We start from the raw sequence: 87168 nt of genomic DNA, 5'->3' as shown, positions 1-87168 counted from the left end.
TACTTCAAAATATTGTCTAACTTTTTGGGGTCACTTCATGCATTTGAGATGACGGTTTTTGTTTTGCCTGTGTTATCCTTTATTCTCCACGCCGGTCAAGTCCTGAACAACTTCACCTGCGATGATAAGACCCGCAACAGCAGGCACAAACGCCGTGCTGCCCGGAACCTGTCGGCGCTGTGTGCATTTTCTGGCAGTGCCCGGCGGGCAGATGCAGTTCTGGCGGCAGCTGATCGCCATATCGTCGATTGGCGTCATAGCCGGCTCCTTGGAGTACACGACCTTGAGCTTGCGGATGCGGCGCTTACGCAGCTCATAGCGCATAACACGCGCGAGCGGACAGCCGGAGGTCTTATAAATATCCGTCACTTCCAGCTTGTCGGCGTGAATCTTGTTGCCTGCACCCATGCAGCTGATGATGCGCGTACCGGCCTTGGTTGCCTGCTCGATCAGCTCGAGCTTGCCGGTTACGGTGTCGATGGCGTCTACAACGTAGTCATACTGGGTGAAATCGAACTGAGAAGCGGTCTCAGGCGTGTAAAAGGTTTTGTAAATGTTGACCATGCAGTCCGGATTGATATCGTGAATACGCTCGGCGGCGGCCTCTACCTTGTATTGACCGACCGTCTTGCGGGTAGCGATGATCTGGCGATTGATGTTGGTCAGGCACACCTTATCATCGTCGATGAGGTCAAGTGTACCGACACCCGAACGCGCCAGCGCTTCTACCGTGTAGCCACCCACGCCGCCGATGCCAAACACCGCAACACGCGCGTTGTACAGGCGCTCCATGCCCTGCTTGCCAAGCAGCAGCTCGGTTCTCGAAAATTGATTGAGCAAGTTTTTTCTCCCTTTCGTGCAGTTTTTCGCTTAGTTATAAGTATAACGGGGAATGCCTACTGTGTCAATAGGAAAGCTGTCGTTTCCCTGCACCGATTGACCCGGGGGGCTCGAACTGCGCAAGCGTGTTCGTCCCTGACGGGCGGTGTGTTTTTCACTGAGATTCAACGGGGGGATTCGCCGCCCACGGGGACAGCGGGAACGTCGCGGCGCCCGCTGCGTGGCAAAAAGGAAGGGACACCTACGTTTTCCCTTCCTCTTTGGACTCCTACCTTTCCCTTGTTTGATAGTCCGGCGCAGATTGCCTCCATGTGACCGCTTCGAAATCGGGAACGGCAGAGGATTTTTACTACCGTGTCTTTCGAAACCTGTTCGCAGGGTCAGATACATTACTGCTACACAGACCGGAAAGTCTCCGCAGGCGCAACACAAGGTGAATTGCCCACAGGGCAAGAGCGAGTCCCCCGGGGATACCCGTGCTGCGAAACTCTTTAACACGTTATACCGCACGGCACCTACGGATTAGGCGTTTGATACAATTTATCTTCGCAGGCCCTATCTATCATAACGCGCTGACGAATTGTGCGGCACTGTTATGCCGCACCCAGCGTAGAATAGCCGAGCTGTATAGCAGAACGCTATCTGACACTGCGAATAGGTAAAGAAATGGGAGCACACTGTGCTCCCCTACGGTAGAAAAAATCCTCTGCCGTTCCCCTTTTCGAAGCGGTCGCCGATCTCTGGTCTGCGCCAGACTCGGAAACAAAAGGAAACGGGAGTTAAGAGGGTAGAAACCGTAGGTGTCTACCCTCTTGCCCACCGCCGCGGGCGCGGCAGGCGCCCGCGCGGCGTCAGCGCAGTTATACTCGCTTCCAAGCGACCAATGCCACTCCTGCCGAGATAAACTCCGTCACCCAGAACGCATGCCAAACGCCATTCGCACCCATAATCTTACACAGCACGACCGCGATCGGCAGAATGACCACGGTATACCGGCACAGCGAAATCACGAGCGACGCCGTACCCTTTCCGAGTCCTTCCAGTGCGCCGGATGCCGTAACCGAAACCGCCGAAACAAGAAATCCCACACAGATAATGCGCAGCGCATGTGCACCGATAGCCACCGTCCGGACATTTTCGGTGAAAAGTGCCATCAGCGGAGATGCGAACGCCAGACACAGCACAGTGCCGATCATCATAATGCACGCACACAGCGCAAGCGCTACCTGAAAAATACGGCTGACGCGTTCCCGCTCACCCGCGCCGTAGTTGTAACCGATCACCGGACGCATACCCTGAATAATGCCGCTCGCAGGCAGATACAGGAAAGTCTGCAGCTTGTAATAGATGCCGAGCACGACCACATACGCCTGACTGAGCTCAGCCAGCAGCGCATTCAGACACGAGATGAGCAATGACGGCAGCGCCAGATTGAGTGCCGCCGGAATGCCGATCGCATACAGCCGTGCCGTGATGCCTCGAGTACCGTGCAGCCCCTTGCGTGTGATATGCACGGACACCGGCCGCAGCCGATATATCACCAGATAGAACGCCAGCGTTACCAGCTGGCCGATGCCGGTGGCGAGTGCCGCGCCGCGCATGCCGAGCTGCGGGAACGGCCCGATACCGAAGATGAGCAGCGGATCCAGCACGATATTTGTCACACAGCCGAACAGCAGCGCTGTCATGGTCACCTGCATGCGACCCATCGCCTGATAAATCTTCTCGAACGCGAGACCGACCATGATAATCACCGAGAACGCGAACGCGATAGACGCGTACTGCGTACCCATCTCCGCTACCTGCTCAGAATCCGTGAACAGCCGCAGGAAACGCGGCATGACGGTGATGCACACGATCATGCTCACTACGCCGTGGATAACTGAGCACGCAATACCGCGCGTCGCCGCCGCGTCCGCCTTGTCGATCTCACCGGCACCGAGATGATACGAAATCACTGCGTTAATGCCCACGCCGAAGCCGATAGCGAGCGCGTTTATCAAATTCTGCACCGGATAGACCAGCGACAGCGCTGTTATCGCGTCCTCTCCTATTTTTGCAACAAACAGGCTGTCGATGATGTTGTACAGCGAGTTCACCAGCATGGAAACCACCATCGGCAGCGCCATTGAGAGCAACAGCGGCAGTATCGGCTTTTCCCGCATAAAGCGTTGGTTCACGTTCGGTTCCTCCCTTTTGTGCAAATAAAAAACCGCACGACCGGAATCCCGGTCGTGCGGCGAAAAAGAACATCTTGAGATGCTGTAAAAATCCACACAAATTTTAGTGAGATAAGTTTATCATAAAAGATGCGGAATTGTCAAGCCGTCAGTTAATCTCGGTCGGCAGATCGACATAGCTGCTCAGATCGGTCGGCAGCGTAATCTTAACCGCATCGCCGGTAGCGGTTACCTTAGCGGCTGCGTTCAGAGTTGCGCTGATGGTCTCGCCCTCTGCTGTAATATCAACCGTACCGGAAATCGCGGTATCGGTAAGCATGCCATTGACTGCCTTCGCGGTAACATTCATATCGCGGGTTTTGATGGAAACACCGTCCAGCATGCCGCCGAGCAGCTCGTCAAACAGGTCGGAACTGAAGACACTGTTCATGTTGTACTTAACGGTCATACCGCCGCTGCCCTTGGTAATGCTCTCGATCGCGCTGACCGGAACAGAACTGTTCATAGCAGAAATCTCCATGCCGTTCAGCACATCATCAAAGGACATCGCCATTTTGTACTTGCCCTGTGCACCCATATCCATGTAGTAAGTGCCATTGGTGAAGTAATAGTTAATATCCTGCGAAATACTGGTATCGCCGCCGTTCGCCAAAGACGGGTCGATCGTCATGTTCAGCTTGCCGCCAAATGCCATCACGGACTTGTCCAGCTCCTTGAGGTTCATATCGGCCTTAATCGTCATCGGCATGGACATATCGAGCAGCTTGGTGGTGCCGAGTTTAACGCTTGCCTTGATGTTCATATCCATAGCCATCTTGGACTCCGCCGAGGTGTTCTTCGCAGCGGTGTTGAATGTGTCCGCGTCTGCGAAAAATGCGCCCAGAGAAGCAGCCTTGGTCTTGTCAACCGCACCGTCTGCAACCAGCTTATCGAGCAGAATGCTGTCACTGCCCTTGACATCGGTATCAAGCGCGGTCAGGCTCATTGCAACTACGTTGTCACGCAGGAAATTCTTGGTGCTGCAATTGACATCGTCCACCAGGCCAACCTGCTCACCGAAATCCAGTGCTTTGGCATAGGTAAAATCGCCCTTGGCATCCGAGTAGCCGAGTGCGCGCAGCAGGAACGTGGTATACATCTGTGCAGAGCACTTGCCGGTCGGGTTATAGGCAGTCTCACTCATGCCGTTGGCAAGGCCGTTATCGTACAGGTACTGCACATACGGCTTTTCCCAGCCCTTCAGATCGGTAAACGGTGCGGTGTAGGTCAGCTTTTCCGCCTCAGCCTCCTTGCCCAGCAGGCGGACCAGCATTGCCGAAGCCTCGGCACGGGTAGGTGCCTTGTCAAGCTGGTAACCCTGATTCGTGCCCTGGAACAGTCCCACGTCCTTCAGGCGGTCCGCACAGTTTGTGAAGTTCGCCGCACCGGCTGTTGCCGTAATGCCGGCAGCAACCAGCATGGATGCCAGTGCGATTCTCATCTTTTTCATATTATCTTCCTCCTTTTGATTGAAAAAGCCAATAGATTTTCTTTATTATAGCATGGTTCTTAGGAAAAGTAAACAACAATTCAGAAACGATGCGGCTATCTGATGCATGATTGCAAATCCGCGCAGAACATGGTAAACTAAAGGTGCTTTTTGTCGGTTGTTTTGCCTTTCTGACAGCAATTTTACCATACAGGGATGTTTGCTACATGGTTTTCAGCAGTCTGATTTTTCTATTTTTCTTTTTGCCGGCGGCGCTGTTCTGCTATTATATCGTGCCGCAGAAATTTATCCGAGTGCGGAACGCGGTGCTGCTTTTATTCAGCCTGTTCTTTTATTTCTACGGAGAGCCAAGGCTGATCGGCATGCTAATTTTTTCGATACTGATGAACTACCTGTTCGGTCTGTCCATGCGCAGTACATATAGAAAACCGCTGCTTATTTTGTGCGTTATCGCTAATCTGAGCCTGCTGGGTGTATTCAAGTATCTGAATTTCTTCATCAGCTCAGCGGACAGCCTGTTCGGACTGGGTATTCCGGTGCCGGATATCGTCATGCCGATCGGCATCTCGTTTTACACCTTTCAGGCGCTCAGCTACGTCATTGACGTATACCGCCGAGAGGTTCCGCCGCAGCACGATCCGTTTTCGCTGGCGCTATACGTTTCCATGTTCCCGCAGCTTATCGCAGGCCCGATCGTACGCTACCACGATGTCAACGTGCAGCTTGCCGTGCGAAAACACTCGTTTGCGCAGTTTTCCGAGGGTATCAGCCGCTTCCTGTTCGGGCTCAGCAAAAAGGTACTGCTGTCCAATGTGTTCGCGCAGATTGCGGACGGCGTATTCAAATATGCACCGAGCGAGCTGTCCGCTGCCGGTGCGTGGATGGGCGCGATTGGCTATACGCTGCAGATTTACTTCGATTTCTCCGGCTACTCGGATATGGCGATCGGTCTCGGCAAAATGTTCGGCTTTGCGTTCCTCGAAAACTTCAACTATCCGTACATCAGCAAGTCGGTCACCGAGTTCTGGCGCCGCTGGCATATCTCGCTGTCCACCTGGTTCCGCGACTATGTGTACATTCCGCTCGGCGGCAACCGGTGCTCGCCCGCACGGCACATTTTCAATCTGCTTGCCGTATGGACCCTGACCGGCTTCTGGCACGGTGCCAACTGGACGTTTATGGCATGGGGTCTGTACTTCGGTATCCTGCTCATTCTGGAAAAGAAATTCCTCGCCGGATGGATTACGCGCCTGCCGTCCGTGCTGCAGCATGTCTATGCGCTGTTTTTTATCGTCATCGGCTGGGTGTTCTTCCGCAGCGATTCGATGGGACTGGCAGTGCAGTATCTCGGCAGCATGTTCACCTCGGCGGTGCCGCTCAACCGGTTCGTAATCGAATATCTGCTGCGGTTCTGGCCATACTTGCTGTTCGGTGTTGTATTGTCCGCGCCGGTGTTTCCGCGTCTCAAGGCCTCCCGTGTATGGCGCGTGCTGGAGTTTCCGGTGCTGGCTGTCCTGTTCACGCTGTGCCTGATGCGCCTGCTCGCCAGCAGCTACAACCCATTTATCTACTTCCGCTTCTGAGGAGGGTTGAGACATGAAAAACGCAAAGCATATTGTCAAAACCGTGCTGTTCTGCGGTACGCTGGTCGTTTTTTCGGCTGTCAGCGTATTCAGTCCGAAGGAAAAAGGCTCGTTTTACGAAAACCGCAGGCTGGCGGTCTTTCCGGTGCCGAGTGTCGATACCGTGCTGGACGGTACGTTTTTTCCCAATGTGGAAACCTATATCAGCGACCACTTTGCCTGCCGTGTTCCGCTGCTGCGGCTGAACGTCCGCAAGGAGCTTGCGCTGCACAATCCGGTCGTCAGCAACACGGTTATCGCGGGTGATACGCTGCTGCCCTATCACGGCAAGCCGCGCACCGATTACAACCATGAGGACATGCAGACCGTATTGGATGCGCTCTCGCAGGTAAACACGGTGTGTGAGACTGTCGGTGCAAGGTTTGTCTATCTGTCCATTCCCGAGCAGAGCAGTGCTTTGCGGTACAAGTATCCGTCGTACCTCACGTCTGGCACCTACACGGATGATTCCATGCGCACGGACTTCCTCGCCGGACTGGATGCGCGCGGCATTGACTGCCTGAACATGGCTGACTATCTCTGCACCGATCCGGAGAAATATTACAGCAAAACCGACCATCACTACAACTTTTACGGCGCGTATGAGACCTATCTGCGCACTATGGAGCACCTGCAGACGCTCGGCATAGACGCACCTGTCACCACCGATGTGACCATCGAGCAGATTGAGCGGCCGTTCCTCGGTTCCCGCTCCCGCAAGCTGCTCGGTGAGTACCCTACGAATGACAAGCTGTACCGCTTCACACTTGGCACGCCCGTGCCCTTTGCGCGAGAGGATAGCGGCCAGCCGGTTGAGAGCACGGTAGTCAACGAAAATTTCAACAACGTGTATGATTACTACATGGGCGGCGACATTGGCGAAACCATTATTAAGACAAACCGTCCCGGTCTGCCGCGCGTGCTTGTCATCGGCGATTCGTTCACGAACCCCTTGGAGGGCATCCTGTATACCTCGTGCGACGAAATGCGCAGCCTGGATTACCGCCACTATGACGGCGAGAATATTCTTGATTATATCGCTGATTATCAACCCGATGTCGTGCTGTATGTCCGCGATGATCTGACCTGCATCACCACCGAAGGCAACGGCACGATGGGACTTGCGGAATAAAAAAGACACCCGGGGGTGTCTTTTTCAGGTAGACATGCGGTGCAATTGAGAACGGAAAATCCTTCTCGGGCTTTTACTTCAATTACTGCCAATCAAGCGGCTTCGGCTGCTCAAATGTAGTCGTTGGCTCACAGAAGATGTGCTCATGCGCACTCTTGAGGATGCACTCCATCACCTCAAGCGAATGCAGCGCCATCTCGCCGGAGGCACGCGGCTTGCGGCCCTCCTCGAGCGCGTAGACGAGATCCACCAGACCGATACCGCGCGGGTTCTCGGCGTGGCTGACCGAATTGTACGGATGGCTGTTCGGCACGACCGACCACGGCGCGTTTACGTTCTCCGGACGGCGCTCGGCATCCGCCCAGCGGTACTGGTCGGGCGTGCGCATGAGCGTATCGCCGCCGAACAGGTTAGGACCGGAAATCGGATCCTTCTCGTCAATGAGAACGGTTCCCTCGGTACCGTAAATCTCCATACGCGGCAGCTCGGAATCCCAGACGTCAAAACTGCAGGTCAGCGTCACCTGTGCGCCGCACACAAACTCAAGAATCGCGTTGATATGAGTATCCACGTCCACCGGCAGCACCTGTCCCTTGCTCGGGCCGGACGGCACGGTGCGCGTCTCTCCTGCCTTGGTGGCCATTGCGCAAACGCGCTTTACCGGGCCGAGCAGGCTGAGCAGCGCGGTGACGTAGTACGGCCCCATGTCGTACAGCGGGCCTGCACCCGGCTGATAGAAGAATGCCGGAGCCGGATGGTGGAACTCGTGCCCGTGACCGACAAACCACGCACCGCCGCCCGTGATGCGGCCCAGTCTGCCGCTGTCGATCAGCTCGCGGATGTTCTGCAAGCGACCGCCGAGGAAGGTGTCCGGCGCGCAGCCAATCAGCAGTCCCTTCTCCTTAGCAAGCGAAACAAGCTCCCTGCCCTGCTCAAACGTCATCGCCAGCGGCTTCTCCGTGTAGACATGCTTGCCCGCCTTCAAGGCTGCCAGATTATACTCATAATGTGCCTGCGGCGTCGTCAGATTGAGGATAATGTCAATATCCGGGTCAGCGATCAGCTCCATACCGGAGGCGTATGCCTTGGGAATACCGTGCTCTTCCGCCTTTCGCTGTGCCTTCTCCAGTCCGCGTGAGGCACACGCCACCACCTCGACTGCGTCATACTTTTTCAGATTGTTCAGGTAAACATTGCTGATGTCGCCAATGCCGATTACACCAACGCGTAATTTCCTCATCTTATGTTCCTCCCTTTGCTCTTTGACCATATTATAAAAGGAATGCGGGTGGTTGTCTTACAATATCTTGCGATTTCTTACAGGCAGGAGACAGGAGTTTCGGTTGCGGTTTACCGCTGCGCAGGAGACCACCGGCCGCCCGACAACACGGGAAATCATTGTCCGCTCCTCACTTCTGCCTCCTCATTCCTCACTTTTTACGACTTGCATGTGCGGATATGCAATATCAATGCCTTCTGCATCATAGGTAAGCTTAATGCCCTCGAGCACGGCGCACTTGAGCGCGAATGCAGTGGCGTTATCCTTCGCCCACAGCGATGCACGCAGAACAACTGCGGAATCCGCCAGCTCAAGCACAACGACCGGCACATCGGGCACGCCGTCCTTTTTCTGCTGCTCGGTGCGAATATCGAGGAAGGCCGGCTGCTTCCGCACCTCGCGGGCGAGCAGCTCTTTGGCTTTTTTGAGGTCGCTTTCGTAGGTAATCCCCACTGTCAGGAACACGCAGACCTTGCTGTCCGCATAGTCGGCGTTCTCGATGATGGCACTGTTCATCTTGCTGTTTGGGATAATGACGCGCTTGTTCTCGAACGTGCGGACTGCGGTATGATGCAGCGTGATCTCCTCAACGCAGCCGGTGATGTCATTATCGACATAGCGCACGACATCGCCCATCTTAAACGGCTTGAATGCGAGGATCATCACGCCGCTGACCACGCTGCCGAGGGCTTCCTGTGCAGCAAGACCGGCAACCACCGCGATCACACCGCCGGTAGCCAGCAGAGTACGCACCGCACTCGACAGCACCGGAATCGCACCTACGATGACCATGCCGCCCGCAAAGTACACCGCAGCAACCGCTATGTATCGCACAAATCCTAAGACGGTCGCAATACTGCTGTTCGTTTTCCGGTGACGGTCAACCAGCTTTTTCATCAGCCGATTGACCAGTCCGGCCGCCGCCAGCGTCAGGAGCAGCACCGCCACGGCCAGTATTCCCGTGGAAATCAGCTTTCCCAGCGGTGATTCCATAAATTCTGTAAACCATTCAAACATCAGGGTTCCCTCTCTTTCCGGAGATAGGTTTATTATAGCGTATCTGCGGGTACGATACAATAGGAAAAGCCTCGGAGCATACATCTCCGAGGCTTGAGGCTGTCGAAAAACTATCGTTTTCCGAGCAGCCTCTCGCTCGAAACCACGCTTTCGAGCGAATACTGAAGAAAAACCGCGCCCTACGGGCACATTTTTTCTTCCCTTGTATAAATTCCGAGATACATGCTCCCGGAATTTATGAATTTGCTTCGCAAATTCTATTTTATGCGTGCTGCCGCACGAAGCGTAAAAATTCAAATAATACTTTTTTGACAGACTGAAGCCTCGGAGCATACATCTCCGAGGCTTTTCACACGTTCATAAATGATATCCTGTCGTTTGCCTGATGCTATCACCGCATAACCTCCACGAATGCAGGTTGCCCGGCAGGATGCTTACCCTTCTGGATAAAACTCCGCCGACGGTTCGGTCAGATGCTCATACACACGCACGAACGAGCTTTCCATATACGCCGAAAGAAAACCGTTCAGCACAGCGGTCAGGCATAGCGCCGCCACCAGAGCCGCCGCGAACACCGCAATCGCCATGCCGGTGCTCATCGCAGTCAGGCCGACCGTACCGAGCAGGATACATCCCCACAGAACAACGGCGATCAGTACATACCAGCCGATAAAGCTGAGGTCGAACACAAACAGCTTCATCAGATTTCCGCGGAACGCCCATGAAGCCTCGCGCGTAGCCGCCCATGCGCTGCGGTTCTCGTCCTGCGCGAGCAGGAGCCAGCCAGCATTGTAGGTCTGCAGCTTAACGCGAATCGGAATCATCACCAGCAGGTACACAACCTGCAGCGCTCCCGCAATTACCTGATACTGTGCCGTATCCGAGACAGCCACAGCAACCGAAAATACGATTGCCGAATAGATGACGGTCGGTACGATCGACCAGATAATGCCGCGCAGCCACAGCGTAAACACCATGCGGATGCCCGCCCAGACACTTTTCAGCGAGGTGAACGGGTACATGAGCATACCCACCGTTACATCCTCGCCGTGTGCGAGACCGATGTAAAAGTGCATAAGGCCGAACTGCAGGGGGCCCGTGATCGCCAGCATAAGCGCAATGCACAGCCATACCGTATTCAATCCGCGTGAGAGTGCCGCCATCAACTGGTAATCGTTTGCGCTGACGCCGCCTGCGATGAGCGCGAACGCTCTGCCGAACACGGAAACGTACAGGATCACCATCAGCAGCACATACGGCACGAGGTACATCAGCTGGATGCCGATACACCGGCCAAGGTTTTCCATTACACGCGTCTTCTGCTCCCGCTTAAGCTGTCTGCGGGTCTCAGCTGTAAAATTGTTCATAAAATTCTCCGTTTTCTTTATCATTCACCGACGTACACGACCTCATCCCGCTTGGAATAGGTGGAACTGTTGGCCAGCACCTCGGTCGTCTTGCCATTTTCAGTAATCTGCTTGTAGGTCTTGGTCGAGTAGCCCGTGATGCCCGAGGTCTCCACGCGGCTGTCGCCTGCCTCCATCGAGCTGTCCGTCTTTGTAACGGTCTCCGGCTTGTAGGTCTCGAGCACCTCTGTGCGGGTCGTGACCGTCTTGTCGCTCGTTTTGGTGCCGACAATGGTCATGATCATCTGACCATCGGTCTGCTCGGCAAGAATCTTGACCGGATACGCCGTATTGTTGACGAACCGGAAATCCAGATTGCCGTAATCCACGGTTGCGTCCTCACCGAGCGGTGTGTAGGACACGGTAAACGAATGATTATGCCGTTCGATCACCTTCAAATCGGCACGCAGCACGGCCATGTACAGCGTCGAGGACGGTTGGCAGACACCGCCGCCGAACTCGTCAATAATCTTGCCGCCCGAGTAGGCATGCGCCTCCTGATAACCGCGTGCGGCTGTGCGCTCGCCAACCGTGCCGTTATAGGAAAACTCGTCACCCGGATTGAGGATAGTGCCGTTGATGGCTTTAGCCGCCAGACGGATGTTGTTCGTACGCGGTGCGTTGCCCTCATCGAGATTGGTCGCCGTACGCGCGAGTGTATCGTGGAACAGCTTCGCCTTGAGCGCCTCTGCCGTGATGGACGGCTGGGTGATCGTCACAGGAATGGTGTAGGTCTCTTGCGAGCCGTCGCCAATGATCTCCTTGGCCTTATCGGTGTCGAACGACACGCCTGCCTTGCCGGCGATGATGGTCTTGCCGTCCTCCTTGCTGACAGTAGCGTTGACCGGGTCACCGATAATGTCGGCTGCAATCTTGTCAACGTCAATCGCCGGAGCGGCTGTCACATCGGTCGAGACCTCATATGGCTCAAAGTCCATCAGGCGGATCTGATCAGTCAGCGCCTGCTCTACCGCATCCGTGTCAAACTTGACGCCCGGCTTGCCGGAATGCACGATCAGATTGCTGTCCTTCAGTTCCCAAGTCGGATTGACCGGTTCGGTCAGCGCCGTGTCCGCGATTTCGTTAAGCGTGCCGCGCAGGCTTTCCTCATCTACAGTTGCCGCAATCTGCGCCTCTCTGTGACCGCGCATTGCGCCGATGATATCGCGCACGCGCTCGAGCGGATTGCCGGTACGGCCTATTTCATAGGCGTTCTCGGCGGACTGGATGCCGTCCACGTTTTTCAGCACCTTATCGACCGGAATATCATAGTTGGAGCCGTAAATCGTCACCGTGACGTTCTTACCCTCGTACAGCGGCGCACTCTGGTCCTCGATGGTGTTTGCCGCATCATCGCGGTTCATGCCCCCGACCGCGATCGGTCCGACAGTCACGCCCGGAAAAACATTCGGGTAACAGTACACATAGCCGAATGCACCGGCTGCCGCCGCAATGACAACGCCGACGGCAATCTTTACACCGATAGGAACACGACGTTTCTTCTTCGGCTGCTTAGCTTCCGTCCGGATGACCTGCGCCGGTTTTTCCGGCTTTTTGGCCTGCTTTTTGATCAAATGCGCTCCCTTCTTCGGTTTGTTTGCGCTTTTATCTGCCATGAGTATACCTCTTAACTAATCTATGCTTGGAATATGCTTTGGATTCTCGATGCACCCGCCATTATTCGACAGGTATACCTTTATATTATAGCGCCCTGTATTCATGATAGCAACCACAAATTCGGATAAATTCGGTATACGCCGTCATAATCTGTCGCTTTAACTTGCTATCACGGCTCTTTTCTGCTATAGTATTATTAGTATGCTAAAATTTTTGTGAAAAAGAGGAGTAAATGCAAGTGAAACAATTAGGACTGTTAATTCGACTGATTATCGGCATCATCGCCGGTATCCTCATCGGTATGTGCGGACAGTGGTTCGGCATCGCGGACACTGGGTTCTTCGTTGCCATCATCCGCCTGCTGGCAACCTTTACCTCGCTGTTCTCAACCTTCCTGTCATTCATGATCCCGCTGATTATCCTGTCGTTCATCACGGTCGGCATGGCAGAGCTTGGCAAGAAGGCCAACCGTCTGTTCGGTCTGACCCTGCTGCTGGCCTACGGCACAACCGTTATTTCCGGCCTGCTGACCTTCTTCATCGGCAAGGCCGTTCTGCCGGGGCTCATTCAGCCCATCACCGGCGATGTACTCGAGAGCAACGCCTTCGAGCCGCTGTTCTCCATCACGGTTGACCCGGTGTTCGGCGTTATGACCGCACTTGTGCTCGCGTTCGTGATCGGCATCGGCATGGCAAACCTTAAGGGTGATTCCCTGCTGAATGTTTTCCGCGATCTGCAGAAAATCGTTACCGGCGTACTCAGCCGCATTATCATTCCGCTGATCCCGATCCACATCGCAGGTCTGTTCGCCAACATCGCAGCCGAGGGCCGTCTGGCGGCTACCGTCAAGATGTTCGCTTCCCTGTATGCCATTATTATTGTGCTGCAGCTGCTGTACATCGTGTCTCAGTTTGGTCTGGCAAGCATTGTCTGCCGCAAGAACCACTTCAAAAGCATGAAGAACGCCGCTCCGGCGTACTTTACCGCACTCGGCACCCAGTCCTCTGCATCGACTATTCCGATTGCGCTGAACTGTGCATATAATAACAATATAAATAACGACGTTGCCGACTTTGTCGTTCCGCTGTGCGCTACCATCAACCTCAACGGCGATACCATCTGCCTCGTACTCGGCTCGATGGGCATCATGCTTGCAAGCGGCATAACCCCGACCTTTGCCATGTTTGCTCCGTTTGTATTCATGCTGGGCGTTACCATGGTTGCGGCTCCGGGTGTACCGGGCGGCGGTGTTATGTCGGCACTGGGCCTGATCACCTCGATGCTCGGCTTCACGGACCCGATGCAGCAGCTTATCATCGCCCTGCACTTCTCGCAGGACAGCTTCGGCACTGCTACCAACGTCACCGGCGACCAGGCGATTGCCCTCATCGTGGACAAGGTAGACCGTTCTGCTTCCGAAAAATAACCGGAAAGTTGTTTCCATAGCCATCCCCCGGTCATAAAACAACTTCCAATCTCCTGAAAGGCGGCGATTCCGGTAAATGGATATTCTGCTCGATATTGTGCATTCAGTTGACTACGGCGTTCTCGCGTACATCTCGGAGCACTGGCGCGGTGGTCTGTCCGACACAGTCTGGAAGGTGTTCTCCCTGATGGGCAGCTACGGTGCTGTCTGGATTACGCTTGCCGTACTGCTGCTGTTCTTCCGACGAACACGTCGCGCCGGTGCGGCGATGCTGATCGCGCTCGGTGTCGGCTTTCTGCTTGGCAACGTGTTCCTCAAGAACCTTGTCATGCGGCCGCGTCCATTTGTCACCCACACCGACCTGACGGCGCTGCTCGTTCCGGAGGACCCGTGGTCGTTCCCGTCCGGGCACACGCTCAGCTCGTTTGCGGCAGCTTCGGCGCTGTACTTCTTCCACCATAAAACCGGTTTTCTGGCCTTTCTGCTGGCGGCAGCCATTGCGTTTTCGCGGCTGTATGCCAGCGTCCATTACCCGACCGACGTACTGGCCGGAGCGGTCATCGGCGTGCTGTGTGGCATTATCGCTGCATGGCTGACCGACCGCGTTACCGACCAGTGCCACACACTCCGGCTGAGAAAGGGCAAAAAATGAATCAATACAAACGCCTTCTCGGCAATACCTTTATCTTTGCGATAGGCACGTTCAGTTCCAAGATTCTCGTCATCCTCATGCTGCGTTTCTACACCGGCATGATGACGCAGGATGAAATGGGTGTCGCTGACCTGATCATCAAGACCACCAGTATTCTGTACCCGGTGGTGTCGCTGTCCATCGGACAGGCGGTCATCCGCTACGGACTTGAGCGCAAGTATTACAAGCGCAGTGTGTTTACCATTGCGCTCGTGACCGTGCTGTGCGGCTTTATTATCGCACTGCCGTTCCATCCGCTGCTGAGCCTCATCCACTATAACACCTCAGCGGGCGTTACCGGCTCACTGCTTGAGTATCAGTGGATCATCTACCTGTATGTTCTGACCTCGTGCACGCAGAATGTGTGCAGCCAGTTCATCCGTGCGCTCGGCCACGTCCGCCTGTACGCGATCGACGGCATTTTCCGTACGTTCGTCACCATCATGCTGAACATCCTCTACCTGAAGGTGTTCCGTTGGAACATCCTCGGCTATGTGTTCTCCATCATCTGCTCGGACGCGCTTTCCACTGTTTGCCTGTTCATTATCGCCGGTTTGTGGAAGTACGTCAAGCTCAAGCGTCTGGACATGCACCTGTGGCGCGGCATGCTGGCGTACTCGCTTCCGCTCGTACCGGATGCGATTCTCGTGTATATTATCGGCTTCTCGGATCAGGTATTCCTCGCTTCCATGCAGGATACCGCAGTCAGCGCCATCTACTCGATCGCCTATCGCGTGCCGACGCTGATTGCGCTTGTTGCGTCCATCTTTGTTGATGCATGGCAGATATCCATGGTCAACAACAACACCAAGGAGGAGCAGATCACGTTCTTCTCGAACGTCGGCAACACATACTCGTCCATCGTGTTCATCATCGCGTCCGGCGGCGTAATGTGCGCCAAGCTGGCTATGACAGTTCTCGCCGTGCCCAGCTACTATATCGGCTGGACGTTCATCCCGATTCTGGCGGTCGGCGCGGGCTTCAACTGCCTGTCCAGCTTCCAGAAAAGCGTGTACCTGCTGGAAAAGAAGACGGTTGCGTCCTTCCTGTCCACGGCATTCTCCGCGGTCATTAACATCGGTCTGAACGCCCTGCTCATCCCGCGGATGGGCGGCACGGGTGCGGCGCTGGCAACACTCATCAGCTATGTGGCTCTGTTCCTGTACCGTGCGATTGACAGCCGGCGGTTCATGCCGGTCCGCTGGAAGGTGCCGCGCTTGGCGCTGACCGTGATTCTGCTTACCGCGCAGTCCATGCTCATGCTGCTTGAGCCGCCGCTGTGGCTCGTCTGGCAGATTGCGCTGTTCGGCGCAGTTGCGGCACTCAACAGCCGCGAGATGCTGCTCAGTGTCAAAAAGCTGCTGCATCGAGCATAAGCTTATATGCAAAGGGAATGCCTGTGGGGTGTTCCCTTTTTTTGCGCTCCGAAAAGGAGAACGGCAGTCGGGTTATTCTTGCGTTTGTTTTGTAACCTATTCGCAGTTCACAAATAGCGTACTGCTACACATGCGGTTTACTCTTCGCAGGCGCGGCACAAGGTAAATTGCCCGAAGGGCAAAAAAAGCCGCTCTTCACTCTGAGGATAATTCTCCATTACTCAACCGAATGGAACGAAAAAAAGACAGACGAAAAATCGTCTGTCTTTTTGCGTTAGATGGAAAAATTAAGCGTTCCGTTATTGACAAGATCCTCGAGCGTGACCGAATCAACATAGTTATTGATTGCGTCATATAATCCGCGCCAAAAGCTGAGCGTAATGCATTCATCTACACGAGGACAATCCACTGGCTCATGCTCCAAACAAGCCACCGGTGCAAGAGAGCCTTCGGTAATGCGCAGAATATCGCCCACGGTATACTCCGAAGGATGCCGCGCCAGCTGGTAGCCGCCCTGTGCGCCTCGCGTCGAGATAACAAAGCCCGCACGCGAAAGCTGCACCACGATCTGCTCCAGATACTTGGCCGAAATCTGCTGTCGCTTGGAAATATCGCGCAGCGGAATGTAGCCGCCTGCGTCATGCTGCGCCAGGTCGATCATCAGACGAAGCGCATATCTTCCTTTGGTTGAAATCTTCATAGTTGCAAATTCCCCTTTTCACTAATATACCACAGGTTTACTATGAATTCAAGTCCAAACCGATTTTGTTTACAATTTTTTCAGAATTGCCTCAATATGCTCATTGGCCTGCTCTACTTCCCAGTGCAGCTCGGTCGCGGAGATACGCTCTGCGCCATGTCCGAGAATGATCATCTGCTCCATGCCGTCCGATGTAGCCACACGAACACGGTGCTTGCGCGATAAGTCGTAGGACGCCTGCTCAATGTACATATCCGCGGTTTCGGCCTCCTTGGTGTAGACGATATGGATACCGCCGCGCTGCTCAATTGAGCCGGTGCCGCCTTTGACCTTATAGGCATCGAACACGAGAATAAGATGGCATCTGCGCACACCCTGATAATTGCTCAGCACGTTGACGAGCGCTTCACGGGCTGCGTTGACATCACGGGCGGCAATGTCACGCAGCTCGTCCCACGAGAAGATGATGTTGTAGCCGTCCACGAGCAGATAATCGTCCTCACGGATGCGGGTGACGTACAGCTGCTCAAGCGTCGCGGCCTTTTTACGGCTCTGCTGAAAGGCTTCAAAGCCGCGGTTTTTGACCGGACCGTAGGTGCGTTCAAACAAGGCCCGCAGTTCCACATCGCCGCCGAAGCCGTCTCCGCCGCCTGTGCCGGAGGAACGCACCGGACGGACTTGTTCCGGCTCTTCTTCCCTAGGTTTAAGCACGTTTGAAGTATCAATATGCGCGTGCTCCGGCACCTCATTCCACTTGACAACATAGCCTGCACCGTGCGAGCAGAACACGGAATCCGGCGTATTCTCCACATCGGCGGTCGGGTCGTAGGCAGCTGCCGAGATGACTTCCTCCGCGTTGTGGCAAGGCGCGTAGCCGTTCGGCGTGCACGACAACCGACCGCGTCCCTTGGTGTACGCCGCGACCTCGGTCCAGTAGTTGCGCATGGTGGAAACCGGCGCCGTTCCGGTCAGAATCGAGCCGTGAGCACCCTGTTCCGGAGGCTCAAACGTGCCGTTCATTCGCTGAATGTCGGTCATGGCGCGTCCGACGCACTCGTCCGGCAGCTCCAGCCGAAACGCATAATACGGCTCAAGCAGCAGGCTTTCCGTGCGCATAAGGCCGTTGCGGACGGCGCGGTAGGTCGCCTCACGGAAGTCGCCGCCTTCCGTGTGCTTGACGTGTGCGCGTCCTGCAATAATGGTTATCTTCACATCCGTGATGGGTGCACCGGTCAGCACGCCCAAATGCGGTTTTTCCGCCAGGTGTGTCAGAATCAGGCGCTGCCAGTTCAGGTCAAGCACATCGGTCGGGCACGCCGTTGACAGCTGAATGCCACTGCCGCGCTCTGCCGGTTCAAGCAGCAGATGCACCTCGGCGTAATGCCGCAGCGGCTCAAAATGGCCGATGCCGATTACCGGCTCGGTGATGGTCTCGCGGTAGACGATGCTGCCCTCGTCAAAGGTCACATCCACGCCGAAGCGTTCCGCGAAAACGCTGGTGAGGATTTCCAGCTGTACCTCCCCCATCAGCTGCAGGTGTATCTCACCGAGCCGTTCGTTCCACACCACCCGAAGCTGCGGGTCCTCCTCCTCAAGCTGGCGCAGGTTGCGCAGCATGGTATGCGCGTCGCACCCTTCCGGCAGGCACACGCGATAGCCGAGAACCGGCTCGAGCACCGGCGGCAGCGCACCGGCTTCCGCGCCAAGACCCATACCCGGACGCGTGTGCGTGAGTCCTGTCACCGCACAGACCATGCCGCTCTCGACGCGCTCAGCCGTGCGGAATTTTTCACCCGAGTAGATGCGGATGCCGCTCACTTTTTCCTGCCAGCCGCCGTCCTCGCCGCCCGAAAGCTGCTCGCGCACGGACAGCGCACCGCCGGTGATTTTGAGATATGACAGGCGGTTGCCCTGTGCGTCACGCGCGATTTTGAACACGCGCGCACCGAAGTCCGCGCCGTACTGCGGTGTAGGAAGATAGCGTTCCAGACCATCCAGCAGCGCGTCCACGCCGTCCAGTCTGAGTGCCGAGCCGAAATAGCACGGGAACGCTTTTCGTTCCGCAACCAGCTGTGCGATCTGGCTGTCGTCCACCATTCCTGTCTCGAGGTACTGCTCGAGCAGACCCTCATCGCACACGGCAAGCTCCTCCGCCATTGTGTCCGGCGAAGTGAAGTCCACACAGCCGCTGTCCAGCCGCGATTTCAACTCCTGCAGGAGTGCATTTCGGTCTGCGCCGTCCAAATCCATCTTGTTGATGAACAGAAACGTCGGGATTCCCTGCCGCGTCAGCAGCCGCCACAGCGTTTCCGTATGCGCCTGCACGCCGTCCGTGCCACTGATGACCAGCACCGCACAGTCGAGCACCTGCAGTGTGCGCTCCATCTCCGCCGAAAAGTCAACGTGCCCGGGCGTGTCCAGCAGTGTGATCTCGGTGTGCGGCAGGGAGAACTCCGCCTGCTTGGAGAAAATTGTGATGCCGCGCGCGCGCTCAAGCGCAAACGTGTCGAGGAACGCATCCTGATGGTCCACGCGGCCTAATTTTTTCAGTGCACCCGCCTGATACAGCATGGCTTCCGACAGAGTGGTTTTTCCGGCATCAACATGTGCAGTGATGCCAATACAGATATGTTTCATAGCAAAATTCGCTTTCATATTCGAGTGATTCTGACTCCTACTATTATCGCAGGTTTTGCGTGATTCTTCAAGGCATAGCATGTATTCTTTCCCGTTATATCGTCATAAACAACAGATATTGGACAAATTTCTTGTGCAGGTTTACAATAGAACCATCAGCAAAGGCGCTGAAACCTACCGACTAAGGGGTTTCAGCACCTTTTTGTTTTCTTGTATTCCAAATCTTAACAGGAGCGATAGATATGCAGTATGAAATTTCCAACCGAATGTCTGACGTACACGGTTCGGCCATCCGCGAGCTGTTCAAGCTGGGCGCGGACCCGAATATGATCTCGTTCGGCGGCGGCAACCCGTCCGCGGAGACTTTCCCGGTTCCCGAGATTGCGGACATCATCGCGGACGTCATGAAGAACGCACCGGTCTCTGTTCTGCAGTACGGTCTGTCCGAGGGCTACACGCCGCTGCGCGATACGATGAAGGACTACCTCACCCGCACACAGGGTTTTGATTTCGAGAACAATGAGCTGTTCATCCTGTCCGGCGGTCAGCAGTGCGCCGACTTGACCACTAAAGTTCTGGTAAACGAAGGCGATGTCATTCTGACTGAGGACCCGGCCTTTGTCGGCTGCCTGAACACATTCCGTTCGTATGGCGCCAAGCTGATCGGCATTCCGATGCAGCAGGATGGCATGGATACGGATGCGCTCGAGGCCGCTCTCAAGGCGCACCCCGAGGCCAAGCTGCTGTACACGATTCCGTCCTTCCAGAATCCGTCCGGCATCACGACCACGCTCGAAAAGCGCAAAAAGGTGTATGAACTCGCGTGCAAGTACGATATCGCCATTCTTGAGGACAACCCGTACGGCGAGCTGCGCTTTTCCGGCGAGGATGTGCCGACCATCAAGTCGATGGACACCGAAGGCCGCGTGCTGTATGCAGGCAGCTTTTCCAAGGTTATGGCTCCTGCGTTCCGACTGGGCTTCCTCGTGTTCAACAAGTCGCTCACCATGCCGCTGACCATCGCCAAGCAGACCACCGATGTGCACTCTAACGTGCTGTTCCAGTATGTCTGCAACGAGTACATGACCAAGTACGATTTTGCCGCGCACCTCGACAAAGCGCGTGACGTATACCGCGCTAAGTGCAATCTCATGCTCGATACCATGCGCCGCACCTTCCATCCGGCGGTCACGTTCTCGCAGCCGGAAGGCGGCCTGTTCGCCATGGCCTTCCTGCCGGACGGCATGGATTCGCAGCCGTTTGTCCGCGAGGCGATTCAGCGCGGTGTACTCTGCGTGCCCGGCTCAGCGTTCCTGGCAGACGAAAAGCAGGTGTCGAACGCCTTCCGCCTCAACTATTCTACCCCGACCGACGAGCAGATCGTCAAGGGCATTGAAATTCTCGGCAAGCTCACCCACGAATGGATCAAGGAGTAATAAAAATGAAAGTTATGGCATTCAACGCCCGTCCGGACGAACGCGCGTTTTTCGATCACTTCAGTCAGTCGCTTGATATGGACCTTACGCTGCAGAAGGACACGCTGACCCTCGATAATGTTGCGCTGACCCGCGGCTGCGACGGCATTTCCTGCACTTGCGACCTGCCTGCGCCGATTCTGGAAAAGCTGGCCGAGAACGGTGTCCGCTATGTGGCCCTGCGCACCATCGGCTACGACAATGTAGACCTGAAAGCTGCAGAGCGTCTCGGCATCCGCGTATCCCACGCCGGATATTCGCCGTATGCGGTTTCCAACTACACGGTCATGCTCATGCTGATGTGCATCCGCAAGGCCGGCTACATCATGTTCCGCTCGCACACCGCAGACTACTCGCTCGGCGCATCCGGCGCGGCGCGCGGCATGGAGATGCAGAACCTGACCGTTGGCGTCATCGGCACCGGTCGTATCGGCAAAGCCGTTATTCACAATCTGTCCGGCTTTGGCTGCCGCATTATCGCGCATGACCCGTACCCGTCCGAGGAAATGAAGCAGATGGGCGTGGAGTACGTTTCGCTCGAGTCGCTGTACGCGCAATCCGATGTCATCACACTGCACACCTTCCTCAACGACAGCACCTACCACATGATCAACACCGAGGCTATTCAACAGATGAAGCCGGGTGTTGTCATCATCAACTGCGCACGCGGCGCTCTGATCGACACCCGTGCTCTGATCGACGGCATTGAGTCCGGCCGTGTAGGCTCGGTCGGCGTGGACTGCTTTGAGGGTGAGGATGACGTGATCCGCGTCGATCACAATTACAACAGCCGCGTCACCAACCACGATTACATCATCCTGAAATCCTTCCAGAACACTATCGTTACCCCGCATGTTGCGTTCTTCACCGATCAGGCGGTGTTCGATATGGTTCAGTGCTCGCTCGAAAGCCTGCATCAGTTTGAACTCGGTGAAAAAGTTCCTCTCGAGGTACACGCCGCATGACCTGTCGCGGATTTACGCCATCTGCGCAAAATACCGCTCCAAATACGCAGTAAACGCGCGAATGCTCTGCGTGCGGAACCGTCCGAGCGTCTGCACATAGATATACCGGCGGCACTGTGCGTCCTTGATGTGCAGCAGCCGCACGCCTGCGTCCTCGCAGACCTGCCGCCACTCGCCGGACGCGACCAGTGCAACACCCATGCCGCACGACAGCAGTCGGATCTGCAAGGCCGCGCTGTCGCACTCGATAGCGGCGTGCATCTCCATACCTGCTGATCGGAAAATATGCTCGGAAATCTGCCGGAACGACTGCGAATTGCTCAGCGCTATAAACGGGTCGTCGGCAAGTTCTGTCAGCGATACGCTTTCCCGATCGGCATACCGGTGTCCCTCGGGCACAGCCACGCACATCTCCTCATCGTACAGCAGGACGGCACCCGCAGGCACCTCGTCCCGCGATACCGCGGAATCGAGCAGCAGGTCGCTGCCCTCGGGCGTGCTGCTGATGCGCAGATCCAGATTGCCGTACTCAGCGGAAAACCCCGCGAGTATCTCGCTGATACGCTCCGCACACGACAGCGCACAGATGCACAGACCGCCTGTCCGGTGCAGGCTCTCCTCAATTTCGCCGCGTGCGTCGCGCTCGGCTTCCAGTATCGTCCGTGCGTACCGCAGCAGGATATCTCCCTGCTCGGTGCGGCGCAATCCCTTTCCCGTTCGCTCGAATAACTCGGCTCCCAGCTCGCTTTCCAGATTCCGTATGGTTTTGGATACAGCGGGCTGCGCCACGTTCAGGCTCTCGGCGGCACGCGTCATATTTTCGTATTTAGCTACGGCGGCAAACTGCCGAAGCTGGTATAATTCCATTGCGTTCCCCTCCATTCTATGAAAGTACAGGAAAATTTCCCTTATGATTACTCAAATTCTGCTTCAGCAGACGATCATCATGTTTCTTTTGATGATGCTCGGCCTGCTTCTTTCCCGCCGCGGCATGATAACCGAACAGGGCAGCCGTGATCTATCCAACGTGCTGCTGTATGCGGTCATTCCGTGCGTTATCCTGCGCAGCTACATGTCCGAGTTCAGCATGGACAAGCTGCGTGCCATGGGCATTTCGGCTGTTATCGCGGTGATTGCGTTTATCGCGTCCATCGGCGTGGCGTACCTCACCTGCGGTACTCGGCACCGGATTGAAAACTTTGCGGTCGCGTTCGGCAACGCCGGCTTCATCGGTATTCCGCTCGTCACAGCCGTGTTTGGCGCGGAGGCGGCGTTCTACGTTGTCTCGTACAGCACGCTTGTCAATCTGCTGCAGTGGACGTACGGTATTGTTATTATATCAGGCAAAAAGGAAACCATCAATCTGAAAATGGTGTTCGTCAACCCGGTTTTCATTTCCATGGTAATCGGTCTTATCCTGTTTGTGACTCAGCCGACACTGCCCTCGGTCGTCACCGGCACGATCAGCTACATTGCGGACGCCAATACTGCTCTGGCGATGATTATTCTCGGTTTCTACCTGTCCAAAGTACGCCTGCGCGACCTGTTTGCGAGTGCAAGGCTGTACGTTGTCTCTGCCGTGCGTCTGCTTGTCGTTCCGGCGGTGACAGTGCTCATCTTCCTGCTGTTTCCCTTTGCGCGCGGCGAAATCACGCTGATTACGCTGATCGCAGCGGCAACGCCGGTTGCCAGCAGCACAGCTATCTTCGCGCAGAAGTTCGATCAGGATTACCGGCAAGCGGTGTCGTATGTATGCCTGTCCACCATTCTGTCCGTGGCAACGCTGCCGCTGGTAATGCTGGTGGCTGAACGCTTTCTTTCCTAAAACCAGATAACAAAAGCGGCGCAGACCAATCAGTCTGTGCCGCTTCTTTGCGTCTTCTTGAAAATGTCGTTCCGTGACAGACGTTATCCCAGAACAACCTTATGGAAAGTCTTTTTGCCCTTCTTGATCATGCACTCCTCGTTAAAGAAGTCCTTGGTCAGCTGCTGCTTGAAGTCCGCGACCTTTTCACCGCCCAGCGATACGCCGCCGCCCTGCACCAGCTTGCGCGCCTCACCGTTGGAGGACGCGAGGCCGCACTTCACGAGCAGTGTCAGCACACCGATCTGGCCGTCAGTGAAGTCCGCATCGGTCAGCGTGGTGGTAGGCATGTTGGCAGCCGCACCGCCGGAAACGAAGATCTCCTTGGCAGCGGTCTGTGCCTTTTCGGCTTCCTCCTTGCCGTGTACCAGAGCGGTCAGCTCGTATGCGAGGATTTCCTTTGCCTTGTTCAGCTGTGCGCCTTCCCAGTTATCCATCGCCTCGATCTCCTCAAGCGGCAGGAAGGTCAGCATACGGATGCACTTGAGCACGTCCGCATCGTCCACATTGCGCCAGTACTGGTAAAAATCGTAAGGAGAAGTCTTGTTCGGATCGAGCCAAACTGCGCCGGAAGCGGTCTTGCCCATCTTCTTTCCCTCAGAATTGAGCAGCAGGGTTATGGTCATGGCATGCGCGTCCTTGCCCAGCTTGCGGCGAATCAGCTCTGTACCGCCGAGCATGTTGCTCCACTGGTCGTTGCCGCCGAACTGCATGTTGCAGCCGTAGTTCTTGAACAGGTAGTAGAAGTCGTAGGACTGCATCGGCATGTAGTTGAACTCGAGGAAGCTCAGACCCTTCTCCATGCGCTGCTTGAAGCACTCGGCACGGAGCATATTATTAACCGAGAAGCACGAGCCGATGTCGCGGATAAACTCGATGTAGTTGAGGTTCATCAGCCAGTCGGCGTTATTTACCATCTGCGCCTTGCCCTCACCGAATTCGATGAAGCGCTCCATCTGCTTCTTGAAGCAGTCACAGTTGTGCTGGATGGTCTCGACGGTCATCATCGAGCGCATATCGGTACGGCCGGACGGGTCGCCGATCATAGCGGTGCCGCCGCCGATCAGCGCAATCGGCTTGTTGCCTGCCATCTGCATGCGCTTCATCAGGCAGAGCGCCATAAAGTGGCCAACATGCAGGCTGTCCGCGGTCGGATCGAAGCCGATGTAGAAGGTTGCCTTGCCGTTGTTGATCATCTCGCTGATCTCTTTTTCGTTCGTTACCTGCGCGATCAGACCGCGCGCTTTCAGTTCGTCGTAAAGCTGCATTATTCTGTCTCCTGTATTTCAATTTGTTTGCATTCTATGATAAAAGAGTCCGAATACCGTTACGGAGCACGCTCTTTTCTGCGTTCGTCTATGATTACCACGGGTTCACGCCCCCTGTCCGGCCGCATCGAGCAGTTCCTCTGCATTGCGGCGTGCTGTATCCGAGATTTCCTCGCCGGAGAGCAGACGTGCAATTTCGTCTACGCGGTGTGCTCTGTCCATCGGGCTGACATCGGTGTAGCTGCGGCCGTCCCGCACGGATTTGGAAATGCGCAGGTGATGGTCGCCCATGGCGGCAATCTGCGGCAGATGGGTAACGCACAGCGTCTGCTTCTTTTTCGCAATCGCGGACAGCTTGCGGCCGATCTGCTGAGCCGCATGGCCGGAAACGCCGGTGTCGATCTCGTCAAAAATCAGCATACCAACATCTTCGCCCGCTGTCAATACGTTTTTGAGCGCCAGCATGATGCGGCTCAGCTCGCCGCCGGAGGCCACCTTGGAGAGCGGCTTTTCCGGCTCACCCGGATTGACCGAAATCTCAAACGTCACGGTGTCGCAGCCGTGCGCGGACAGCTTAGTTCCGGTACGGACCGCAACCCGCATTTTCACCTTGTCCATGTCCAGTTCACTCAGCTCGCGCACGATTTCGCTCTCCAGCTGCTTTGCAGCCTTGCGGCGCTGCTCGGTGAGTTCCGCCGCGATGCCCTTGGCTTCCGCAAGCATATCGCGGTACTGCTCCCGCAGTTCTTCCCTGCGGTCGTCCGCATTCTCGAGTGTATCCAGTTCGGCGGTTATCTTCTCGAGGTACGCAAGGATTTCCGGAATCGTACCGCCGTATTTCTGCTTCAGACGGTAGATTTCGTCCAGGCGCTGCTCGACCATCTCGCGCTCCGCCGGAGAAAAGTCCAGATTGTCCCCCTGACTTGCCACGCTGTCGCGCAAATCTGCCGCCAGCAGGCGCACTTCCTCGGCCTGCTCGGCCATGCCGTCGAAGGCATCCGACACTTCGCGCAGGCTCTCGATGGCGTTTGCCGCCTGATCGAGCAATTCACACGCACCCGCAATTTCATCGTCACCCGAGAGCGCCATACGTGCCTGCTCGAGTGCACCCGCGATCTTGCCCGCGTGATCGAAATACGCCTTGCGCTGTGCAAGCGCCTCATCCTCATCGGGTTTAAGTGCCGCCTGCTCGATTTCCTCCTTGTGGAAGGTCAGCATATCGATGCGCTGCAGGCGTTCCTGCTCGCCGGTCTCCAACGCAGTAATTTCCCGCCGTAGTGTCACCAGCGCCTGATATTTCGGGCGGTATCGCTCGAGTATCTCGGCACAGCCTGCGTAGCCGTCCAGATATTCGATGTGATGCGCTTCATCGAGCAGCTTCTGGCCGTCATTCTGACCGTGAATGTCGATCAGGTACGGCGCCAGCTGCCGCAGGACAGCCGCACTGGCCGGCTTCATATTCACGCGGCAGGTGCTCTTGCCGTCTGCGGAAATCTGCCGCTGAACGTACAGCGTGTCCGGCTCGTCACCGGAAAGTGCAAGCTCGTCAAGCAGTTCGCGCAGAGCACGCGGCAGATCGGTGAATACCGCGCTGACAAAGCCCTTCTGCGCACCCGAGCGCACTAAGTCGCGGCTGACGCGCTTGCCGAGCAGCGCACCGATCGAATCAATAACGATACTCTTGCCCGCGCCGGTCTCGCCGGAAAGCACGGTCAAACCCTTATCAAGTTCGATGTCTGCACGTTCGATGACCGCTATATTTTCAATGTGGAGTAATTGCAGCATTGCCGCCTTATCCCTCGCTTACTTTAGAATGTCTCTTGCCTGTTTGCAGAACTTTTGCGCGCTGTCGTTATCGCGCATAACGGCGAATACGGTATCGTCGCCGCCAAGCGTGCCGACCACATCGGGTGCGCGCATGGCATCAATCGCCATTGCCGCCGCCTGACCCAGACCGGGCAGTGTTTTAATGACGACCATGTTCTGCGCCGCATCAATATCCGTGACGCATTCACGGAAAATGTTGCGCAGACGCGTGGTGAAGCTATCCGCCGCACCGGCGTTCGAGGAGGTATACTTGTACTTGCCGGTCTCCGAGGAGAGCGTCTTGATAAGCCGCAGCTCCTTGATATCGCGCGAAATGGTCGCCTGTGTGGTGTTGTAGCCGAGTGCCCGCAGATGTGCGGTCAAATCCTCCTGCGTTTCAATCTCAAACCGGTCGATGAGATCGAGGATTTTTGCCTGTCGTTGAAACTTCATCGTTCGCGTTTTCCTCTCTTATAGCAGCGCCGCTCACAGCTTCTGCTGTAAAATTCGATAAAAACTATTGCCTTTCAGACGAATCAGCCGCGTCTGCAGGTCGGAACGGGTGATAATGACCCGATCATCCGGCCGCACGGCAAAGCCCTGTCCGCCGTCTGCCGAAATGAACACCTCACTGCCGCCCTCACAGGCTGCGGTGATGGATACGCTGCGCTCGGGCGCAAACACGAACGACTTTGCCGCCAGTGCGTGCGCACAGATGGGAATAACAGCGATGTTTTCCGCGCTCGGCTCAATGACCGGGCCGCCTGCCGACAGACCGTAGGCCGTTGAGCCGGTCGGCGTTGCCGCGATCACGCCGTCACCGTTAAAGCGGGTGACCTCCTCGTTGTCCGCCGAAATGCCGACGCGCACCACGCGGAACGCGGTGCCCTTTGCGATAACAATATCATTGAGCGCGTCGTTCTCATACACGATACGCCCGCCGCGCTGCACAGCAACATGCAGCATCATGCGGCTGTCCAGTGAAAATTCACCGGTGAACAGCTTTTCCATTTTGGGCAGCTCAGCCGGTTCCAGTTCGGTCATAAACCCGACATGACCCACGTTGATGCCGAGCAGCGGCAGCTGATTCTTCGCCGCCTCTCGTGCCAGACGGAGCATGGTTCCGTCTCCGCCAAGCACGACCGCCATATCCGCAAACTGCACGGCGTCCTCGGTTTTCATGTAATCCGCGTCCTCAATGATGGGCGGCACGACCCGCATCTGCTTGGGCAGCATAAGCCGCACGCCGTCACGCCGCAGCTGATCGCACACCGGCTGCAGGATATCGCGCGCGCTGTCCTTGCGCAGATTGGGATAGATGAAAACGTTCTTCATCATGCCTTTGCGTCCAGTTCCTCATGTGCCTGACGGACAACGTCTGCCAGATCCGGAATGTGCTCCTCGCCCTGCTTTGCCAGATAGCCGAGAAATTCAATGTTGCCCTCTGGTCCCTTGATGGGAGAAAACGTCACATCAAGCACTTTAAAGCCTGCCGCATGCGCGTTTTCCACATAATTCTGCAGCACCTCAAGGTGAATCTCCGGCTCACGGACAACGCCCTTTTTGCCGACCTTGCCCTTGCCGGCCTCAAACTGCGGCTTGATAAGGTTGGCAACATGGCCGTCCTCGGTCAGCAGGCTGGAAACGACCGGCAGTACCAGCTTGAGGGAAATAAACGACACGTCGATGACGCAGAACGACGGCGTTTCCTCCAGCATATCCGGCGTTACATAGCGGATATTGGTGCGCTCCATGCACTTGACACGCGGATCCTGACGCAGACTCCACGCCAGCTGGCCATAGCCGACGTCGATGGAATACACCTTGCGCGCACCGCGGCGCAGCAGGCAGTCGGTAAAGCCGCCGGTCGATGCACCAACGTCCATCACGACCAGATCGGTCGGGTCGATGTTAAAGTAGTTGAGCGCCTTCTCGATCTTCTTGCCGCCGCGGGACACAAATGCGTTCTCGTTGCCGCGAACCTCCAGTTCGGCGTTTTCGTCAACCATATCGCCTGCTTTGCCCGCCTTCTGGCCTGCAATGTAAACGATTCCCTCCATAATCGCAGTCTTTGCACGCTCCCGCGAGGGACAAAGGCCCTTTTCAAACAGCAATACGTCCAGTCTCTTCTTAGCCAACGCTGTTCTCCTTCCCATTCCGATTTTTCATGATATATGCCGCAATGCCCTCGGCATCAATGCCGCAGTGACGGTACAGCTCGTTTACGCCGCCGTGCGGCAGAAAGCGGTTGCCGGTGTTCAGAAGATCGGTACGCTCGCTGCGGTGCGCGGCAAGCCACTCACCGACGCTGCCGTTCGGCACAACGTCCTCCGCAACCACACACCAGCCGCCCAGCTTTTCCTTCACCTCGGCATACGCCTGTTCCAGTCCGCTGCCGATTTCATTTACCTTGTAAACCTGTGCGCGGATACCCTCGTGCATGAGGATTTCCGCGGCGTCGATCGCCTGATTGACCATAATGCCGTGTGTGACGATCGTCACCTCACTGCCGGATTGCTCGTGTACGCACACGAGCGGCTGTGCCGACAGCTCCCTGCGGTACGCGCCTTCGCTGCCGCGCGGGTAACGGATAGCGACCGGTCCGGTCTCCCTGTAAATCGCACGGGACAGCATGGCTCGGAGTTCCGCAAAGTCGGACGGACAGAAAATCTTCACGCCCGGGACAGACCGCAGGAACGCGATATCCAGCACACCATTATGCGTTGCGCCGTCCGCGCCGACAATGCCCGCGCGGTCCACGCACAGGACAACGTGCAGACCTTCGATTGCAATATCGTGAACGATCTGGTCGTAAGCGCGCTGCAGGAAGGTCGAGTAAATGGCCGCTACCGGCACCAGTCCCTGTGCCGCCATACCGGCCGCCATACCGATGGCGTGCTCCTCGGCGATGCCGACATCGAAAAAGCGTTCCGGAAATTTCTCCGCAAAGCGGGTCAGTCCCGTGCCGGACGGCATAGCCGCTGTGATTGCGCAAATGCGGTTGTCCTTCTCGGCGAGTGCGCAAAGCTCTTTGCCGAAGAACGCAGAGAAGTCCTCCTTCTTCGCGGCAAGCGGTGCGCCTGTTACGCGGTCGAACTTGGAAACGCCGTGGTATTTCTCCGGATGCTGCTCACTCGGGGCATATCCTCTGCCCTTCTGTGTCATAACGTGCAGCAGAACCGGTTTTTTCATTTTTTTCGCCAGTGCGATGAACTCACACACGCTCTTGATGTCATGACCGTCCACCGGACCGAGATAGGTAAAGCCCATCTGCTCGAACAGCGAGGTCGGCAGGACAGCCCGCTTGATCTTCGCCTTGAAGCGCGATACCGCGCGCGTGATGGTTCCGCCGCCCGGAATGCGGCTGAGTCGCTCCTTGATGCGGGTTTTTGCACGCAGATATTGCGGGCTGACACGCAGGCGAGACAAATGGCGGCTAAGTCCGCCGACATTCTTGGCGATCGACATATTGTTGTCGTTGAGCACCACGAGCAGCGGCTCCCGAGAGGTGCCGGCGCTGCTCAGCGCCTCATATGCCATGCCGCCGGTCAGTGCACCGTCGCCGATGACCGCGACAATGTGGTATTTCTGGTTTTTAATCGTGCGTGCATGCGCCATGCCGAGCGCCACCGAAACCGAATCCGAGGCATGTCCCGTGATACACGGGTCGGTGATGCTCTCCTCCGGCTTCATAAAGCCGCACAGACCGCCGTACTGCCGCAGCGTGTCAAAGCGGTCGCGCCGACCGGTCAGGATCTTGTGGACATAGCACTGATGACCTACATCGTAGATGATGCGGTCGCGTGAGGAGTCGAACTCGCGCTCGAGTGCGACAGCCAGCTCTACAATGCCCAGATTGGACGCCAAATGACCGCCGGTCTGCGACACCGAGTCCACAATGAACTCGCGCAGCGCAGCGCACAGCACGCCGAGTGTGTCGTACGACAGTCCGCGCAAATCGGCAGGACTGCTTATATTGTCTAAAATTCCGTATCGTTTCTGCTTCATCAATATCCCCACCTTTGGAAAGGCAGTTTATCTGTATTTATATCGTTACTTTCGGTTATCCAGCTTGAGCGGCAGAACGGACAGCACGCGTCCGCAGAGCGCCAGCACCTTGCTGCTGCACATCACCGCGATTCCCTTGCCGGCTGCCTTGCCGCCGATGGTCAGTGCCGAAACCAGACCGGTAATCAGCAGAGATACCACAACCTTGAGTCCCGCACTCACCCCCGAGGTGATATGTGCAACAATGAGTGCTCCGGTCGCACCGGAGATAATGCCGCAGATATCGCCCACCACATCGTTGCAGATGCTGGAAACCTTCTCTGCGTTTCGCACCATCCAGACCGCCTCGCGCGCGCCGCGCACACGGTGGGCCGCCATCGAGTGAAATTCCTTCTCGGTCGCCGAGGTGGATGCTACGCCGATCATGTCAAACACAATGCCGAGCGCAATGAAGAGCAGCAGCACCGCAAAGGACAGAATCGTGCCCGCACTGGCCAATGCTTCGTTCGAGATATAGGACATGACAACGCTCAGCGCAAAGCTGATGACGGTGATCAAGCCGACCCATGCGGTATTAACAGCCTTGGGCTTTTGCGGCGGTTTTTTCTTTTGTTTGTCGGTCGTATCCACTGAAGATAACTCCTTCACCGATTTTTGCCCCGGATTTATTCCATAATAGCAGAAAATTGCGGCAAACCGCAAATTCCGCCGCCGGGACGTATAGACAATACCGCATAGCGGTGTTGCCTTTATAACCGCTTTCGCGGGTTCTTTATTAAGGTAAGTGACGGCAGACCGAGTAAATCTTGCGGCTTGAGGTTCGGTTGGTTTTCCCCGCGGACTGCCTCGCGTCGCCGTCAAGGGGGTTTCCCATTAAAGTCCGTGCCGAGATGTTACCATGTTCGGGACCGAATTGCCACTGAGTCCGCACTGCAATCCACGGTCTGCCTCGTTAGAATAGCCTAGGTGATTTCCACTACAGTCAAAACGATTCTTAGCCTCTTTTGCAGACATGGTTTCAAAAGTCAATTCCCGCGGCGTTCCTGGCCGGGAAACCGCAGGCGGATACCTTATTCACCATGGCCACTCAAGGCAGGCTACACTGCACACAGCACTTTGGTCCTTACGTCGGTGATCAATCCTTTGTAACTTCCGCTGCACCGCATTGCAGGTTTCATCCCGTGCCGTTGGACGTCCATCAATCTCTTATGAAATGCTATAGGCATCCGACAGTCACGGGTCTCCACGGCAAGAGGGTCGGTACTTCATGCCATTGAAGCGCGCCCTCAAGCCTTAACCTCCAGCATCCACCCCAAACTGGGCGTAAGAAGCAAACACCAGAGACTTCATCGATATGCCCGTCTACGGATTTTTAGGCCCGTCTTGGGAATCGCATGAACTGACTAGGATACTACGTCACTTATCTGTTATATTAACACAGAACGCATAAATATTCAAGAAATGTGTGTAAATTTTATGTGAATGTGTGTCTTACCTGGTGCGGCCGGTCAGGCTGCGCGCCAGTTCGACGAGGAACGCATGACCGTCCAGCGGTTTTACCGCGTCCACCGTTTCCTCGGTCAGCTTTGCCGCAAGCTCTCGGCATTCCTCCAGACCGAGCAGCGATGGAAATGTGGATTTCTCACTGGCCGCGTCCTTGCCGATGGATTTTCCGAGTGTTGCGGCATCTCCCTCAATATCGAGGATATCGTCCTCAATCTGGAACGCCAGGCCCAGCTTTTCGCCGTAAGCGCGTGCCCGAGTGAGGGTGTCCTCGTCAGTCGCACCGGCAGCCGCACAGCCGAGTTCACACGCCGCACGGAGCAGGCACCCGGTCTTCAGCTTCTGCAGCAGACGCAGCTCGTCGAGCGAGATTTTGCGGTGCTCGGCGCCCATATCGAGCACCTGACCGCCGATCATGCCATTCATGCCCGCGTTTTCGCCCAGAATACGAATGCAGCGCACAATGGTCTCCGCCGGAACATCCTTTGCCGCCGAAGCCGTCTCAAAAGCCGCCGTCAGCAGTCCGTCACCCGCGAGGACCGCCGTCGCTTCATCGAAAGCCTTGTGGCAGGTCGGTCTGCCGCGGCGCAAGTCGTCGTTGTCCATACACGGAAGGTCATCGTGGATGAGTGAGTAGGTATGGATCATCTCAAGCGCACACGCGAACGGCAGCGCCTTCTCGATATCGCCGCCGCACAGGCGGCAGAATTCCAGCACGATCACCGGGCGCAGGCGCTTGCCGCCTGCCATCGCGGAGTACTTTGCAGCCTCGAAAATGCGGTCGTAGCCCTCGCTGGTCTCCCGCGAGAGGTATTTCTCCAGTGCAGGTTCAATGAGCGCAATATCTGCCTTTAACTGCTCGGAAAACGTCATTTTGCTTCCTCCTCTGCCGCAAACGGCTGCTCTGTGAGTTCACCCTGCATGTTCTCCTGCATGACGGTGACCTTCTGCTCGGCCTTGTCCAGCAGCTTGCCGAGGGACGCGGACAGTCTGGTGCCCTCCTCGAACAGCTTCATGCTTTCGTTCAGCGGTGCTTCACCGCGCTCGAGCAGCCGCACAATCTCTTCCAGACGTGCCATCTGGCTTTCAAATGTTCTTTCCGCCATGTTACTTGTCCTCCTCGATATCGGTCACGCGGCAGTCTGCCGCACCTTCTGCAAATTGAATATGCAGGGTGTCTCCCTGCTTGAGTGCCGCTGCATCGGTTACGACCGTATGCTTGGCGCCCTTGGTCGCTACCGCGTAGCCGCGGCCCAGAACGCGCAGCGGGCTCATTGCGTCGAGTGTCGCCACAGTCTGTGCGAACCGCAGTTTACAGCGGTGCAGACCGCTTTGTCCTGCCGTGAGCAGGCGCTGCCGCAGTCCGTTCAGTCGGTTGTGCTCGGTCTCCAGCCGCGCCGGAACCGCTGAAAGCAGGCGTTCCTCGGTCTGTGTCAGCAGCAGGCGTTTTTCCTCGATGTATTTCATCGGTGTGCGGTTCGACAGCCGCTCCTGCAGACCGTCCAGCAGCTTTCTCTGCTGCTCTGTTCTGCGGTGCGCCGCCGTGTGCAGACGTGTATCCAGTGTGCGTAAGTTCAGCGCGTACTCGGCTCTGTCAGGCACGGCAAGCTCTGCCGCACCGGACGGCGTAGGCGCACGCAAATCGGCAACAAAGTCCGCAATCGTGAAATCCGGCTCGTGTCCGACCGCGGAAATCACCGGAATCTCGGACGCAAAAATCGCCCGGGCGGTCACTTCCTCGTTGAACGCCCACAAATCCTCCATCGAGCCGCCGCCTCGGCCGCACAGAATGACATCTGCTTCGCCGATGGCGTTCGCCAGAGCAATCGCGCGTGCAATACTCTCTGCCGCGCCCTGACCCTGCACCTGTGCAGGATAGAGCACGACCTTCGCCAGCGGCCACCGGCGTCCTAAAATGCGTATCATGTCGCGCACCGCCGCGCCGGTCGGCGAGGTCACGAGCGCGATACTGTCCGGACAGGACGGAATCGGCTTCTTGTACCGCTCGGAGAACAGGCCTTCCGCCTGCAATTTAGCCTTGAGCTGCTCAAACGCAAGGTTGAGCGCACCTGCACCGTCCGGAATGATCTCGGAGACGTAAAGCTGCACCGCGCCTGTGCGCGGGAACGAGCTGACGCGCGCCTTGACGATGACCTTCATGCCGTTCTGCAGACGGAATTTCAGCCGCATCGCGTCCGAGCGGAACATGACCGCATTGATGGCCGCATTTTCGTCCTTGAGCGTCATGTAGTGGTGCCCGGACGAATGCGCCTTGTAGTTCGAGATTTCGCCCTGCACCATTAACCCGCGGTAGCCGGGAACCGCATCGAGCAAGTCCTTTATTTCATTGTTTAATTGAGATACTGTGTAAATCGTTGCCATTCCAACAAGTTAGGAGTGAGGAGGCAGGACTGAGGAGTTTGGTTCATTTTCCATCCTCCATTTTCAATTTTCCATCCCTACCACCTAACTCCTACCTCCTATCTGTTACAGAGTTTTGCCGCCAGCACTGCCACACCCACAGCATTATCTCCCGAAAGTGTCGGCTCCGCGAAGGAGATCTCCCCGCCGAACCGTTTATTCATGCGGGCACGGATGATCTGGCTGGCCATGACGCCGCCTGCGCACAAAATCGGGCAATGATACTGCTCGCGTGCCTGCTCGGTGGCTTTGATAACGGCATTTGCCACGGTCTCGAGCGCAAAACGCGCCATCTGCTTTGGCTCGGCGGTCTTGAATTTATTCTCTACCTGATTCTGCATACCGGAGAGCGAAAATTTACACTCGTTTACCTTGGGTTTGAAACCCTTTTCCGGCTCGGCGGTAAGCGCCAGCGCGTCCAGTGCGCCGCCGGACGGGAACGGCAGACCGAGCAGATTTCCCGCGCGATCGAGCAGCTGACCGGCTGCAAGGTCGGTCGTGCCGCCGATGCAGGTGCAGTCCGGCAGGCCGTCCGCGCCGCACTTCACATGCAGCAGCTCACTCGTGCCGCCGGACAGGTGCCACGCCAGGAATTCGCCGTCAAGCAAATCCAGCTTGCCAGCCGACAGCGCTGCCGCCGCGATATGTCCCTGCTGATGGGAAACGGTAAAAAGCGGCACGGAAAGCAAATGCGCCGCGCTCCGCGCGACGCTCTCTCCTGCCAGAAAACACGGCATATACGAGCCTTCCACCGCGCGGGGACGGGTGCTGACGCCGATAGCGTGCACCTCTCCCTGCGGCAGAGCCTCGATTTTTTCATGCAGACGCACGGTATGCTGGAACAGCGCATCCGACTGGCGCAGACCGATCGCGCCTTCCGGCACGGTCAGCAGTCCGCCGCGGTTGACCCACTCACCGGTCTCGGCGTTGTAAATCGCCGCTGACGTGCGATAGTTGGACGTATCAATTCCCAGAAAGCGCTCAGGCATTGGTGCTCTCCTGCTTTCCCTGCGGGAACTCTGCACGAGCGGCAGAGCCGAGCACGCCGTTGATGAAGGAAGCGGCATCCTCGGTGTCGTACTTCTTCGCCAGCTCAACGGCCTCGTTGATGGCTACGCCGACCGGAACGTCGTCTACATCGCGCATCTCAAAGAGCGCCAGACGCAGTACCGCGATCGTCATATGGGACAGACGGTTGAGCGACCAGCCCTTGGAATTGGCCTCGATAATGGTATCGAGCACCGGCAGGTCGTTTGCCACACCCTTTACCACCGTGCGGATATACGCGGTCTGTTCCTCGCTCAGCTTGCCCGCATACAGTGCGATATCTCCGCTGATGGACTTCATGATTTCCTCATCCAGTCGCTCGTTCAGGTTTTCTTCTTCAAACTGCTGGAACCCCATCTCAAAAATCAGGTGCAGCGCAATTTCTCTTGCTTTTGTTCTGCTCATCACACACATGCGGCAGGACCTCCTATATTCTACGCAAATTTTGCCTATTATTCAGTATAACTATTTTATCCTATTTTCGGGCAAAACGCAAGGCGGTATTCCATATTTCATAAAACCGGACAACAAAAAACAGGCACAGCCGCAGCCATGCCTGTTTTGCTTATGTTACTCGGCGTCTGCCGTCTCCGCCGGAGTTTCGGTCTCGGACGGTGCCGGCTCGGCCTTTTCCTCAGCCGAAGCGGACGGCTTGAATGTCACGCCGCCGACATGCACGTTGATCTCGACAACGCGCAGACCGGTCATGGACTCGATCGAGGACTTGACGTTCTCCTGCACTTCCTTTGCCACATCGCAGATGTTGTAGCCAAACAGTGCGAGGAAACCGATTTCCACCTTAACGGTATCATCGTCGCCGAGTTCGATACGAACGCCCTTGGACAAATTCTTTTTACTGATAAAGCCGACAATGTCGCTCGTCAGGCTGGAATATAAACCGCTGACACCCTTGGTTTCCGAGGCCGACAGTGCTGCGATAGACGCAACAACATCCTCAGAGATACGGATAGAGCCCTGATCGCTTTCGGTGGACCAGTACTCCTTGTGATCTGCCATAGTGCTCACTCTCCTTTTTTGAGACAATCCCATCATCCGGTATTGTCTAAGAGCATTATAGCACAGTTTGTGTAAAAAGCAAAGTAAAAATACACGATGTTCATTAAGACGCTTCCACGATTTTGATCTGCCCCGCTGTCATGCCGGTCTCCGAGATAACGATATCGCGGATAACAGCCACGTCCTCAGCCTGCAGACCACCGTCCGGCGGCGCTACCACGATATTCGCGCTGCTGTCACCGAGCATCACAACTGCGTCCTCGTAGCCTTTGGCGCGAATCAGGCTCTCGATGTTGGCTTCGGCCACCGTGTCATCCGCCAGTGCGGAAATCTGTGCCGCCGCATCGTCTTTTGCACTCTGGTCTGCGGTGTCGCTCTCACTGAGTTCCTTGAGTGTGCTCACCGCTTCGTCTCGCGCCTGCGTACGCGTCAGCCGCGAGGACGCAAAATAATCGCTCTCACCGGCGGCACTGTCCGCCGAGGTATCGGTCTGCGTATCCGCCTGTGCGTCGGTCTGCTGCGCCGCAAGAAGGTCCTCCGGCGTGTCAACGTAGCTCCAGTTCAGGTAAGCCGCTGCGCACAGCAGCAGCGCGATCACACCGTAGACCGCTCCGCGTTTTTTGATCTTCTTCATCTGCCTGCCCTCCTAACGAATTGGTATACCTTATGTATCGGATTGCATTTTCAGAACCGTAACTTTGTCTGCGCCGATGCCGCACACCGTGCTCACCGCCTGTGTGACGGACAGCCGAACGGATGCGTCATCCGCGCCATCGCACAGCACGACCGCACCGCGGAATACCGGCAGAACGCGCTTGACCGTCACGGGCGTTTCGCCGCAGCTGCCGTTCGAGACCACGCTCACATCGCTTTCCCGGCTGCGGCTGTCACTCCCGCTTGTCTGGCGGGTGTTGACCGCGTAGACCGATTCCTCGGTCTGATCGAGCGACAGCATGAGCTCCACACGTCCGGCGCCGGAAATCCCCGAAAGCCTCGTCTCCAGTTCCTGTTGAAAATCGTTCAGGTCGAACGACTGCGAAACCGTTGTATCCGCACTTGTGGTCTGCACCTGCTCCGTGTTTCCGCTGTGCCCCGAGGTGAGCAGCAGCACGCCCGCGAGCAATACCGCCAGTACGGCCCGGTATTTCTTCAAAACCGGCAGGATTTTCTCCTTGACGGCAGTTAAGTTTTCGTTATCCGGCAGTTTCATCTTGCGATCAGCTCCTGTCGTTCTGCGGGTACGCCGCATTCCTTGGTCAGCAGACTTTGCAGCTCGGACAGGCGATTCGCCGCTGTACTGTCGTAGTACACGGTCACTTTATCGACCTGCAGCAAGCCGTCCGCGTCATTTGCCATCTCCACATTCACCGTGCACGGAATACCGGCTTCCTCCGCACGCTGCTGCACCGCCTTCGCAATGCTCGCCGCGACCGTGCTCATCGTGGTCTGCATGTTGCGCGCCTGCATTTCGTCTAAGTCGCTCTGCGAGACGCTGCTCTGCCAGTTCCACGACAGCAAGTGCAGTCCCGCCAGCGGCTGCAGGAGCGCCAGCAGCATGAGCAGACCGGCGGCTGTCCGCACAACCTCTTTTAAGGCTCCGCCGCCTGCCAGCTTGAGCGCCACCGCAGACGCGGCTCCCGCGATCGTCACGCGCAGTAATATTGTTTGCAGTAATTCAGTCATATCGGTTTCACCATCGCCACCATATACACGAGTTCGAGGAATAAAATCATACAGCAGGTGCTCAGCATGCCGAGCAGCAGACCAAAGCCGGTGCCCACGTTTTCGAGGAACCGCTTCATGCCGTCCGAGCACAGCGGCGAGAGTACAGCAGCCCCCGCCTTGTAGCACAAATAGCTTGCTCCCGCCCGAACGAACGGCACAAAGCAGATAGCCGCTACACACAGCATCCCGAAAATGCCGATTGAGCCGCGCAGCAGAGCCGCACCGGACAGCATGGTTTCGGTCGCGTCCGAAATCACACCGCCGACCACCGGAACCGCACCGGACACCGCAAGTTTCGCGGTCTTGAGCGTCATGCGGTCCACGTTGCCGGAAACACCGCCCGCTATCGCAAGATATGCGGTGAACAGCGTTAAAATGAGTTTAAGTACACCCGAGGTCAGGGATTTTATGCCGTCTGCGATGCCGCGCAGCATGCCGTTGCCTGCCGCGGCATCCACCGCCGTGATAGCAAGATACGCGCACGCCGCCGGAACAAGCAGGGCGTTCACCAGCCGTATCACAAGATCAAACACCACCATGGTCGCCGCCTGTAAAACCGTTGCGGTCGCCGTGTTGCCGCCGGTCGCAAGTACAGTGGCGAGCACCGGCTGGAGCGTGCCCGAAAACACGCCGATCTGGTCGAGCGTGTCGCGGCAGAGCGACAGCACACCCGTGAAATCCCGCAGTAGCACTGCCGCACAGCCGAGTGCCGCCGCCATGTCGATCCAATCGTTGGCCTCTCCGCCCGCCGCCGCAGAAAAGCCGCGCGCCGCCGAGGCCAGCAGCACAATCACGGCTACGCGCAACAGTCCGCCAAGTGCAGTCCGAATCGCACTTTGGCTGTCCGAGGTCATGTTTTCCAGCACGCGGGAGACCGAATCCGACAGCGTGTCCGCGTTTTCCGGCGATACGCCGTCAAGGTATTGCCGCGCACTGTTCGGCATAGCGTCAGTCAGGCTGCTGCCGCCGACTGACTGCACCTGTTCCTCACTCACAGCCGCATGCGCGAACGGCAGGAACAGCAGGAGCACGAGAATGGCATTCAGCGCCAGTTTGCGTTTGCTCATACCGCCCACTCCGTAATAAGGTCGAGCACCTGCTCGAAAAGCGGCAGGCACACGGAAAGCGTCAGGACAGCGCCTGCAATCTCCATCTTGGCGGCAAGCGCGGATTGACCGGCGTCCCGGCAAAGCGCGGCTGCGATCCGCACCACGACCGCCACACCGACTGCCTTGCACACCGGCAGATACAGCGCGGAATCCAAGCCGCACTGCGAGAACAGACCGGAAAACCGCTGCGCCGCGCTTCCGGCTGCGCTGAACACCCGCAAAAGCAGGATCACGCCTGCCGTCAGCACCAGCAGAAACGCGATAGCGGGCGCGTCCTTTTTCAGCACCAGTGACAGCGTGAGCGCCGCAAGGACAATGCCGCAAATCAAGCCTAATTCCATCGTCAAAACCCAAATACATTTTTCATCATGGTGAACAGGCGGTCGATTTCCTGAACAATCAGCATCAAAACGACAATTAAACCCGCGAGTGTCGTCATCAGCGCCTGCTCCTCCCTGCCCGAGCGGGAGAGCAGCTGTCCGAGCACCGCCACTAAAATTCCTACCGCCGCAATGCGGAAAATCAGATCAACATCCATCGTTTTCCTCCGCTTAGATCAGCACCAGAATCACCAGCAGACCGAGCGCAATGCCGCAGGTCCGGTACAGATTTCCCCGATTTGCCAAATCCTCCTGCGCTGCCTCCCGCGAGGCCGCCAGCCGCCGCTCCACCTGCGACAGTCCGGTCAGTTGCTCGTCCGCATCGTAGCGGCCTAAGTAGTTTGCGGCGTCGCACAGAATATCGCACTCCTGCGCGCCAAGTCCGACCTGTGCGCGGCAGTCCCGCAAGGTGCTGCGCCACAGGTAGCCGAGCGACAGACCGTTCTGCTCCCGCAGGCGGCGCTGCAGCGTGCGAAAGACTTTGCGGATAATCGGCTGCTCGTTTTCCGTCAGCAGACCGACAATTTCCGGCATAGGTGTCCGTCTTCCGGAAATCTCGCTGCGGATAAGACCGAGCGCAAGCAGCATGGCGTCTGCCGCCGCCACTCTGCGCCGCAGATTTTGCCGCGCGGACAGTCCGAGCGCCGCACATGAGCCGAACACCATCACCGAACCGATTAGCTTTAACATTTCGTCTCCTCCCATCGTTCCATGCGGTAGACCCGCTGTCCGTCCCGTTTTTCGATAATAACCGCCTGATGAAATGCGCCGAGCGCGAGCAGCTCACGGTAGATCGGCCGCTGCCGCAGATCATCCAGCCCGGCCGCGTGTGCACACGCAATCACTGCCGTTCCGCAGTGCGTGCAGAGCGATACCGCCTTTGCGTCCTCAGGCGCAGTAATTTCATCAAGAGCGAGCAGGGCAGGCGACATGGTTTTGAGCAGCATGACCGCCGCCTGCCATTTCGAGCAGCCTTCCATCACATCCGTGCAGCGCCCGACCGCAAGCTGCGGTACACCGTCCGCAAGAGCGGCAATCTCGCTGCGCTCGTCCGCAATCGCAGCAGTGAAACCGCGGTCGGAGAAGTAGCGCACCCACTCTCTCAGCAAGGTCGTTTTGCCATATCCCGGCGGTGACAGGAGCAAGGCAGACTGCGGCTCGTCCGTTCCTATCCAACGGGCAATCTGCGCCTGTAAATCCTCAGCTTGATGTGCAATGCGCAGGTTGATTGAACTCAGGCCGCGCACCCCAAGAACGTGGCCGTCCTCTTCGGCGGCTGTGCCGCAGATGCCCAGTCGATGCCCGCCGGATAACGTCAGAAAGCCGTGCCGCAAACTGTCTGTATAACTATGCACGGAATACTGCGCGGCTCGGCTGAGCATCTCGCGCAGCTCCGCCGATGTGACCGCCGCAAGAGGGAGCGGCCGCTCTCCAACGGCAGTTTTCGCCGCAGGCGGCTGTCCCGCGCGAAAGCGTAATTCCTCGATGTCCTCCGGCCTGTCCAGCCGCTCCAGCTGCGCCCGCCGTATCGGCGGCAGGCACGAAATCGCCTGCCGGAAAGCCGCTTTTCGTTTGTCCATTTTCATCACCACTATAGACTATGCCGCAGATTACCAAAGTAGAATGGCAAATTGAGAATTGAGGATGGAAAATGAATGTTGTGATTGACCATTATCCTTCATTGCCAATCTGTATTGCAGGGCAGAATGACCTCATCCCGCCCCGCGGTGGTTCATTACGCATCCGCTTGACGTGCGGAAGGCCAGGGGCTTGTCAGAATATATGAAAATTTATGCATTTTTTCATTGAACCATGTCAAATCAGTCATTGACAACTCGCCCGTCCAGCGATATAATAAACACAAATATTGCACAAAGCGATGACAGAGGAAAGTAATCGTTCCAAGTGCGGCTTTCAGGGAGTGTCCGGCATGACTGGAAACGGACGCAGACGCCGGTACGATGAAGTTCCCTCCTGAGCTGCGGCGCTGAACCCGATCGAATTAGGCGCTGACGGATTTCCTCCGTTACAGGGATAGGATATATTTGTATCCGAAAAAGTGCGGCATTATGATGCCGAATGTGGGTGGTACCGCGGAACCGTTTGTCTTTCGTCCCTCTTTGTGGATGAAGGGCTTTTTTTATACCCATTCCGCCGTGACAAACAGCAAACACCACCTATATAAAGGAGATACACAACATGATCATCATTATGAAGCAGGGCACGACCCATGAGCACGTTGAGGAGCTGTCCCAGCATATCGAGCGCTGGAACGTAAAGGCAAACCCGATCTACGGCGAGGGCACCATCGTTATCGGTCTGGTTGGCGACACCGGCGCTGTTGACAAGGATGCCCTGATGCTCGACCCGCAGGTTGAGAACATCATCAAGGTGCAGGAGCCGTTCAAGCTGGCAAACCGCAAGTTCCATCCGGACAACTCTGTCGTTGAAATCGCTCCGGGCGTCGTTGTCGGCGGCAAGAAGCTGGTCGTTATGGCAGGTCCGTGCTCGGTTGAAAGCGAGGAGCAGATCATCGACGTTGCCAAGCACGTTCAGGCAGACGGCGCTACCGTTCTCCGCGGCGGTGCATGGAAGCCGCGTTCTTCCCCGTACTCCTTCCAAGGCCTGAAGGCTGAGGGTCTGGACTTGCTGCACAAGGCGCATGAGGCAACCGGTCTGCCGGTTGTCACCGAGATCACCAATCCGGCGCACATCGACATCTTCATGGACAAGTGCGACTGCTTCCAGGTCGGCGCACGCAATATGCAGAACTTCGAGCTGCTGAAAGAACTCGGCCAGACCCGCAAGCCGATCCTGCTCAAGCGCGGCTTCGCAAACACCATGGAGGAGTTCCTGATGAGCGCCGAGTACATCATGGCGGGCGGCAACGAGAACGTTATCCTCTGCGAGCGCGGCATCCGCACCTACGAGAAGTACACCCGCAACACGCTTGATATTTCCGCCGTTCCGGTGCTCAAGCGCATGAGCCATCTGCCGGTCGTCGTTGATCCGTCCCATGCAGGCGGCATTTACTGGATGGTCGAGCCGCTGGCAAAGGCTGCTGTTGCAGCCGGTGCGGACGGCCTGATGATCGAGGTTCACAACGATCCTGCACATGCTCTGTCCGACGGTGCACAGTCGCTGACCTACGATTCGTTCCACCACACCATGAACGCACTGCGCGCTGTTGCAGCGGCAGTTGACAGAGAAATCTGATACGCATTATAATGTAAGATAGCCGGAGGTCGGTGTTCCACCGACCTCCTTCGCAAATATAAAGGATAACGGCAATTACTAATTCCTCATTCCTAATTACTAATTCAACCAAAAGGGTGTTGTAAAAATGGCAGAAACGCTGAGTCTGACGGGCGCGAACGGCGTGTCCGAAATTCATATCGAAACCGGATTGCTGGACCATGCGGGCACGGTAATCCTCGAAACCTTTTCGCCCAGCCGCGTGCATATCGTGTCGGATTCAACGGTAGCGCCGCTGTATCTCGAGAAGCTGGAAAAGCAGTTCTCCCTGCCGGTGACGCACACGGTCATTCCCGCCGGTGAGGAGCACAAGCAGCTTTCCACGGTTGAAGGTATTTACCATGATCTGCTGACCGCCGGCATGACCCGCAAGGATTTGATTATCGCGCTCGGCGGCGGTGTTGTCGGCGACATCACCGGCTTTGCGGCGGCGACCTTCCTGCGCGGCGTATCACTGTGCCAGATTCCGACCACGCTGCTCGCGCAGGTGGATTCCTCGGTTGGCGGCAAGACCGGCGTTGATCTGCCCGAGGGTAAAAACCTCGTCGGCGCGTTCTATCAGCCGCGACTCGTGCTCATCGACCCGAACGTGCTCGCTTCCCTGCCGGACAGCACCTTTGCAGACGGCATGGCCGAGGTCGTCAAGTACGGCTACATTTCCAACCGGGAAATCCTGACGATGGTTTCTCAGCCGGACTACAAGTCCAACATTGAGAATATCATTTACGAGTGCGTTAAGATCAAGCGCGATGTGGTTGCCATCGACGAGCACGATACCGGTCTGCGCATGATACTGAACTTTGGACACACCATCGGCCACGCAGCGGAGAAGCTGGGCAATTACACCGACCTCACCCACGGTCAGGCAGTGGCGATCGGCATGGTGGCAGCGATGCGGCTGTCCGCTCTGCTGGGCAACGAGGATTTGACAGCGCCGCTCATCGACCTGTTGAAGCACATCGGTCTGCCGACCGAGCTGAAATACGACCGCGAGTCCATCTTTAATGCTCTGCTGTCGGACAAAAAGAAATTCGGTGCAACGGTCAACTTTATCCTCGTGCGCGAAGCCGGTCGGGCGGAAATCACCCCGATTGATGCAGAAAAGCTGCACGAATACGTTCTGAAGCTGTAAGGAGGGAGCAGCATGGGTTCTACCTGGGGCAATGCAATCAAAATTTCCATTTTCGGTGAATCGCATGGCACGGGCATCGGCGTTGTGATCGACGGATTCCCGTCCGGCGTTATGTATGACGAGGCGTTTGTCCTGCGCGAGATGGAGCGCCGCGCACCGGGCCGCAACAAGCAGTCCACCGCGCGCAAGGAGCCGGACAGGCCGGAGATTCAGTCCGGCATCTACAATGGCAAAACGACGGGCACGCCCATCTGCGCCGTCATCCGCAACACCAATCAGCGCTCGAACGACTACGCCGAGCTGGCGGCGCAGCCGCGTCCCGGTCACGCGGACTACACGGGTATGCTGCGCTACGATTCCTGCAACGACCCGCGAGGCGGCGGCCATTTCTCCGGCCGACTGACAGCTCCGCTGGTGTTTGCCGGTGCGCTGTGCAAGCTGTGGCTCAAGGAACAGGGCGTGACGGTCGGCTCGCACATCCAGTCCATCGCGCAGATTCAGGATATGCCGTTTGATGATGTAGAAGTCACCGCCGAGCAGCTGGATACGCTGCGGAACGCCGAATACCCGGTGAACAATCCGCGTGCGCTTGAAGCCATGCTGGCCGCTATCGAGGAAGCACGTGAGGAACAGGATTCGGTTGGCGGCGTCATCGAGTGCGCAGCTGTCGGCCTGCCGGCCGGTATCGGCAGCCCGATGCTCGACAGCGTGGAGAGCCGCCTGTCCTCTATCCTGTTCGGCGTGCCCGCTGTCAAGGGCGTGGAGTTCGGCGCAGGCTTTGCCTTCGCTGCGCTGCGCGGCTCGCACGCAAACGACCCGTTTTATGAGGAAAACGGGGTTGTCAAGACCGAAACCAACAACAACGGCGGCATCCTTGGCGGCATCACGAGCGGCATGCCGCTCATCGTGCGCGCGTGCATCAAGCCCACGCCGTCCATCGGCATGGTGCAGGATACGCTCAACATCCGCACCGGCAAGGTCGAGCCGCTGTCCATCCATGGCCGCCACGACCCGTGCATCGTCACCCGTGCCGCGCCGGTGGTCGAAGCCGCCTGTGCCGTTGCACTGGCAGATCTTCTGAGGGAGGCGAAGGGTTATCATGCGTGAACTTCCCGAAATCCGTCAGGACATCAACCGCGTTGACTCCGCTATCCGCGAGCTGTTTCTGCTCCGTATGTCGCTCGCGCTCGAGGTCGCAAAGACCAAGGCCCAGTCGGATGATAAAATCTACAAGCCGGACCGCGAAGCGGAAATCGTTGAGAAGCGCTCCGCCGGTATGGAGGAGGAGCTGCAGCTCAAGTACGTTTCCCTTCTGCAGAGCATGATCCGTGCAAGCCGCGAGTATCAGTACAGCGAAATTCTGCGTCAGGCGCCGGAAAAGTTCCCGTTTAAGCCGAGCGAATCGCTTATCGAGCCGAAAACCGTATTCTATCAGGGAGTTCCGGGTGCGTATCAGGAGCTGGCCGCGCGGGCGCTGTTCCCGAACTGCGAACCGCACAACGTCCCCACCTGGGAGCAGGTTTTCCAGTCCGTCCGCGACGGCAAGGCCGATATCGGCGTTGTGCCGGTCGAGAACACAACCGCAGGCACGGTCAGTGAGGTCTATGACCTTCTGCTCGACTACGACCTGTACATCAACCGCTCGTACATCAAGAAAATCTCGCATTGTCTGGCGGCGGTGCCCGGCACAAAGCTCGAGGATGTCAAGCGCGTCTGCTCGCATCCCCATGCGCTGCCGCAGTGCCACAGCTTCATCTCTGCACACGATCTGGAGGCCATCGAGGTGGCGAACACCGCCATCGCGGCCCAGAACGTGCAGAAAAAGGGCGACAAGAGCCTTGCTGCCATCTGCTCGCAGGAGGCGGCTGTGCGCTACGGTCTCGATATTCTCGCCGAGGGCATCAACGACATGCAGCACAACGAAACACGCTTTATCGCCGTCAGCAGAACGCTGACCTGTCAACCCGAGGATAACCGCATCGAGATCGCATTCCACATTCCCAATGCGTCCGGTACGCTCATCACCGTGCTGGACACCATCGCGCACTACGGCATCGACATGACCGAAATCCACTCGCGTCCGCTCAAGGACAGCCCGTGGTGCTATGTGTTCTATGTCGATTTCACCGGCAACATGCGCGACCATGCGGTGCAGTCCCTGCTGTATCAGCTTCATGAGGAGCTTCCCTATATCAAAGTAATCGGCAGCTATTGCGTGCCTAACGAATAAAAGGAGTACAAACCCATGCAAATTCAACCCTGCGGCCCTTTGCGCGGTGAAATTACCGTGCCGGGCGACAAATCCATCTCGCACCGCGCCGTTATGCTCGGCGCACTGGCAAGCGGCACCACCCATATCACCGGCTTTCTGATGGGTGAGGACTGCCTGTCCACCATTGACTGCTTCCGCAAGATGGGTGTCGAGATTAACATCACCGACGACGAGGTTATCGTGGAAGGCGTTGGTCTGCACGGTCTCGAAGCGCCGTCAGAAGCGCTGTACGCCGGCAACTCCGGCACGACCACCCGCCTGCTGTGCGGCATTCTGGCCGGTCAGCCGTTCACCGTTACCATGAGCGGCGACCCGTCCATCCAGAAGCGCCCGATGGGCCGCGTGATGAAGCCGCTGCGTGAAATGGGCGCGTCCATCGAGGGCAAGAACGACAATTTCTGCCCGCTGACCCTGTTCCCGAGCGAGCTGCACGGTATTGAATACCGTCTGCCGGTAGCATCCGCTCAGCTGAAGAGCGCCATCCTGCTGGCAGGTCTGTACGCCGAGGGTCAGACGACCGTTATCGAGCCGGCTCCCTCCCGCGACCACACCGAGCGCATGTTCCGCGCACTCGGCGTTGAGATTGAGACCAGCGGCAATACCATCACCCTCGACCCGCCGGAGGATCTCCATGCGGTCGATATTGCGGTTCCGGGCGATATTTCGTCCGCGGCGTTCTTCCTCGTTGCCGGTGCGATCATTCCGGGCAGTGAGCTGACGATAAAAAACGTGGGCGTCAATCCGACCCGCACGGGTATTCTTGATGTACTGCGCGACATGGGCGCGGACATCACCGAGTCGAACTTCCGCGATGAGGCCGAGCCGATGTGCGACCTGACCGTCAAATACAGCAAGCTGCACGGCGTGGAGGTCGGCGGCGCTATCATCCCGCGTCTGATCGACGAGCTGCCGGTTATCGCGGTAGCCGCTGCATTCGCTGAGGGCGAGACCGTTATCCGCGACGCGCAGGAGCTCAAGGTCAAGGAGTCCAACCGCATTGCCGCTATGGTCACCGAGCTGACCAAGGCAGGCGTGGACGTTGAGGAGACCGACGACGGCATGATCGTTCACGGCGGTGCCAAACCGCACGGCGCATCCTTCGAGACCTATAAGGACCACCGCATTGCGATGAGCCTTGCCGTGCTCGGTCTGGCAGCCGAGGGCGCAAGCCGCATTGACAAGCCGGAGGTCGTTGCCATCTCCTACCCCGATTTCTTCAACACCCTCGAACGTCTGGGGGACTGAGTTATGCTGCTTTCCATGGACGAATTTCGCGCTTTCGAGCCGAAAAAGACCACCTATGCCCTGTTTGGCTGGCCGCTCGGCCACACGATGAGCCCGGAGCTGCACGCGCAGCTGTTCGAGGCCTCCGGTCAGGACGCGGACTACATCGGCGTTGCCGTGCCGCCCGAGGATTTACCGGAAGCGTTCGAGCTGGCCAAGCGCAAGCTCGGCGGCATCAACTGCACGATTCCGCACAAAAAGGCTGTCATCCCCCTGCTCGATGAGATTGACACTGCTGCCCGCGACCTGCACTCGGTCAACACAGTCCGCTTTGCGGACGGCAAGGCGACCGGCTTCAACACGGATATCCTCGGCTTTGCGGAGTCGCTGAACCGTGACGGCGTATCGCTCCAGGGTAAAAAGGTGCTGCTGCTCGGCTACGGCGGCGCGGCTTCCGTGATGGCATACCACTGCGTGACGCAGGGCGCATACCTAATCATCACGGGACGCAACCTCGAGAAGGCCGAAGCGCTGCAGAAGCAGCTGACCGATGCCGTTCCGGGCGCACGCATTTCCGTGTTCAGCCGCCGGCACATTCCGCGCGATATTCATATCGTGCTCAATTCCACGCCGGTGGGCATGTACCCGAAGGAAAACGCGGCTCCGCTGCATTATCTGCCGCACAAGACCGAGTATGTGTTCGATGCGATCTACAATCCTCCGGTGACCTCGACCATGAAGCTCGCCAATCCGCGCAAGACCAAAACACGCGACGGACTGTTCATGCTGGTCATGCAGGCGGCGCATGCGCAGACCATCTGGACCGGCGTGACCTTCAAGCCGCAGGCATGCGAAACCATTCTGCGCCGCACCTACGGTAAAATGGCGGTCAAGCGTCTGCACGAGAAGCATGGCAAGAAAAATCTGGTGCTGTGCGGCTTTATGGGCAGCGGCAAGACCACCATCGGCCGTAAGCTGGCGCGTCTGACCGGACTGGAATTTATTGACGCGGACATCTACCTTGAGGCGAAGGAAGGCAAGAAAATTTCCGAGATTTTCGCTGAAAAGGGCGAAGCCTATTTCCGTGACCGCGAGACCGCGTATATTAAAGAGCTGTCTCAGAGAGACGGCATCGTACTTGCGCTCGGCGGCGGCTCTGTCCTCCGTCCGGAGAATGTGGCGGCTGTCAAGGAGACCGGTCTGCTCATCTTGCTCGACACACCGTTCTACCGCATTATGAAGAACCTTTCCTATTCCACGAATCGCCCGCTGCTCAATAAGCCGGACAAGCAGGCGGAAACACACCGCCTGTACAATGCGCGCAAGGCGCTCTACCATCGAGTGGCCGATATCGCGGTGCGCAGTCCCAAGCTGTCCGAGGTTCTGGAAAAAGTAGTAAAGAGCGTATAAGGCACTGTACAAAATTGCTAAATGCGTTTATAATTAGGGACATACTGAAAAGTATGTCCCTTAGCTTGTCGAAAAAGCAATATTTGATTTTTATGCTTCGTGCGGCAGCACGCATTCAATCGAATTTGCTTTGCAAATTCATAAATTCCGGGAGCATGGCCCAGACCACCCTCTCTTGCCGCTATGCGGCAATTCACCTTGTGTATCTCGGAATTTATACAAGGGAAGAAAAAATGTGTCCGCAGGACGCGGTTTTTCTTCGAGATTCGCTCGAAAGCGTGGTTTCGAGCGAGAGGCTGTTCGGAAAACGAAGTTTTTCGACAGCCTCAGGGACATACTGAAAAGTATGTCCCTTTTTTCACACCCGCAATAAAAGGAGGAACTCAAGGATTATGAGAACATCAGTCAAACGTCCCTGTCGCCTGATTGCAGCCGCGCTTGCCGCTCTGCAGCTATGCGCAGGCGCTGCCGGAGCCGTTTTCGACAACAGCTTCAGCTACACCTACTCCCTCGGCAGCGGTCTGCAGTACAGCCGCACCGAGGGCAAAAACAGTGCCGGTCTGCAGCACGCGAACGTGCTGACATACTCGCCGAACGCCGGTGTAACGCCCCTCATGGTCTACGCCGATGAGCAGCTGTACGGCAGCAAGGCCACCATCACAAATGCGGTGAAATATCTGCAGAACCAGGGAAAAACCGTGCTTGGCGGCATGAATGCAGACTTTTTCGTTATGTCTACCGGCATTCCGATCGGTCTGGTCATCGACAGCGGCGAGCTCATTTCGTCCGATGCCTGGCAGTATGCGGTCGGCTTCAAGCAGGACGGCACAGCTGTCCTCGGCCGCCCGACTATGGGCATCCGCGTGAGCGGCAAGAGCGGCACGGTCAACGTATCCTACTTCAATAAGACGCGCACGACGGCTGGCGCGTACCTGCTCGATCACAACTACGATGACTCGACGCACTTTGCGGCCAAGGGCACGAGCATTATCCTCGAGCGCGTGGATGATACACCGGTCAAGGTCAACGGCTCGGTCAAGCTCAAGGTTGTGAACAAGGGCACGGGCAGCAGTCCCATTACGATCACCAAAAACCAGATGGTGCTTACTAAGTCGGACGGCGCAAATGTACCCTCATGGGTGGATTTCGAGGTTGGCGAGGAAGTCACACTGTCTATCGCAGCGAACGACAGCAGCTGGAGCGACGTGCAGTATGCGGTCGGCGGCAAGCTGCTGATGGACAACAGCACGATCACGACCGACGGCATCGACGCAGGCTCGACCCGCAGAGCACGCAGCGCAGTCGGCGTGAAGGCAGACGGCACGGTTGTTCTGTATGAAATCGACGGCAACCAGTCCTCGTACAGCGTCGGTCTGACGGCGGCAGAACTCGGTCAGGAGCTGAAGGAGCTCGGCTGTGTCCGCGCCATCTGTCTGGATGGCGGCGGCTCCTCCGCAATGGCGGTCCGCAATCCCGGCGAGAGCACCGCAGCTTTGATCTCCCAGCCGTCGGACGGCTCACAGCGCGCGTGCGCCAACTACATTTTCTTTGTCAACAACATCGCGTCGGACGGTGTGACGGCTCATGCTGTGCTCACGCCCAGCCACCGCTATGTGCTCCCGGGTGGAAGTACCTGGTTCTCGGTCAAGGGTGCAGATGCGTCTTACGCCTCGGCAGACGCACCGACCGACCTCAGCTACACGGTGAATGATGAACTGGGCACGGTCTCCGGCCAAACGTTCACCGCGGGCAGCAAGGCCGGACGTGCGGCCATTACCGGCTCAAACGGCACGGTTTCCGGCTCGATGAACGTGTGCATCACCACCGGTGTGGACTCGATCGCACTGCAGAGCGGCGGCAAAGCGCTCAGCTCTATCTCGGTCAAGCCGAACCAGACCGTCAACGTGGATGCGCTCGCGTACCACCTCGGCCATACGATGGGAGCTGCGGATTCCTGCTTCAAGTGGAGCGTGTCCGGCGATGTCGGTGCGGTAAATGCGGACGGCGTGTTCACTGCGGGCAGCCGGATGGCCTCCGGCACGCTCACCTGCTCGTATGGCAGCGTAAGCAAGTCCATTTCGGTCAATGTTGGCATGGGCGACGCGCAGAGCGCTCATACCGTTGCGGATTTTGAAAGCGGTCTGAACAATCTGACCGCATCGGACGGCGTAACACTCTCGCGGGTGACGGATTACACCTCGGTGGCACGCGGCACCGGTTCGCTCCAGGCGATGTGGAACGGCACCGACACGAACGGCTTTACGATTTCTGTTCCGGCGGCTGATGCTTCGAGCATGCAGCACCTGACACTGTGGGCGCACAGCAGGAACACGGCAGGCACGCTCACGGCGGTGTTTGCCGACGCGGAAGGCAATGAGCTGACCGCTCCCCTGTCCGCTGCAACCGGTAACAGCTGGAAACAGCTGACGGCAAGCGTGCCGGACGGCGCACAGCAGTTCACCGGTCTGCGGTTTGACAAATCCGACGCAGGCTCCGGCGGCTCGGCGCTGTACCTCGACCAGATCGTACTGAGCGCAGATCATGCGGTGACGAATACGGATGCGCCGTCGGTCAAGCTGAATACGACCTCGGCAACGGTCAGCATCGGCACAAATGCCGCGCTTTCCGGCACTGCCACCATGGAAAACGGCAAATATCCGGTGCGCGCAAGCAATATTGCGGTCAAGGTGGACGGCAAAGCCGTTTCCGGTGCAGCTGTGATGAGCGGCTCGACCATGACCATTACGACCGGCACACTGTCTGCCGGTACGCATACCGTGACCGCTGACGTGTCCGATGATGCAGGCAACCGCACGCGCGTTTGTGCGACCGTAACCGCCGGTTCGGCATCCAACGTGTTCGCGGACACCGCGTCGCACTGGGCAAACGGCTACGCTTCCCTGCTGAGCGCACGCGGCATCATGAAGGGCGAAACCGCAAACGGCAGCACCTATTTCCGCCCGAACCGCAACCTGACCCGTCAGGAGTTCGCGGTGACGATGGCGCGTCTGCTGAATCTGGATACCTCCAGCACCTCCGGCACGCTCGGCTTTGCCGATGAGGACAGTATTCCGAGCTGGGCACGCGGCGCAGTTGCCGCAGTTTCGCGTGCGAACATTATGAACGGCTCGAGCAGCAATGGCAAGCTGTACTTCAACCCGCAGGCCACCATGACGCGCGCTGAGGTTATGACGGTCATCGGCCGCTGCCTGCCGCGCGGCTATGCGGCGGTCAGCCTGAATTACACGGACGCGTCCGTGATTCCGTCGTGGGCGACCGAGCAGGTCAAGACCTGCGTTTCCGCCGGTGTCATCGGCGGTTACTCGGATGGTACCATCCGACCGAACGGCAATATCACCCGCGGTGAGATTGCGAAAATTCTGGCTCTGTTCTAATGGCCGTCCCGGAACTGCAGTTTTACAACAGCAACACCCGTCAAGAAAAATCTTGACGGGTGTTCAGTCTATCAAAAAAGCAGCATTTCGACTCTCGTACTTCGTGCGGCAGCACGCATAAAATAGAATTTGCGGAGCAAATTCATAAATTCCGAGAGCATGGTCCAGACCACCCTCTCTTGCCGCTATGCGGCAATTCACCTTGTGTATCTCGGAATTTATACAAGGGAAGAAAAAATGTGCCTGCAAGGCGCGGTTTTTCTTCGGAATTCGATCGAAAGCGTGGTTTCGATCGAGAGGCTGCTCGGAAAACGTTAGTTTTTCGACAGCCTCAACACCCGTCAAGAAAAATCTTGACGGGTGTTTTCTTATGCCTTTTCAGCTTTCTTCGGAAGCAGCAAGCCAATCAACAGACCGACCGCAGCCGGAATCAGCCAACCGAAGCCGAGTGCGTTCAGCGGCAGTGTCCTCAGCAGCGGCGACACGACCGGAATCGGGAATGCCGCGGCAATGCTCTGCACCGCAGTAAAGGCAATGCAGAGGCGGTAAACCGCACAGTGTTTCTCCGGCTTCGGGAGGAACGACAGTGCAATCAGTACGATAGCGACCGGATAAATCGCGTTCAGCACCGGCGTGGACAGACGGATAATACCCGCCAGACCGATATTCGAAATAATCATGCTGGCCGCAGCAAAGAACGCCGCAATGGCCGGATACGGAATACGCGGCAGCAGCTCATGGAAATACTGGCCAACGCAGGCAATCAGGCCGACACAGGTATTGAAGCATGCAATGACGAAAATTGCGGCAAGCAGCACCTGCCCGACCGGGCCAAACAGACCGCTGGCAATATTGCTCAGCGTATCCGCGCCAGTCGAGCCGCCCGGCCATGCCGCGCCGGACAGTGCGCCAACGTGCGTCAGCATCGCGTAAATCAGAAGCAGCATTGCGCCTGCAATCCAGCCTGCACGGATGGTGCTGCGGCGCACCTGCTGTTCGTCCTCGATACCGTAATCCCGAATATTCAGCGCGATAACCGCGCCGAAATTGAGTGCCGCCAGCGTATCCATTGTCTGGTAGCCATCCAGAATGCCCGTCAGGCTCGGCAGCGAAGCGTAGTCTGCGGTCGGCACGCCGTAATGCTCTGCCACCGGATGAAACAGGCAGCCGAAAAACAGCACGAAAATCAGTACAATCAGCGTCGGACATAGAATACGTCCGAGCCAGCTTGTCAGCTTTTCCGGGTGCAGTGCAACGAAAAACGCTGCCGCAAAGAACACAATAGAGTAAATCAGCTGCCGCATTGCATCTCCGCCAACGAGCGGCGTGAGCATTTGGAACGATGTACTCGCCGTGCGCGGGATGGCCAGACACGGACCGATCGACAGGTAAACCAGCAGCGCGAATACTTGCGCAAATCGCGGATGCACACGCCCGGCCAGCTCGGACAGCCCGCCTGCACGCGCGACCGCAATCACGCCAATAACCGGCAGGCCGATCGCGCTGAACGCAAATCCGACAAAGGCCAGCCACGCGTTAGTGCCCGCCTGTGCACCGAGATACGGCGGGAAAATCAGGTTTCCGGCACCGAAAAACATAGAAAATAGTGTAAAACCTACCAAAAGCAGGCTTCTTCGGCTCAACTTTTGCATAGCAGTTCTCCCCTTCCTTCTGAATAGTGATAGTGCCATCATCGCGGGACAATGGCGCTCGGGTTTGCATCCGGATCAGATGCGTTTGCTCATTTTTTCGCTGTATTCTGCGCGATAGTCCTCGAATGTGCCATTATCGAGTGCGTCACGGATTTCCTGCATGAGGTGGTTGTAGAACCACAGATTGTGCATAACGAGCAGTCTCTGGGACAGCATTTCACCGCTCTTGAGCAGGTGGCGCAGATAGGCGCGGCTGAACCGCTGACAGGTCGGGCACTGACAGCCTTCTTCGATCGGACGGTCATCGGTCTGGTACTTAGCGTTCATAATGTTCAGGATGCCGTTGTGCGTGAACAGATGACCGTGACGCGCGTTGCGGGTCGGCATAACGCAGTCGAAGAAATCAATGCCGCGGGCGACACCTTCAATAATGTTACTCGGTGTGCCGACACCCATCAGGTAGCGCGGCTTATGCTCAGGCGCATGCGGCAGAACAACATCGAGAATATGGTACATGACCTCGGTGCTTTCACCGACGGCAAGACCGCCGATGGCATAACCCGGCAGATCCAGCTCCGCAATTGCTTCCATGTGCTCGATACGCAGGTCATCATAAGTGCCGCCCTGATTGATACCGAACAGCAGCTGGTGCGGGTTTACCGTATCCGGCAGCGTGTTCAGACGGTCAAGCTCGGTTTTACAGCGTTTGAGCCAGCGTGTGGTACGGTCAATGGAGTTTTTTACATACTCACGCGGCGCGGGGTTCTCGATACACTCATCGAACGCCATCGCAATATCCGAGCCAAGGTTGGACTGGATGCGCATGCTCTCCTCCGGTCCCATGAAGATCTTGCGGCCGTCAACGTGCGAGTGGAAGGTTACGCCTTCCTCCTTGATTTTGCGCAGGGTCGCCAGCGAAAACACCTGAAATCCGCCGGAGTCGGTCAGCATCGGACCGTCCCAGCGCATGAATTTGTGCAGACCGCCCATCTGCTTGACGATCTGGTCGCCCGGACGGACATGCAGATGATAGGTGTTGGACAGCTCAATCTGGCAGCCAAGCTCCTTGAGATCGAATGCGTCAACCGCACCCTTGATAGCACCCGCTGTGCCGACATTCTGGAATACCGGCGTCTGTACCACGCCATGTGCCGTGCAGAACTCGCCGCGACGGGCGCGGCCCTCGGTTTTGATTAGGTTAAATTTTCCGATTTCCATAATTCCCTCTTATCCTGTTTTTATTAGTACAAAAGCATCGAATCGCCGAACGAGAAGAAACGATATTCTTCCTTAATGGCTTCCTGATACGCATTCATGACCATTTCTCGTGTCGCAAATGCCGAAATCAGCATCATCAGCGTGCTCTCCGGCAGATGGAAGTTGGTCACGAGATGATCGACTGCCTTGAATTTATAGCCCGGATAGATGAAAATATCCGTCCAGCCGGACTGTGCGCGCACGGTACCATCGTCAGCTGCGATGGTCTCCAGCGTGCGGCTGGCTGTTGTGCCGACCGCCCAGATCTTGCCGCCTGCGGCACGCGTATCGTTGATGATCCCCGCGGTCATCTCGTCCATGACATAATACTCGGAGTGCATGATGTGGTCGGTGATCTCATCCTCCTTGACCGGGCGGAACGTACCCAGACCGACATGCAGCGTCACGAACGCCAGTTTTACTCCCTTGGCTTTCAGCGCGTCAAGCAGCTCGGTCGTGAAGTGCAGACCGGCGGTCGGTGCAGCTGCAGAGCCCGGTGTTTTAGAATAAACCGTCTGGTAGCGTTCGGGATCATCCAGCTTTTCCTTGATATACGGCGGCAGCGGCATGGTGCCGAGCTTGTCGAGGATTTCCAGGAAAATGCCCTCATAGTGGAAACGGATCAGGCGGTTGCCGTCCGGCTGAACAGCCTCAACGGTTGCGGTCAGCAGGCCGTCACCGAAGGTCAGCTCTACGCCGGTGCGGGTCTTTTTACCCGGACGCGTCAGGCATTCCCACAGGCCGTCGCCCTTGTCGGTCAGCAGCAGCACCTCGATTGGCGTAACATGGCCGACAGCGTGGCCCATCAGCCGCGCCGGAATAACGCGGGAATTGTTGAACACCATGCAGTCGCCCGGCTGAACATACTCCAGCAGATCGCGGAAATGACGGTGCGTCACCGAGCCGTCCCTGCGGTCGAGCACCATCAACCGGGACGCGTCGCGCTGCTCCAGCGGATGCTGGGCAATCAGGCGTTCGGGCAAGTCAAAATAAAAATCGCTTTTCTTCATCACAAAGGCAAGGACGCTTTTAAGACAATATCGCCTAAGCGCCCCTGCCGTTTTTCCTCCCTTGCGTGTTGATTTTATAGATTACTCGGCAATTTCAATGCCGGTAAAGTAGAATTTCAGAATCTGATCATAGGTGAAGCCCTTCTGCGCCATTGCGTAAGCGCCCCACTGACTCATGCCGACGCTGTGTCCCCAGCCGGAGCCGCTGAACGTATAGCTGGTCGGATTGGTAACGGTCGGCGTGGTATTCGAGCCGGTATTGCCCGAATTACCGCTGTTTGCATCCTCGTCATCGCCGGAATAGTCACTTGTGGTTTTGACAAGCACAGTGCTGCTTGCGTTGTCGAAGTCAACGTCAAAGCCAATCGCCTTGCCGATATCGCGCAGCTTGTAATAGTTGTTGCCGTTGATGATGTAGCCGTCCAGTGTGATCTCCTCGCCGTCGAGCACAATCGTCGAGGTGGATTTGCCGATTTTCTCCACCGCCGTGGACGAATCCGCAAGCTCGCCGCCAACGGTCTCATACGCCGTGCCGGAGGTCAGGAGAATACGTTCATTCTCCTTATCCCAGCGGACGTTGAACTGGCCTTTGGTGCCGCTCAGCAGATATGCAATATCGCGCAGCTTGAAATAATTGTTGCCATACTGCGTGCCGTTTACAATGTAATACCCCTGCGGAGATACGTTTTTGCCGTTGACCTTGACGTTATGCGTCGAAGCCTTGACCTGCAGACTTGTCTTGTTGCCCGAGCCGCCGACCGGCGTGATCGTATAGCGAATGCTCTTGAGACCGAACACTGTGCGGACGCTGCTCCTGGAAATCGTAACCGACTTGCCGCTCGTATCCGTCACCGTCACTTCGTTTACGTTATCGGTTGCGGTGCGCTTGGTGACCTGCACATTTGCCACCTTGCCGATGGAATAGCCTGCGGCATTCACCTTCTGCTGAATCTCATCGGCGGTGAGCGTCACCGTCCATCTGTCCTTGCTCGGGTCCTCATACGGGTCAGCCTTACCCTTGAGGTACGCGTAATCGCCGCCCCAGACATTCGCTGCGTCCTCGGTTGCGCCGCCGTCCGACGAATAAAAGTAACCGATGACCGAGCTGCCGTTGTACGACAGCGTTTCACCCTTGGTCGCATCTACTGCCGCGTCAGAGGCCTCGGTTGCACGGTTGGCGCCCAGATACACCTGACAGTTCGTGGTGTTGCACAGCTCGTAATCACTGCCGTGCTTGTGTGTGCCCAGTGCGAACGAACGAGCACAGACTGCCTGCGCCTTCTGTGCTTCGGCAGGCCAGTCCGGGTCGATCTCGTACGGCAGAACACCCTTCACATAATCCTCCACACCCACATAGTTTATAACAGTGATGCTGCCGTTCGATGCGCGGCGGTACACAAAATCACCGTGCCACTTGTAGCCCTTGAACCACGTCAGCGTGCTGTTCGGACGGATGGCGATATGGTCTGCACCCGCTGCGGACGTATACAGCACCGAGCCGCTGTCGGTATCGATGACCTGAAAGGCATCGTTCACCAGCTTGACGGTCAGCGCACTGCTCGTGATCGACTTGCTGCCGGAGAACGCGGTGCCGCTGACGGTGCCGACCGTGTAGCCGGTTTTGCAGCCGCTAACGTTCTCGAGTTGCGGTGCCGCAAAGGCGGAAGCGCCGCTGATTGTCAGACCGACACGCAGGCGTGTATCGCTGTTTGCTGCATGTGCCGGAACAGCACCGATGCAGGTGACCGTCATCACAGCGCAAAGCAGCATGGATAACAGCTTTTTCATTTTATCAACTCCTGTTTTATTTTTTATCCTTGTTTCGCCTTGTTCTTATTGACAAACTCAAGGGTATATTCTAAAATAAAAAGCGAAAGTATCAATACAGATAGAGGTGCGGTTTTCATCAGTACCGGTTGGAAGGGTCCGCAGACCCGATAATCACCCGGGAAAGGGACCTCCGCCGAAGCCGGTGCTTGTTGCGGAAAGGCCGTGCTGGACGCCGTCGGAAAATATCCCAGCGTCTGTCATCAGCGGAAACGCCGGTGGAGAGCTATTCTGTTTAGAGCGCAGCGGTTTGTTCCGCTCCCTCTATTATAGTATAGATCATACCGGTTTTTCAACCGGTATTTTTCTTTTGAGGTAACTCCGCACAATTCGTCTGCGGCACTTTGCGGAAAATTGCTCTTGCCGAATCATCCGAAGTCACCTCTGGATATTCTTTCTGTATGTTTTTCATCACATAATTTCTTTGTTAGAATACCTTTTGGAAGGATTTGATAAACATGAAGCAGTACAAAGTAGGCATTGTCGGCGCGACCGGTATGGTAGGTCAGCGCTTCACCCTGCTGCTGGAAAACCACCCGTGGTTCGATGTCGTAGCACTCGCTGCATCCGGCCGAAACAAGGGCAAGACCTATGCCGAGGCTTGCGAGGGCCGCTGGAAGATGACCGTTCCGATGCCCGACAAGTACAAGGACATGGTAATGTATGATGCAACTGCTGATGCAGAGGAGATCGCCTCCAAGGTTGATTTCATCTTCTGCGCGGTAGATATGAAGAAGGATGAGATCCGCGCCCTTGAGGAGAAGTACGCAAAGCTCGAGTGCCCGGTTTGCTCCAACAACTCCGCTCACCGCGGTACCCCGGACGTTCCGATGATCATCCCGGAGATCAACGCTGACCATGCCGAGATCATTCCGGCACAGCGCAAGCGTCTGGGCATCAAGCGCGGCTTTATCGCCGTTAAATCCAACTGCTCGATCCAGTCCTACGTTCCGGCGCTGTCCGCTCTGATGGACTTTGAGCCGACCGAGGTTTCCGTCTGCACCTATCAGGCGATCTCCGGTGCCGGCAAGACCTTCGAGACCTGGCCCGAGATGGTCGACAACGTTATTCCGTACATCGGCGGCGAGGAAGAGAAGAGCGAGAAGGAGCCGATGAAGATCTGGGGCCACATCGAGGGCGACCACATCGAGTCTGCAACCACTCCGGTTATCTCCGCACAGTGCCTGCGCGTTGCATGCTCTGACGGTCACATGGCTGCCGCTTCGGTTAAGTTCAAAAACAAGCCGAGCAAGGAAGTTATGATCGAGCGCTGGAACAACTTCAAGGGCCGCGCACAGGAGCTGAACCTGCCGTCCGCTCCGGAGCACTACCTTACTTACTTCGAAGAGGATAACCGTCCGCAGACCAAGCTGGACCGCAACCTCGAGAATGGTATGGGTGTTTCCATCGGTCGTCTGCGTGAGGATACCATCTTTGATTACAAGTTTGTCAGCCTGTCGCACAACACTCTGCGCGGCGCAGCAGGCGGCGCTGTTCTGATGGCAGAGCTGCTTTGCGCCGAGGGCTATATGGACCGTTAAGGAGGTCACCGTTTTATTATGAAGAAGCCTGTTTTTACCGGTGCTGCGGTTGCTATTATCACGCCGTTCAAGTCCACCGGTGAGGTCGATTACGAAGAATTCGGCAAGATCATCGACCACCAGATCGCACACGGCACGGATGCCATCGTTGTCTGCGGCACCACCGGCGAGGCATCTGCCCTGCACGATAAGGAGCATCGCGAAGCCATTGCCTGGTGCTGTGAGTATGTCAATCACCGTGTACCGGTCGTTGCCGGCACGGGTTCCAACGACACCGCATACGCCATTGAGCTGACCAAGTTTGCAGCTGAATGCGGCGCAGATGCCGGTCTGTCGGTTACGCCGTACTATAACAAGACTACGCAGCGCGGTCTGATCGCACACTACACCGCAATCGCAGACTGCTGCGATCTGCCTGTCATTCTGTACAACGTACCGAGCCGCACCGGTGTATGCTTTACCGCCGATACCCTGTATGAGCTGTCCAAGCATCCGAACATCAATGGTCTCAAGGCCGCATCCGGCAATTTCAGCCTGCTGGCTGAGGCCATGGCTAAGTGCGGCGACAACCTGAATGTCTGGTCCGGCAACGATGACCAGATCGTCCCGCTGATGTCTCTCGGCGGCAAGGGTGTTATCTCGGTGCTGTCCAACGTAGCACCGCAGGTTGCACACGACATTACTCAGCTGTGCTTTGACAACCGTTATCCGGAGGCTGCTAAGCTGCAGCTGCAGTATCACGATCTGATCGATGCACTGTTCTGCGAGGTCAACCCGATCCCGGTCAAGAAGGCTATGGAGCTGCTCGGCTGGAAGGTCGGCGGTCTGCGTCTGCCGCTGGTTGAGCCGAGCGAGGAGCACATCGCGTACATCAAGCGCGAGCTGGAAAACGCCGGCTGCAAGATCTAAAGGAGCTATAAAAAGATGTTGAAAATTGCACTTTCCGGCTGCTGCGGCCGTATGGGCCATGTCATCAACGACATTGTCAGCGGCAGAGAAGGTATGGAGATCGTTGCGGGATTTGATATCAATACGGTGCAGTATGCAGATTTCCCGATTTTTGCCGATCCGTTTGAGTTTACCGGCGAATGCGATGTAATCATCGACTTCTCCAACGCCGCTTCTACCGAGCGTCTGCTCGATTACTGCGAGCAGCACGGCACGCCGGTCGTTATCTGCACCACGGGTCACTCTGCGGCGCAGCTGGACCGCATCCGTGCGGCTTCCGCAAAGATCGCGGTGTTCCGTTCGGGCAACATGTCGCTTGGCATCAACCTGATGAGCGAGCTGCTCAAGCAGTCCGCCGCTGTTCTGGGCGACAAGTACGACGTGGAGATCATCGAGAAGCACCACAACCAGAAGCTGGATGCTCCTTCGGGCACGGCCCTGATGCTAGCTGACGCAGTTGCGAGCGCACTCCCCTATGACGCGGAGTACGTTTACGACCGTCACGAGCGCCGCGAAAAGCGTCCGGCACACGAGATCGGTATCTCCGCGATCCGCGGCGGCACCATCGTTGGTGAGCACAGCGTGCTGTTCTGCGGCCGCGATGAGATCATCGAGATTAAGCACACCGCTCTGTCCCGCGAGGTTTTCGCGGTCGGTGCGGTTGATGCAGCCGCTTTCATGGCCGAGCGCACCCAGCCGGGCATGTACGACATGAGCGACGTTATCGCATCCCACAAGTAAAACAAAAGGACTTCTATCCGCGTGATAGGAGTCCTTTTTTATGCAGAAATCCCTCCGAATCCATCGAATCGGAGGGATTTTCTCTTATTCTACGCGGAGCTTTTCTACTTCGGCTTCGTTCGGCGTGACATACGCGGTCTGGTACACATGGTAGATGACCATGCCCGGCTTCGCGCCCGCAGGCTTTTTCACCTGGCGAACCGGCGTATAGTCCACCGGCACCAGAGAGGACGAGCGTCCTCGCGAATGATACGCCGCGATCATAGCGGCCTCGGTCATGGCCTCATCAGTCGGCTCCCTGCCGTCCGTCACGAGGATAACGTGTGAGCCGTGAATCTTCTGCGTGTGGAACCAGATATCGCTCTTGAACGCGGTTTTGAGTGTCAAAAGATCGTTCTGCAGGTTGTTTTTTCCCGCAAACACGTCAAATCCATCGCTCGTGCGGTAATGGAACGGCTTTGCCTGCGCCGGCTTGCCGCGCAGCTTCTTGTTGCGCGTCTGCTTGGCAGAGAGCACACCGGACTGCGTGAGCTCCTCGCGCAGCTGTGCAAGATCACGCTCGTTTTCGGCTTCGCTGAGAGCAGCGAGGACACTTTCCAGATAATCCAGCTCGGCTGTGCCCTGCTCGATCTGCTGTGTGAGCACTTCCTCGGCGGTCTTGGCCTTGTTGTACAGCTTGAAATACTTCTGTGCGTTCTGCTGCGGCGTCAGGCGAACATCCAGCGTGATCTCGACCTCCGGACAGTTTTCTGCGTAGTAATCGACCACTTTCGCCTTGTTCATGCCCTTTTCCAGCTGGTACAGGTTCGCGGTGATGAGTTCACCGGTGCGCTTGTACTGCTCACGGTTGTGCGTAGCCGCGAGTTCCTTTTTCTGCGCCGCCAGCTTGCGGGCCACACGGTCGCGGGCATTCGTGACCGTTTTGTGCAGGTCGCCGGTGCGGCGCTGCATCCGTTCAGCCTTACCCTTTTTCTCAAAGAAGGCTGCAAGCAGCGCACTGAAGCTGTCCGCCTGCGTGACGTTCATCAGACCCTCATACTGCGTCACCGGCAGAAAGGTGAAGTCGAACACCGCACCGTCCTCGACCTTGGTCAGCAGGAAAGGCTTGGCTCGGTCATCCTCGACATACGACATGAAATCGTCGTACACCTTGCCGAGCTGCTGACGGTTCTCGTCCGTCATGCGTGCGATCGGCTTGGCTGCGTCACCGGTCGCGCGGAAGGACAGCTCGCGGCAGAGCAGCGGCGAAAAGCCCAGAAGCTGACTGAGCAGCCAACGGTCGAGCGTCTGCCCTTCTTCCGCCTGCGATGCGGCGGCGGCAAGTCCTGTGCCAGAAACCGTGAACGGGTCGTGCTTGTCCTGTGCGGGCGGCATGCGGTAAAACAGACCGGGCAGAACCTGTCGCTTGCCGGACAGGTCGCCGTCTACACGGCGCAGAGCGTCAATAATGCGGTTGTCCTCGCCGCACAGGATGACGTTGGAGTGCTTGCCCATCAGCTCGCAGATGAGGTGCTTTTTGCAGGGTACACCCATTTCATCCGTCGTATCCAGTTCGATGGTGAGCATACGCTCGACCGCCGGCTGGCTCACTGCCGCAATCTTTGCGCCCTGCACATGCTTGCGCAGCAGCATGCAGAACATCGGCGGCGCCGCCGGATTCTCTCGAGCCGCGTCAATGAAATGCACGCGCGGCGAGCCTGCCGCGATCGACAGCAGCAGTCGGCGCGGGCCGCCCTGACCGCCGCGTGTCTGCAGCACGATTTCATCGCGATCCGGCTGATAGACCTTCTCCACACGACAGCCCGCCAGTACGTTATTGAGTTCATTTGTCACTGCCCGCAGGCAGATCGCATCTAATGGCATATAAATTCTTCCTTAAACAAATTGGATACAGTCCGCGTGCCGCTCGGAAACCTCGGTGAGCACCTGCGGGAATGCGGCTGTGATTTTATCGGCGAACACGGCCGCGACCGGATTTTCGGTCGGGAAGTGTCCTGCATCCACCAGCGACAGACCGATGGCCTGCGCACGCTGCATGAGATCGTAGCTGCAGTCGCCGATGACGAACGCCTGTGCGCCGCCTGCAGCGGCATAGTCCATCAGCTTGCCGCAGGCACCGCCGCCGACCGCTACGCGCGTGATCGGCTTGCCGCCGTCACAGAAGCGCACACCGCCCGCACGCAGGCATTCCTTGACATAGAGTGCAAATTCGCGCGGCTGCATTTCACGCGGCAGATCGCCCACACGACCGAGCATGCCGTTCTCGCCGGCCTCCATATTCACCACGTTGGTGAGGAACAGCGCGGACGCGAGTGCGTCATTGACACCACCCTCCGCACAGTCTGCGTTGGTATGCATGCAGATAATAGAAATATCGTGCTTGATCGCGTAACGCAGCACTCGACCGGTCGTATCGTCCGATGTCACACGGCTGACTGAGGTGAAGATCGCCGGATGGTGTGCGACAACAAGCTGCGCACCGCGCTCAGCCGCTTCCTGCACGACCGTTTCTGTCACATCGAGCGCACAAAGCACGCTCGTGACCTCCTGCGCACGATCGCCGCACAGCAGGCCGACATTGTCCCAGCTTTCCGCCAGCTCGTAGGGAGCAAGGCCCTCCATAAATGTCAAAATATCCTGAACTGTCATCATTTCAGTTCCTCCCTTGCAGATTGGATGCACTGCACCAGCGCACGCTGGTACGCGAGACGCTTGTTCTCCGATGCGCCCTGTTCCATGCCGTCCAGTGCCTTTTTCTCCCGCAGGTAGAGCTGCTCAAGATAATCGGCAGCCCCCTCTGCACGCAGCAAGGCCGGAGAAACCGCACATTCGCTCAGCGGTATTTCCCGCTTCGATGCACCGCCGCGCACGCTGAGAACGACGTAACGCCGTCTGTCCTCGCGGCACAGCGTTTCACGCTCGATGGCGTAGCCGTGCGCGTACAGCCACCGGCGCAGTTCGGCAATCATGGTCATCGGCTGGAGCAGCAGCAGATGGTCACCTTGGGCGGTCCACGGTGCGGCAGTCAAAATCTCTGCGATGGTCTGACCGCCCATGCCTGCGATTGTTACGGTGTCGCATTCCTCCGCCCGCACAGCCTCCAGTCCCGGCGCAAGCCGCAGAGACAGGGATACATTATGCTCTTTCGCATTGCGCTCCGCATGCGCCAGCGGTCCCGAACGGATATCCGAGCCGATAGCCGATGCAATATGCCCATCCAGCAGCAGTGAGATCGGCAGCTTGCCGTGATCCGTTCCGATATCCGCCAATCGAGCATTCTGCGGCACCAGAGCCGCCATACAGGCCAGCCGCGGTGTTAAAATCATACTTTCCATGTAAAACTCCAAAAAAACAGAGCCGGCAAACAATGCCAGCTCTAATTTTCTTACTCACTCGACTTATTCGCCCAGAAAAGCGTTGAGCTTGGCAACCAGTTCATCTGCATTGGTGCCGTGTACCATGCAGGCCTCCTCGATGCTCTCGCCCTGAGATGCCGGGCAGCCGAGGCAGTGCATGCCGATTTCCATAAAGAAACGAGCGGTCTCGATGTTCATATTCAGAACCTCACCAATGGTGGACTTCTTCGTAATAGCAGCCATGATAGTAGCCTCCTGTTGCTTTTTGTTTGTTTATAGTATACCGCAAAAATCCGTACTATTCAAGTAGTAAATAGTATTCCCTGTGAAATCGGTCGGAAAAACTGCGTAAAACAGACAAATCATGTATTCACCGAGAAGTTCCCGCTGTACGAATCATCTCCGGCTGCTGCGGAACTGCTTCATCCGGATTTCCGAGCAATGGCTGCAGGAGGCTCCGGAGCACGCAAATCCGATGATACTCATACAAAAACAGAGCGTTTCACTGCTGTGAAGCGCTCTGTTTTCATTTTTTATTCCTGCAACAAAAAAGCCGGCGTCTGCATTTTGCAGGCGCCGGCCTCATACATATCTGACACTTTTCCACCTTCACACTGATAGCACTTCTCTATTTTCCTACCACAAGAATAATGGAAGGACTGCCGGATTTTCCACGCGATGTGCCAGATACCGTCCGAGACGGATGCCGAGCAGCCTCAGCACGAGCAAATACAGTATGATAGCCGACACGAGTGCTGCCGTGAGGGCGGTCACGGTGTTATCAAACCGGCAGGCGAACGTCTGCGCGAAAAAGCGAGTCCACAGGTAAACTGCAGCGCCGCAGAGCAGCGGCACGCCGAACCGCCGGAAGGGTTTCAGGCGGAACGCTGTCCGCCGGTGCAGGATGGCAAGGTTGACCGCAGCGGCGCTCGCTCCGGTCAAAAACATGGCAAGCAGGTAGCCGTAAATGCCGAGCGTTGGCCTTGCACACCAGCGGTACAGCAACGCAAGCTGGCACAGCTCCGCAGAGATGGCGGTTGCCACGTTCCACCTTTGCAGACCGAGCGCATTGAGCAGGCTGCCGGTCGCCATCTGGTAGTAGGCCGCCACGGCTGCCGCGCCGAGCAGCGCGGCGTAGCCGCCGGTGAGTGACTGGCGGAAAAACATCTCGCTCAGCTGCGGTGCCAGCGGCACGAGAACAGCAGTTGCCGGCATGCCGATGAGACCCACAGTCGTAACGGCACGGCCGGTCAAAACACGCACGCGTGCCTGCTCACCGACTGCCTGCGCTGCCGTGACGGCGGGCAGCAGCGCCGTGCAGACCGAGCTGACGAACGCGACCGGAAACAGCAGCAGCGGCATGGCCATGCCCGAGATCACGCCGAGCGCAGACAGCGCCTGCTCATAGTCCAGACCAGCGGCCATCAGCCTTTGCGGCAGCAAAACGGAGCCTGCCGAGCCAAGCATATTCCCGATCAGCGCCGAGGCCGATAATGGCGCGGCAATGCCGAAAAACTGACCGTAAAGTTCCTTATCCGGTCTTGTAAAGCGAATATGCCGCATATTTCGTCGGAACAGCCGTGTGAGGAAAAGCGCGCTGAAAATCTCGCTGCACACCATGCCCGCGAAGATGAGCATGGCGATTCTGCCATAGTCGCCGCTGCCATATTCGTACAGCAGAAAGCTGACCGCGAATATGCGGATAAGCTGCTCACCGACCTCGGAGCAGGCCGTGTACTGCACCCTTTCCAGTCCGATAAACAGCGATTTAAAAATATTTTCCACGCCAGTGAGTGCGAGACACAGCAGCATGTACGGAAACGCGCGCGCACAGCGTCCATCACCGAGCAGATTTGCCGCGATACTGCCGCCGCACAGCAGCACCACCGCTGTGCAGGCCGCACTCAGCGCAAAAAAGGCGCGGAACGCCAGCCGCAAAACCGCGCCTAAGCGATGGCTCTCCCCTCTTGCTTCGCACGCCGCGCTCAGCCGCGAACACGCTGTTGTCACGCCGGACAGACAGCCCGCATTCAATACTAAATACACCGAATTGACCAGCCGATACACGCCCAGACCTTCCGCACCCGCAAAGCGGCTGAGCACCACGCGATAGACAAATCCGAGCACCTGCAGCAGCACATTTCCGCACGCGAGCACGCCTGCCGCGTATAAAATCGTTCCTTTTCTGACCCGCACAGCATGACCCCATTTCACGAAATTCTATGCGGATTTCGGACGGAATATGCGTACAAAAACTCCCGCAGCAAATCGCCTGCTCTGTCCACGAGAATGCTTCTTTTTCCGCAGTTTTCCTCATTAAAAAAATCCCTGCACAGAATTCTTACTCTGTACAGGGATTTTTTACTTGCGTTTGCGCTTAGGCTTCTCCTCGATGCCGGTGGACACAATATAATTCTGCCGGAACTTATTCGGCGGCATACCGACGTTTTTGGTAAACTGCAGATTGAAATAGCTCTGCGTGTCATATCCCACCCTCTCTGCGATACGCGTGATGGACAGGTCGGTCGTGATCAGCAGCGTCTGTGCTTCACCGATGCGGCGGCGCAGCAGATACTGCACGGGCGAATACCCGCTCATCTGCTTGAAAACATGCGATAAGTAATACGGACTGATGTGCAGCGCCTCACCCATGCTCTGCAGCGTGATCGGCTCCATATAATGCTTGTCAATATATTCCTTAATCCGTCTGCCGAGAATGTGCGGCTCCTCCAGCGGCTTTTCCGACTCCGCGTGAGAACCGGCGGTGACCGTCAGCACCGACATCAGCAGCGCGTGCATCAGCGAACTGCAGAACAACTCAGCATTCGGCTCGCCTGCCGACAGGGTGCGGAACATCATTTCAAACAGGCAGTGCAGATCAGCAAAATACTTGCCGGTCGGGAATACATAGCCCGCATCATCCGGAATGAGTGCGTTTTCGCGCAGACCGGGCATATGCAGCCCGCCGACGGCAATGCAGTAGCTGCCGACCTCCATATTCGGACCGGAAACCTCGTCGTGCACCACGCCTGCGTTGTATACGAGCAGATCACCCGGCTTGATGATGACTTTTTTATCGTGAATCAGGTATTCACTTGAACCGCTGCAAATGAGAATCAGCTCGACAAAATCCTCATGCGCATGCATGACACGCGGATGCGCACTGGCATCCGGTCGGATTTCACTGACGTAAAGCAGCTTCGGCTGATTCTCCCCCTCAAAAATTGATTTAACTTCCTTCTCTACAAAGCACTGTACGTTCAGGCTTGCCTTCGGCATAGTTTTTTGCAGCTCCTCTCTTTCTCTGACGGTGATTTTACTCTTATAAAAGTATAGCACACGGGTCCGTTGTGCGCTAGCACATATTTGCTTTTGCAGACCGCCGTATATCGTGCTTTTTTGCGGTCGGGCTGAGAATAATTATAAATTCTTGCTATTTGCAGATTCTTGTTTTTTGTTCTCGCTTATTTATAGTATCGCATATCCGACCGAGAATCTTCCGTATGTTTCTCTGCGGTTTTTCAGCTTTCGCAAACCTGCCGATTCGGCGGTCTCCGACCGGCAAAAAGCAGGATTTATAAAAACAGGCGCACAGCCTCAAACCCGCTCCGAAAAAATACTGTGCATTTTTACCGCCGCTTTTACCTCTAATATATTATATATATGGGATTTTCGGGTGTCCGAAAAAAAGTTTCCGTTTTTTGAATCAAGCCAAGAATCTAAAAGAAACCGTTCGCCATATCTGCTAAACTATAAGCACAAAGAGAAGAAAGAATCTCACAGCTCAGTTGTGAGATACAACAAGAATGAAAGGACGAAGCATTATGTTAGATCCCAAAAAGGTTAAAATCGGTATCGCGCCTATTGCATGGACCGAGGACGACATGCCGGAGATGGGTGCTGAAAACAGCTTCCTGCAGACGATCAGTGAAATCGCTCTGACCGGTTATGTTGGCACCGAGATCGGCTGCCAGTTCCCGCGTGATCCGGCGATTCTGAATAAGGAGTTTGGCCGCCGCGGTATTTCCGCCATCACCGGCTGGATCAGCACCTACTTAAATGAACTGCCGATGTGGCAGAACGAGCGTGCGTTCGTTGACCACATGAACTTCCTGAAGTCGATCGGTGCTACGATTATCAACACATCCGATCAGTCGTTCTCCATTCAGCATCAGTGGAACACTCCGCTTTCCAACAAGAAGGTGCTGAACGACGATGAGTGGGAGGTACTGACCAAGGGTCTGGATCACCTCGGCAAGATCGCTTATGACAGCGGCATGAAGATCGTGTACCATCATCACATGACGACTACCGTGCAGAAGACCGACGAAATCGACCGTATGCTCGCTATGACTGACCCGAAGTACGTCAGCATGATTTACGATACCGGTCATCTCACCTTCTCCGGCGAGGACCCGATCGAAATTCTCAAGAAGCACCACGACCGCATCGGCCATGTCCATCTCAAAAATGTCCGCAAGCCTGCAATGGACAAGTGCTACGCTGAGAACAAGAGCTTCCTCCGTTCGATTCCGGAAGGCGTGTTCACCGTTCCCGGCGACCCGGAAGGCTGCGTAGACTTCCCGACCGTATTCAAGCTGCTCGACGAGTACAACTACGAGGGCTGGCTGGTCGTAGAGGCTGAGCAGGATCCGGCTATCGCAAATCCGCTCGAGTACGCCCGCATGGCCCGCGCCTACGTCAAGGAGCACACCGGACTGTAAGTTAACCCATTATTTTCAAGGCAATACCGCATAATTGGACAAGAGCGATTTGCGAGTAAATTTTGCGTACTGACGAGGCGCGGTTTTGCGGTAATACTTGACGTATTACCGTGAAATCGCAACAAAGTCAGGGCACAAAATTTCCGCAAAGCGCCGCAGCTTTAATTGTGCGGTGTTGCCTTAATAAAAAGAGCAAGAAAAGATCGCAAAGGAGAGTATTACTATGAAAAAACTGAAGATCGGTATCATCGGTGTAGGCCGTCTGGGTTATGAGCACGCCTGCAACATTGCAAACCGCGTTCCGGGTTCGGAACTGGTAGCTATCGCAGACGCAAACTTCGACCGCGCAAAGCAGGTCGCTGAAGAACTGGGCGTAACCGCCGTTTACAACGACCCGAAGGATCTGTGCGCTGACCCGAACGTTGAGGCCGTTGCCATCATCACCAACACCGCTTCTCACGTTGAGATGATCAAGATTGCGATGGACGCAGGCAAGCACGTTTTCTGCGAGAAGCCGCTGGCGGACACGGTTGAAAAGTGCAAGGAGGCCGAGGCCATCATCGCCGCTCACCCGGAGCTGACCTTTATGCTGGGCTTCATGCGCCGCTATGACCACTCCTATCAGGTAGCTAAGAAGAAGATGGAAAACGGTGACATCGGTGATGTTATTCTGGTTCGCTGCTACTCGCAGGACCCGATCTCCATCATCGAGGGCACCCTGGAGTACGCTCCGCGCTCCGGCGGTCAGTTCATCGATATGTCCATTCACGACTTCGACCTGATTCGCTGGCTGACCGGCTCCGAGGTCAAGGAGCTGTGGGCTACCGGCGGCTGCTACGAGTTCAAGCAGTACAAGGACTGGGACGACGGCGACAACGTTTCCGGCCTGATGAAGATGGAAAACGACGCTATGGCATTCTTCTTTGCCGGTCGTGCAGCAGCTCACGGCTCTCATGTTGAGACCGAAATCGTTGGTACCCGCGGCACCCTGCGTATCGCATCCGTTCCGACCGACTCTCTCGTAGAGGTTATGAGCCAGCACGGCGTATGCCGCGAGTGCTATCAGGACTTCATCACCCGTTGGCACGATGCATACATCACTGAGATTGAAGAATTCTGCGACTGCGTAGCAACCGGCCGCAAGGCAACTCCGGGCGTTATCGACGGCACCCAGTCCACCAAGATCGCCTTCCGCTGCAAGGAGTCCTTCCTGACCGACAAGAAGCTGACCCTCGAATAATCGTTCTCGAAACCGCATTCTTATTCCACATTCAATTTATTCTCTCTTATTTATATTCAAGTCTCCAAACAGAATACAAATACAGCCTAATTCAAAAAGAAACCCGGGAATCCTTCGATTCCCGGGTTTCGCCTTTTATTCCACCGCCAATACGCTGCGGATCGTGCGGCACACGCCGTCCTCATCATTGGATGGACAAACATGCTTTGCGACCTTCTTGAGCCGCTCATGTGCATTCGCCATCGCGTAGGACTCGCCCACCGAGCGCAGAAGCTCCACATCGTTCAGATAATCGCCGAACGCCATGCACTGCGCGGATGTGATGTGCAGATTATCGCACATAACGCCGACGGCCACGCCCTTGCTCAGCCCCAGGCGCATCAAATCCACCCAGTCCGCGCCGGAGAGCGCTACCTGCAGCTTATCGTCGAACATCTGCCGATAGTACGGCAGCACGTTGGTTTCCGCCGCATTTTTGCAGAAAAGCGCCACCTTGCACACCGGCTCCTGCTGCACGGCTGCAAGCAGATCAGGCACCTTTTTGCGCCGCGCGTAGTACATCGCCATGTTCTCCACAAACACCGGATCGTCGTCCTCGTAGGCTGCGCCGTCCCGCATGGACGCGATTGCGTGCACATTCGGCAGACCGCGCGCCAGCTCCACAGCCGCGCACACCAGCTGCTGCGGCATGGCCTCGAACGACACGATTTCGCGTCCGTCGCACACCATGCCGCCGTTTTCGCTGATGTACATCAGCTCGTCCGCGATCTCGCCGAACTGCTCGTACAGGTTGTAATACTGCCGTCCGGATGCAGGTGCGAAGCGTACGCCTATCTTTTTCAGCGTGCGCACCAGCGGGAAAAAGCCCTTGGGCAGCTGCTTACGGCTGGACAGCAGCGTGCCGTCCATATCTGCGGCGATCAGTTTGATCGACATGGTTTACCGTTCCTTTCCGGCGGTCTCCTCCGCCTCGAGCGTATGTTCTTCCTCGACAAACATGACTGCAAAGACCAGACTCAGCGGGATACAGGTCAGCAGCAGCGCTTTTTCGCCAATTCTCGCGGTCGTCAGTGCGCCAATCGCACCGCCGAGGATGAAAAACAGGATGATTGCGTAATAGTTGCGCGTTTTGCGGATCGCGTTCCGGTCGCCGGTCTGTGCCCAGATCACAAGCTGCTCGGTGCCCGAACGCAGGTTGCCTGTACACATCGTGGTTGCAAATGCGCTGCCGCGCACCTTGCGGAACGACTCGACCTGCATCGCGCAGATGAATGAGATCATAATGTTGACCGTGGTATTCAGTGTCTGCGGCAGGAATGCCGCTGTAATCAGCAGCACGATCTCGACCAGCACGACAATCTGTCTCCAGTGAATGTTGATGTCGCTCTGGCGTTTTTTGTACCGCCGCTTGACAATCTCCGCCGCCACAACGCCCAGTGCGAACGCCAGAATCGGCAGAAAATACTCAGCTGCCCGCAGCCAGTTGCCCTCGGCAATATTCGCGCCGAACAGCACAATATTGCCGGTCTGCGCGTTAGCAAACACCTTGCCGCGGCAAAGATAGGTATATGCGTCAAAAAAGCCGCCGGCCATAGCCAGCAGTGCGCCCAGCAGCAGCGATTCCGACATCTGCCCGTGCGCTCGTTTCATGGAAATTCCCCCATTTCACTTCGGCAGAGAACTATTCTTTGTCTTCCAGCGGCTATTATAGCACAAAAAATCCCCCGATTCAATCAAATCGAGGGATTTATATTCGGTCAATATGCCGAATTATTCAGTGATACTGATACAATTCCTCTGCAGGAAATTGTATCATTTGCTCTCCGCGATGCGAATACGGTTTACCGCCTTTTTCAGCTTGCCCTGTGCGATATCCATTTCACGGTCGCCGGCCTTTTTCTGCAGAATCGCTTTCGCACGGTCTGCGGCCTCACGGGCACGGGCCACGTCGATTTCGTCGGCCCACTCGCAGGTACGCGCCAGCACGACCGTCTGCTCTGCCGAAACATCCACAAAACCGCCCGAAACCGCCGCTACGCGGCGTTCGCCGTTCCGGATGATGGTCAGACCGCCGACGCCGAGCGCCGCAACATACGGCACATGGTTCGGCAGGATGCCGACATCGCCCTGTGAGGTGCGAACCACGATACGGTCCACTTCACCGTCGAAAAACTGCTTATCGACCGTGAGCACCTTGAGATGAAAGGTAGCCATATTATGCCCCCTTCTTAGCCTTCTCCACTACCTCGTCGATCGTGCCGGCAAACAGGAACGCCGACTCAGGCAGATCGTCATGCTTGCCGTCGAGGATCTCGCGGAAGCCGCGGATGGTCTCAGCGACCGGCACATACTTGCCCGCCATACCGGTGAACTGCTCTGCAACATGGAACGGCTGCGAGAGGAAGTTCTGGATCTTACGGGCACGGGCAACGGTCAGCTTGTCCTCGTCGGACAGCTCATCCATGCCGAGGATGGCGATGATATCCTGCAGGTCCTTGTACTTCTGCAGAATGGACTGCACCGCACGGGCAACCTCGTAATGCTCCTTGCCGACAACGTCCGCCGACAGGATACGCGAGGACGAATCCAGCGGGTCAACCGCCGGGTAAATGCCCATGGATGCGATATCACGCGACAGAACGACCTTTGCATCCAGATGCGAGAACGTGGTAGCCGGAGCCGGGTCGGTCAGGTCATCGGCAGGCACATAAACAGCCTGTACGGACGTGATCGAGCCCTTCTTCGTCGAGGTGATTCGCTCCTGCAGCGCGCCCATCTCGGTTGCCAGCGTCGGCTGATAGCCTACGGCAGACGGCATACGGCCGAGCAGCGCGGATACCTCCGAGCCGGCCTGCGTGAAGCGGAAGATGTTGTCGATGAACAACAGCACATCCTGACCCTCGACATCGCGGAAATACTCCGCCATGGTCAGACCGGAAAGTGCAACGCGCATACGTGCTCCGGGCGGCTCGTTCATCTGGCCGTAAACCAGCGCGGTCTTGTTGATAACGCCGGATTCCTGCATCTCGTTGTACAGATCGTTGCCCTCACGGGTACGCTCGCCGACACCGGTGAATACCGAAATACCGCCATGCTGCTTTGCGATGTTGTTGATCAGCTCCATGATGATAACGGTCTTGCCGACGCCTGCGCCGCCGAACAGACCGATCTTGCCGCCCTTGGCGAACGGCGCGATCAGGTCAACGACCTTGATGCCGGTCTCGAGGATCTCGGTCGTGGACTGCTGCTCCTCGTAGGACGGCGCCGGACGATGGATCGGCCAGCGCTCCTCGCCCTCGACCGCCGGCTTGTTGTCCACCGGCTGACCGAGCAGGTTGAAGATACGTCCGAGGTTCTTGTCGCCTACCGGCACCGTGATCGGGCTGCCGGTATCGACTGCCTTCATGCCGCGCACCAAGCCGTCGGTGGATTCCATTGCGATGCAGCGCACGGTATCCTGACCGATGTGCTGCGCAACCTCGACCGTGATGATCTGACCGTGGTTGTCGATCGTAATAGCATTCAGCAGCTTCGGAAGCGCGTCAGCGGCAAATTTAATGTCAAGCACCGGTCCGGTAATCTGGACAACGGTGCCAATATTCTGCTCACTCATTGGCAAAACTCCCTTAATTCAGTGAGGAGTTAGGAGTGTGGAGTTTCCCTTTGGTTTATCGAGTCTGCTGCGAATAAAGCATGCCGCAGCACTCCTACCTCCTAACTTATTTTAAGCTCCTACCTCGCCCGAGCCGGCTACGATCTCCGTAATTTCCTGTGTGATCGCTGCCTGACGCGCACGGTTGTAGGACAGATTCAGATTTTCGATCATCTCGCCCGCGTTATCGGACGCAGCCTCCATTGCCATGCGGCGCGCGGACTGCTCGGAGCAGTAGCTTTCGACTACCGCGCCGTACAGCACGCCGTACAGATACTCCGGAATGACTGCATCAAACACGCTCTCCGGCGAGGGATCGTATTCGGTCAGAACATGGGCGCCTGCCGGCTGCTTGTCTGCCGCGTCAAAGTGCGCAGGCAGCAGCTTGAGGCACTTCGGCTCCTGCTGCAGAGGGGAGATAAACTCCGTGTAGCACAGGAAAACCTCGTCCACCCTGCCCTCGCGGAACAGCTTCAGCATGTCCTCCACGATGGGATGCGTATCACTGATGCGCATGGTCTCGGCAATGCCGGGATAGTCCGCCGCCACCGTTACCGGACGCTTTGCGTAATGCTCCTGCGCCTTTTTGCCGATGGTGATGACCTGTGCCTGCTTGCCCTGCATCTCGGCAGCGGCGAGCTTGAACAGGTTGGCGTTGTAGCCGCCTGCCAGTCCGCGGTCGCCCGCGATGACGATGTACAGGCTGTTCTTGACCTCACGCGGTCTGGTATAAACCGATTCGCTGCCGCGGGTCGCGCCCGCAAGGCGGGTGATGGTCTGATACAGCGCGTTAAAGTACGGACGGGCCCCGAGGGCACGCTCCTTCGCGCGGCGCATCTTGGAGGACGCAACCAGCTCCATCGCCTTGGTGATCTGCATGGTGGACTGCACCGATTTGATACGGCGCTTGATGTCCTTCATATTTCCGGAAGCCATTTTCAGTCCCTCCCTTTCGCGTTAGTGCTCGGAAAGGAACTTACTCTTGCATTCCTCGATTGCCTTTGTCAGCTTTTCCTTCACATCGTCCTCCAGCTTGCCGGTGGTGCGGATGGACTCCGGAATGTCGCCGTAAACGCTGTCCACGAAGGAGAACAGCTCCTTCTCGAACTCGCCGATCTGATTTGCCGGAATATCGAGCAGTGCGCCCGAAACAACGGCATAGATGATGATAACCTGCTTTTCGACCGGAATCGGGCTGTTCTGCGGCTGCTTGAGCACCTCTACGATGCGCGCGCCCTGTTCCAGACGCTTCTTGGTGTCCGCGTCCAGGTCGGAGCCGAACTGCGAGAACGCCTGCAGCTCACGGAACTGCGAGTACGCCAGCTTGAGCGTACCGGCAACCTTCTTCATCGCCTTGATCTGCGCGTTGCCGCCGACGCGGGATACCGAAATACCCGGGTTTACCGCCGGACGGATACCGGAGTTGAACAGCTCGGTCTCGAGGAAGATCTGACCGTCGGTAATGGAGATTACGTTGGTCGGGATATACGCCGAAACGTCGCCTGCCTGCGTCTCGATGATCGGGAGTGCGGTCAGGCTGCCGCCGTTCTGGATGTTCGCTGCACGCTCGAGCAGACGGGAGTGCAGATAGAATACGTCGCCGGGGTACGCCTCACGTCCTGGCGGACGGTGAAGCAGAAGGGAAAGTGCACGGTAAGCTACCGCGTGCTTGGACAGATCGTCGTAAATGACCAGAACGTCCTTGCCCTTGTGCATGAAGAATTCACCGATCGAGCAGCCCGCGTACGGTGCAATGTACTGCAGCGGTGCAGACTCGGATGCGGTTGCGGCTACGATGCAGGTATAGTCCATCGCGCCGTTGGCCGCGAGCGTTTCTGCAACCTGTGCAACGGTCGAACGCTTCTGACCGATTGCTGCATAGATACAAATAACGCCTGTGCCCTTCTGATTGATGATGGTGTCCAGACAGATCGCGGTCTTGCCGGTCTGACGGTCACCGATGATCAGCTCACGCTGACCGCGGCCGATCGGGATCATGGAGTCAATCGCCTTGATACCGGTCTGGAGCGGCACATTAACGGGTGCACGCTCGATGATGCCCGGTGCGGGCATTTCGATCGGACGGCTCTCCTTGGTCTCGATAGCGCCCTTGCCGTCGATCGGCTTGCCGAGTGCGTCAACAACGCGGCCCAGCATGGCTTCACCGACCGGGACCTCTACGATTCGCTTGGTGCGCTTTACCGTGTCACCCTCGCGGATATTCTGGTCCGAGCCGAGGATAACCGCGCCGACCAGTTCTTCCTCCAGGTTCTGCGCCATGCCCTGCACGCCGCCCGGGAATTCGAGCAGCTCGCCTGCCATGCAGTTTTCAAGGCCATGGATATGCGCGATACCGTCACCGACGGTAACGACAGTACCTACGTCGGTCAGCTTGATCTGGCTCTGATAATGCGTGATCTGCTCCTTGATAATGCTGCTGATCTCTTCGGAGCGCAATTCCATAAAAATCACCTGCTTTCCTGTGTACCGGTCAACCGTGCTGCAAGCTCTTCCAGACGGGTGCGCAGGCTGGTATCGAACTGCTCGTTGTTCACCTTAACAACGATGCCGCCCATAATACTCGGATCGACCGAGCATTTCAGCTCTACCTTTTTACCCGTAACCTGTTCCATCTTGCCGCGCAGCTTGTCGGTCAGCGCCGCACTCATCGGCACCGCCGTGACCGCCAGCACCTCTACGATGCCGTTTTCAAAATAATACTGCTCCTTATATGCCTGACACATCTCGTGGATAAGGCCGATGCGGCCCTTATCCGTTACGAGCATCAGGAAATTGAGCAGAAAAGGCTCGATACGTCCCTCGAACACGGTTTTGAGGACCTTTTGCTTGTCCTCCGCCGCGATAGAGGGCGTTGTGAGCATTTTGAGGAAATCCGGTTCGCTGTCAAACGCCGCGCACACCTCGGTCAGCTGATCGAGATACAGCTTTTCCTGCTTCTCGTCCTGCGCGACCTCGTAAAGGCTCAGTGCGTAGCGCTCGCTTACCATATCCGCCATGTTTGCTCACCCCACCTTGTCAATAAAGTCTTCGATAAAGCGTTCGTGATCCTCCGGCTTTACATCGCGCTCCACGATCTTGGAGGCGATCATCACGGACAGATCCGCAACCTCATCCTTGAGTTCCTTGTGCGCCTTGATGCGCTCCTGCTCAATGACGCGCTCGGCCTTCTTGACCATAGCGGATGCCTGCTGCGAGGACTCGCGCAGGATCTCATCGCTGCGCTCTGCCGCACGTCGGGTAGCGGAGCCGACGATCTCGGCAGCCTCCTCCTTCGCCTTGGACAGACGCTCGGTGTATTCGCTGCGCATCTGCTCGGCCTCGCTCTGCGCCTTCTCGGCGTTGGAGTACATGGACTGTACCTCCTCGCTGCGAGCAGCGAGCATCTTGCGCACCGGCTTGTACAGAAACTTCTTGATGATCAGGAACGTGATGAGCGTGTTGCACATCGTCACGAGGATCTCCCACCAGCCGATGCTAACGAACGCTTCATATAATGCTGCTGTCACTGGTTTACCTCCTTCCCAAACGGAAGAATCCGTTTCGTCTTTTCAATCATAGACCGCTCAATACGCGCGGTCTATAAAGAGGCAATATTTCAACTGGCAAACCCAGTTGGGATATTGACGCTTCCCTTAAAACTGACTAACAAACGGATTGGCAAACAGCAGGATCAGCGCGATAACCAGCGCGTAAATACCGGTGGACTCTGCCATTGCGATACCAAGGATCATGGTACGGGTGATATCGCCCTGCGCCTCCGGCTGACGGCCGATTGCGGAGCACGCCTGACCGGCGGCATAACCCTCGCCGATACCAGGGCCAAGGCCGGCGATCATTGCCATACCTGCACCAAGAGCGGACATACCTGCTACGAATGCTTTGGGATCCATACTTTTCTTCCTCCTAATTCAGATAACGAAATTGGAATTTGTTTTTTCTTCACGTCAGCTGTTTCTTGCGTCACCCACATAAGCCATGGTGAGCATACTGAAGATGAACGCCTGCATGCAGGCCGTGAAGCAGTCAAAATACAGCGACAGCACACCGGGCAGACCGATCTGCAGCAGCGCGATATTATCGGGCAGGAAACCCAATACCGCATTAGACAGCACCTTGAGTGCGCCCATGATCAGCGTAGTGATGACAAGGCCGCCTGCCATGTTGCCGAAGTGACGGAACGACATGGAGACCGGCGTTGCGATCTCGCTGAGCACGTTAAGCGGCGCCATGACGAAGATCGGCTCGAGGAAACCTTTGAGGTAGCCCTTGATGCCGCCGTACTTGATCTTATTGAACGTGATCAGCACGAACGTGATGAGCGCCCAGCCGAGCGTGGTGTTCAGGTCTGCCGTGGTAGAGCGCATCCAGAACAGGCTGGCCAGTGAACCGAACAGCGAGCTCATCATCAGCGTCATAATGTACGGCGAGAAAGCCTGACAGCCTTCACCCATCGTGCTTTCGACCAGACCGTCGATCATCAGCACCGCCTTTTCGGCCAGTGCCTGCTTGCCTTTTGGGATCTTCTGCATGCGGTGTGTTAAAAAGATACACAGGAACAGGATAAACGCCATGATGATCCATGAGTTTCTCATGGTCTCCGTGATCGGCAGATTGGTATTGCCGAACAAATAACCCAGTATTTTAGGACCGTTTATTTCGACGTTCAACCGTTTAACCTCCTTTCCGCTGAACTGCGTGGCGCCAGAGGAGCAGCGCCTTGGTGAAAAACAGCGGAATGACCGCTGCAGCTGCGTTCAGATACGGCAGCTTGATCGCCGCGATAACGAACACCGCCGTGAGCATGTAGCGAACTACATAGCCGCGCCGCGTAATGCGAATGCCCTGTGCCGGCGGAAAGGCGGTTGCCCTTACCGTGCTCCTGCCGATCATATAGAACAGCAGCAGCGCGAACGCCGTACCGAGCAGAACGCTTGCGCCGGACCGAGCGATACCCTGTCCGCAAAGAGCGAACACACCGAAGGTCACCAGCGCCAACGGGAGCATGCCGCGCAGCATGCGCTTCGTTTCCTCATAAACGATGTGCATTTCCGTCACAGCTCCTTTTCTTTCTCTGCGCTTTCTCTGGCTTTGCGCTCGGTAAATCGCAGAAAGTCACGCAGGCTGCAGGCTGCAACCGCGATACCGAGCAGGATTCCGATAATCACCACACCGTTGCCCCAACCGAACCGGTTGCGGAGCCATATCGCTCCGAAGCAGCAAAGCACCGGCGGTGTGATCACTGTGAAGCCTACCTGAGAAAAATAGATCAGGTAGCGCAGCACACTAAAGCCTTCTTTCCCTCTTTGCAATCGCATTCCCCCTTCATGAACGCCATAGCAACATTGTACAAAATGCAGCGTGCTCTCTCGGCACGCTATATTACTTATTATAAACAACTTGCCCAAAAAGTAAAATACTTTTGCTCAGAAAAGCTAAATATTTTTTGTGACTTTGTGTCGTATCATACATTCTGCACAAATTATTCTTATTAAGTATATGTAAAATGCCAGATTGTCTTTTTTATCACAAAGGGAAAAAGACGCAGCATTCCCCATTGTTTTTTTCTTACCAGCCCGGCTGCGGGCAAAAGAAAAAAGCAACGACTTTCATCGTTGCTTTTTTGTGCTTGCGATATGTATTTCCGTTTAAGGATTACAGGAAACGCTTCATGCCTTCGGTAGCAGACTCCGGCTCCTCGCTGAGCGAAACGGTGAAGTTTACGCTGTGCTTGGAAGAGAATGCGTCCAGAGCGACGAGGAACTCCTCAGCCTTGGCTGCGTCCTTGCCGCCGATGATCTTGTACAGACCGTCGATGAAGACACGGGTGATATCGTAGTTGCCGGCATGCAGACCGCCGACAAAGCCGAGCAGGCTTGCGATGTCGCTAACCGGATAATCCGCTGCGTCGATCAGACGCGCGTCATGCGAGATATCGAAAGTCAGCTTGTTGCCGCGGGAAATGCAAACGACACTGCCCTTTTCTTCTTTTACTGCAGCGTTGACCTGATCAATAAGCTCCTTGGTCTTACCGGAACCGGTACCGCCAATAATAAGTTTTACCATAGTTTTTATCCTCCCAACCTTTGAGGTTGCTATTAGTGTACCATAGTTTAGCCAAAATCACAAGTCCGAATTGCAAACTTTCCGTCATTTTGTATGGTAATTTTCTCAGCCTTTCCAATTTTGTTCGGAAAACGCCGGATTTTGACGTTATTTTTCATCTTTTACAACATTTCCTGCAAGGCCGCGCACAAAGGAAATAAGCAGCTCAGGCAGTCCGAGCGCGTCCACACCGGCTTGGGCGATGATGGGAACGGTCAAAACCGTCTCTCCGCCGGCGGATACCGTCATTTCGCCCAACCGCTGACCGGCCTGTATCGGCGCGGTGAGCGTCTCCGGCAGGTCGAACGCGGTCTGCATATCCCCTGCTTTCGTCTTTTCGATCACGAACGAATCACTGCCCTCGAGCACCGGCTGCACGGTCTCCGCGGTGCCGAGCGTCACCGGAATGGGTGCCAGATCGTCAGCCGCAGGCGTGTACGCCGTGAAGTTGGCAAAGCCGTAATTGAGCAGCGCGGTCGCGTCCGCTGTGCGGTTCTCCTTGGTGGGCGCCGCCATCACGACCGCTACAAGGCTCAGTCCGTCCCGCTCGGCACTTGCAGAAATGCAGAAGCCGGCCTCGCGGATGTAGCCGGTTTTGAGACCGGTCAGACCCTGATAGCTTTTGAGCATCTTGTTCGTGTTCGCCAGACCGAATTTGCCGCCGCGCACGGTGTCCATCCAGATGCCGGTGTACTCCAGTATTTTCGGGTGGCGCAGCAGCTCGCAGGAAATAAGCGCAAGATCGCGTGCCGAGGTCAGCGTCTTTTGACCTTCGCCGTCCAGTCCGTTGGCGTTGACGAACGTTGTGTTCGTGCAGCCGAGTTCGCGTGCGCGCGTGTTCATCCGTTCGACAAAGGCGGCCTCTGTGCCCGCCAGATGCTCCGCTACCGCAACCGCACAGTCATTCGCTGAACCGACCGCAATCGCCTTGAGCATTTCATCCAGTGTCAGCTGCTCGCCCGGCTCCAGCCAGATCTGCGTGCCGCCCATCGAGCAGGCGTACTCACTGCCGGTTATCATGGTGTCCAGTGTCACCTCGCCGCGCTCGAACGCCTCCATCGCCAGCAACATGGTCATGATCTTTGTCACCGACGCAGGCTGCAGCTGCTCGTCGGCGTTATAGACGTAAAGCTCCTGCCCGTTTGCCGCATATAGTGCCGCCGATTTCGCGTAGAGCGCGCCCATTTCGGGCAGCGCCGCCGCCTGCACCGTAAACAGACCGCTGAGCAAGGCGGCACAGATTAATTTCCGCACATCCACTCACCCTTTCAGCATAGCCTATGTGCGGCGGAACGCAATTATGCAGTCAGGCAGGAGTTAGGAGTGAGGAGGTTTCCTTAATTAGTAATTAGGCGTTAGTAATCGGCGGAATCTGGTGTGTTCTTCCAGTATTCCGGATTTCTTGGCGAGAAATCGCTATTTCTTGGCGAGAAAGTACACAGTGAACGGGATTTATCGTACGGAAAATCCACAGAGCAGAGAAGAGTACAGAAGAGCAGAGAACAGTACAGTAGAGCAGACCAGAGCAGAGAAGAAAAGAGTAGATAGTACAGCAGAGAACAGCAGAGCAGAACAAAATTGAGAATGGAAAATGACTGACTGATCCTGATTTGACGGTTCTGATGGAGAGAGTGAATTTATTTCTCTGAATAAAAAAATGGAGAACGACCTACCCTGAGGTTCATTCTCCATCTTCCATTATCCATTCTCAATTATCTTCCACGGTGCGACCGTACCGAACGAATGAAAATTCCACCGGGCCTCGGTGAGCGACAGCCCATGATTCTGGTCGCTCGGCTTATCCGGCTCACCTTCGACATCGTAATCAATCTCCCAGCCGCACATCGGGCAGATATAACCCCAGGAAGGATTCTCGGGGATCTCTGCGCCGCAGCACGGACACGGCTCGGTCGGCGTTTCCGGCAGCCAGCTCATATCCGGCTCGGGTTCCTCGTCCTCGGATACGGCATCCGGCCGAAAGTACGGGTCGAGCACCTCCTCGTCCTCCCGCTCCTGCACGCCGTCGAAAAACGCCTCCGGCAGAAAGGCATACTCGTCCTTATTCAATTTCGATCAGCACCGGACAATGATCCGAACCGAACACGTCGGTCAGGATGCGCGCGTCCTTAACCCGCTGGGCAAAGCGATTGGACACGAGGAAATAGTCGATACGCCAGCCTGCGTTCTTCTCTCTGGCGTGGAAACGGTAGCTCCACCACGAATACACGCCCTCGAGCGTGGGGTTAAAATGGCGGAACGTATCCGTAAAGCCTGCGGCGAGCAATTCGGTCATCTTGCCGCGCTCCTCGTCGGTGAAGCCTGCGTTCTTGCGGTTGGTCTTGGGGTTCTTGAGGTCAATTTCCTCATGCGCGACATTCATATCGCCGCACACGATGACCGGCTTCTCCGCATCCAGCTTTACCAGATACTCGCGGAAGGCATCCTCCCACGTCATGCGGTAATCCAGACGCTTCAGCTCATTCTGCGAGTTGGGCGTATACACGGTAACGAGGTAGAATTCGCCGTAGTCGGCGGTGATGACACGACCCTCGTGGTCGTGCTCCTCAATACCAAGACCATAGGCGACGCTCTGCGGCTCGGTCTTGGTAAACAGCGCCACGCCGGAGTACCCCTTCTTCTCTGCCGAGTTCCAGTATTCGCGGTAGCCGCCCTCAAGCGGCACATCAGCCTGTCCCGGCTGCATTTTGGTCTCCTGCAGGCACAGCATATCCGGCTGCTCGGCGGCGACGAAATCAAGGAAACCCTTGCCCATGCACGCACGCAGGCCGTTTACATTCCATGAAATCAGCTTCATTTGCGTTCTCCTTCACGCTACGATGCGGACGGTATTGCCGTCCGGGTCGAGCACAAAACTGCCGTAGCAGCCATCCTTGCCGACAACAGGGCCATCCGTGATCTCATAGCCCTCCGAGCGCATCTGCTCGGTCAGCGCGTCCACGTTCTCGCGAGTGCCCGCCTTGAACGACGTATGCGCCCAGCCGGTCCACAGACGCGAGTGCTCGGCATCCTCAAACTGCGGACGGGTCACAATTTCAAGCCGTGCGCCGTCAGCGAAGGACACAAAGCACGCCTGCGTGCCGGTCTCCTCATTCTGATACAGCTTGCCCGCCGTACCGTCAAAATATTTGGTGTAAAATTCACACAGACGCTCTAAATCACGCGTGTACAGTGCAATATGGTCGATCTGCATAACAGAAACTCACTCCTTTACAATACCGCTCTCGTCAATGCGGCGAACCGCCTCTGCCATGCGCTCGGGCGGAACGACAAGCGCCATGCGGACGTAGCCTTCACCCTGCGCACCGAAGGCGCTGCCCGGAACCACGATAACGCCGGTCTTTTCCATCAGCTCAATGGCGAAGTCCACCGAGGACGCAAAGCGCTCCGGAATCTTCGCCCAGACGAACATGGTGCCCTGTGCATCCGGCACGTTCCAGCCGATCGAGCGCAGACCGCCGCACAGCGCGTCGCGGCGCGCCATGTAGCCGGTGCGGTTGCTCTCTACCACATCCTGCGGACCATTGAGCGCGGCAGCCGCACCCGCCATGATCGGGTAGAACATGCCGTAGTCGATCTGCGAGCGAAACGCGCGGAAACGGCTGATGACCTCGCGGTTGCCGAGTGCGAAGGACACGCGCATGCCGGTCAGGTTGTAGGTCTTGGACAGCGAGTTGAACTCAATGCCGACCTCCTTCGCGCCCGGAATGGACAGGAAGGACAGACCCTTTTCCCCGTTCAGCATAATGTCGGAATACGCGTTGTCGTGCAGAACAATGATGTTGTGCTCACGCGCCCAAAGGACCAGCTTTTCGTAGAACCTGCGATCGGCAACGGCGGTGGTCGGGTTGTTCGGATAGGAAACAACGATCGCCTTTGCACGCTCTGCCACGTCCTCCGGGATATCGTTAAAGTCCAGCTGCCAGTTTTTCTCGGCGTACAGCGGGTACAGACCGACCGTTGCGCCGGTCATCATTGGGCCGAACGAGAAGATCGGGTAGCCCGGGTCCGGTGCAAGGATCAGGTCGTTCGGGCCGGCGAAAGCAAAGCCAACGTGTGCAATGCCCTCCTGCGAGCCGCACACAGCCATGATCTCGTCGTCGGCAAGCGTGACGTCATAGCGGCGCTTGTACCAGTTTTCTACGGCGTCGAGCAGCTCGCGCGTTTCGTTCAGCGAATACTTGTACATATCCGGGTCGAGTGCAGCGCGGCTGACGGCCTCCATCACATGCTTTCCCGGCTGAAAATCCGGCGTGCCGATGGACAGATTGATGACGTCCATGCCGCCTTCGAGGAGCGACTTCTTGCGCTCGTCGAGCTTGTTGAAAATATTGCTGTCTGCGATTTCTCCCGCTTTGATGAATTTCATGCTGATTATCTCCCAAGTAAAAATTCTATAACCGTCCGGTTGAAGCGGGACGGCTGCTTTGCTGCAACAAAGTGGTCACCGTCGCGGAAAACCTCCACTTCACAGTGGGGAATGTGCGAGGCCATCTCCTTTGTCTGCTTTTCGCGTATTGCATCGTGCTCGCCGACGATGATGAGGGTCGGCATGGTCAGCCGCTCCAGATCGTTCATCGTCACCCCGTACGGGTGCACCATCAGTCCGAGCACATCCCTTCGGCGCGCCGCCTTTTTGCTGAAATGGCTCAGCGCCGCAGCAACACCGTAGCCTGCCATAACGGGCAGCTGCACCTGCGGCTTGACGCCGCTGAACATCTCCACATTGGCCGCGTTGAGGATGAGTTTATCTATATATTCCGGGTGCGTCAGTGCGAATTTGATCGCCAGATTGCCGCCGTCCGAAAAGCCGAGGAAGTGCGCTTTTTTCACGCCGAGCGTGTCCAGTACGGTTTTGAGATCCTCCGCCATCATTTCAAACGACAGGCCGTGCCCGCCGCTCCCGGAGGCGCCGTGCCCGCGGCTGTCCACCGCAATAACGCGGTAAAAGCGGGTCAGCTCGGGTATCTGGGCGTTCCAGTACGAGCTGTCCTCGCCGTTGCCGTGCAGCAGCACAAGCGGCTTTCCTCGGCCGACATCGTAATAAGCAATCCGGGCATCGCCGCACACGACGAATTCCGGTTCATAACCGAACATATCTATTTCAAACCCTTTCTGCATTGCTCCACAAAATCAGTCGGGTGATGGATGAGAGCGGCGGTTTCCTCCACGGAACGGCCCTCGTCCAGCAGGCGAAGTGCGATGTGCTCCATGGACTCACCGACCTCGATCATATGCCAGTCCGGGTCGTACAGGCGCACCACACGCTGCTGCCACGCATGCGTCATCGGCGGATGCACCAGTTCCACGTCCAGGTGTCTGCGCAGCTTTTCCGTGAACGCGTCAAAGTCGTCCACTTCAAAGTAAAGCTCCATGTTGTGCGACTGGTGCAGGATCGTGGATTTGGGCACGCCGGTCAGCCTGTCAAAATCCTGCTGAACGGAAAAGCCGCCGGAAAACGTCACGTTTCCGCCTAAATCCAGCACAACCTCCTGATCGAACAGATCATGGTAAAATTTCTTTGAAATCTCCACATCACGCACCGCCAGCAGCGGCATTCGGAACTTTATCATAGTGCAGCCTCCATCAACCCAAACCAAAAGCGGAAAATCCGCTCGGAATAGAAACTAAATTTTCTGTTTGGCTTCTATTTTATCACATTTTGATGAATCGGTAAAGTAGGCATAGAAAAAGGGAATGAATTTTACTTCATTCCCTTCTTTGCGATCAGATTGTCGCAAGAACGCTCTTTGCAAACTCCAAATCCGCACGTTTAACGTAGATTTTGTAAACGACTCTCGCCTCGGCATTCATGCCGAACGTGCCGGACGAACGCCGGTTTTCGAACAATCCGCCGCTCATCAGATCGACAGTTTTCGTGGCCGCATCTATGCCTTTCGCGCTGAGTGTCTTAACGATTTTGTCCATCTCCGCCATGGTGAAAACTTCGGTAAGCTCTGTTTTGAACAGCATTGCATTCCCTCCCTGTGCAATTCCGTAAATGGTTATCCTGCCTTGTGCTTATCATACCCCGGAGAGTGCGGCTTGTCAATCGTCATACGACAGCCGGATTACTGCTTTTAATAAACAGGCGCGAGGAAAAAAGAGGCAACGGTGTAAAATTAAATTGAGACATAACAAAAACCCGGGCTTTCGTTAAAAAACTCGGGTTTCGTGGTACACCATCACGGGCTCGAACCGTGGACCCACTGATTAAGAGTCAGTTGCTCTACCAACTGAGCTAATGGTGCATACTTTTCTTCGAGAAGAAAAGTATGCAAAAGAAGCTTTACCTGCGCTCACGCGCTATCCTCTTCGCTGTTTTCTCTCTCAGAAAACTTTTTAGAAGGTCTTTACACCCTCAAAACTGAACAATCCTACTCGCAAGCTA

At 56.6% G+C, this 87168-nt stretch carries 82 protein-coding genes, 1 tRNA gene, 1 riboswitch and 1 other annotated feature; of the genes, 20 read left to right on the top strand and 63 right to left on the bottom strand.

What is annotated here, in order from left to right; all coding sequences use genetic code 11:
* Positions 1-72: 72 nt before the first annotated feature.
* The 3 genes from PGY33_RS08970 to PGY33_RS08960 all read right to left on the bottom strand — a co-directional run bounded on the left by PGY33_RS08970 (position 73) and on the right by PGY33_RS08960 (position 4509).
* Positions 73-840 carry a tRNA threonylcarbamoyladenosine dehydratase gene (locus tag PGY33_RS08970; RefSeq protein ID WP_118480166.1) on the bottom strand — a complete coding sequence of 256 codons (768 nt, stop codon included), beginning with the start codon at positions 838-840 and terminating at the stop codon, positions 73-75.
* 860 nt (positions 841-1700) lie between these two features.
* Positions 1701-3020 (bottom strand): MATE family efflux transporter, encoded by a 1320-nt coding sequence (locus PGY33_RS08965; RefSeq protein ID WP_270478282.1) that lies wholly within the window; start codon positions 3018-3020, stop codon positions 1701-1703.
* A 148-nt stretch (positions 3021-3168) separates the two neighbouring features.
* A complete protein-coding gene (locus PGY33_RS08960) occupies positions 3169-4509 on the bottom strand; it encodes an S-layer homology domain-containing protein (protein ID WP_118359515.1) in 1341 nt (446 codons plus the stop codon).
* A 362-nt stretch (positions 4510-4871) separates the two neighbouring features.
* Between PGY33_RS08960 and PGY33_RS08955 the strand changes: the two genes are divergently transcribed.
* Positions 4872-6092 (top strand): MBOAT family O-acyltransferase, encoded by a 1221-nt coding sequence (locus PGY33_RS08955; protein WP_330424804.1) that lies wholly within the window; start codon positions 4872-4874, stop codon positions 6090-6092.
* A 13-nt stretch (positions 6093-6105) separates the two neighbouring features.
* Positions 6106-7263 (top strand): alginate O-acetyltransferase AlgX-related protein, encoded by a 1158-nt coding sequence (locus PGY33_RS08950; protein ID WP_118480172.1) that lies wholly within the window; start codon positions 6106-6108, stop codon positions 7261-7263.
* A gap of 82 nt (positions 7264-7345) precedes the next feature.
* On the opposite strand, the gene PGY33_RS08945 is transcribed toward PGY33_RS08950, so the two are convergent.
* From PGY33_RS08945 to PGY33_RS08930, 4 genes are all read right to left on the bottom strand, one after another.
* Complete coding sequence (locus PGY33_RS08945) at positions 7346-8503, bottom strand: Gfo/Idh/MocA family protein (protein ID WP_118480174.1); 1158 nt, start codon at positions 8501-8503, stop codon at positions 7346-7348.
* A gap of 183 nt (positions 8504-8686) precedes the next feature.
* Positions 8687-9559 carry a mechanosensitive ion channel family protein gene (locus PGY33_RS08940; RefSeq protein WP_158574443.1) on the bottom strand — a complete coding sequence of 291 codons (873 nt, stop codon included), beginning with the start codon at positions 9557-9559 and terminating at the stop codon, positions 8687-8689.
* 434 nt (positions 9560-9993) lie between these two features.
* Positions 9994-10926, bottom strand: coding sequence for a DUF975 family protein (locus PGY33_RS08935; RefSeq protein WP_270478280.1), 933 nt, complete (start codon positions 10924-10926; stop codon positions 9994-9996).
* Positions 10927-10946: 20 nt separating this feature from the next.
* Entirely contained in the window at positions 10947-12581 is a 1635-nt protein-coding gene (locus PGY33_RS08930) for a VanW family protein (RefSeq protein ID WP_118480180.1), read from the bottom strand.
* Positions 12582-12820: 239 nt separating this feature from the next.
* Between PGY33_RS08930 and PGY33_RS08925 the strand changes: the two genes are divergently transcribed.
* The 3 genes from PGY33_RS08925 (at position 12821) to PGY33_RS08915 (ending at position 16075) form a co-directional block, all read left to right on the top strand.
* Positions 12821-14008 carry a cation:dicarboxylate symporter family transporter gene (locus tag PGY33_RS08925; protein ID WP_199667432.1) on the top strand — a complete coding sequence of 396 codons (1188 nt, stop codon included), beginning with the start codon at positions 12821-12823 and terminating at the stop codon, positions 14006-14008.
* Between the two features lie 76 nt (positions 14009-14084).
* A complete protein-coding gene (locus PGY33_RS08920; RefSeq protein ID WP_118359676.1) occupies positions 14085-14660 on the top strand; it encodes a phosphatase PAP2 family protein in 576 nt (191 codons plus the stop codon).
* Positions 14657-16075: a lipopolysaccharide biosynthesis protein gene (locus tag PGY33_RS08915; protein WP_270478277.1), complete on the top strand. Its 1419-nt coding sequence runs from the start codon at positions 14657-14659 to the stop codon at positions 16073-16075. The genes PGY33_RS08920 and PGY33_RS08915 overlap by 4 nt, the downstream gene beginning before the upstream one ends.
* 274 nt (positions 16076-16349) lie before the next feature.
* On the opposite strand, the gene PGY33_RS08910 is transcribed toward PGY33_RS08915, so the two are convergent.
* Positions 16350-16775, bottom strand: coding sequence for an RrF2 family transcriptional regulator (locus PGY33_RS08910; protein WP_110436718.1), 426 nt, complete (start codon positions 16773-16775; stop codon positions 16350-16352).
* Positions 16776-16844: 69 nt separating this feature from the next.
* A complete protein-coding gene (locus PGY33_RS08905) occupies positions 16845-19412 on the bottom strand; it encodes a translation factor GTPase family protein (protein WP_270478275.1) in 2568 nt (855 codons plus the stop codon).
* A gap of 242 nt (positions 19413-19654) precedes the next feature.
* Between PGY33_RS08905 and PGY33_RS08900 the strand changes: the two genes are divergently transcribed.
* Positions 19655-20848: an aminotransferase-like domain-containing protein gene (locus tag PGY33_RS08900; protein ID WP_110436717.1), complete on the top strand. Its 1194-nt coding sequence runs from the start codon at positions 19655-19657 to the stop codon at positions 20846-20848.
* A gap of 5 nt (positions 20849-20853) precedes the next feature.
* Entirely contained in the window at positions 20854-21852 is a 999-nt protein-coding gene (locus PGY33_RS08895) for a D-isomer specific 2-hydroxyacid dehydrogenase family protein (protein ID WP_118480188.1), read from the top strand.
* A gap of 12 nt (positions 21853-21864) precedes the next feature.
* On the opposite strand, the gene PGY33_RS08890 is transcribed toward PGY33_RS08895, so the two are convergent.
* Entirely contained in the window at positions 21865-22719 is an 855-nt protein-coding gene (locus PGY33_RS08890) for a LysR family transcriptional regulator (RefSeq protein ID WP_158575155.1), read from the bottom strand.
* Positions 22720-22762: 43 nt separating this feature from the next.
* Here PGY33_RS08890 and PGY33_RS08885 point away from each other — a divergent pair, with 43 nt between their 5' ends.
* Positions 22763-23677 (top strand): AEC family transporter, encoded by a 915-nt coding sequence (locus PGY33_RS08885; protein WP_270478272.1) that lies wholly within the window; start codon positions 22763-22765, stop codon positions 23675-23677.
* 83 nt (positions 23678-23760) lie between these two features.
* Here the strand turns inward: PGY33_RS08885 and tyrS are convergent, their stop codons facing one another.
* The 21 genes from tyrS to PGY33_RS08780 form a co-directional block, all read right to left on the bottom strand.
* Entirely contained in the window at positions 23761-24984 is a 1224-nt protein-coding gene (gene tyrS, locus PGY33_RS08880) for a tyrosine--tRNA ligase (RefSeq protein WP_118480194.1), read from the bottom strand.
* Between the two features lie 105 nt (positions 24985-25089).
* The gene (gene recN, locus PGY33_RS08875) at positions 25090-26769 is read right to left on the bottom strand and encodes a DNA repair protein RecN (RefSeq protein ID WP_118480196.1); all 1680 of its coding nucleotides are present in this window, start codon (positions 26767-26769) and stop codon (positions 25090-25092) included.
* Between the two features lie 18 nt (positions 26770-26787).
* Positions 26788-27243, bottom strand: coding sequence for an arginine repressor (locus PGY33_RS08870; RefSeq protein ID WP_110436711.1), 456 nt, complete (start codon positions 27241-27243; stop codon positions 26788-26790).
* 33 nt (positions 27244-27276) lie between these two features.
* Positions 27277-28128: an NAD(+)/NADH kinase gene (locus PGY33_RS08865; RefSeq protein WP_118480198.1), complete on the bottom strand. Its 852-nt coding sequence runs from the start codon at positions 28126-28128 to the stop codon at positions 27277-27279.
* Positions 28125-28946 carry a TlyA family RNA methyltransferase gene (locus tag PGY33_RS08860; protein ID WP_117490678.1) on the bottom strand — a complete coding sequence of 274 codons (822 nt, stop codon included), beginning with the start codon at positions 28944-28946 and terminating at the stop codon, positions 28125-28127. Before PGY33_RS08860 ends, PGY33_RS08865 begins: the two co-directional genes overlap by 4 nt.
* Positions 28921-30798, bottom strand: a complete 1878-nt coding sequence (gene dxs / locus PGY33_RS08855; RefSeq protein WP_270478270.1) for a 1-deoxy-D-xylulose-5-phosphate synthase — start codon at positions 30796-30798, stop codon at positions 28921-28923. Before dxs ends, PGY33_RS08860 begins: the two co-directional genes overlap by 26 nt.
* A 45-nt stretch (positions 30799-30843) precedes the next feature.
* A complete protein-coding gene (locus PGY33_RS08850) occupies positions 30844-31428 on the bottom strand; it encodes a hypothetical protein (protein ID WP_202183305.1) in 585 nt (194 codons plus the stop codon).
* A gap of 861 nt (positions 31429-32289) precedes the next feature.
* Positions 32290-33174 carry a polyprenyl synthetase family protein gene (locus tag PGY33_RS08845; RefSeq protein WP_118480202.1) on the bottom strand — a complete coding sequence of 295 codons (885 nt, stop codon included), beginning with the start codon at positions 33172-33174 and terminating at the stop codon, positions 32290-32292.
* The gene (xseB, locus tag PGY33_RS08840) at positions 33171-33407 is read right to left on the bottom strand and encodes an exodeoxyribonuclease VII small subunit (protein ID WP_117490672.1); all 237 of its coding nucleotides are present in this window, start codon (positions 33405-33407) and stop codon (positions 33171-33173) included. The genes PGY33_RS08845 and xseB overlap by 4 nt, the downstream gene beginning before the upstream one ends.
* Before the next feature lies 1 nt (position 33408).
* Positions 33409-34683 (bottom strand): exodeoxyribonuclease VII large subunit, encoded by a 1275-nt coding sequence (gene xseA, locus PGY33_RS08835; RefSeq protein WP_270478266.1) that lies wholly within the window; start codon positions 34681-34683, stop codon positions 33409-33411.
* Positions 34684-34781: 98 nt separating this feature from the next.
* Entirely contained in the window at positions 34782-35711 is a 930-nt protein-coding gene (locus tag PGY33_RS08830; protein WP_270478265.1) for a DNA-binding protein, read from the bottom strand.
* Positions 35704-36183: a transcription antitermination factor NusB gene (nusB, locus tag PGY33_RS08825; RefSeq protein ID WP_270478263.1), complete on the bottom strand. Its 480-nt coding sequence runs from the start codon at positions 36181-36183 to the stop codon at positions 35704-35706. Before nusB ends, PGY33_RS08830 begins: the two co-directional genes overlap by 8 nt.
* A gap of 156 nt (positions 36184-36339) precedes the next feature.
* Positions 36340-36786: an Asp23/Gls24 family envelope stress response protein gene (locus PGY33_RS08820; protein ID WP_110436702.1), complete on the bottom strand. Its 447-nt coding sequence runs from the start codon at positions 36784-36786 to the stop codon at positions 36340-36342.
* 103 nt (positions 36787-36889) lie between these two features.
* On the bottom strand, positions 36890-37420 hold the full coding sequence (locus PGY33_RS08815; protein ID WP_118480206.1) for a SpoIIIAH-like family protein: 531 nt from the start codon (positions 37418-37420) through the stop codon (positions 36890-36892).
* A 30-nt stretch (positions 37421-37450) separates the two neighbouring features.
* Complete coding sequence (locus PGY33_RS08810) at positions 37451-37996, bottom strand: hypothetical protein (protein WP_270478261.1); 546 nt, start codon at positions 37994-37996, stop codon at positions 37451-37453.
* Entirely contained in the window at positions 37993-38469 is a 477-nt protein-coding gene (locus PGY33_RS08805) for a stage III sporulation protein AF (RefSeq protein ID WP_118480210.1), read from the bottom strand. Before PGY33_RS08805 ends, PGY33_RS08810 begins: the two co-directional genes overlap by 4 nt.
* Positions 38466-39578: a stage III sporulation protein AE gene (locus tag PGY33_RS08800; protein ID WP_118480212.1), complete on the bottom strand. Its 1113-nt coding sequence runs from the start codon at positions 39576-39578 to the stop codon at positions 38466-38468. Before PGY33_RS08800 ends, PGY33_RS08805 begins: the two co-directional genes overlap by 4 nt.
* Complete coding sequence (locus PGY33_RS08795; RefSeq protein ID WP_118480214.1) at positions 39575-39961, bottom strand: SpoIIIAC/SpoIIIAD family protein; 387 nt, start codon at positions 39959-39961, stop codon at positions 39575-39577. Before PGY33_RS08795 ends, PGY33_RS08800 begins: the two co-directional genes overlap by 4 nt.
* A gap of 2 nt (positions 39962-39963) precedes the next feature.
* A complete protein-coding gene (gene spoIIIAC, locus PGY33_RS08790) occupies positions 39964-40158 on the bottom strand; it encodes a stage III sporulation protein AC (RefSeq protein ID WP_110436696.1) in 195 nt (64 codons plus the stop codon).
* A 13-nt stretch (positions 40159-40171) separates the two neighbouring features.
* On the bottom strand, positions 40172-40690 hold the full coding sequence (locus PGY33_RS08785; protein WP_158575157.1) for a stage III sporulation protein AB: 519 nt from the start codon (positions 40688-40690) through the stop codon (positions 40172-40174).
* Positions 40684-41580 (bottom strand): stage III sporulation protein AB, encoded by an 897-nt coding sequence (locus PGY33_RS08780; protein WP_270478255.1) that lies wholly within the window; start codon positions 41578-41580, stop codon positions 40684-40686. Before PGY33_RS08780 ends, PGY33_RS08785 begins: the two co-directional genes overlap by 7 nt.
* A gap of 290 nt (positions 41581-41870) precedes the next feature.
* Positions 41871-42121 (top strand) — a binding site (T-box leader).
* 78 nt (positions 42122-42199) lie between these two features.
* Between PGY33_RS08780 and aroF the strand changes: the two genes are divergently transcribed.
* The 7 genes from aroF to PGY33_RS08745 all read left to right on the top strand — a co-directional run bounded on the left by aroF (position 42200) and on the right by PGY33_RS08745 (position 52688).
* Positions 42200-43216, top strand: a complete 1017-nt coding sequence (gene aroF / locus PGY33_RS08775; RefSeq protein ID WP_270478253.1) for a 3-deoxy-7-phosphoheptulonate synthase — start codon at positions 42200-42202, stop codon at positions 43214-43216.
* A gap of 127 nt (positions 43217-43343) precedes the next feature.
* Positions 43344-44387, top strand: a complete 1044-nt coding sequence (gene aroB / locus PGY33_RS08770) for a 3-dehydroquinate synthase (RefSeq protein WP_270478252.1) — start codon at positions 43344-43346, stop codon at positions 44385-44387.
* 12 nt (positions 44388-44399) lie between these two features.
* The gene (gene aroC, locus PGY33_RS08765) at positions 44400-45494 is read left to right on the top strand and encodes a chorismate synthase (RefSeq protein WP_270478250.1); all 1095 of its coding nucleotides are present in this window, start codon (positions 44400-44402) and stop codon (positions 45492-45494) included.
* Complete coding sequence (pheA, locus tag PGY33_RS08760) at positions 45487-46617, top strand: prephenate dehydratase (RefSeq protein ID WP_270478248.1); 1131 nt, start codon at positions 45487-45489, stop codon at positions 46615-46617. The genes aroC and pheA overlap by 8 nt, the downstream gene beginning before the upstream one ends.
* Before the next feature lie 15 nt (positions 46618-46632).
* Positions 46633-47904 (top strand): 3-phosphoshikimate 1-carboxyvinyltransferase, encoded by a 1272-nt coding sequence (aroA, locus tag PGY33_RS08755; RefSeq protein ID WP_270478246.1) that lies wholly within the window; start codon positions 46633-46635, stop codon positions 47902-47904.
* A gap of 3 nt (positions 47905-47907) precedes the next feature.
* Entirely contained in the window at positions 47908-49293 is a 1386-nt protein-coding gene (locus PGY33_RS08750; RefSeq protein WP_118480228.1) for a shikimate kinase, read from the top strand.
* A 392-nt stretch (positions 49294-49685) separates the two neighbouring features.
* Positions 49686-52688: an S-layer homology domain-containing protein gene (locus PGY33_RS08745; protein WP_118480230.1), complete on the top strand. Its 3003-nt coding sequence runs from the start codon at positions 49686-49688 to the stop codon at positions 52686-52688.
* A gap of 368 nt (positions 52689-53056) precedes the next feature.
* Here the strand turns inward: PGY33_RS08745 and brnQ are convergent, their stop codons facing one another.
* The 4 genes from brnQ to PGY33_RS08725 form a co-directional block, all read right to left on the bottom strand.
* On the bottom strand, positions 53057-54340 hold the full coding sequence (gene brnQ / locus PGY33_RS08740; protein WP_118480232.1) for a branched-chain amino acid transport system II carrier protein: 1284 nt from the start codon (positions 54338-54340) through the stop codon (positions 53057-53059).
* Between the two features lie 75 nt (positions 54341-54415).
* A complete protein-coding gene (gene tgt, locus PGY33_RS08735) occupies positions 54416-55558 on the bottom strand; it encodes a tRNA guanosine(34) transglycosylase Tgt (protein ID WP_118359587.1) in 1143 nt (380 codons plus the stop codon).
* Between the two features lie 23 nt (positions 55559-55581).
* Positions 55582-56607 carry a tRNA preQ1(34) S-adenosylmethionine ribosyltransferase-isomerase QueA gene (queA, locus tag PGY33_RS08730; protein WP_118480235.1) on the bottom strand — a complete coding sequence of 342 codons (1026 nt, stop codon included), beginning with the start codon at positions 56605-56607 and terminating at the stop codon, positions 55582-55584.
* Between the two features lie 81 nt (positions 56608-56688).
* A complete protein-coding gene (locus PGY33_RS08725; protein ID WP_118480237.1) occupies positions 56689-58395 on the bottom strand; it encodes a SpoIID/LytB domain-containing protein in 1707 nt (568 codons plus the stop codon).
* Positions 58396-58488: 93 nt separating this feature from the next.
* Positions 58489-58671, top strand: a riboswitch (Lysine riboswitch).
* Positions 58672-58892: 221 nt separating this feature from the next.
* On the opposite strand from PGY33_RS08725, the gene asd reads away from it, so the two are divergent.
* The 3 genes from asd to dapB are packed head-to-tail and all read left to right on the top strand — an operon-like array spanning position 58893 to position 61664.
* A complete protein-coding gene (gene asd, locus PGY33_RS08720; RefSeq protein ID WP_270478242.1) occupies positions 58893-59975 on the top strand; it encodes an aspartate-semialdehyde dehydrogenase in 1083 nt (360 codons plus the stop codon).
* A gap of 18 nt (positions 59976-59993) precedes the next feature.
* A complete protein-coding gene (gene dapA / locus PGY33_RS08715) occupies positions 59994-60884 on the top strand; it encodes a 4-hydroxy-tetrahydrodipicolinate synthase (RefSeq protein WP_117750875.1) in 891 nt (296 codons plus the stop codon).
* A gap of 15 nt (positions 60885-60899) precedes the next feature.
* On the top strand, positions 60900-61664 hold the full coding sequence (gene dapB, locus PGY33_RS08710) for a 4-hydroxy-tetrahydrodipicolinate reductase (RefSeq protein ID WP_117750876.1): 765 nt from the start codon (positions 60900-60902) through the stop codon (positions 61662-61664).
* A gap of 84 nt (positions 61665-61748) precedes the next feature.
* Here the strand turns inward: dapB and PGY33_RS08705 are convergent, their stop codons facing one another.
* The 6 genes from PGY33_RS08705 to PGY33_RS08680 all read right to left on the bottom strand — a co-directional run bounded on the left by PGY33_RS08705 (position 61749) and on the right by PGY33_RS08680 (position 68299).
* Positions 61749-63527 (bottom strand): Rqc2 family fibronectin-binding protein, encoded by a 1779-nt coding sequence (locus PGY33_RS08705; protein ID WP_117490626.1) that lies wholly within the window; start codon positions 63525-63527, stop codon positions 61749-61751.
* Between the two features lie 12 nt (positions 63528-63539).
* The gene (locus PGY33_RS08700) at positions 63540-64316 is read right to left on the bottom strand and encodes a Nif3-like dinuclear metal center hexameric protein (RefSeq protein WP_270478237.1); all 777 of its coding nucleotides are present in this window, start codon (positions 64314-64316) and stop codon (positions 63540-63542) included.
* Positions 64313-64999, bottom strand: coding sequence for a tRNA (adenine(22)-N(1))-methyltransferase (locus PGY33_RS08695; RefSeq protein ID WP_118480243.1), 687 nt, complete (start codon positions 64997-64999; stop codon positions 64313-64315). The genes PGY33_RS08700 and PGY33_RS08695 overlap by 4 nt, the downstream gene beginning before the upstream one ends.
* A 63-nt stretch (positions 65000-65062) precedes the next feature.
* Positions 65063-65263: a DUF1858 domain-containing protein gene (locus tag PGY33_RS08690; RefSeq protein WP_110436676.1), complete on the bottom strand. Its 201-nt coding sequence runs from the start codon at positions 65261-65263 to the stop codon at positions 65063-65065.
* Positions 65264-65656: 393 nt separating this feature from the next.
* Entirely contained in the window at positions 65657-67216 is a 1560-nt protein-coding gene (locus PGY33_RS08685) for an oligosaccharide flippase family protein (protein ID WP_158575159.1), read from the bottom strand.
* A 165-nt stretch (positions 67217-67381) separates the two neighbouring features.
* Entirely contained in the window at positions 67382-68299 is a 918-nt protein-coding gene (locus tag PGY33_RS08680; RefSeq protein WP_118480247.1) for a helix-turn-helix transcriptional regulator, read from the bottom strand.
* Positions 68300-68844: 545 nt separating this feature from the next.
* On the opposite strand from PGY33_RS08680, the gene iolE reads away from it, so the two are divergent.
* Together iolE and PGY33_RS08670 are read left to right on the top strand one after the other, a co-directional pair.
* A complete protein-coding gene (iolE, locus tag PGY33_RS08675; RefSeq protein ID WP_110436673.1) occupies positions 68845-69744 on the top strand; it encodes a myo-inosose-2 dehydratase in 900 nt (299 codons plus the stop codon).
* Positions 69745-69967: 223 nt separating this feature from the next.
* A complete protein-coding gene (locus PGY33_RS08670; RefSeq protein WP_116705252.1) occupies positions 69968-70984 on the top strand; it encodes a Gfo/Idh/MocA family oxidoreductase in 1017 nt (338 codons plus the stop codon).
* Positions 70985-71119: 135 nt separating this feature from the next.
* Here the strand turns inward: PGY33_RS08670 and PGY33_RS08665 are convergent, their stop codons facing one another.
* The 22 genes from PGY33_RS08665 to PGY33_RS08560 form a co-directional block, all read right to left on the bottom strand.
* Positions 71120-71920 (bottom strand): Cof-type HAD-IIB family hydrolase, encoded by an 801-nt coding sequence (locus tag PGY33_RS08665; protein WP_270478232.1) that lies wholly within the window; start codon positions 71918-71920, stop codon positions 71120-71122.
* Between the two features lie 3 nt (positions 71921-71923).
* Positions 71924-72634 (bottom strand): YoaK family protein, encoded by a 711-nt coding sequence (locus PGY33_RS08660; RefSeq protein WP_270478230.1) that lies wholly within the window; start codon positions 72632-72634, stop codon positions 71924-71926.
* A gap of 162 nt (positions 72635-72796) precedes the next feature.
* Positions 72797-73198 (bottom strand): ATP synthase F1 subunit epsilon, encoded by a 402-nt coding sequence (gene atpC / locus PGY33_RS08655; protein ID WP_110436669.1) that lies wholly within the window; start codon positions 73196-73198, stop codon positions 72797-72799.
* A 1-nt stretch (position 73199) separates the two neighbouring features.
* Positions 73200-74597 carry a F0F1 ATP synthase subunit beta gene (atpD, locus tag PGY33_RS08650; protein ID WP_119190336.1) on the bottom strand — a complete coding sequence of 466 codons (1398 nt, stop codon included), beginning with the start codon at positions 74595-74597 and terminating at the stop codon, positions 73200-73202.
* Positions 74598-74708: 111 nt separating this feature from the next.
* The gene (gene atpG, locus PGY33_RS08645) at positions 74709-75572 is read right to left on the bottom strand and encodes an ATP synthase F1 subunit gamma (protein ID WP_118480253.1); all 864 of its coding nucleotides are present in this window, start codon (positions 75570-75572) and stop codon (positions 74709-74711) included.
* Between the two features lie 21 nt (positions 75573-75593).
* Positions 75594-77099, bottom strand: a complete 1506-nt coding sequence (gene atpA / locus PGY33_RS08640; RefSeq protein WP_270478226.1) for a F0F1 ATP synthase subunit alpha — start codon at positions 77097-77099, stop codon at positions 75594-75596.
* Between the two features lie 5 nt (positions 77100-77104).
* The gene (gene atpH, locus PGY33_RS08635; protein WP_110436665.1) at positions 77105-77653 is read right to left on the bottom strand and encodes an ATP synthase F1 subunit delta; all 549 of its coding nucleotides are present in this window, start codon (positions 77651-77653) and stop codon (positions 77105-77107) included.
* A gap of 6 nt (positions 77654-77659) precedes the next feature.
* A complete protein-coding gene (gene atpF / locus PGY33_RS08630) occupies positions 77660-78163 on the bottom strand; it encodes a F0F1 ATP synthase subunit B (protein ID WP_118285957.1) in 504 nt (167 codons plus the stop codon).
* Positions 78164-78289: 126 nt separating this feature from the next.
* Complete coding sequence (gene atpE, locus PGY33_RS08625) at positions 78290-78547, bottom strand: ATP synthase F0 subunit C (protein WP_117490611.1); 258 nt, start codon at positions 78545-78547, stop codon at positions 78290-78292.
* A gap of 54 nt (positions 78548-78601) precedes the next feature.
* Positions 78602-79324 (bottom strand): F0F1 ATP synthase subunit A, encoded by a 723-nt coding sequence (locus tag PGY33_RS08620; RefSeq protein WP_242988059.1) that lies wholly within the window; start codon positions 79322-79324, stop codon positions 78602-78604.
* Positions 79325-79328: 4 nt separating this feature from the next.
* Positions 79329-79703 carry an ATP synthase subunit I gene (locus PGY33_RS08615; protein ID WP_110436662.1) on the bottom strand — a complete coding sequence of 125 codons (375 nt, stop codon included), beginning with the start codon at positions 79701-79703 and terminating at the stop codon, positions 79329-79331.
* A 5-nt stretch (positions 79704-79708) separates the two neighbouring features.
* Positions 79709-79966, bottom strand: coding sequence for an AtpZ/AtpI family protein (locus PGY33_RS08610; RefSeq protein WP_158557226.1), 258 nt, complete (start codon positions 79964-79966; stop codon positions 79709-79711).
* A 343-nt stretch (positions 79967-80309) separates the two neighbouring features.
* The gene (locus tag PGY33_RS08605) at positions 80310-80720 is read right to left on the bottom strand and encodes a hypothetical protein (protein WP_117750885.1); all 411 of its coding nucleotides are present in this window, start codon (positions 80718-80720) and stop codon (positions 80310-80312) included.
* A gap of 147 nt (positions 80721-80867) precedes the next feature.
* Entirely contained in the window at positions 80868-82013 is a 1146-nt protein-coding gene (locus PGY33_RS08600) for a D-alanyl-D-alanine carboxypeptidase family protein (protein WP_147356921.1), read from the bottom strand.
* Between the two features lie 444 nt (positions 82014-82457).
* A complete protein-coding gene (locus tag PGY33_RS08595) occupies positions 82458-82826 on the bottom strand; it encodes a CPCC family cysteine-rich protein (RefSeq protein WP_118480257.1) in 369 nt (122 codons plus the stop codon).
* Entirely contained in the window at positions 82819-83574 is a 756-nt protein-coding gene (locus tag PGY33_RS08590; protein WP_118480259.1) for an exodeoxyribonuclease III, read from the bottom strand. Before PGY33_RS08590 ends, PGY33_RS08595 begins: the two co-directional genes overlap by 8 nt.
* 12 nt (positions 83575-83586) lie before the next feature.
* Positions 83587-83970 carry a VOC family protein gene (locus tag PGY33_RS08585; protein ID WP_110436655.1) on the bottom strand — a complete coding sequence of 128 codons (384 nt, stop codon included), beginning with the start codon at positions 83968-83970 and terminating at the stop codon, positions 83587-83589.
* Between the two features lie 9 nt (positions 83971-83979).
* On the bottom strand, positions 83980-85146 hold the full coding sequence (locus PGY33_RS08580) for an aminotransferase class I/II-fold pyridoxal phosphate-dependent enzyme (RefSeq protein WP_118480261.1): 1167 nt from the start codon (positions 85144-85146) through the stop codon (positions 83980-83982).
* 5 nt (positions 85147-85151) lie between these two features.
* Positions 85152-85874: an alpha/beta fold hydrolase gene (locus PGY33_RS08575; RefSeq protein WP_158575161.1), complete on the bottom strand. Its 723-nt coding sequence runs from the start codon at positions 85872-85874 to the stop codon at positions 85152-85154.
* 2 nt (positions 85875-85876) lie between these two features.
* Positions 85877-86347: a VOC family protein gene (locus tag PGY33_RS08570; RefSeq protein WP_117490698.1), complete on the bottom strand. Its 471-nt coding sequence runs from the start codon at positions 86345-86347 to the stop codon at positions 85877-85879.
* A gap of 157 nt (positions 86348-86504) precedes the next feature.
* Positions 86505-86750 (bottom strand): hypothetical protein, encoded by a 246-nt coding sequence (locus tag PGY33_RS08565; RefSeq protein WP_118480265.1) that lies wholly within the window; start codon positions 86748-86750, stop codon positions 86505-86507.
* A gap of 202 nt (positions 86751-86952) precedes the next feature.
* Positions 86953-87028 (bottom strand) — tRNA-Lys (locus PGY33_RS08560).
* Positions 87029-87168: the final 140 nt, after the last annotated feature.

The organism is Butyricicoccus sp. AF18-9LB (assembly GCF_027684505.1).
Taxonomy (GTDB): Bacteria; Bacillota; Clostridia; order Oscillospirales; family Butyricicoccaceae; genus Agathobaculum; species Agathobaculum butyriciproducens.
This window is presented reverse-complemented; position numbering and strand designations above follow the sequence as displayed.

Excerpts from the sequence above, each read along its gene's own strand:
- PGY33_RS08660 (WP_270478230.1), bottom strand. The coding sequence starts at position 72,634 with ATGAAACGAGCGCACGGGCAGATGTCGGAATCGCTGCTGCTGGGCGCA.
- brnQ (WP_118480232.1), bottom strand. The coding sequence starts at position 54,340 with ATGCAAAAGTTGAGCCGAAGAAGCCTGCTTTTGGTAGGTTTTACACTA.
- nusB (WP_270478263.1), bottom strand. The coding sequence starts at position 36,183 with ATGTGTGTGATGAGCAGAACAAAAGCAAGAGAAATTGCGCTGCACCTG.
- xseA (WP_270478266.1), bottom strand. The coding sequence starts at position 34,683 with ATGGCAACGATTTACACAGTATCTCAATTAAACAATGAAATAAAGGAC.
- PGY33_RS08960 (WP_118359515.1), bottom strand. The coding sequence starts at position 4,509 with ATGAAAAAGATGAGAATCGCACTGGCATCCATGCTGGTTGCTGCCGGC.
- xseB (WP_117490672.1), bottom strand. The coding sequence starts at position 33,407 with ATGGCGGAAAGAACATTTGAAAGCCAGATGGCACGTCTGGAAGAGATT.
- PGY33_RS08780 (WP_270478255.1), bottom strand. The coding sequence starts at position 41,580 with ATGGACAAACGAAAAGCGGCTTTCCGGCAGGCGATTTCGTGCCTGCCG.
- PGY33_RS08565 (WP_118480265.1), bottom strand. The coding sequence starts at position 86,750 with ATGCTGTTCAAAACAGAGCTTACCGAAGTTTTCACCATGGCGGAGATG.
- iolE (WP_110436673.1), top strand. The coding sequence starts at position 68,845 with ATGTTAGATCCCAAAAAGGTTAAAATCGGTATCGCGCCTATTGCATGG.
- PGY33_RS08830 (WP_270478265.1), bottom strand. The coding sequence starts at position 35,711 with ATGCCTGAGCGCTTTCTGGGAATTGATACGTCCAACTATCGCACGTCA.
- PGY33_RS08590 (WP_118480259.1), bottom strand. The coding sequence starts at position 83,574 with ATGAAGCTGATTTCATGGAATGTAAACGGCCTGCGTGCGTGCATGGGC.
- PGY33_RS08885 (WP_270478272.1), top strand. The coding sequence starts at position 22,763 with ATGATTACTCAAATTCTGCTTCAGCAGACGATCATCATGTTTCTTTTG.
- PGY33_RS08725 (WP_118480237.1), bottom strand. The coding sequence starts at position 58,395 with ATGAAAAAGCTGTTATCCATGCTGCTTTGCGCTGTGATGACGGTCACC.
- atpC (WP_110436669.1), bottom strand. The coding sequence starts at position 73,198 with ATGGCTACCTTTCATCTCAAGGTGCTCACGGTCGATAAGCAGTTTTTC.
- PGY33_RS08890 (WP_158575155.1), bottom strand. The coding sequence starts at position 22,719 with ATGGAATTATACCAGCTTCGGCAGTTTGCCGCCGTAGCTAAATACGAA.
- PGY33_RS08745 (WP_118480230.1), top strand. The coding sequence starts at position 49,686 with ATGAGAACATCAGTCAAACGTCCCTGTCGCCTGATTGCAGCCGCGCTT.
- dxs (WP_270478270.1), bottom strand. The coding sequence starts at position 30,798 with ATGAAGCAGAAACGATACGGAATTTTAGACAATATAAGCAGTCCTGCC.
- dapB (WP_117750876.1), top strand. The coding sequence starts at position 60,900 with ATGTTGAAAATTGCACTTTCCGGCTGCTGCGGCCGTATGGGCCATGTC.
- atpD (WP_119190336.1), bottom strand. The coding sequence starts at position 74,597 with ATGAGTGAGCAGAATATTGGCACCGTTGTCCAGATTACCGGACCGGTG.
- PGY33_RS08905 (WP_270478275.1), bottom strand. The coding sequence starts at position 19,412 with ATGAAACATATCTGTATTGGCATCACTGCACATGTTGATGCCGGAAAA.
- PGY33_RS08690 (WP_110436676.1), bottom strand. The coding sequence starts at position 65,263 with ATGGCTGCTATTACGAAGAAGTCCACCATTGGTGAGGTTCTGAATATG.
- queA (WP_118480235.1), bottom strand. The coding sequence starts at position 56,607 with ATGAAGAAAAGCGATTTTTATTTTGACTTGCCCGAACGCCTGATTGCC.
- PGY33_RS08680 (WP_118480247.1), bottom strand. The coding sequence starts at position 68,299 with ATGCCGAAGGCAAGCCTGAACGTACAGTGCTTTGTAGAGAAGGAAGTT.
- PGY33_RS08940 (WP_158574443.1), bottom strand. The coding sequence starts at position 9,559 with ATGTTTGAATGGTTTACAGAATTTATGGAATCACCGCTGGGAAAGCTG.
- PGY33_RS08915 (WP_270478277.1), top strand. The coding sequence starts at position 14,657 with ATGAATCAATACAAACGCCTTCTCGGCAATACCTTTATCTTTGCGATA.
- PGY33_RS08845 (WP_118480202.1), bottom strand. The coding sequence starts at position 33,174 with ATGACGTTTTCCGAGCAGTTAAAGGCAGATATTGCGCTCATTGAACCT.
- PGY33_RS08955 (WP_330424804.1), top strand. The coding sequence starts at position 4,872 with ATGCTAATTTTTTCGATACTGATGAACTACCTGTTCGGTCTGTCCATG.
- atpE (WP_117490611.1), bottom strand. The coding sequence starts at position 78,547 with ATGGATCCCAAAGCATTCGTAGCAGGTATGTCCGCTCTTGGTGCAGGT.
- PGY33_RS08820 (WP_110436702.1), bottom strand. The coding sequence starts at position 36,786 with ATGGCAGATCACAAGGAGTACTGGTCCACCGAAAGCGATCAGGGCTCT.
- PGY33_RS08895 (WP_118480188.1), top strand. The coding sequence starts at position 20,854 with ATGAAAGTTATGGCATTCAACGCCCGTCCGGACGAACGCGCGTTTTTC.
- asd (WP_270478242.1), top strand. The coding sequence starts at position 58,893 with ATGAAGCAGTACAAAGTAGGCATTGTCGGCGCGACCGGTATGGTAGGT.
- PGY33_RS08670 (WP_116705252.1), top strand. The coding sequence starts at position 69,968 with ATGAAAAAACTGAAGATCGGTATCATCGGTGTAGGCCGTCTGGGTTAT.
- aroA (WP_270478246.1), top strand. The coding sequence starts at position 46,633 with ATGCAAATTCAACCCTGCGGCCCTTTGCGCGGTGAAATTACCGTGCCG.
- PGY33_RS08910 (WP_110436718.1), bottom strand. The coding sequence starts at position 16,775 with ATGAAGATTTCAACCAAAGGAAGATATGCGCTTCGTCTGATGATCGAC.
- dapA (WP_117750875.1), top strand. The coding sequence starts at position 59,994 with ATGAAGAAGCCTGTTTTTACCGGTGCTGCGGTTGCTATTATCACGCCG.
- PGY33_RS08585 (WP_110436655.1), bottom strand. The coding sequence starts at position 83,970 with ATGCAGATCGACCATATTGCACTGTACACGCGTGATTTAGAGCGTCTG.
- PGY33_RS08950 (WP_118480172.1), top strand. The coding sequence starts at position 6,106 with ATGAAAAACGCAAAGCATATTGTCAAAACCGTGCTGTTCTGCGGTACG.
- PGY33_RS08815 (WP_118480206.1), bottom strand. The coding sequence starts at position 37,420 with ATGAAGAAGATCAAAAAACGCGGAGCGGTCTACGGTGTGATCGCGCTG.
- spoIIIAC (WP_110436696.1), bottom strand. The coding sequence starts at position 40,158 with ATGGATGTTGATCTGATTTTCCGCATTGCGGCGGTAGGAATTTTAGTG.
- PGY33_RS08860 (WP_117490678.1), bottom strand. The coding sequence starts at position 28,946 with ATGGGAAGGAGAACAGCGTTGGCTAAGAAGAGACTGGACGTATTGCTG.
- PGY33_RS08700 (WP_270478237.1), bottom strand. The coding sequence starts at position 64,316 with ATGATGACAGTTCAGGATATTTTGACATTTATGGAGGGCCTTGCTCCC.
- atpH (WP_110436665.1), bottom strand. The coding sequence starts at position 77,653 with ATGGCGGATATGGTAAGCGAGCGCTACGCACTGAGCCTTTACGAGGTC.
- PGY33_RS08575 (WP_158575161.1), bottom strand. The coding sequence starts at position 85,874 with ATGTTCGGTTATGAACCGGAATTCGTCGTGTGCGGCGATGCCCGGATT.
- PGY33_RS08935 (WP_270478280.1), bottom strand. The coding sequence starts at position 10,926 with ATGAACAATTTTACAGCTGAGACCCGCAGACAGCTTAAGCGGGAGCAG.
- atpA (WP_270478226.1), bottom strand. The coding sequence starts at position 77,099 with ATGGAATTGCGCTCCGAAGAGATCAGCAGCATTATCAAGGAGCAGATC.
- recN (WP_118480196.1), bottom strand. The coding sequence starts at position 26,769 with ATGCTGCAATTACTCCACATTGAAAATATAGCGGTCATCGAACGTGCA.
- PGY33_RS08795 (WP_118480214.1), bottom strand. The coding sequence starts at position 39,961 with ATGGAATTAGGCTTGATTTGCGGCATTGTCCTTGCGGCGCTCACGCTG.
- aroC (WP_270478250.1), top strand. The coding sequence starts at position 44,400 with ATGGGTTCTACCTGGGGCAATGCAATCAAAATTTCCATTTTCGGTGAA.
- PGY33_RS08750 (WP_118480228.1), top strand. The coding sequence starts at position 47,908 with ATGCTGCTTTCCATGGACGAATTTCGCGCTTTCGAGCCGAAAAAGACC.
- PGY33_RS08705 (WP_117490626.1), bottom strand. The coding sequence starts at position 63,527 with ATGCCATTAGATGCGATCTGCCTGCGGGCAGTGACAAATGAACTCAAT.
- PGY33_RS08695 (WP_118480243.1), bottom strand. The coding sequence starts at position 64,999 with ATGGAAAGTATGATTTTAACACCGCGGCTGGCCTGTATGGCGGCTCTG.
- tgt (WP_118359587.1), bottom strand. The coding sequence starts at position 55,558 with ATGGAAATCGGAAAATTTAACCTAATCAAAACCGAGGGCCGCGCCCGT.
- PGY33_RS08785 (WP_158575157.1), bottom strand. The coding sequence starts at position 40,690 with ATGTTAAAGCTAATCGGTTCGGTGATGGTGTTCGGCTCATGTGCGGCG.
- PGY33_RS08665 (WP_270478232.1), bottom strand. The coding sequence starts at position 71,920 with ATGTCGATCAAACTGATCGCCGCAGATATGGACGGCACGCTGCTGTCC.
- PGY33_RS08865 (WP_118480198.1), bottom strand. The coding sequence starts at position 28,128 with ATGATGAAGAACGTTTTCATCTATCCCAATCTGCGCAAGGACAGCGCG.
- PGY33_RS08580 (WP_118480261.1), bottom strand. The coding sequence starts at position 85,146 with ATGAAATTCATCAAAGCGGGAGAAATCGCAGACAGCAATATTTTCAAC.
- PGY33_RS08870 (WP_110436711.1), bottom strand. The coding sequence starts at position 27,243 with ATGAAGTTTCAACGACAGGCAAAAATCCTCGATCTCATCGACCGGTTT.
- PGY33_RS08920 (WP_118359676.1), top strand. The coding sequence starts at position 14,085 with ATGGATATTCTGCTCGATATTGTGCATTCAGTTGACTACGGCGTTCTC.
- PGY33_RS08805 (WP_118480210.1), bottom strand. The coding sequence starts at position 38,469 with ATGACTGAATTACTGCAAACAATATTACTGCGCGTGACGATCGCGGGA.
- PGY33_RS08945 (WP_118480174.1), bottom strand. The coding sequence starts at position 8,503 with ATGAGGAAATTACGCGTTGGTGTAATCGGCATTGGCGACATCAGCAAT.
- PGY33_RS08900 (WP_110436717.1), top strand. The coding sequence starts at position 19,655 with ATGCAGTATGAAATTTCCAACCGAATGTCTGACGTACACGGTTCGGCC.
- pheA (WP_270478248.1), top strand. The coding sequence starts at position 45,487 with ATGCGTGAACTTCCCGAAATCCGTCAGGACATCAACCGCGTTGACTCC.
- aroF (WP_270478253.1), top strand. The coding sequence starts at position 42,200 with ATGATCATCATTATGAAGCAGGGCACGACCCATGAGCACGTTGAGGAG.
- PGY33_RS08605 (WP_117750885.1), bottom strand. The coding sequence starts at position 80,720 with ATGGTAAAACTTATTATTGGCGGTACCGGTTCCGGTAAGACCAAGGAG.
- tyrS (WP_118480194.1), bottom strand. The coding sequence starts at position 24,984 with ATGCAGCTTTACGACGAACTGAAAGCGCGCGGTCTGATCGCGCAGGTA.
- PGY33_RS08930 (WP_118480180.1), bottom strand. The coding sequence starts at position 12,581 with ATGGCAGATAAAAGCGCAAACAAACCGAAGAAGGGAGCGCATTTGATC.
- PGY33_RS08810 (WP_270478261.1), bottom strand. The coding sequence starts at position 37,996 with ATGAAACTGCCGGATAACGAAAACTTAACTGCCGTCAAGGAGAAAATC.
- PGY33_RS08615 (WP_110436662.1), bottom strand. The coding sequence starts at position 79,703 with ATGCACATCGTTTATGAGGAAACGAAGCGCATGCTGCGCGGCATGCTC.
- atpG (WP_118480253.1), bottom strand. The coding sequence starts at position 75,572 with ATGGCTTCCGGAAATATGAAGGACATCAAGCGCCGTATCAAATCGGTG.
- aroB (WP_270478252.1), top strand. The coding sequence starts at position 43,344 with ATGGCAGAAACGCTGAGTCTGACGGGCGCGAACGGCGTGTCCGAAATT.
- PGY33_RS08800 (WP_118480212.1), bottom strand. The coding sequence starts at position 39,578 with ATGAGCAAACGCAAACTGGCGCTGAATGCCATTCTCGTGCTCCTGCTG.